General features: G+C 41.0%; 109 protein-coding genes, 1 tRNA gene and 1 pseudogene (1 of these 111 running past the window's edge). 39 read left to right on the top strand and 72 right to left on the bottom strand.

The features are described from left to right. A protein-coding gene (locus PR833_RS01870) for an NAD(P)/FAD-dependent oxidoreductase (protein ID WP_036940768.1) crosses the window boundary here: on the bottom strand, positions 1–542 show its beginning. It extends 763 nt beyond the left edge of the window; the window shows 542 of its 1,305 coding nt (coding positions 1–542); it begins with the start codon at positions 540–542; the stop codon falls past the left edge of the window. Between the two features lie 1,310 nt (positions 543–1,852). Between PR833_RS01870 and PR833_RS01865 the strand changes: the two genes are divergently transcribed. From PR833_RS01865 to PR833_RS01840, 6 genes are read left to right on the top strand one after another with little or no spacing between them, the layout of a single operon-like run. Further along, positions 1,853–2,893, top strand: coding sequence for a LuxE/PaaK family acyltransferase (locus PR833_RS01865; protein ID WP_040133242.1), 1,041 nt, complete (start codon positions 1,853–1,855; stop codon positions 2,891–2,893). Continuing rightward, on the top strand, positions 2,890–3,981 hold the full coding sequence (locus PR833_RS01860) for an acyl-CoA reductase (protein ID WP_014656165.1): 1,092 nt from the start codon (positions 2,890–2,892) through the stop codon (positions 3,979–3,981). Before PR833_RS01865 ends, PR833_RS01860 begins: the two co-directional genes overlap by 4 nt. Beyond that, entirely contained in the window at positions 3,968–4,999 is a 1,032-nt protein-coding gene (locus PR833_RS01855; protein WP_014656166.1) for an NAD-dependent epimerase/dehydratase family protein, read from the top strand. The genes PR833_RS01860 and PR833_RS01855 overlap by 14 nt, the downstream gene beginning before the upstream one ends. Further along, a complete protein-coding gene (locus PR833_RS01850; RefSeq protein ID WP_060561089.1) occupies positions 4,996–7,227 on the top strand; it encodes a penicillin acylase family protein in 2,232 nt (743 codons plus the stop codon). Before PR833_RS01855 ends, PR833_RS01850 begins: the two co-directional genes overlap by 4 nt. Positions 7,228–7,239: 12 nt before the next feature. Beyond that, a complete protein-coding gene (amrS, locus tag PR833_RS01845; RefSeq protein WP_014656168.1) occupies positions 7,240–8,658 on the top strand; it encodes an AmmeMemoRadiSam system radical SAM enzyme in 1,419 nt (472 codons plus the stop codon). Between the two features lies 1 nt (position 8,659). Then, positions 8,660–9,910: a lipase/acyltransferase domain-containing protein gene (locus tag PR833_RS01840; protein ID WP_040133245.1), complete on the top strand. Its 1,251-nt coding sequence runs from the start codon at positions 8,660–8,662 to the stop codon at positions 9,908–9,910. A 339-nt stretch (positions 9,911–10,249) separates the two neighbouring features. On the opposite strand, the gene nagZ is transcribed toward PR833_RS01840, so the two are convergent. The 18 genes from nagZ to yceD form a co-directional block, all read right to left on the bottom strand. Beyond that, positions 10,250–11,269 carry a beta-N-acetylhexosaminidase gene (gene nagZ, locus PR833_RS01835; RefSeq protein WP_004920819.1) on the bottom strand — a complete coding sequence of 340 codons (1,020 nt, stop codon included), beginning with the start codon at positions 11,267–11,269 and terminating at the stop codon, positions 10,250–10,252. A 63-nt stretch (positions 11,270–11,332) separates the two neighbouring features. Continuing rightward, the gene (locus tag PR833_RS01830) at positions 11,333–12,193 is read right to left on the bottom strand and encodes a phosphotransferase (protein WP_171830813.1); all 861 of its coding nucleotides are present in this window, start codon (positions 12,191–12,193) and stop codon (positions 11,333–11,335) included. Beyond that, positions 12,183–12,770, bottom strand: coding sequence for a penicillin-binding protein activator LpoB (lpoB, locus tag PR833_RS01825; RefSeq protein ID WP_272525842.1), 588 nt, complete (start codon positions 12,768–12,770; stop codon positions 12,183–12,185). Before lpoB ends, PR833_RS01830 begins: the two co-directional genes overlap by 11 nt. After that, positions 12,770–13,186 (bottom strand): YcfL family protein, encoded by a 417-nt coding sequence (locus PR833_RS01820; protein ID WP_014656171.1) that lies wholly within the window; start codon positions 13,184–13,186, stop codon positions 12,770–12,772. The genes lpoB and PR833_RS01820 overlap by 1 nt, the downstream gene beginning before the upstream one ends. 9 nt (positions 13,187–13,195) lie before the next feature. Beyond that, entirely contained in the window at positions 13,196–13,546 is a 351-nt protein-coding gene (gene hinT, locus PR833_RS01815) for a purine nucleoside phosphoramidase (protein WP_004920823.1), read from the bottom strand. Positions 13,547–13,574: 28 nt separating this feature from the next. Beyond that, positions 13,575–14,366: a metal-dependent hydrolase gene (locus PR833_RS01810; RefSeq protein ID WP_014656172.1), complete on the bottom strand. Its 792-nt coding sequence runs from the start codon at positions 14,364–14,366 to the stop codon at positions 13,575–13,577. Between the two features lie 13 nt (positions 14,367–14,379). Then, the gene (gene holB, locus PR833_RS01805) at positions 14,380–15,372 is read right to left on the bottom strand and encodes a DNA polymerase III subunit delta' (RefSeq protein WP_036940789.1); all 993 of its coding nucleotides are present in this window, start codon (positions 15,370–15,372) and stop codon (positions 14,380–14,382) included. A 9-nt stretch (positions 15,373–15,381) separates the two neighbouring features. Continuing rightward, positions 15,382–16,008 (bottom strand): dTMP kinase, encoded by a 627-nt coding sequence (tmk, locus tag PR833_RS01800; RefSeq protein WP_272525841.1) that lies wholly within the window; start codon positions 16,006–16,008, stop codon positions 15,382–15,384. A gap of 1 nt (position 16,009) precedes the next feature. Beyond that, on the bottom strand, positions 16,010–17,038 hold the full coding sequence (mltG, locus tag PR833_RS01795) for an endolytic transglycosylase MltG (RefSeq protein WP_004920827.1): 1,029 nt from the start codon (positions 17,036–17,038) through the stop codon (positions 16,010–16,012). Between the two features lie 18 nt (positions 17,039–17,056). Further along, entirely contained in the window at positions 17,057–17,887 is an 831-nt protein-coding gene (gene pabC / locus PR833_RS01790) for an aminodeoxychorismate lyase (protein WP_272525840.1), read from the bottom strand. Positions 17,888–18,047: 160 nt separating this feature from the next. Further along, a complete protein-coding gene (fabF, locus tag PR833_RS01785) occupies positions 18,048–19,298 on the bottom strand; it encodes a beta-ketoacyl-ACP synthase II (protein ID WP_036940792.1) in 1,251 nt (416 codons plus the stop codon). Between the two features lie 80 nt (positions 19,299–19,378). After that, a complete protein-coding gene (gene acpP, locus PR833_RS01780; RefSeq protein WP_004920830.1) occupies positions 19,379–19,615 on the bottom strand; it encodes an acyl carrier protein in 237 nt (78 codons plus the stop codon). 155 nt (positions 19,616–19,770) lie between these two features. Beyond that, on the bottom strand, positions 19,771–20,505 hold the full coding sequence (fabG, locus tag PR833_RS01775) for a 3-oxoacyl-ACP reductase FabG (RefSeq protein WP_004920831.1): 735 nt from the start codon (positions 20,503–20,505) through the stop codon (positions 19,771–19,773). 7 nt (positions 20,506–20,512) lie between these two features. Beyond that, entirely contained in the window at positions 20,513–21,445 is a 933-nt protein-coding gene (gene fabD, locus PR833_RS01770) for an ACP S-malonyltransferase (RefSeq protein WP_004920832.1), read from the bottom strand. An 18-nt stretch (positions 21,446–21,463) separates the two neighbouring features. After that, positions 21,464–22,414 carry a beta-ketoacyl-ACP synthase III gene (locus PR833_RS01765; RefSeq protein WP_004920833.1) on the bottom strand — a complete coding sequence of 317 codons (951 nt, stop codon included), beginning with the start codon at positions 22,412–22,414 and terminating at the stop codon, positions 21,464–21,466. A 3-nt stretch (positions 22,415–22,417) separates the two neighbouring features. Beyond that, positions 22,418–23,464, bottom strand: coding sequence for a phosphate acyltransferase PlsX (gene plsX, locus PR833_RS01760; protein WP_014656180.1), 1,047 nt, complete (start codon positions 23,462–23,464; stop codon positions 22,418–22,420). Positions 23,465–23,487: 23 nt separating this feature from the next. After that, positions 23,488–23,658, bottom strand: coding sequence for a 50S ribosomal protein L32 (rpmF, locus tag PR833_RS01755; protein WP_004920835.1), 171 nt, complete (start codon positions 23,656–23,658; stop codon positions 23,488–23,490). A gap of 12 nt (positions 23,659–23,670) precedes the next feature. After that, complete coding sequence (gene yceD / locus PR833_RS01750; RefSeq protein WP_004920836.1) at positions 23,671–24,195, bottom strand: 23S rRNA accumulation protein YceD; 525 nt, start codon at positions 24,193–24,195, stop codon at positions 23,671–23,673. A 143-nt stretch (positions 24,196–24,338) separates the two neighbouring features. Between yceD and PR833_RS01745 the strand changes: the two genes are divergently transcribed. Then, the gene (locus PR833_RS01745; protein ID WP_004920837.1) at positions 24,339–24,923 is read left to right on the top strand and encodes a Maf family protein; all 585 of its coding nucleotides are present in this window, start codon (positions 24,339–24,341) and stop codon (positions 24,921–24,923) included. A 48-nt stretch (positions 24,924–24,971) separates the two neighbouring features. Here the strand turns inward: PR833_RS01745 and rluC are convergent, their stop codons facing one another. Further along, complete coding sequence (gene rluC / locus PR833_RS01740) at positions 24,972–25,925, bottom strand: 23S rRNA pseudouridine(955/2504/2580) synthase RluC (RefSeq protein ID WP_004920838.1); 954 nt, start codon at positions 25,923–25,925, stop codon at positions 24,972–24,974. A 544-nt stretch (positions 25,926–26,469) separates the two neighbouring features. Between rluC and rne the strand changes: the two genes are divergently transcribed. Together rne and PR833_RS01730 are read left to right on the top strand one after the other, a co-directional pair. After that, a complete protein-coding gene (rne, locus tag PR833_RS01735; RefSeq protein WP_004920839.1) occupies positions 26,470–29,721 on the top strand; it encodes a ribonuclease E in 3,252 nt (1,083 codons plus the stop codon). A 179-nt stretch (positions 29,722–29,900) separates the two neighbouring features. After that, complete coding sequence (locus PR833_RS01730; RefSeq protein ID WP_014656183.1) at positions 29,901–30,527, top strand: SDR family oxidoreductase; 627 nt, start codon at positions 29,901–29,903, stop codon at positions 30,525–30,527. A gap of 43 nt (positions 30,528–30,570) precedes the next feature. Here the strand turns inward: PR833_RS01730 and tmaR are convergent, their stop codons facing one another. The 3 genes from tmaR to PR833_RS01715 all read right to left on the bottom strand — a co-directional run bounded on the left by tmaR (position 30,571) and on the right by PR833_RS01715 (position 32,804). Then, a complete protein-coding gene (gene tmaR, locus PR833_RS01725; RefSeq protein ID WP_004920843.1) occupies positions 30,571–30,903 on the bottom strand; it encodes a PTS system regulator TmaR in 333 nt (110 codons plus the stop codon). Between the two features lie 162 nt (positions 30,904–31,065). Beyond that, entirely contained in the window at positions 31,066–32,337 is a 1,272-nt protein-coding gene (locus PR833_RS01720; protein WP_004920844.1) for an MFS transporter, read from the bottom strand. A gap of 272 nt (positions 32,338–32,609) precedes the next feature. Continuing rightward, entirely contained in the window at positions 32,610–32,804 is a 195-nt protein-coding gene (locus PR833_RS01715) for a hypothetical protein (RefSeq protein ID WP_004920847.1), read from the bottom strand. Between the two features lie 374 nt (positions 32,805–33,178). Here PR833_RS01715 and sbcB point away from each other — a divergent pair, with 374 nt between their 5' ends. Then, the gene (sbcB, locus tag PR833_RS01710; protein WP_053109897.1) at positions 33,179–34,606 is read left to right on the top strand and encodes an exodeoxyribonuclease I; all 1,428 of its coding nucleotides are present in this window, start codon (positions 33,179–33,181) and stop codon (positions 34,604–34,606) included. A 46-nt stretch (positions 34,607–34,652) separates the two neighbouring features. Here sbcB and dld read toward each other — a convergent pair whose 3' ends face one another. The 8 genes and pseudogenes from dld to yieE form a co-directional block, all read right to left on the bottom strand. After that, positions 34,653–36,386, bottom strand: a complete 1,734-nt coding sequence (gene dld, locus PR833_RS01705) for a D-lactate dehydrogenase (RefSeq protein WP_061063922.1) — start codon at positions 36,384–36,386, stop codon at positions 34,653–34,655. Between the two features lie 224 nt (positions 36,387–36,610). Continuing rightward, a complete protein-coding gene (locus tag PR833_RS01700; protein WP_004920857.1) occupies positions 36,611–37,993 on the bottom strand; it encodes an APC family permease in 1,383 nt (460 codons plus the stop codon). A gap of 593 nt (positions 37,994–38,586) precedes the next feature. Beyond that, a pseudogene (locus tag PR833_RS01690) lies at positions 38,587–40,559 on the bottom strand (ligand-gated channel protein). Between the two features lie 264 nt (positions 40,560–40,823). After that, positions 40,824–41,612, bottom strand: a complete 789-nt coding sequence (locus PR833_RS01685) for an ABC transporter ATP-binding protein (protein WP_004920863.1) — start codon at positions 41,610–41,612, stop codon at positions 40,824–40,826. Further along, entirely contained in the window at positions 41,609–42,703 is a 1,095-nt protein-coding gene (locus PR833_RS01680; protein WP_014656188.1) for a FecCD family ABC transporter permease, read from the bottom strand. The genes PR833_RS01685 and PR833_RS01680 overlap by 4 nt, the downstream gene beginning before the upstream one ends. 18 nt (positions 42,704–42,721) lie before the next feature. After that, a complete protein-coding gene (locus PR833_RS01675) occupies positions 42,722–43,846 on the bottom strand; it encodes an ABC transporter substrate-binding protein (RefSeq protein ID WP_154598944.1) in 1,125 nt (374 codons plus the stop codon). 347 nt (positions 43,847–44,193) lie between these two features. Next, a complete protein-coding gene (locus PR833_RS01670) occupies positions 44,194–45,684 on the bottom strand; it encodes an amino acid permease (RefSeq protein WP_004920869.1) in 1,491 nt (496 codons plus the stop codon). Positions 45,685–45,899: 215 nt separating this feature from the next. Then, positions 45,900–46,763, bottom strand: a complete 864-nt coding sequence (yieE, locus tag PR833_RS01665) for a DNA-binding transcriptional regulator YeiE (RefSeq protein WP_040133253.1) — start codon at positions 46,761–46,763, stop codon at positions 45,900–45,902. 226 nt (positions 46,764–46,989) lie between these two features. Here yieE and PR833_RS01660 point away from each other — a divergent pair, with 226 nt between their 5' ends. Then, positions 46,990–48,069, top strand: coding sequence for a YeiH family protein (locus PR833_RS01660; RefSeq protein WP_272525839.1), 1,080 nt, complete (start codon positions 46,990–46,992; stop codon positions 48,067–48,069). A 106-nt stretch (positions 48,070–48,175) separates the two neighbouring features. Beyond that, the gene (gene nfo / locus PR833_RS01655; protein ID WP_004920874.1) at positions 48,176–49,018 is read left to right on the top strand and encodes a deoxyribonuclease IV; all 843 of its coding nucleotides are present in this window, start codon (positions 48,176–48,178) and stop codon (positions 49,016–49,018) included. A gap of 58 nt (positions 49,019–49,076) precedes the next feature. Here nfo and fruK read toward each other — a convergent pair whose 3' ends face one another. Beyond that, positions 49,077–50,012: a 1-phosphofructokinase gene (gene fruK / locus PR833_RS01650; protein ID WP_004920877.1), complete on the bottom strand. Its 936-nt coding sequence runs from the start codon at positions 50,010–50,012 to the stop codon at positions 49,077–49,079. A gap of 161 nt (positions 50,013–50,173) precedes the next feature. Between fruK and PR833_RS01645 the strand changes: the two genes are divergently transcribed. From PR833_RS01645 to yeiP, 3 genes are all read left to right on the top strand, one after another. Continuing rightward, the gene (locus tag PR833_RS01645) at positions 50,174–50,611 is read left to right on the top strand and encodes a nucleotide triphosphate diphosphatase NUDT15 (RefSeq protein ID WP_004920878.1); all 438 of its coding nucleotides are present in this window, start codon (positions 50,174–50,176) and stop codon (positions 50,609–50,611) included. A 165-nt stretch (positions 50,612–50,776) separates the two neighbouring features. Beyond that, positions 50,777–52,027, top strand: a complete 1,251-nt coding sequence (gene mtr / locus PR833_RS01640; protein ID WP_053109893.1) for a tryptophan permease — start codon at positions 50,777–50,779, stop codon at positions 52,025–52,027. Between the two features lie 130 nt (positions 52,028–52,157). Beyond that, entirely contained in the window at positions 52,158–52,730 is a 573-nt protein-coding gene (yeiP, locus tag PR833_RS01635) for an elongation factor P-like protein YeiP (protein WP_272525838.1), read from the top strand. A 98-nt stretch (positions 52,731–52,828) separates the two neighbouring features. On the opposite strand, the gene PR833_RS01630 is transcribed toward yeiP, so the two are convergent. Continuing rightward, positions 52,829–53,176, bottom strand: coding sequence for a hypothetical protein (locus PR833_RS01630; RefSeq protein WP_036940824.1), 348 nt, complete (start codon positions 53,174–53,176; stop codon positions 52,829–52,831). Positions 53,177–53,500: 324 nt separating this feature from the next. On the opposite strand from PR833_RS01630, the gene PR833_RS01625 reads away from it, so the two are divergent. Both PR833_RS01625 and mepS read left to right on the top strand, forming a co-directional pair. Next, positions 53,501–54,118 carry a YrbL family protein gene (locus tag PR833_RS01625; RefSeq protein WP_004920888.1) on the top strand — a complete coding sequence of 206 codons (618 nt, stop codon included), beginning with the start codon at positions 53,501–53,503 and terminating at the stop codon, positions 54,116–54,118. 589 nt (positions 54,119–54,707) lie between these two features. Further along, a complete protein-coding gene (mepS, locus tag PR833_RS01620; protein ID WP_004920890.1) occupies positions 54,708–55,289 on the top strand; it encodes a bifunctional murein DD-endopeptidase/murein LD-carboxypeptidase in 582 nt (193 codons plus the stop codon). 86 nt (positions 55,290–55,375) lie between these two features. On the opposite strand, the gene PR833_RS01615 is transcribed toward mepS, so the two are convergent. The 3 genes from PR833_RS01615 to rsuA all read right to left on the bottom strand — a co-directional run bounded on the left by PR833_RS01615 (position 55,376) and on the right by rsuA (position 58,386). After that, complete coding sequence (locus PR833_RS01615) at positions 55,376–55,717, bottom strand: hypothetical protein (protein ID WP_004920891.1); 342 nt, start codon at positions 55,715–55,717, stop codon at positions 55,376–55,378. Between the two features lie 678 nt (positions 55,718–56,395). Further along, positions 56,396–57,583 (bottom strand): Bcr/CflA family multidrug efflux MFS transporter, encoded by a 1,188-nt coding sequence (locus tag PR833_RS01610; protein ID WP_014656192.1) that lies wholly within the window; start codon positions 57,581–57,583, stop codon positions 56,396–56,398. Between the two features lie 98 nt (positions 57,584–57,681). Further along, entirely contained in the window at positions 57,682–58,386 is a 705-nt protein-coding gene (rsuA, locus tag PR833_RS01605; RefSeq protein WP_004920895.1) for a 16S rRNA pseudouridine(516) synthase RsuA, read from the bottom strand. A gap of 225 nt (positions 58,387–58,611) precedes the next feature. On the opposite strand from rsuA, the gene PR833_RS01600 reads away from it, so the two are divergent. Both PR833_RS01600 and rplY read left to right on the top strand, forming a co-directional pair. Then, positions 58,612–60,372 (top strand): DEAD/DEAH box helicase, encoded by a 1,761-nt coding sequence (locus PR833_RS01600; RefSeq protein ID WP_272525837.1) that lies wholly within the window; start codon positions 58,612–58,614, stop codon positions 60,370–60,372. A gap of 162 nt (positions 60,373–60,534) precedes the next feature. Then, positions 60,535–60,816, top strand: a complete 282-nt coding sequence (rplY, locus tag PR833_RS01595) for a 50S ribosomal protein L25 (RefSeq protein ID WP_004920900.1) — start codon at positions 60,535–60,537, stop codon at positions 60,814–60,816. A gap of 88 nt (positions 60,817–60,904) precedes the next feature. Here rplY and yejK read toward each other — a convergent pair whose 3' ends face one another. Next, positions 60,905–61,906, bottom strand: a complete 1,002-nt coding sequence (gene yejK, locus PR833_RS01590; protein WP_004920902.1) for a nucleoid-associated protein YejK — start codon at positions 61,904–61,906, stop codon at positions 60,905–60,907. A 242-nt stretch (positions 61,907–62,148) separates the two neighbouring features. Here yejK and PR833_RS01585 point away from each other — a divergent pair, with 242 nt between their 5' ends. From PR833_RS01585 to PR833_RS01575, 3 genes are all read left to right on the top strand, one after another. Next, entirely contained in the window at positions 62,149–62,376 is a 228-nt protein-coding gene (locus PR833_RS01585) for a YejL family protein (RefSeq protein ID WP_014656193.1), read from the top strand. A gap of 22 nt (positions 62,377–62,398) precedes the next feature. After that, the gene (yejM, locus tag PR833_RS01580) at positions 62,399–64,117 is read left to right on the top strand and encodes an LPS biosynthesis-modulating metalloenzyme YejM (RefSeq protein WP_004920906.1); all 1,719 of its coding nucleotides are present in this window, start codon (positions 62,399–62,401) and stop codon (positions 64,115–64,117) included. Positions 64,118–64,190: 73 nt separating this feature from the next. After that, positions 64,191–64,267: transfer RNA gene (locus tag PR833_RS01575), tRNA-Pro, on the top strand. 293 nt (positions 64,268–64,560) lie between these two features. On the opposite strand, the gene PR833_RS01570 is transcribed toward PR833_RS01575, so the two are convergent. The 4 genes from PR833_RS01570 to PR833_RS01555 form a co-directional block, all read right to left on the bottom strand. Continuing rightward, positions 64,561–65,019: an Hsp20 family protein gene (locus tag PR833_RS01570; RefSeq protein ID WP_004920908.1), complete on the bottom strand. Its 459-nt coding sequence runs from the start codon at positions 65,017–65,019 to the stop codon at positions 64,561–64,563. Positions 65,020–65,218: 199 nt separating this feature from the next. Continuing rightward, a complete protein-coding gene (locus PR833_RS01565) occupies positions 65,219–65,551 on the bottom strand; it encodes a DMT family transporter (protein WP_376738364.1) in 333 nt (110 codons plus the stop codon). Between the two features lie 78 nt (positions 65,552–65,629). Continuing rightward, the gene (locus tag PR833_RS01560; RefSeq protein ID WP_272525836.1) at positions 65,630–66,940 is read right to left on the bottom strand and encodes an HdeD family acid-resistance protein; all 1,311 of its coding nucleotides are present in this window, start codon (positions 66,938–66,940) and stop codon (positions 65,630–65,632) included. A 27-nt stretch (positions 66,941–66,967) separates the two neighbouring features. Further along, positions 66,968–68,239, bottom strand: coding sequence for an MASE1 domain-containing protein (locus PR833_RS01555; protein WP_014656195.1), 1,272 nt, complete (start codon positions 68,237–68,239; stop codon positions 66,968–66,970). A 300-nt stretch (positions 68,240–68,539) separates the two neighbouring features. On the opposite strand from PR833_RS01555, the gene PR833_RS01550 reads away from it, so the two are divergent. Next, the gene (locus PR833_RS01550) at positions 68,540–69,217 is read left to right on the top strand and encodes a DUF1345 domain-containing protein (RefSeq protein WP_014656196.1); all 678 of its coding nucleotides are present in this window, start codon (positions 68,540–68,542) and stop codon (positions 69,215–69,217) included. Positions 69,218–69,309: 92 nt separating this feature from the next. Then, positions 69,310–69,720, top strand: coding sequence for a GNAT family N-acetyltransferase (locus PR833_RS01545; RefSeq protein ID WP_004920918.1), 411 nt, complete (start codon positions 69,310–69,312; stop codon positions 69,718–69,720). A gap of 43 nt (positions 69,721–69,763) precedes the next feature. On the opposite strand, the gene PR833_RS01540 is transcribed toward PR833_RS01545, so the two are convergent. Further along, positions 69,764–70,339, bottom strand: coding sequence for a GNAT family N-acetyltransferase (locus tag PR833_RS01540; protein ID WP_004920920.1), 576 nt, complete (start codon positions 70,337–70,339; stop codon positions 69,764–69,766). Between the two features lie 214 nt (positions 70,340–70,553). On the opposite strand from PR833_RS01540, the gene PR833_RS01535 reads away from it, so the two are divergent. Further along, positions 70,554–70,814 (top strand): DinI-like family protein, encoded by a 261-nt coding sequence (locus tag PR833_RS01535; RefSeq protein WP_004920922.1) that lies wholly within the window; start codon positions 70,554–70,556, stop codon positions 70,812–70,814. A gap of 74 nt (positions 70,815–70,888) precedes the next feature. Here PR833_RS01535 and PR833_RS01530 read toward each other — a convergent pair whose 3' ends face one another. Then, a complete protein-coding gene (locus tag PR833_RS01530; protein WP_004920924.1) occupies positions 70,889–71,689 on the bottom strand; it encodes a MipA/OmpV family protein in 801 nt (266 codons plus the stop codon). 22 nt (positions 71,690–71,711) lie between these two features. Then, entirely contained in the window at positions 71,712–71,954 is a 243-nt protein-coding gene (locus tag PR833_RS01525; RefSeq protein WP_004920926.1) for a hypothetical protein, read from the bottom strand. 175 nt (positions 71,955–72,129) lie between these two features. Between PR833_RS01525 and PR833_RS01520 the strand changes: the two genes are divergently transcribed. The 3 genes from PR833_RS01520 to PR833_RS01510 all read left to right on the top strand — a co-directional run bounded on the left by PR833_RS01520 (position 72,130) and on the right by PR833_RS01510 (position 74,847). After that, positions 72,130–72,807 carry a response regulator gene (locus PR833_RS01520; RefSeq protein WP_014656200.1) on the top strand — a complete coding sequence of 226 codons (678 nt, stop codon included), beginning with the start codon at positions 72,130–72,132 and terminating at the stop codon, positions 72,805–72,807. Continuing rightward, on the top strand, positions 72,797–74,158 hold the full coding sequence (locus tag PR833_RS01515) for a sensor histidine kinase (protein WP_036940839.1): 1,362 nt from the start codon (positions 72,797–72,799) through the stop codon (positions 74,156–74,158). Before PR833_RS01520 ends, PR833_RS01515 begins: the two co-directional genes overlap by 11 nt. Before the next feature lie 98 nt (positions 74,159–74,256). Next, a complete protein-coding gene (locus PR833_RS01510) occupies positions 74,257–74,847 on the top strand; it encodes a cysteine hydrolase family protein (protein ID WP_004920932.1) in 591 nt (196 codons plus the stop codon). 9 nt (positions 74,848–74,856) lie between these two features. Here PR833_RS01510 and PR833_RS01505 read toward each other — a convergent pair whose 3' ends face one another. Further along, complete coding sequence (locus tag PR833_RS01505; protein WP_036940842.1) at positions 74,857–75,705, bottom strand: D-amino-acid transaminase; 849 nt, start codon at positions 75,703–75,705, stop codon at positions 74,857–74,859. Positions 75,706–76,026: 321 nt separating this feature from the next. Here PR833_RS01505 and PR833_RS01500 point away from each other — a divergent pair, with 321 nt between their 5' ends. From PR833_RS01500 to PR833_RS01480, 5 genes are all read left to right on the top strand, one after another. Continuing rightward, positions 76,027–76,602, top strand: a complete 576-nt coding sequence (locus PR833_RS01500) for a DUF308 domain-containing protein (RefSeq protein ID WP_004920937.1) — start codon at positions 76,027–76,029, stop codon at positions 76,600–76,602. Between the two features lie 671 nt (positions 76,603–77,273). Continuing rightward, on the top strand, positions 77,274–78,539 hold the full coding sequence (locus tag PR833_RS01495) for a mechanosensitive ion channel family protein (protein ID WP_014656205.1): 1,266 nt from the start codon (positions 77,274–77,276) through the stop codon (positions 78,537–78,539). Positions 78,540–78,836: 297 nt separating this feature from the next. Then, the gene (locus tag PR833_RS01490; RefSeq protein WP_004920940.1) at positions 78,837–81,266 is read left to right on the top strand and encodes a DMSO/selenate family reductase complex A subunit; all 2,430 of its coding nucleotides are present in this window, start codon (positions 78,837–78,839) and stop codon (positions 81,264–81,266) included. 11 nt (positions 81,267–81,277) lie between these two features. Continuing rightward, positions 81,278–81,895, top strand: a complete 618-nt coding sequence (locus tag PR833_RS01485; protein ID WP_014656207.1) for a DMSO/selenate family reductase complex B subunit — start codon at positions 81,278–81,280, stop codon at positions 81,893–81,895. A gap of 1 nt (position 81,896) precedes the next feature. Further along, positions 81,897–82,673, top strand: a complete 777-nt coding sequence (locus PR833_RS01480) for a dimethyl sulfoxide reductase anchor subunit family protein (RefSeq protein ID WP_004920946.1) — start codon at positions 81,897–81,899, stop codon at positions 82,671–82,673. A 774-nt stretch (positions 82,674–83,447) separates the two neighbouring features. Here PR833_RS01480 and PR833_RS01475 read toward each other — a convergent pair. After that, entirely contained in the window at positions 83,448–83,990 is a 543-nt protein-coding gene (locus PR833_RS01475; RefSeq protein WP_004920950.1) for a DUF924 family protein, read from the bottom strand. 693 nt (positions 83,991–84,683) lie between these two features. On the opposite strand from PR833_RS01475, the gene fumC reads away from it, so the two are divergent. Both fumC and PR833_RS01465 read left to right on the top strand, forming a co-directional pair. Beyond that, positions 84,684–86,135 (top strand): class II fumarate hydratase, encoded by a 1,452-nt coding sequence (gene fumC / locus PR833_RS01470; protein WP_004920952.1) that lies wholly within the window; start codon positions 84,684–84,686, stop codon positions 86,133–86,135. A gap of 665 nt (positions 86,136–86,800) precedes the next feature. Continuing rightward, the gene (locus PR833_RS01465; RefSeq protein WP_014656212.1) at positions 86,801–87,070 is read left to right on the top strand and encodes a hypothetical protein; all 270 of its coding nucleotides are present in this window, start codon (positions 86,801–86,803) and stop codon (positions 87,068–87,070) included. Positions 87,071–87,114: 44 nt separating this feature from the next. Here the strand turns inward: PR833_RS01465 and PR833_RS01460 are convergent, their stop codons facing one another. From PR833_RS01460 to PR833_RS01440, 5 genes are read right to left on the bottom strand one after another with little or no spacing between them, the layout of a single operon-like run. Further along, the gene (locus PR833_RS01460) at positions 87,115–88,854 is read right to left on the bottom strand and encodes an acetyl/propionyl/methylcrotonyl-CoA carboxylase subunit alpha (protein ID WP_004920957.1); all 1,740 of its coding nucleotides are present in this window, start codon (positions 88,852–88,854) and stop codon (positions 87,115–87,117) included. Further along, complete coding sequence (locus PR833_RS01455) at positions 88,847–90,454, bottom strand: 5-oxoprolinase/urea amidolyase family protein (protein ID WP_088499213.1); 1,608 nt, start codon at positions 90,452–90,454, stop codon at positions 88,847–88,849. Before PR833_RS01455 ends, PR833_RS01460 begins: the two co-directional genes overlap by 8 nt. 9 nt (positions 90,455–90,463) lie before the next feature. After that, positions 90,464–91,270, bottom strand: coding sequence for a putative hydro-lyase (locus PR833_RS01450; RefSeq protein WP_272525835.1), 807 nt, complete (start codon positions 91,268–91,270; stop codon positions 90,464–90,466). After that, the gene (locus tag PR833_RS01445) at positions 91,267–92,040 is read right to left on the bottom strand and encodes a LamB/YcsF family protein (protein ID WP_272525834.1); all 774 of its coding nucleotides are present in this window, start codon (positions 92,038–92,040) and stop codon (positions 91,267–91,269) included. Before PR833_RS01445 ends, PR833_RS01450 begins: the two co-directional genes overlap by 4 nt. A 15-nt stretch (positions 92,041–92,055) precedes the next feature. Further along, positions 92,056–93,294, bottom strand: a complete 1,239-nt coding sequence (locus PR833_RS01440) for an NRAMP family divalent metal transporter (RefSeq protein ID WP_014656216.1) — start codon at positions 93,292–93,294, stop codon at positions 92,056–92,058. A gap of 386 nt (positions 93,295–93,680) precedes the next feature. Here PR833_RS01440 and PR833_RS01435 point away from each other — a divergent pair, with 386 nt between their 5' ends. Continuing rightward, positions 93,681–94,343: a GntR family transcriptional regulator gene (locus PR833_RS01435; RefSeq protein ID WP_004920968.1), complete on the top strand. Its 663-nt coding sequence runs from the start codon at positions 93,681–93,683 to the stop codon at positions 94,341–94,343. 429 nt (positions 94,344–94,772) lie between these two features. Here the strand turns inward: PR833_RS01435 and PR833_RS01430 are convergent, their stop codons facing one another. Then, positions 94,773–95,270, bottom strand: a complete 498-nt coding sequence (locus PR833_RS01430; RefSeq protein WP_232074351.1) for a hypothetical protein — start codon at positions 95,268–95,270, stop codon at positions 94,773–94,775. Positions 95,271–95,476: 206 nt separating this feature from the next. Next, a complete protein-coding gene (locus PR833_RS01425; RefSeq protein ID WP_227698391.1) occupies positions 95,477–96,043 on the bottom strand; it encodes a DUF3828 domain-containing protein in 567 nt (188 codons plus the stop codon). Between the two features lie 645 nt (positions 96,044–96,688). On the opposite strand from PR833_RS01425, the gene gltP reads away from it, so the two are divergent. Next, positions 96,689–97,996 (top strand): glutamate/aspartate:proton symporter GltP, encoded by a 1,308-nt coding sequence (gene gltP, locus PR833_RS01420; RefSeq protein ID WP_004920976.1) that lies wholly within the window; start codon positions 96,689–96,691, stop codon positions 97,994–97,996. A gap of 441 nt (positions 97,997–98,437) precedes the next feature. Further along, positions 98,438–99,391 (top strand): glycoside hydrolase family 6 protein, encoded by a 954-nt coding sequence (locus tag PR833_RS01415; protein ID WP_036940870.1) that lies wholly within the window; start codon positions 98,438–98,440, stop codon positions 99,389–99,391. A gap of 562 nt (positions 99,392–99,953) precedes the next feature. Here the strand turns inward: PR833_RS01415 and PR833_RS01410 are convergent. Continuing rightward, entirely contained in the window at positions 99,954–100,619 is a 666-nt protein-coding gene (locus PR833_RS01410) for a DUF7822 domain-containing protein (protein WP_014656221.1), read from the bottom strand. 669 nt (positions 100,620–101,288) lie between these two features. Here PR833_RS01410 and PR833_RS01405 point away from each other — a divergent pair. Continuing rightward, on the top strand, positions 101,289–101,543 hold the full coding sequence (locus tag PR833_RS01405; protein WP_072502377.1) for a hypothetical protein: 255 nt from the start codon (positions 101,289–101,291) through the stop codon (positions 101,541–101,543). Between the two features lie 345 nt (positions 101,544–101,888). Here the strand turns inward: PR833_RS01405 and PR833_RS01400 are convergent, their stop codons facing one another. The 18 genes from PR833_RS01400 to PR833_RS01320 form a co-directional block, all read right to left on the bottom strand. Beyond that, positions 101,889–102,506 (bottom strand): tail fiber assembly protein, encoded by a 618-nt coding sequence (locus tag PR833_RS01400; protein WP_272525833.1) that lies wholly within the window; start codon positions 102,504–102,506, stop codon positions 101,889–101,891. Beyond that, on the bottom strand, positions 102,506–104,116 hold the full coding sequence (locus PR833_RS01395) for a tail fiber protein (protein ID WP_272525832.1): 1,611 nt from the start codon (positions 104,114–104,116) through the stop codon (positions 102,506–102,508). The genes PR833_RS01400 and PR833_RS01395 overlap by 1 nt, the downstream gene beginning before the upstream one ends. Beyond that, positions 104,103–104,759, bottom strand: coding sequence for a DUF2612 domain-containing protein (locus PR833_RS01390; protein WP_036940879.1), 657 nt, complete (start codon positions 104,757–104,759; stop codon positions 104,103–104,105). Before PR833_RS01390 ends, PR833_RS01395 begins: the two co-directional genes overlap by 14 nt. Next, positions 104,752–105,876 (bottom strand): baseplate J/gp47 family protein, encoded by a 1,125-nt coding sequence (locus PR833_RS01385; protein ID WP_036940881.1) that lies wholly within the window; start codon positions 105,874–105,876, stop codon positions 104,752–104,754. The genes PR833_RS01390 and PR833_RS01385 overlap by 8 nt, the downstream gene beginning before the upstream one ends. Beyond that, complete coding sequence (locus tag PR833_RS01380; protein ID WP_004920995.1) at positions 105,860–106,222, bottom strand: hypothetical protein; 363 nt, start codon at positions 106,220–106,222, stop codon at positions 105,860–105,862. The genes PR833_RS01385 and PR833_RS01380 overlap by 17 nt, the downstream gene beginning before the upstream one ends. Further along, positions 106,222–106,878, bottom strand: a complete 657-nt coding sequence (locus PR833_RS01375; RefSeq protein WP_014656228.1) for a Gp138 family membrane-puncturing spike protein — start codon at positions 106,876–106,878, stop codon at positions 106,222–106,224. Before PR833_RS01375 ends, PR833_RS01380 begins: the two co-directional genes overlap by 1 nt. After that, on the bottom strand, positions 106,875–107,699 hold the full coding sequence (locus tag PR833_RS01370; RefSeq protein ID WP_004921005.1) for a phage protein: 825 nt from the start codon (positions 107,697–107,699) through the stop codon (positions 106,875–106,877). Before PR833_RS01370 ends, PR833_RS01375 begins: the two co-directional genes overlap by 4 nt. Beyond that, positions 107,674–108,012, bottom strand: coding sequence for a phage baseplate plug family protein (locus PR833_RS01365; RefSeq protein ID WP_014656229.1), 339 nt, complete (start codon positions 108,010–108,012; stop codon positions 107,674–107,676). Before PR833_RS01365 ends, PR833_RS01370 begins: the two co-directional genes overlap by 26 nt. Further along, positions 108,009–108,740: a phage baseplate protein gene (locus PR833_RS01360; RefSeq protein WP_060561111.1), complete on the bottom strand. Its 732-nt coding sequence runs from the start codon at positions 108,738–108,740 to the stop codon at positions 108,009–108,011. Before PR833_RS01360 ends, PR833_RS01365 begins: the two co-directional genes overlap by 4 nt. 82 nt (positions 108,741–108,822) lie before the next feature. Next, entirely contained in the window at positions 108,823–110,607 is a 1,785-nt protein-coding gene (locus PR833_RS01355) for a hypothetical protein (RefSeq protein ID WP_272525831.1), read from the bottom strand. 144 nt (positions 110,608–110,751) lie between these two features. Then, entirely contained in the window at positions 110,752–111,144 is a 393-nt protein-coding gene (locus PR833_RS01350) for a phage tail assembly chaperone (RefSeq protein WP_196715883.1), read from the bottom strand. Further along, positions 111,144–111,578, bottom strand: a complete 435-nt coding sequence (locus PR833_RS01345) for a phage protein (RefSeq protein ID WP_004921015.1) — start codon at positions 111,576–111,578, stop codon at positions 111,144–111,146. Before PR833_RS01345 ends, PR833_RS01350 begins: the two co-directional genes overlap by 1 nt. 9 nt (positions 111,579–111,587) lie before the next feature. Further along, positions 111,588–113,099 (bottom strand): DUF3383 domain-containing protein, encoded by a 1,512-nt coding sequence (locus PR833_RS01340; protein ID WP_272525830.1) that lies wholly within the window; start codon positions 113,097–113,099, stop codon positions 111,588–111,590. Continuing rightward, positions 113,096–113,596, bottom strand: coding sequence for a phage neck terminator protein (locus tag PR833_RS01335; protein ID WP_014656235.1), 501 nt, complete (start codon positions 113,594–113,596; stop codon positions 113,096–113,098). The genes PR833_RS01340 and PR833_RS01335 overlap by 4 nt, the downstream gene beginning before the upstream one ends. 98 nt (positions 113,597–113,694) lie before the next feature. Further along, complete coding sequence (lysC, locus tag PR833_RS20370) at positions 113,695–113,874, bottom strand: Rz1-like lysis system protein LysC (RefSeq protein ID WP_004921021.1); 180 nt, start codon at positions 113,872–113,874, stop codon at positions 113,695–113,697. Further along, positions 113,846–114,157: a hypothetical protein gene (locus PR833_RS01330; RefSeq protein WP_114143460.1), complete on the bottom strand. Its 312-nt coding sequence runs from the start codon at positions 114,155–114,157 to the stop codon at positions 113,846–113,848. Before PR833_RS01330 ends, lysC begins: the two co-directional genes overlap by 29 nt. Before the next feature lie 62 nt (positions 114,158–114,219). Next, positions 114,220–114,615, bottom strand: coding sequence for a M15 family metallopeptidase (locus PR833_RS01325; RefSeq protein ID WP_088499203.1), 396 nt, complete (start codon positions 114,613–114,615; stop codon positions 114,220–114,222). Further along, positions 114,615–114,956 (bottom strand): phage holin family protein, encoded by a 342-nt coding sequence (locus PR833_RS01320; protein ID WP_014656238.1) that lies wholly within the window; start codon positions 114,954–114,956, stop codon positions 114,615–114,617. The genes PR833_RS01325 and PR833_RS01320 overlap by 1 nt, the downstream gene beginning before the upstream one ends. Between the last annotated feature and the right edge of the window lie 387 nt (positions 114,957–115,343).

Below are 115,343 nucleotides of genomic sequence, written 5' to 3'. Positions count from 1 at the left end.
GTAGCTCCAGCTCCAACAATCGCAATATTCACTTTCTCTTCTGCATTGTCGCGAACAGAATAACGTAAAAATAGATTAAGCATTTCATCGTGGAATCGATGGGCTTGTTGCGGATTATCTAAGAAAATACAATGCTCTTTAACACCCGGCGTACCAAAATCATTTGAAGTACTACCTAGTGCCATGACTAAAATGTCATAATCAATTTCACGCTCAGGAACCAATAACTCCGCGTTTTTATCCCGTAATTCACCCAAAATGATCTTTTTATTGTCACGATCGATTTGTGTCAAAGAGCCTAATTGGAAGTTAAATGCGTTGTGACGAGCATGGGCAAGATAGCTCAAGGCATCCACACCATCATCTAAAGAGCCTGTTGCTACTTCATGTAACAGAGGTTTCCATAAATGACTTGGATTACGATCCACTAAAGTGATTTCTGCACGTTTTTTACGCCCTAATTTACGACCTAGTCGTGTTGCTAGCTCTAAGCCACCAGCACCACCACCGACAATCACAATTTTTGGTTGAGAAAAGGCCATATTTCCCTCATTGCAAAATAAATTAATGTTATTTAAGCCTTATTCGAAATAAAAAAACTTAAATAACATTAATCGCCACTTATAAGACCAAAAGTTTGTTGAGGATAACACGCTTGGTCATTTGGTCATACCAAATATTGATGTATATCAAATTAATTGATTAATATGACAGCGATCACAAAAAAGTGTGATTCATTAGCAAAATGAAACGAGTCAGCTTGCATAGATTGATATTAATCAATATTTGAGCCAATTTCCAATCTATTTGATAATGAGAATCAGTTATTATTGGTAGTCAATATATGTGGACTTAAGGGGGCCATGACAGCTTATTGTTCACTAAGGGCTTACAAAAAAAGCGGGATAGTGTAAATTTTGTAGAGAAAACAACCCATATTAGAGATCATCATTTGGCTATTTTTGGCTAGTTTCTCTGATAAATCTCTCGGTTTTTATCATTTCGGCGGTAAACGGCATCGTTCTTGTTGAAAGGCATAATTAATGAAATTTATTTTATATCAAATCATTACTAGCATTGTATCGAGCATTATTTGTATCTATCATCTTGTTACACTCTATCTTGTCTTTTCCTCTTTGCCTTTTGAGCTGTCCAGTGGTTATTTTTTAATAACTAAAATAACGATAATATTTCTTTCATTATACGTGATCGTTATTAATGAAGTGGCGAGACGGAACAAACGCTGGGAGTTTTGTGTTAATTTATTTAAATATAAAAAACAAAATAATATTCAACGAATTGATTTATTTATTCTTTTTTCATTTTCACTTGTCATCACCTACATCGTTACTCTACTGTTTAGTTTGCTACTCATCTTACTCATTCGCCTAAATCCAACCTTCTTGGAAAACCTCAATATTTGGATGTTACATATGACGATCACCGTCATTAAATATGCAACTTTATTGCTATGTTTAATCCCTTTATATAAAGCATTTATCGCCTATAAAAAGCAAAAAAACGATAAGTGAGACATTGTAGCGAAGAGATATCACTTTACCTCTTCGCACTTAAAAGCACGCTATGTCATCCCCATTAACTTTTTATACTGCTTGATCACTTAAATAAATCAATAACACAACTAAATTAAGTGACACTTTCTATTTACCAACGATTAATATTTCCCCAATCCGCTATAAATACCACTAACAAAACGGCTTTCATGATAACTTTTCAAACTTAAAATTCTCCTAAAGTGATAACTGCAACGCTTGATTCAGAATATTTACCTTTAGTTAGGTCATATAATAAAACTTAATAATAACTAAGCATTCTGATATAAGTGAAAAAAATGTCTGAGAACACAAGCAATCCTATTGATTTACTTATCAATAACCCGCAACCCTATGCGCCAGAAAGTATTGATGATGCGTTATTTTCAGCCGCAATGAAACAAGCTGATACCTGGCATTTAAACCGTAATGTTAATTATGCAAAGTTATGGGAAACAGAAGCCAACCCTCTGATCCCTATTAATTTGTTTAAAACCATGGATTTGGCGACAAATACCCAGCTTGATGGTATATGGTTAAATAGTTCAGGTACTGGGCAACATGGGAAAACACGCGTTTTCTTTGACAATCTCAGTTTAAAACGTATTGAAACGGCTATGGTGCAAATTTTTTTGCATAATCATTTGATTTCAACCACACCTTCTCGCTTTTTAATGTTATCTCCTGATCCCGCCACAGGTGAGCATGCAGGTTATGCCACTGCCTTTTTAAAGTTCACCCAATGTGCCCCAATACAAGAGCTTGTTTTTACTGTGTCAGAGCAAGGTCAATTTGATAGTGAGTTAGCGTGGTCTACACTCAAACGCTGGGCTAATGATCCTGCCCCTATCTATATTTTAGGCTTAACACTGTTTTTTGAATTTTTATGCCTAAAACGCCCTGAACCATTTACCTTGAAATCACCGATAAAAGGCTTAACCGGCGGTGGTTGGAAAGGGATGACAAAACAACTTGAACGCCCTGAGATTATTCAAGGTTTGCAACAAGTTTTACAAGCGCCTAGCGTCGATATTCGCGATATTTATGGTATGACTGAACATCCTCTTCACTACATTAGTTGTCCTGAAGGTCATTTTCATCTCCCTGCTTATTCACGTTTTTCAATCATGGCTGAAGATGGGAGCCATGCACCAGAAAATAAAAATGGACTCATTGTACTTGAAAGCCCTCTGTTTGCCTCAATACCTTCACATCGCTTATTAACGCAAGATCTGGGTTGTTGGGGCAATAATTGTGCCTGTGGTCAACCGCTACCCTTCCTGCGCTATCTAGGACGAGCATCTACCCCAGAGGGCACCTGTGCGGCACAAGTAAAATGAAAAACTCACTACAAACGCGTGTAAATAAAATCAAACTGTGCCTAACAACTTTGCGTGAAGCTAATTGGTCGTTTTCGGAAGATGAAAATACGCAACAATTTTGTTTATCGCGTTTGGAGCGTCTGACTGAAAATCAGTTATTGGAACAAAAGATCCATCGTGAATTAGGTGGAAAATATTGGCATGCACCGAAGCGTTTGCTGATTATTGTTTCTGAAAAAGATCCATTAGGTACACTAGAAGCGCTATGTGCCGCTTACCTTATTGGCAGTAAAATTCGCCTGAAAGCCCGCATATCAATCAATTATTTGCAACAGGTTAAACGCATTCTGTCACTTGATGATGAGGAGTGTGAAATCATTGATTGGCAAAGTCATTTACAAAATGATCAGCAGATACTCTCTGGCGTCGATACGGTCTTACTCGCAGGGGGCGAGGCATTAATCCAACACTATCGCCAAATCACACCGCCACATATCAAATTGGTCGAACTAGGGCCAAAAATCAGTGGCATGGCAATCATTGGCAAGCAACTTCCTGCAATTGAATTGATTTTGTACGATATCGCCCTTTTTCACCAACAAGTCTGTAGCTCACCTCGATTCATTTTGTTGGATAACCCCTTAGCGGCAGAAGCGCTTTATCATCAACTGATAACCACACTTGATCACCTTCCCATTTTGTCTGACAACCTACGTTTACAAGGCATATCGCAATTTCGCGAGCATCGGTTCACTTATTCGCTATCCGCTCCCGATAAGCCGAGTGTTTACAGTGAAAAAACAGGCTGGGGAGTCACTTATCAAACAGAGTTTGCCCCTCAAGCATGGTTAACTCAGGGCTTTCAACTCGTCGTTGCTCCTATCGAAGATAGCCTAAAACAAGCGCAAACACTTTGGCCTGGGCGCCTACAGACCCTTGGTTATTTTGGCGATTTAGATTCTTTGTCATTACAACAATACAGTTTTACCCGTTATTGCCCAATTGGTCGCATGCACCAGCGCCCTATTCATGCGCCGCATGATGGCTTTTTCATGCTATCTGCCCTCGTTAACTTTATCAGTAAGGAAGAAAATGGCGATAAATAACCGCAACCTATTAATTACTGGTGGAACTGGGTTTATTGGCTCTCATTTGCTGCATAAGCTTGCTGAACAAGGTCATAATTTAACTGTATTATCTCGAAATCCACAAAATCGTGTGATTCCCTATCGCCCCAAATTACCTGAAAAGGTGAACGTGGTGATTGGTGATATTTTGCAACCTCAAAGCTTAAAACAAGCATTGGCAGGGCAAGATGCCGTGATCCACCTTGCTGCGGATTACCGTGTCGGTTTAGCGCCAACCCGCCAAGCACGGCAGCATATGTATCAAACTAATGTCATCGGCACCTCAAACCTGTTAGCAGCAGCTCAAGATGCTGATATTTCAAAAATCGTTTATATGAGCTCAACCGCTGCTTTAGGCGAAACCCAAGGCGCATTACTTGATGAATCTCACCGGCACAATGGCATCTTTCGTAGTTATTACGAAGAAACAAAACATATTGCACACGAATTGGTTGTAAAACAGCAATGCCAAGGCGCTCCTATCAATATTGCCATCAGCGGTGGGGTATTTGGTTTAGGTGATAACAGCGTATTAGCCCAGACCGTAAACGCCTTTTTACTTGGAAAAATCCCTTTTCATATCGCAACGACAAGCACATTTCAACTTTGTCATGTGTCACATGTTTGTGATGGACTCATCACACTACTATCACCGGAAATTGTTCGCCAAAACTATATCTTGGCTGGCGAGACTTTCTCTATGCCCGAACTTTTTCAGATGCTAAGCCATTTTTGTGGCAGACCTTCTTTACCTGCCAAAAAGGCTTCTTCACTGAAAATACCTGCTTGGTTAATGGATAAACTCGCCAGCCTTGGGCTGACAATGCCGTTATCTTGCGAAGCGCTTCATATAATGGATGGCAGCTCCTACACTTATTCTTCCTATAAGGCCCAACAACAATTAGGTTGGAGTGCAGGCTATCCAAAAGAAGAGTTTATCGAATACGTATCACACCTCGCGACTCAATTGTCATCTGCTAAAAAGGATGTAGCATGAAAACCAAACATCTCTCATGCCAATGGGGGCACGTCACTCTATCCCTCGAATCAGCACAATTACTTTCCGTTAAAGGGAATAGCGATAATGCAGTTTTTTTTGGTCAAGGTTATGGCACCGCTAAACTACGTTTATGGCAACTCGATTTATCCCGCCGTGTCGCCAGTGGTCGCTTATCTGAAATTATGGGAAATGGGGCCTTACGTACCGATGTTTTTCAGCGACGATTAGGATTAGTGGAGCTGGCTGAGCGTGCGACAAACATTGATTGTGCCGCACCAACTCACTCTTGGCAGGCTATGCAATATCAACATATTCAAGCTTATACTGCCGGTATCAACCAAGCACTTAGTGAAATGAAAGTCTTACCCATCGAGTGCTTATTACTGCACTATCGTCCTGAAATTTTTTCAATCTCAGACAGTTATTTATTAGGACAACTGAAATATTTTATTAATTCCGCGTGGCAATATGAACTATTCCACACGCGCATAGCAAATCGATTGACGCCAAAACAGCATCAACAGTTATTGGCAACCTTTAGCCATGAAGGCCATCAAATTCCCCCACTACCACTAAATGAAAATGGGGATTGGCACCAAGAAGTGGTTAAGGCACTCAAAGATGGATTAAAAGGATTGCAGTATTTAGGGCTAGCTTCACCCGATACGGGCTCGAATGTCATTGCCATCAGTGGGTCATTAACCCAATCAGGAAAACCGCTATTGGCTACCGACCCTCATATGGGGCATGTGAATCCTAATTTTAATCTACTTTGCCGCCTTGAAAGTGATGAAGGACTCAATGTCGTCGGCTCTCATTTTCCAGGCTCTCCTGGCATTATCGTCGGTCGTAATAACCATGCTGCATGGGGAATGGTTGGTATCATGGCGGATAACCAAGACTTATTTTGGGGTAAGCTCGACCTTGAAAATGAGCAGGTTGAAACGGCATCAGGGAATCTGCCTTTAACTAAAAATATCCATGAAATCAAACTGAAAAATGGTAAATCACACAGTTTCACAACTTATAGCTTTGCTCAAGGGCGGTTAGTGTCAGAAAAAAATGGCTACGGTATGTTTTTACGTTGGCCTGCACTAGATGACCCAAGTGGTGACATTACCTTTTATCAGCTCGCCAAATGCCAAGATTGGCCTTCATTTAGAGATGCCCTTAAGCATGTAAAAAACTCACCAATGATGGTTGGCTATGCTGATATTCATGGGGATATTGGTCTGCAAACCATGGGATATATTCCAAAGCGTCATCAACAAATCGGTAGCTTGGTACTAAACCTAACAGAGCCACAGCACCAGTGGTTGGGTTATGTGCCTTTTGATGAATTACCTTGCGAACATAATCCTGAACGAGGCTATACTCTTTATGCCAATCAATATAGTGAGTCACTGTTTACGGGAAAAGTGGCTTTATCTAATCGCTGGCATCCCCCTAGCCGTTCACGGCGTATCGAGGCGTTGATCCAACACACCGACCAACACACCACCGAAACATTGACCGCTATTCAGGATGATAAAACAGATTATTTTGCCCAGCAGGCAAAACATTTTTTATTACCTTTCGTCCCTGAAGACAAGATGTTATCGCAGTGGGATGGTAACACAGAGAATATCCAAGCTTCGCGCTTACTTGATGTATGGTTCCAACATTTAACCGATAAATTACTTGGCAAAGTACTCAAACGAGGTTCCAGAACGCTATATACCGATTTTTGGCCAAGTTGCCGCTGGAGCATTCTCAATATCCTGCAACACCATATTGAGGATTGGCAGCATGAAGCCGATGCTTTGCCTGATCTTATCCGTGAATGTTATGCCACTGCGTTAGTCGCTAGCCAAAAAATGGCCCACCCCCAAGTTGAGTTTCAACACAGCATCAAAAAACCAATATGGCTCAATAAGCTGTTAACAGGTCGTTTTCCTTATCAAGGCGGTAATCGCGAAACAGTCCATGCCACACGACAAAATGCCGATTTTCTGACGCAATCCCAAGCGGGTAAAAATAAGTCTATTAAGACTAAACCCTATACCTTTGGTCCTGGATTCAAACTAATCTCAAATTTAGCAAATCGAGGGGAATGTGTGTATTTAATCAATACACCGGCAAAAGGCTCCCCATTTTTTTGGCAACTAAGGAAAACACTTAACGATTGGCAAGCAGGTAAAAGAAAAACGACAAGACTGGCAAATAAGCAAAATAATAATGAGTGAGGATTTAGATCAATGGCAATCTTGAAGCAATGGCAGCAAACTAGTCATCCTGCTCGCCTTTGGCACCCGATTTCTAATTCACGTATTCAATGTGAATTATGCCCTCGAGCCTGTAAAATTAACCTAGGTCGAGTCGGGACTTGTAAAGTCCGTCGCAATGAAAATGGTCGCCTAGTGACGCTTAACTACGGCAAATCCGTTCCTATGACACAAGAGTCCATTGAAACCGAAGCCGTTTATCATTACGCTCCCGGTGAACGCATTCTTTCTTTAGGCAATATTGGTTGTATGCTGCGTTGTGACTTTTGCCAAAACTGGACAACGAGTCAAGCCCGCTATGTTCAAGACAGCCATGTGGCATATTATCGCCCTGAAGATGTGGTGAATTATGCCTTAAAACACAATATTCGTGTTCTTTCTTGGACTTATAACGATCCGGTTGTTTGGCACGAGTTTGTCATGGATACCGCGAAACTGGCACGTGAAAAAGGCTTAAAAAATCTCTATAAAAGCGCATTTTATATCAGTGAAAAAGGGATTGATGAATTACTCACCGTCATGGATATTTTTAGTATTTCATTAAAATCAATGCAGGATAGCTTTTATCGCAAACACACCGGTGGTCGCCTTCAACCTATCCTTGATGGGATCAAACAAGTTTATGATGCTCGAAAATCAGGTAATTACCCACATTTAGAAATCTCCAATCTGTGTGTGACAGGCCGCAATGACACATTAGAAGAGGCTAAAAAAGTCTCTGATTGGATGCTAACCCATCTTGATGCTGAAATCCCGCTACACTATGTACGTTTTCATCCCGACTACCAATATACCCATGTCGAGCGCACCGCTATCCCACTCCTTGAACAAGCACGTTTGCAAGCGCTCAATGATGGAATGCGTTATGTTTATGTCGGTAATGTATTCGATACGCAAAGCGCCAATACCTACTGCCCTGAATGCCAAACACTGTTAGTAAAACGTAGTGGACTCATTGCAGAACCTTATATGGATAAAGGCTATTGCCCTCGTTGTCATTTCCATCCTCCAATTATTTTACCATGGGAAGATGCGAACACCGATAAAACAGTCTTGAGCATACCAGATGGGTTACATTGTATTACCCACATGTTCCGCGGCCCAGTTCAAGCCTGCCATATTGAGCAACAGCATGAATCGGATATTTATTACCAATTTGTCTCAAAAGACGGCACTCCTGTTAGCGATATCAATATGAATAACTGCGGTCGTTTTATGCTTTCTAAAAGTAACCCTAACGCGGAAGGTATTCGCCTCTATCATCATTTAAATGAACCTTGCCAACTATTTGAAGTTTATGACCGTGCCCATTTTCCTGTCACGGAAGCAGAGAAAACCCACCTTGGTAGTGAAAATGTGCCGGTAACTTTTATACCATTAAAGGGGCGCTAATATGCCGTTAAATCGTGGATGGTCATATCTACGCGCACAATCCATCGCCACGCAGCTACGTCGTGCCAAACTCAATGATAAAAGCCCTAATTTACCCATTATTTATCTACCGGGTATTTTAGGCAGTAAACTGTTTGATAGATCCAAACAAGCATTTATCTGGGGGGATTATCGTGGCGTTTTCACGAAAAGCGATTATGAGTATCAGGCTCCTTCTCCCGATACCCCTTGTAATATCTTAGCCACAGAGCAACTGCATGAATTCACGATTGTTCCTAAGCTCATCACAACATTGGTCACACAGGAGCTGAAAGATGTTTTGCACGTTGGTTTAGGTTATCGAGAAGGCCAAGACCTCTTCTTTTTAGCCCATGATTGGCGAGCGGATCACCGAGAGCTTGTTACAATATTAGATGCCGAGATTAAGCGCATAAAGACCCTTTTTGGTGACAAACAAAAATGTATTATCATTGCGCAATCGGCATCTAATTTGGCTGTACGCTACTGGTTGCGTCAAACCAGTGAAGAGAATCGGCAGCTTATTGCCAAATGGTATGCTTTCGGCCCGCCATGGGAAGGAACGTTTCATGCGTGGTCAATGATGGAAACTGGCTATTACGCCGGTAGTCGCTATTTTTATGGCTTTTCTCCCGATGATATTGCCGGATACCCGAGTGCTTACCAGTTACTTCCTGCTAATCCAACCGTTATCGATCATCATGGCAAAGCCATTGAACCGTTTGATATCTATGATGCCGACTGCTGGCAGCGGTTACGTATCGGCCCATACAAAACCTCCATCGTTTCAGAGCAATGCCAACGTGTACGCGATAATCTAGCAAGTTACTTACACAGTGCGAAAACATTTAACCATGCAGTTTCTGGTGTATGCCCTCATGAGCAGTCTGTTCCACAGGTTTGGTATCTGAGTGATAACAATACCGCTTTAACCGCTGCAATCTGGGCGCGTGATCGCTGGTATCTGAAAGCCAAAGAGATAAAACGAGATTTTGCCCATTTAGCTGATAAGACGTTAGCTAAAGGCGATGACCATTTACCACTTGCAGGCTTACTTAAACATCGTTGTGGGCCTATTGTCCGTGATAATTATCAACAGCCTTGGGGGGAAAGTTTTGTCTTTATCAGCCAAGCATCTACTCACCGTGCATTGATTAATCATACGCCGAATTTACGCAGTCTTGCTTTTGATATTGCCACCACAAGGCGATTACATAGAGATAAAGCGGCATAGCCTTGCCCCTGTGGCTCCTCCCCCAATTGAACGTTCCCATAAAATTGACCGTGAATTAAGCGGTCTTCAAGCACTGAGTTCTGTATTCAACAGGGCTTAGTCCTTTTCATTTAACCTTGCATCTTTCATAGTGATAATCATGGATACCTTCATTCACGACTCCCCTGTTTAACAATCGAGTTAAACTTTTTGCCGCAAAAACGTTCAAGCTTAAGTAATTTAAAACTGACGTTTTAAGGACTGTTTTACCATAGAAAAAGCCCCTTCAAGTGAGACTAAAAGCATCCAACTTTTGGGGGCTGTTCAGTTTACGGCTTTTTTACTAACGGCCGGTAATAATTAACGCTGTTCTTGCCATTTACGATGCAGTTCTACCAGTTTATTGTGGCTCTCTTGCCAGCGTTGTGCGCCTTGTAAGTCTTTCAAGCTATATTGTCGACCACTATGGAACAGTGATGAAGCTAGGCTCCCTTGCTGCTTTGGTAGGTTATCTAATACACTCACCGCACCATCACGGTTGTTGCAAACCAACACCATATCACAACCGGCTGACAACGAAGCGGCTGCACGCTCTGGATAGCTTCCCATGATAGCCGCCCCTTCCATCGACAAATCATCAGAGAAGATCACACCATTGAAGCCCAACTGCTCACGTAAAATCGATTTGAGCCAGAATGGTGAGCCACTTGCAGGGCGGTCGTCTGCTTGTGTATAAATGACATGTGCAGGCATCACGGCATCAAGCAAATCGCGCTGAATAAAGTCTCTGAAGATTGACATATCTTTTTTACGAATAGTTTCAAGGTCGCGGTCATCACGAGGGGTTTCTTTATGAGAATCCGCTTTCACTGCCCCATGCCCAGGAAAATGCTTCCCTGTCGTTTTCATCCCCGCACTACGCATACCTTTAATAAACCGTTCCGCCATGATCATGGCAATTTCAGGATCTTCATGGAAGGAGCGCTCGCCAATCGCAATACTTTGATGCCCAAGATCTAGCACCGGCGCGAAACTAATATCGATATCCATAGCAATCATTTCAGATGCCATTAACCAACCAGCTTCCTCCGCTAATTTTGCCCCTTCAGATTGGCTATTAAGTGCTGCAAATGCTTGAGCGGAAGGTAATGCCGTAAAGCCATCACGAAAACGTTGCACTCGCCCGCCTTCCTGATCAACCGCTATCAATAAGCGATGACGGGATGCATCACGAATTTGGCGAACTAACTCCCTTAATTGTGCTGCATCATGAAAATTACGGGTAAATAAAATTAACCCGCCCACCAGCGGATGTGCCAGTATTTCACGCTCTTCACTGTCCAGCTCATAGCCCTGAACGTCTAGCATTATCGGACCCATACATGCCTCACTATTTAAAACGGTTTTACGATTTTTGCTCGCACTTGCGTTATACGAATTTAATTAACTAGGCAAACTAAAGTATTGCCTTAATGACCTTGAGTGTAACAAAAAATCATTATTTTGACTTTGGTTCCATTGCACTTCATACCACATTAACATCATATATTTGACCCATGGCGTCCATAGCCGGCATTGGTGAGCCAAGCATTCAACATCGCCATAAGCATGGTATTTATTGCAATACTCTGATAAGAAAAAATCACGTTGTGTGGTATTCAATTGGTTCGCTTGAAAATAGGTTTCCAATGACAATCCAATATCGGTATTTGCCGCATACTCCCAATCCAATAAAGCCAGCTGACCACTCTCAGTACAGACAATATTGCCTTTATGAATATCCATATGGGCGGGGGCTAACTTTAGAACCCTTGGCATAGGTGCGGATAAAAAATGTTGGTGCCATCGATGCCACCGAGGCCCTTGGCGTTTTGGATCAACTAAATACCCGTAATGGGCAATTTCTTGCCTAAGCTGTAGACGATAAGTGAGTAAGGGTTGAGTATGTAATTTAGCAATTGTTGCCGCTAATAAAGATTGAAATGTTGGTGTTAAAAATTGAGTATCACTGGGTTGCTGACCATCACACCATGATAGTAATAACCAATCTGAATTTCTTGCTAACACTTTGGGCGCTTGACCAAAGTGTTGTAATTGATGTAGTACCCGCGCCTCTTTACGTCTATTCACGAATAGAGCCGTTTGCGCCTGACTTTGAGCACGCGCAATCAGATTAAAAGTATGTGACCGTAAGTGATAGGTTCCCCCTGAAAGCCCTGCTAATGGGGTTACTTCCCACGTTTTAACGTTAATATTTGGGAAGCAACCTGCCAGCAGTGCCAATAATGCACTGTCATTGCTCAATATCGTTTTTTCCTGACCAAAGGATCTCACCGCTTTGCACTGCCATCAGCTGCATTTCGATATCGCGTTGGTCGTTAGAGCCTGAAATCACACTATACAATACATAATCAGCTTGTACGTAACGCCCTAAGCCAATCGCTTTACTGCGTGTAACAAGGCTATCGTCTTGCGATAAACCTAACGTTCTACGCGCGGCATTGACCACATCTTGTGGTACGACTTTAAAGCGATGACTGTCATCAACCGCTTTTACGATGGCTGAGGTCACATTTTGTACAGAAAATGAACCTGTCGTATTGTTTTTAACTGAATCCACCAGCAGAACTTTGCCGCTGCTCTCAACACCATTTGCCCCTGTCATCTGTCCGACTAAAGGCGAGACAGCAGCAGACCAATCTGTGGTTTTTTGCTTAGGTGGTGTAGGCACCTTATCGATTGGTGGTGGAGTTGTAGGCTCAGTGGGTTCAGTTGGCTCTACAGGGACAACTGGCGGAGGCGTTTTAGGCCTATCCTGCTGAAAAGAAGGACATCCTGCCAGCATCATCGCTGCCGCTGCAACGAACAAGATCCGTTTCATTATTTGTCTCCAAGCATTTGCGGTAAAAATACATAAACACGTACATTACGCGCGAGTGATGATGTACTTTCAGCATTAACACTAATCACTGAATTTGCAGGTATCATCTGCTGCAAATCATGGGTTGTTGCGATTTTCAATCCTTTATCGTCGTACCAATAGAGACGGTACATGACAGTCATCGGATTTGGCTGGCTATTGCTCATATTGATCTTAGCCACCGTCGCATAGTTCTCAACGCTGACTACAGGTTGCTCTACAATGATACCTTGCGCAAGAACCGCAGGCTCCATAATCACTCGTTGTTGATCATTGAATACTAACCCATCACGCTTACCCCATGAGCAAGCGCTCAGCGCAAACACCACAGCACTGAGTGTTAATATACGTATCAATGTTCCCCAAATCTTTTTCACATCATTACCTTATTTTGCCAGCAATGGTCCAAGAGGACGACCGCCAACAAGGTGCATATGAATATGAAACACTTCCTGCCCGGAGTGTTCATTACAGTTCATGATCAAACGGTAACCGCTTTCAGCAATCCCTTCTTGTTTGGCAATTTTTGCTGCAACGGTAAATAAGCGCCCCAATGCCAGTTCATCTTCCGCAGTCACATCATTCACTGTTGGGATGAGTTTATTGGGAATAATCAGGATATGTGAGGGAGTTTGTGGCGAAATATCACGAAATGCGGTAACCAGTTCATCCTGATAAACGATATCTGCCGGGATTTCACGTCGAATGATCTTACTGAAAATAGTTTCTTCTGCCATTGCGAATTCCTTTAATATTGACTAATTATTACGCTTTATTCTCGCCGACATTCAAATGAAATAGGCGGTTAAAGTTTTCAGTGGTAATACGTGCCATTTCTTCAGGGCTAACCCCTTTTAATACTGCCATATACTCTGCCACATCCCGCACATAAGCAGGTTGGTTCTCCTTCCCACGATGCGGCACGGGGGCTAAATAAGGTGAATCCGTTTCTACTAAGATCCTATCTAGTGGAACAACCCTTGCAGCTTCACGAATTTGCTCTGCATTGCGGAAGGTAACTATCCCTGAAAAAGAGATATACATACCAAGATCTAACAATTCCATGGCTGTCTGTTTATCTTCCGTAAAGCAGTGCAAAACACCGCCACAATCCATCACTTGTTCTTCACGTAAAATAGTCAGTGTATCTTCTCGCGCATCGCGCGTGTGAACTATCACAGGTTTATTAACCTGACGACCAATACGAATATGTTGACGGAAAGACGCTTGCTGAAGTGCTGCATTTTCTTTCTGATAATAATAGTCTAGCCCTGTTTCCCCTAACGCGACCACTTCTTCACCAGCAGCTAATTGCGCTAAGCGTTCAAAATCATACCCTTCATCCAAATTAAGTGGATGAATACCGCAAGAAAATGCCACATTAGCACGCTTGCCAATCATGGTTTTCATGTTATCAAAACCATGTAACGTTGTGGCAACCGCTAACATAAATCCGACATCGCGTTGCGACGCCTTTGCGATCACATCATCGACGCTTGTATGTAATTTTTCATAATCAAGGCAATCGAGATGGCAGTGTGAATCAACTACAAACATATTTCACTCTTTTTTATGGTGTTGGGGTAACAATTAATGCTTCCCATTGTAATAATTGATTTGTCAAAAGTAACTCTTGATTCAGTGCGGGCACTGTCATCAATTGGTGGCGGCAATTTTGCCAAGCCTCATAAACTTCAAACAATTGTGTATTTGTCATTCGTGATGCAAGTACGCTCACAAGTGGCAATTGGTCTTGATTTAAACAAAATTGGGCTGCATGTTGTTGCAGTTTCATGCTATCGGCTAATAGTCCGAGCAGCCACCCCATCGACTCAATCGCCTTATCATGATGAATCGCAGGTAATAACGACAACATATCATTATGTTGTATCCCATGAGCGAGTTTCTGGCATAGCACACTACGCTGTTGCCAATGCTCAGGTTGCAACAATGACATCGCCGCGACTGGAGCCCCTTGGCACAACTTTAACGCGGTCAATGCGTCGTTATAGTTGACGCCAACGATTTGCTTTTGTAACCAATACCACGCAATTTGCGATTCAGGTGGTGATAAAAAGGTATATAAGCAACGGCTTCGTAGCGTCGCTAATAGATTTTCACGTTTCTCGCAACCTAATAAAAAATAGGTCTGCTTTGTTGGCTCTTCCAAGGTTTTTAAGAGCGCGTTGGCCGCTGCATCGGTCAATGCTTCTGTTCGAGGAATATAGGCGACTTTAGCCCCATTTTGCTGTGCATGACTACTTAAGGTCTCTGTCAGTTTCCTTACCGCTTCCACGCTAACCGTTGTTTTGCCCTTCTCTGGCGCTAAAACATGGTAATCAGGGTGCGTCCCTGCCAACATCAATTGGCAGCTATGGCATTGCCCACAGCTTTTTAGCCCGTCTGTATTTTGGCAAATTAACCAGCGACTAATACCATAGCATAATGCTTCCACTCCGTTACCCGGTAGTGAATGCAATAACAATGCGTGGTGCCCACGACCTTGCTGGTAGGAGGTAATTAGTTGACGATACGTTTCATTCAACCAAGGGTACCAATTCATTGTATCACCTTATTTTGCCAACCATTGCTGCAAAGCTTGGCGAATATCATGTTGAACTTGTTCAATATTCTGGCTTGCATCAATCGTTAAAATAGTCTCATCGGAGGCCGCTAACTCACGATAACGTGCAAGAGTGCGTTCAAAAAATGCCAGAGACTCTTGCTCAATTCGGTCTAGCTCACCACGAGCGCGTGCACGCTGTAACCCTAATGCTGGAGGTAGGTCCAAATACAGTGTTAACGCTGGTTTAAATTCCCCCAAAACCAGATCACGCAATGACTGCATAAGTTGGCGATCAATACCACGTCCGCCCCCTTGATAGGCCTGTGAAGATAAATCATGCCTATCACCAACAACCCATTTACCCGCCGCTAAGGCTGGCTTAATGACGTTTTCAACCAGTTGGACACGTGCGGCATACAGCATCAAAAGCTCGGCTTTATCAGTGACTTTTTCCCCGCTGATCCCCTGTTTAATGAGTTCACGTAGCTTTTCTGCTAATGGAGTTCCCCCTGGCTCTCGGGTAAACGCAATGTCTTGGATCCCTGCCTGATTTAATGTTTCAACAACGGTTTTAATCGCAGTGGTTTTACCTGCTCCTTCTAACCCTTCAATAACGATATAGGCGTTTTTCATCTTACTTATCATTCTGTTTTTCAATTTTTCGATACACTTTGACGGCTCGATTATGGTCATTAAGGCTACTACTGAATGTGTGCCCACCTGTACCATCTGCAACAAAGTATAAATAGTTCGTTTTCGCAGGGTGTGCCGCGGCTTTAATTGATGCAAGACTTGGCATTGCTATCGGCGTTGGCGGTAACCCATCAATGCGATAGGTGTTATATGGTGTATAGTTGTCTAAGTCGCTACGATAAATTTTCCCGCGATACTTATCGCCTAAACCATAGATAACTGTAGGATCTGTTTGTAACCGCATATTTTTCTGCAAACGATTCACAAATACCGACGCCACTTGGTTTCTTTCACTGTCAATACCCGTCTCTTTTTCGATGATTGAAGCCATGATTAGCATCTCATACGCGTTTTTGTAAGGTAGATCTTTATCTCTCCCTTGCCAAACTTCATCGACATTTTTTTTCATTTGTTGGTGAGCGCGTTTTAATATATCAATATCACGCGTTCCCGCCGTATACAGATAGGTATCCGGATATAGCCAGCCTTCAAGGGTGGTCGTTCCATCAAAACCAATTAGCGCGTATAACTCTTCTTGTGTTTTCCCTTCCGCCTCATGTTTTAAGTAAGGCGCATCACGTAAGATATTTGTCCAATCAGAGAGTCGGTTACCTTCGACAAAACGAATGGAAAACTGCGCCTCTTTGCCACTGGAAATTAATGCTAACATCTGCGCGATATCCATATTTGGCTGGAGGCGGTAAGTCCCAGCCTTCATTTTAGCTAACTCTGGGCGCAATTTTAGTAACCATTGAAATTTGTTACTTTGATTAATCACTTTTTCGTCTACCAGCAATGCTTCAAGCGCAACGCGGCCTGTTCCAGCAGGAACCGTAAAAACTTTCTCTTGTGTTAGATTTAGCGGCTCTTTTGCATAGTTCAAAACCTGTTGATACATCACATAGGCACTTACGCCTATTACCAACAGAATAACGACAATTGCGATAGAGATTTTTTTAGCGAGTTTCATTCATTAACCATTCAGTGACTAAAGTTGGCAACGTAAAAACAAATATTCAAACAGTTCCCTTGATAAATATTGCCATTGAGGTTTATTGTTACCCAAGGTGATCGTAGCAACCGGCAGTATTGGCATCAACGTATTACAAATAAACACTTCATCACAGTTCCCCAATACATCGGGAAAACGTTCAACCTCCCGAAGATGGTACTGACTAGCAGCTAAAAGCGCTATGATCTTTTGTCTCATTAATCCATTTACGCCAGAAAATGCTAAATTTGGCGTAAATACAGTATCGCCTTTGCGCCAAAAAATATTGGCACTGCAACATTCAATTAAAATACCATCAGAATCAACAACTAAAGCCTCATCAACCTGAGCTTCATCAATTTCTTGGCGTATTAACACCTGCTCAAGGCGATTAAGGTGTTTGATCCCTGCTAAATAGGGATTTTTACTCGTTGGAATACGGCTTAATATCAGTTGGATACCTGATTTCTGCAACGCTTGGTAATGTTGTGGAAAAGGCGCGATAGACATTATTACCGTTGGCTGATTAAACCCTAAAGTGCTATAGCCTCTGCCCCCCGAGCCTCGGCTAATAATCACTTTAACAACGAATTCATCATCATTATGCTGTTGGCAAATCGCGTGGATCTGCTTCTCTAACATTTGCCAATCTGGTTGGGGTAATTTAAGGCGAGAGCTATCCTGCATGAGACGCCTAATATGCATATCAAGCATTTTTGGTTGATGATTAAACACATGGATCGTGGTGAAGCAGCCATCACCAAATTGCACAGCCCGATCAGTCACGTCAATATGACGGCACTCAACTCCATTAACCCAGTATAGCATTGATAATTCTTATAATAATGGCTGATAAATCAGTCAGTAACAGGATATTAACTATCATAAACTAAACTGACATAGACTGCAAAACGACACTAAAAATAAAGCCCCAGTATTGTGAACACTGAGGCTTTTACCCTTTACCACGTAAAGTAATACGTCTGGGTTACTTTTCGTGATAGCGACGGAAAATTAATGAACCGTTTGTACCACCAAAACCAAATGAGTTGCACAGAGCATATTCCATATTTTCTACTTTTCTTGCTTTGCCTGGAACAAAATCCAGTTTGCAAGCTTCATCTGGGTTTTCCAGATTGATCGTAGGCGGAACGATTTGCTCTGTCAGTGAAAGGATCGTAAAGATAGACTCAATGGCACCAGCGGCACCTAATAGATGACCTGTCATCGATTTTGTTGAGCTAACTAATACGTCGGTTCCTTCACCAAAGACCGAAATAACCGCTTGCGCTTCCGCTAAGTCACCTGCTGGTGTTGAAGTACCGTGAGCATTGATATAGCCCACTGCATTAGCTTCAATACCTGCATCATGCAGAGCATTTGCCATCGCCAGAGCAGCACCTTCACCATTTTCAGGCGGTGATGTCATATGATAAGCATCACTGCTCATGCCGAAACCAGCAACTTCAGCGTAAATTTTTGCGCCGCGAGCTTTAGCATGTTCATATTCTTCAAGTACGATAATACCCGCACCGTCACCCAGTACAAAGCCATCACGGTCTTTATCCCATGGGCGGCTAGCCGCTTGCGGATCATCATTACGCGTAGAAAGAGCCCGCGCTGCGCCAAAACCTGCAACACCCAATGGCGTTGTCGCTTTTTCAGCGCCACCAGCAATCATTACATCAGCATCACCATAAGCAATCATACGTGCGGCATGACCGATATTGTGAACACCTGAAGTACAGGCTGTGGCAATCGAAATACTTGGGCCACGGAAACCGTAAATAATGCTTAAATGACCTGCGACCATATTAATGATCGTAGAAGGAACGAAGAATGGGCTAACTTTACGAGGACCGCCATTTTGTAATGCTTCACAGTTCTCTTGAATTAGGCCTAGACCACCAATACCAGAACCAATCGCTAACCCTATACGAGTAGCATTGGCTTCTGTTACTTCCAGCCCGGAATCTTTGATAGCTTGATTACCAGCAGCAATTCCATACTGAATGAAAGGGTCCATCTTCCGTGCATCTTTGCGGGAGATACCATAATCTTCGTAATTGAAATCTTTAACTACGCCAGCAAATTTAGTTGCGTGGTTGGTAGTATCAAAATGTTCGATAAGGCTGATACCACTCTGTCCGTCACAAACAGCTTTCCATGATGATTCAACTGTGTTGCCGACAGGAGATAACATGCCCAGTCCGGTTACGACTACACGACGCTTAGACACGTAAATCCTCCAAGGAGGGAAAAAAAGTTATCAAAGAAACATAGGCGGTCGAGTGACCGCCTAGACAAGTTTTAAAACAATTAGTTAGATGCGTTCTCGACGTAATCAATCGCAGCCTGCACTGTTGTGATCTTTTCAGCTTCTTCGTCAGGGATTTCGATATCGAACTCTTCTTCCAGAGCCATAACCAGCTCAACTGTGTCAAGAGAATCAGCGCCCAAGTCATCAACAAACGAAGCTGTTGTTACAACTTCTTCCTCTTTAACACCTAGTTGCTCAACGATGATTTTCTTAACGCGTTCTTCGATAGTGCTCATACTATTAAAATTCCTATCAAAACTCGCTTTCGCGATGGTTTTCGTAGTTTATAAAATACAGGAAAAGATACAACCCAATCCCGGCTGTTGAAACCTAAATTTTGCATTATTTTGCGCTAATTAACACTAATAATGCAAATGGTTCCATCATTTCTTTAGATCATGTACATGCCGCCATTGACATGTAATGTTTCACCTGTGATGTAACCAGCTTCATCAGAAGCTAAAAACGCTACAGCACTGGCAATTTCTTGTGCATCACCAAGCCTGTCGGCAGGAACTTGAGATAAAATGCCTGCACGCTGCTCATCTGTCAATGCCTTGGTCATATCAGTTTCAATAAAACCAGGTGCAACGACATTAACGGTAATGCCACGGGAAGCGACTTCGCGTGCTAATGATTTGCTAAAACCAATTAGCCCAGCTTTCGCTGCTGCATAGTTCGCTTGACCCGCATTTCCCATCACACCTACAACAGATGCGATTGAAATAATACGTCCACAACGTTTTTTCATCATGGCGCGTAATACGGCTTTTGATAAACGGTAAACGGATGAGAGGTTAGTGTCAATAATATCTTGCCACTCATCATCTTTCATACGCATCAAAAGGTTATCACGTGTGATACCTGCATTGTTGACCAGTATATCAATTTCGCCAAATTGTTGACGAATATTATTCAAGGTTTCGTCAATTGATGCAGGGTCTGTCACATTAAGAGCAAAACCTTTGCCTTTTCCATCTAAATAAGCAGAAATCGCTTCTGCTCCTTTTTCGCTGGTTGCTGTACCAATAACCGTCGCACCACGCGCAGCAAGCGTTAAAGCGATCGCTTTCCCGATACCGCGGCTAGCGCCTGTTACAAGTGCAATTTTTCCTTCAAAGCTCATATCGTCCTCAGAGGTTTTCTAATGCAGTGCCTAATGATACAGGATCATTGACTGCAACGGCAGTTAAATTAGAGACAATACGCTTGGTAAGACCAGTTAATACTTTACCCGGACCCACTTCAACAAGATGCTCAATACCTTGATTTGCCATGAATTCTACCGTCTCAGTCCAACGAACTGGATTATACAATTGACGAACCAAAGCATCACGAATATTTTCCGCTGATTGCTCAATTTTCACATCAACGTTGTTAATAACTGGGAAATTTGGTTGATTAAACGTTATTTCTTGTAACGCAACTGCTAATTTTTCAGCCGCTGGTTTCATTAACGCACAGTGTGACGGTACACTAACCGATAATGGTAATGCACGTTTTGCGCCCGCCTCTTTACATGCTGCACCAGCGCGCTCAACCGCCGCTTTTTCACCTGCAATCACCACTTGACCTGGTGAGTTAAAATTCACAGGAGAGACGACTTGGCCTTGAGCGGCATCTTGACAAGCTTTCTCGATTGATTCGTTATCTAAACCGATGATCGCATACATCGCGCCTGTTCCTTCTGGAACGGCTTCTTGCATCAATTTACCACGCAACTCAACCAGTTTAATTGCCGCTTTAAAATCAAGAACACCCGCGCACACTAAAGCTGAATATTCACCTAGGCTATGCCCTGCCATCATCGTAGGCATCGCGCCTTTTTTTTCTTGCCAAACACGGAAGATAGCGACAGATGCAGCTAACAGCGCTGGCTGGGTTTGCCATGTTTTGTTCAATTCTTCTTCTGGCCCGTTCTGAACAAGAGCCCAAAGGTCATAACCTAATGCTTCAGACGCCTCAGCGAATGTTTGTTCTACTAACGGACTTTCCGCCGCTAATGCAGACAACATACCAAGAGACTGAGATCCCTGACCGGGAAAAACCATAGCAAATTGTGTCATGTCTATTTTCTCAGTAAATTAAAAACGAACAAGTGCAGAGCCCCAAGTAAAGCCGCCGCCAAATGCTTCTAAGAGCACTAACTGACCACGTTGGATTCGACCATCACGTACCGCTTCATCAAAGGCGGTCGGCACGGATGCAGCCGAGGTGTTACCATGTTTATCTAACGTAACCACCACCTTATCCATGGCCATATCAAGTTTTTTCGCTGTTGCGGAGATGATACGCAAATTTGCCTGATGAGGAACTAACCAATCGAGTTCTTCTTTTGCGATACCGCTTTCAGCCAATGTTTCATCAACAATGTGCGCTAATTCACGCACAGCCACTTTAAAGACTTCATTGCCTGTCATGGTTAAGTAGGCTTGATCTTCTGAGCCTCGCTCACGATTCGGCAGCGCTAACAACTCGCCATAACGCCCATCGGCATGCAGATGTGTTGATATAATACCCGGCTCTTGCGATGCGCCGAGCACCATCGCGCCTGCCGCATCACCAAACAGAATAATAGTACCGCGATCATTTGGGTCTAACGTTTTTGACAGTGCATCTGCACCAATCACTAATGCTTTTTTTGCCATTCCCGTTTTAATAAACTGGTCCACGATGCTTATCGCATACGTAAAACCTGCACACGCTGCGGCAACATCAAATGCAGCGCAATCATTAATGCCTAACATTTGTTGAATTTGGCACGCTGCGCTTGGAAACGCGTGTGTTGAAGAGGTCGTTGCGACAACAATTAGCCCAATCTCACTGCTATCGACTTGCGCCATTTCAAGGGCCTTTTGTGCGGCATGAAACCCCATTGTGGCAACACTTTCATCTTCACCAGCAATTCTTCTTTCATGAATACCTGTGCGAGTTACAATCCACTCATCAGAAGTATCAACCATTTTTTCCAGGTCAGCATTTGTTCTAATTTGTGTGGGTAAATAGCTGCCTGTGCCTAATATTTTACTATACATAGGTTATTGATCACTCCTGGGTAATACGATATTCAACCGAGCTGCTATTCTGTCCGGAACTTGTCTATCTACCGATTGAACAGCCCGTTCAATCGCAGCTTTAAATGCACTTTCGTTTGCAGCGCCATGACTTTTTATGACAATTCCCTTTAATCCTAACAGAGTTGCACCATTATACTGGTCGGGGTTCAACTCCCCGAAACGCTTCATCAGCCGTTTTTTAAGCCACTTTTTGGCCAATTGAATCAACCAACTAGGTTTTTTATTCTTTTTGCTTTCATCTGTTGATTTCAACAAGGAAAGTATGACGCGGATCACCCCTTCCATTGTTTTTAGCGTGACGTTACCTGCGAAGCCGTCACACACTAATACATCCGTTTTGCCAGTCAGCAACTCATTGCCCTCGACATAACCGATGTAATTTATTGCCGCGGTTTCTTTGAGAATTGCGGCGGCTTCGCGGATATTATCAAGCCCTTTACTCTCTTCTTCACCAATATTTAGTAGTGCCACTTTTGGTGAAGCAATTTTGGCCACCTCTTCAGCGACGACAGATCCCATCACAGCAAATTGCACTAGCATATCACTACTACAATTGACGTTAGCGCCTAAGTCTAGCACCACGGTTTGACCTTTTTGCTGATTAGGCAAAATGGTCATCAAAGCAGGCCGTTCGATGCCATCAATTGATTTAAGCATCAACTTAGCTAGCCCCATCAAAGCACCCGTATTACCTGCACTCACGCACGCCTGTGCCTGCCCAGTCTTCACTAACTCAAGCGCCACTCGCATGGATGTTCCTTTGCTTTGACGTATTGCCGTTGATGGTTTGGCATCATTAGCGATAACATTTTCAGCAGGAATAATTTCGACACGCGAAGTCAGCTCAACACTTTGTTGTGCGAGCAGTGGTTGAATGGCGTCAGGTTGACCGACTAGCAGTAATTTGAGTGCTGGATTAGATGCCAGAGCCTGCAATGCAGCAGGCACTGTGACGCGGGGACCAACATCCCCGCCCATAGCATCTAACGCAATGGTTAGATTAGCCAAAGTATCAACTTGTAAATCTATAATTACTTGTTGATAACCTTACGGCCACGGTAGTAACCATCTGCAGTCACGTGGTGACGCAGGTGAGTTTCACCGGTAGTTTTGTCTACAGAAACTAGGGTAGCAGTCAGTGCATCATGTGAACGACGCATACCGCGTTTTGAACGAGTTGGTTTATTCTGTTGTACGGCCATTGACCTTACTCCTTAAGTACTTTTCTTTAAACTGGCTAATACGGCAAATGGGTTTGGTTTTTCCGCCTCAGGCGGTAGTTCACCAAAAACCATATCCGCTTCGGACACTTCACAGTGTTCAGAATCATGAACCGGAACCACTGGTAAGGAAAGAATTATTTCATCTTCTATCATTCCCAGCAAATCTATTTCACCAAATTCATCAATTTGAATTGGCTCATAGCCTTCCGGTAATGCTTCGGCCTTTTCGTCACTGACGACAGGACTAAAACAATACGATACGTAAACATGATGCTTGAAATCTTTTCTGCAACGCTGGCATTGTAGGGTGACATCCACATCAGAATGCCCCTCTATGACCGTCAGACGCTGATTATCAATTTTAAATGATAATTCGCTCTCAACATCGCTGTCTACACTGACTACTGATTCAGCAATACGTGTTACTTGCTCAGGTGTGTAACTCCCGACATAGTCGAGGTTTTTTTGAGCTGCACGCTGCGCATCGATAGTCAGGGGTAATTTTACCTTTTGCATAAGGCGCGCATATTAACTTTGTAATGAGCTATAGTCAAAGAAAAAGGCGGGCAAAACTCGCCTTTTCACCAAAAAATCGCCTGTTAAGCGTCAGATAGTTTAAAATGAGTTAACCCTTTTGGCTATGAGTTTCGAGAAAAAATATGAAATCGATTATTTTGGCATCAACCTCTCCCTATCGGCAGCAATTGTTAAAAAAGCTGGGATTACCCTTTTTAGCCGTAGCGCCGAATGTAGACGAAACCCCAGTGTTAAATGAATCCGCAGAGGCATTGGTCACTCGCTTAGCGCATGCTAAGGCACATGCCATCAGTGAACAGCATAAACAACATCTCATCATCGGCTCGGACCAAGTCTGTGTGATTGATGGTGAAATTGCAGGCAAACCATACAATTATGACAATGCCTTTAAACAACTGAAAAGAGCCTCAGGAAAACAAGTCACATTTTATACCGGTCTATGTTTATTAGATTCAACGACGGGAAACTACCATGTGCAGTGTGAACCCTTTAATGTCTATTTTCGTTCTTTAAGTGATAAAGAAATCGAGACTTACTTGCGCAAAGAAGAGCCTTACCAATGCGCCGGAAGTTTTAAGTCGGAAGGGTTAGGGATTGCCTTATTTGATAGGCTTGAAGGGCGTGATCCTAATACATTGATTGGGTTGCCTCTGATCCTGCTATTAGAGATGCTACGCCATCATGGCTACAATCCATTAGATAATTAACAACGCAATAAGTTACCGGCAAATTTGTCTGCCGGTAACTTAATATGCTTAGTTTTTACGTGAACGTAAAACCTTTAAGCATTGATTAAGCTCTTTATCAAGCGGCGCTTGTAACCGCATTTCCTCCCCCGTTTTAGGGTGAGTAAACTTTAATGCGCTGGCATGCAAGAACAATCTTTTTAGGCCTGTATCCGCTAATTGGCTATCAAATTGTTTATCGCCATAGCGGTTATCAAACGCAATCGGATGCCCTGCATGTAATGTATGTACACGAATTTGGTGAGTACGCCCCGTTACTGGGCTTGCTTTAACCAAAGTGGCATTATCAAAACGTTCCTCAACCTTAAAGCGCGTCTCTGACGGTTTACCTTCAGGGCTAACACGAACAACACGTTCACCACTTTGCAAGATATTTTTTAATAACGGAGCTTGGATCACTTTGGTATGTGATTGCCAATGCCCGCGCACTAATGCGAGGTAATCTTTTTGCATCTGTTTAAGGCGCAACTGTTCGTGTAACGCTCTTAATGCTGAACGTTTTTTAGCCACCAGCAAAATCCCAGATGTGTCGCGATCCAAACGGTGCACCAACTCTAAAAAGCGTGCTTCTGGGCGAAGCGCTCTTAACCCTTCAATCACCCCAAAACTTAAGCCACTGCCGCCATGAACTGCGGTGCCTGATGGTTTATTAATGACCAGTATTGCGTCGTCTTCATAGAGAATGCAATCAGCTAACGCAGAAACTTTATCCAGTTTTGCCGAAACAGGGGCTTCTTCACGCTCAGCGACTCTTACCGGTGGTACACGGACTTGATCACCTGCAATAAGTTTATACTCAGGTTTAATACGCCCCTTATTAACCCTCACCTCACCCTTGCGAATGATGCGATAGATCATACTCTTAGGAACACCTTTTAATTTTGCGAGCAGGAAATTATCAATACGTTGTCCGGCTTCGTCATCGCTAATATCGATAAACTGAACTTGATTTTGTGTTTTCATTCAAAAATGTGTTAACTCTGATTGATTAAATTACGACCTTATATGCGGGATATATCATACCGACTCCACAAATTTTTTTATCATTTTTTTTTATTTGGTCAAAGAATAGCTCGTTAGTCATATTTCTAAATAAAATTTTCATATAACGCATGTATCGACTTGCTATAATGTCATTGGCAGTGGGATAATATGTAACTGCCATAATGTTTGATAAAACGATAATTGGCATGAAATACAGATTTGCTATTTGATTGAGTAAAAGCGCGGCAATGGCGTAAGACGCTTCGCAAAATCAAATAATTAGCGAGCAACGAATATTAGCTTTTTGGGTTAGGAACTTCCGTTAACAAAATTATGACGGCTTCCTGATTAAGAACGCTGAATTTTTAATCTAAAAATCAGGTTCACCGAATACTGCGCGTCTCTATACGGACGACTGCCGGGAGGCAGGCGGCTTTGTAAAAATCACGAGGCCATCGGTTTACAATAGCTCCCTTTTTCGCTGCTCTTTATTGAAAGTAAAAAATAATGAGTAAGTAACAATATGAAAAGAATGCTAATAAACGCGACTCAACAGGAAGAGTTGCGTGTTGCCCTTGTTGACGGGCAACGACTCTATGATCTGGATATCGAAAGTCCAGGTCATGAACAAAAAAAAGCGAATATTTACAAAGGAAAAATAACTCGCATCGAACCAAGTCTTGAAGCTGCTTTTGTTGATTATGGTGCTGAAAGACACGGTTTCCTCCCTATCAAAGAGATCGCTCGCGAATACTTCCCAAGCAATTACCACTCTCAAGGCCGCCCCAATATCAAAGATGTCCTTAAGGAAGGCCAAGAAGTTATCGTTCAGGTTGATAAAGAAGAGCGTGGCAATAAAGGTGCTGCACTCACCACGTTTATCAGCTTAGCGGGAAGTTATTTAGTACTGATGCCAAATAACCCGCGTGCGGGTGGTATTTCTCGCCGTATTGAAGGTGAAGATCGTACAGAATTAAAAGAAGCGCTCTCCTCCCTTGAGATCCCGGATGGGATGGGGTTGATTGTTCGCACCGCGGGCGTGGGTAAATCCGCAGAATCTTTACAACAAGATTTGCTCTACCGCTTACGCCACTGGGAAGCTATCAAAAAAGCGGCTGAAAACCGCCCTGCTCCGTTCTTAATACACCAAGAAAGTAACGTCATTGTTCGTGCGTTCCGTGACTATTTACGCCCAGATATCGGCGAAATCCTTATCGATAACCCGAAAGTGGTCGAAATGGCACGTAACCATATTGAAGCGATTGGCCGTGGTGATTTTGCCAGCAAAATCAAATATTATAGCGGTGATGTTCCGCTATTTAGCCATTATCAAATCGAATCACAAATTGAATCTGCCTTCCAACGTGAAGTACGCCTTCCATCTGGTGGTGCATTAGTGATTGATACCACCGAGGCGTTAACGGCTATCGATATCAACTCTTCACGCTCAACACGCGGCGGAGACATTGAAGAGACCGCATTTAATACAAACCTTGAAGCGGCCGATGAGATCGCACGTCAATTACGTCTGCGTGACCTTGGCGGCTTAATTGTTATCGACTTTATCGATATGACGCCAGTCAGGCATCAACGTGAAGTTGAAAACCGCCTACGTGAGGCCGTGCGTCAAGACCGTGCACGTATTCAAATCGCCCGTATCTCGCGTTTCGGTTTATTAGAGATGTCGCGCCAGCGTTTAAGCCCATCATTAGGTGAATCTAGCCACCATGTGTGCCCTCGTTGCTCGGGTACAGGAACCATCCGTGATAATGAATCATTGTCTCTTTCTGTTTTGCGTCTTATTGAAGAAGAAGCATTAAAAGAGAATACACATGAAGTTCATGCTATCGTTCCGGTACAAATTGCTTCCTATCTACTTAACGAAAAGCGTAAAGCAGTCAGCGAAATCGAAACGCGTCAACGCAATGTTCGCGTGGTCATTGTGCCAAACGACCAAATGCAAACGCCTCATTTTCACGTGATCCGTATTCGTAAAGGTGAAGAAGTAAATACGCTGAGCTATAACTTAGCTCACTACCATGAAACGGAAACCTTAAACAGTACGGAGGATCCAGCCGCTGAACGTAAAGCCCCTGAGCAACCAGCTATCTCTGCTTTCGCGTTACAAGAGCCCGTAGAACAGCCTGTTACTGTTAAGTCTAAAGAGAACAAAGCACGCACTGAAACACCAAAACAAGGGGTTAAAGTGGATGCCCAGCCGAGCTTTTTTAGCAAGGTAGCTGAATTCTTCAAAAAACTCTTCGCTGGTGAAGAAGAAAAAGTTGCTGAAAAACCTGCTGAGAAAAATCGCCAAAATAGCGGTAACGACAAGCGCCGTAACAATGAACGCCGCAATAATCGTCGTAATAATCGCCGTGATCGTGATGAAAACAGTGACAACCGCGAAAATCGCGATAATCGTTCTAACCGTAATGCGCAATCTGACGAAGCTAACAATCGTAAAGGCCGCAATAATAAGAACGCTAATCAGCAAGATGAGCAAAACGTTGATAGCAATAGCCGTGAAGCGCAGCAACAGCAGCGCCGCGAACAACGTGCTGAACGCCGTCGTCGTCAAGATGAAAAACGTCAACAACAAGCAGCTAAGGCACAACAAGAGGCAGTTCAAGGTGCTGATAATACACCTGTAGAGAAAGAAGAGCCTCAAACGCGCCCTGTTACGCCTCGTCGTCAACGTCGTCAATTGACACAAAAAATTCGTATCACTGATAATGTTGAAGCCGTAGCGCAAGAAGATGAAGTGGTTAAAGTTGCAACTGCCGTTGAAAATGATGCTATGCCTATCGCAGCACTCCCTGCTCCGACTCATGTTGATGAGCAAGTGGCTGAGGTAAATAGCTCAGAACAACAAGATGTTCAAGTTGCTAACCAAGAAGATAAGCAAGATACCATCATTCCACGTCGCTCACGTCGTTCACCACGTCACCTACGTGTCAGTGGTCAGCGTCGTCGTCGTTACCGTGATGAGCGTCATCTGACAAAATCACCAATGCCTCTGTTCGCTGCCGTAGCCTCACCTGAGTTAGCGTCAGGTAAGGTGTTTATCAGCTATCCTGTTGTTCAACCACAACAAGAAACCATCGCTATCATGACCAATGAAGAGATGCTTGAGCAACAAGGTATTGTTAGTGTAGAGGCCGTTGAAACCACCGATATCACACCTTCTCAGGTCATCGAGCAGGCTAATGAAACGGTTGAAACTGTCGCTATCGAACCAGTAGAAACCGTCACTGAAACCAACGTTAATCTTGTGGCTGAATCCGCAGATGAGCATGCAGTTTCTCTTGAACCTGCCATTGCCCCACAAGCTGAACCTGCTGTCGTTCATACAGAGCAAGCTCTAGAAGACACTCAACCAGAGCCTGTTGTTGAAACGGCACCAACCGTTGAACCTAAAGCACCGGTCGCGGTCGTTGAAGACGTTGTGATTGAGCAACCTAAAGTGGAGCCTACAGCTGAGACAGCCGAACAAGATGATCAGCCGCAAACCAGCACAGATGCAGTTGAAGAGCCTAAGGCTGAAGCTGTTGAAGTGCCTTATGTAGCGAAATCAACGGTTATTGTTGCAAGTAAGGCAGCACGTCATGCTTACTCACCAATGACCAAAGCACCAGCGCCTGAAGTGGTCGAATCAACATTCGAAATCAAGGTTTACCAGCGTGAAGCCTCAACCTTTGTCAGTAAAGGTGCCGGTGGGCATGTAGCAACCAATTATGCGACATCACAAATGGCAAAACCGGCTCATTTTGAATAGTATTCTTTAAATACGTCAAACAGCCCTGCAACTCGCAGGGCTTTTTTATATCTATCTCTCTGCACTGAATAGCTCTCCCACTTATTTGACAGAGCAATAAATCAAAACCTATTATTGATAATAAAAATTAAAACCATCATTATTTCTATTTACTGATTGTTAATTGAAAGGAAAATATGATGGCTCATTGGGTAATTTTTGGTGCAACAAAAGGAATAGGCCTCGCATTAGCCAACATTGGCATTCAACAAGGCCACCAAGTCACAGCCTTAGTGCGTCAACAAACGGATGCTGAGCGGCTAACGGCTGAAGGCATACAAACCTTTATTGGCGATGCCACCGACCCGTCTTCTTTAGAGGCAATTTTTGCATACATGACACCTGATACCGTCATATTCACCACTATTGGCGGCGGGCAAGCCGATTTTGTTGGTAATTACCATATTATCCGCCAAGCAGAGCAGCATCAGATACATCGTTTATTATTTGTCACTTCAATTGGTTGTGGCGACAGTTGGTCAACCTTATCACCAAGAGCAAAAGCCCTTTTTGGGCAATCTGTACGCCAAAAATCAATGGCAGAGTCCTATTTACAGACTAGCGAAATAAATTACACCATTTTAAGACCTGGGGGCTTAATGAATAGCGCGGCAACGGGTAACGCAACCTTATTAACAGGGGAAGCCCATGGTGTCGTTAGTCGAGAGGATGTCGCGAGAATATTAGCGAAGCTCGCTGAAGATAAAAGTAGCTATAGGCAGGTTTACGCTGTTATTGACCCAGATTTAAAACCACACTGGGGTTGATGCGATGACATTGAGCCGAGCTAACCTCGGCTCTAGTTTTCAATTATTTCACGTCTTTTTTATTGAGTTCGCCCATCTCTTTTAATTTATTCGAGATCTCACGGCGCTCTTTGGACAGTTCCGCATTTTTAATGATGTAATCATCAACACGGTCGTCATAATCGCTACGCATATTCGCGATAATTGCTTGAATTTCCTCGATGGTCATACCCGGTTTAATATAGTCGCTTAAGTTATCAAGCAATAAAACACGTTTTTGGTTATCACGAATTTTCTTTTCATTGTCGGTAATTTCACGACGAATTTTATTTTTACGACGATACATACGCACAAATTCCAAAACATTATGGAAAGATTGTTTGTTAGCGTTGTCCATGTTTAAAAACCCTCTGTTAGAAAAACAAAACGCATTCACTCGTTACACAATACCTTCTAACAGCACCGTGTTACAACCCTATTTCATCTATTCATTGATATAAAAACAAATAAAAAGGCATTTTTGCTCAATCGACTTCACTCACGAGCTGAATTGTTTCAGTTACACCTTTTGTACCTCGTCCTTAACGCCTATTTCCTGAGCAACTCTGGAGGTTTGTTTGGCAAGCGCTATTTTATCGCTGCGTAAACAGAAAGCAGATAAAATTGTGGTGATCACGACAAAGCCCCCCATTACCAGATAAGTATCAGCAAAACCGATTTTATCGTAACCCCAACCTGCCAACGGCGATAAAATACTCCCCACAATCGAGGTAATACAACTAAAACCCACTAAGTACAGTGTCGATGATAAACGCTTATCAAAATGGCGACTGTTATATTTAAAAATTGCGATCAGCAATATTGGCAGCTCTACAGCATGAAGTAATTTCATAATAGAGATCATGACAGGTCCTTCGACTAAACCTGAGCCAATAATCCGCAATGCCATCACACTACTCGCAAACAATAACCCTTTTTTGGCTCCTATGCGGTTAACAATATACGGAGCTAAAAACATACCTCCTGCTTCTAAGAAAACCTGCAATGAATTCAGATAGCCATACATTTCATTACCTGTTTTCTCATCTTGGAATTGGTGTGCGAAATAGACCATAAATTGCTGATCATAAACACTGTATATGCATGTGCCCAACACAAATAAAATCAGCGCCCAAAAACGAGGAAGTGTGAACAATTGCAAGGCGTCATCAAGGGTTATGCCGGAAGGTTTTCCATGCTCTAGGCTATTAAATGCGTTTGGTTTTGCCGTTTTTAGTTTTAATAAAATAACGAGAAAAATCGCACCGGAGAGGGTCGCCATGATAAAATTGTAATTAGGGTCAACGTTAATATTGCGACCAGCAAAAAATGTCGCAATCGCCCAACCTAATGAGCCCCACATCCTCGCTTTGCCATATTCAAAATCACGCAAGCGACTGACGCGTTCCGTATACGACTCAAGTACCCCAATTCCGGCATGGAAAGTCATACCGATAAAAAGACCACCGATTAAGCTTCCTACCACCACATTCCATTGCAATAAATAGCCAAACACCATAAAAAATGGGCCAGATGATATCAAGAGTATCGCAATAAACAGTAATAAGTTCTTTCGTAGACCTAGCTTATCCTGTAAAAAGCCATAAAGAGGTTGCGCGCAAAGCGCCACTATGGAAATACATGAAAAAATGATCCCCGTTTCAGTGCCTTCTAAACCAACATATTTTCTAAGCCAAATAGCAACAATTGAAAATGTTGACGACCAAGTAAAAAAGAAAAAAAACAGCAACGCACTCAATGACACGTAATACTTTCTCGATTCATTATTCATTGTTATTCGCCTGCATATTCCCCTAAATGCCAAAAATGTTAAGGTTAACATTTTTTCTAAACCAGTAAATCGCTCTCAAATTGTGATGTTAAGCACACTTGTTAACGTTAACATCACTGATTTATGAAGCAAATCACTCTTCAGTGTCGGTATGGAGCCGTTGTTTTAGCAATATCAACTTGCGGGTTGATCTTCTGATCAACGAAAGAAAGGTCACGTAATGAAATGATAAATGTTGCTGTCACTAGCCCTCAAACGAGGGCTCGTATTATCTAAACTTGGCTATTTAGAAAGGTCACTGCATCATCAAGAATGCTTTTTCGCGCTGGGTTGTTTTCTTCTTTTGCGTCCTTTTTCAACTTATCAATAATACTTTGTTTAGACACGTCGCTATTACCCAATAGCTCTAGTGTCACATGACCTATTTCAGATAAAATTAAACGTGTTCTTTCATCATATGTATTCATATTCACATCCTCTTTTTTGTTAGTCGCATTTAAAAGAGTAGATCAAAACATCCTTTATTAGGCAAATTTTTACGCTGATTTACCTGTTTTTTCAAGAAAAAAGGGCATCTTATATCAAATGATTGATGTAAATATCAATTAGATAGCAGTTTGTTCCTATTACATATTTAAATTGTAACACCAACCATTTAAGGGCCTCTGTTCAGGTTTTCACATCTATCAGGTATGATAGTCGCTACTATTTGTGAGAAGTTACCGCCTATTCTCTGGAGCAATTTTTGTGTTTATTAGCCTAAATTATTTGCCCCTTATCAGTAACCATCACAAAACCTCATCATCACAAAAATAGCAGCAAAGGCTTATGGAGAATAACGTTGCAAGAGACTAAAAAGCAGCCTACCTTTTTTGTTCATGACTATGAAACTTTTGGTAAACACCCCGCACTTGATCGCCCCGCACAATTTGCAGGTGTTAGAACCGATCTCGATTTTAATATTATTGATGAGCCAGAAGTCTTTTATTGCGCACCAACAGACGACTATTTGCCCCAACCAGAAGCGGTGATGATCACCGGTATTACACCACAGCTCGCCTTAGCCCAAGGGGTCAATGAGGCTGAATTCGCTAAACGGATCCACCAGCAATTTAGCCAACCGAATACCTGTATTATGGGTTACAACAATATTCGTTTTGATGATGAAGTGACTCGAAATATTTTTTATCGTAATTTTTATGACCCCTACGCTTATAGCTGGCAGCAAGGTAATTCGCGTTGGGATTTATTAGATACTGTGAGAGCGTGTTTTGCGCTACGCCCTGAAGGGATTATTTGGCCTGAAAATGATGAAGGCTTACCTAGTATGCGCCTTGAACATCTAACAAAAGCGAATGGTATCGCCCATGAAAATGCTCATGATGCGATGTCCGATGTACTCGCCACCATAAATATGGCGAAGCTGCTCAAAGCCGCTCAACCTAGAATGTTCAACTACTTCTACCAGCTAAGAAATAAAAATAAAGTTAGCCAATTAATCGACATTGTCGATATGACACCGTTGGTGCATGTTTCTGGCATGTTTGGCGCTCTACGCTCCTATATTAGCCTTGTTTCACCATTAGCATGGCACCCAGACAACCGTAATGCGGTTATTATGTGTGATTTAGCGGCGGATATTTCACCCCTGGTTGATTTGCCCGTTGAGACTTTGCGTGAGCGCTTATATACCCCTAAAACGGAATTAGATGGCGAATTACCGGTTCCGATTAAATTAGTACACATTAATAAATGCCCTATTCTTGCGCCTGAGAAAACATTGCGTACAGAAGATGCTGAACGCACGGGGGTTGACCGCGATCTCTGCCTACGCAATTTGGAAATCTTACGTAAGCACCCCGATATACGTCATAAAGTGATTGAAATTTTTGCCCAAGCGCAACCATTTGAAGAGCCGGATGATGTTGATGCTCAAATTTACAGTGGCTTTTTCAGTAGCTCTGACCGCTCGACGATGGATATTATTAGAGAAACACCGGAAAAAAACCTGCCTGCGTTAGACCTCACTTTTGAAGACCCACGTATGAAAGAGCTATTTTTCCGTTATAAAGCACGTAATTACCCCTCAACCTTATCCTATGATGAGCAGCAACGCTGGTTGCAGCACCGCCGTGACTACTTTACTGAAAGCCGTTTAATGGAATATATGCAATCTATTGAGTCGTTAATGATTGAACATCAAAACGATGTTGAACGCTGTAAGCAGCTCAAAGCACTGGTCAATTACGCGGCTGAATTAGCCAGCTAATATAGGTGGGGCAGGGTTTCCTGCCCAAAAACAACGATTGCACTGATTAGTGATCGTGATGGCAACCACAATCCCCTTCCCAATTTTTACGTTTCGTTGTTTTGCCTAAACCGGGGTTCATGCTGTTAGTCGGATCGGCTTTTTTATAGAAAGATTTTAGCTGTGGCTGAGCTTTATATAGGTGGCCTACGTTATGCTCTGCGGGGTATTGTGCACCTCGTTCATCTAACAGCGCTAACATTTTCTCTTTCAATTCTTTTGGATCGACGCCTTTTTTCAATACATAATCTTGGTGCATCACATGACACATAAAATGCCCACAATACAGTTTATGAACTAACAATTTTTCAATTTCTGGCGGCAATTTTTCAAACCAATCACGATCATTTCGACGTAAAGCGATATCCAGCGGCAATACATCCTCAACATCTTTATTGTGTACCGCATGATAACGAACCGCCGATCCCGCTGCGGCAAAGCGGTGTAAAAATGCTTTCGCCCCTTCCTCTGGTGTACACTCAAAATACCCCCCATCCGCCGTTGCAAAGAAGGATTTCAGCCAAACTTTCGCCTCATCAATACCTTCACCCGCCATTTTTAACATCAGATGATGCTCATACTTATCACGAAATTGCTTCATACGTGGAGGTAAATGTGCAGGCCATAATTTACTGAGTAGCTGCATAGTGCGGTCAACAAGGTTTGACGGTAACAACGGTACTTTATTTAATACGGCATCAATTCGGCCTTTGATAGTAAAAAATAGTGGCATTTTGTCAGTGCCAAATTTATCTATCATTAAAAAGGTATCTTTTCCGTATACTTCAGCGATATCAAAACAACCGCGGTGCATATACTCACCTGCTACTGGTAAGTTTTTAAATTCACTAAGAATATGACGGCGAATGTCTTCCAGAACATCCGGATTGTTTGTGCCAATATAAAACACTTGTGTTGAGGTATCGGCAGGGAAAGTATCAAGGCGGACAGCAAATACAGCTAATTTACCCGCACAACCAGATGCTTCAAACAAGCGGCGCTCATCTGCGTTAAAGCGTGATGGTGTATCCGCATTCACATCACGAACTCGCTGAGCATATTCATGGTCTGACGCCAGCTTTTCACTGTGTTCAACATCTTCTGTTCGATAACGTCGATTTTGCAAGTTCGTTAAAATTTCTTCAGGTGTATCCCCTAAGTTAATCCCTAGGTGGTTTACTAACTCCACTTTTCCATCTTCATTTACTCGCCCATATAAGGCTAGCTCCGTATAAGCCGGGCCTCGGCGCACTAGGGAGCCACCTGAACTATTACAGATCCCGCCAACCACTGACGCCCCGATGCAAGAGGAGCCAATGAGGGAATGCGGTTCACGACCTAATGGTTTTAGTAATTTCTCGAGGTCATACAGCGTACTGCCTGGCATAGCAACAACTTGATTAAATTCAGGTAATACTTGAATTTGATTTAATTTTAATGTGCTAATAATAACGATATCACGATCATAATCATAACCGCTTGGCGTCGAACCTTCTGTCAGCCCTGTGTTCGCGGCTTGCATAATCACTATTTTATCCGCCTCGACACAGGCTTTAAAAACATACCATTGCTCTAACAACGTGGTAGGGAAGACGACCGCTATAGCATTACCGATACCTGAGCGAAACCCTTTGCGGTAACGTTCGGTTTTATGAGGCTTAGTCAGGATATTTTTTTTACCAACAATATTGGTGAGTGTCAGTAATAATCGTTGATTTTCAGGGCTGTTTACTGCATTCATTTCTGCGCCTTCCTGTCAGGGTAATTATCAATAAACTGTTCAATTAATTGTAATGTCATAATCATTTAACAACCATATCACATTATAAAGCGTTTTAGATTGAGATATCGGTGCAGTGTCACAATTAGCTGATTGGAAGGTTAAAACAAATAATAGACTAACAGCCTGAATAATAGGCAAAAAAAACAGCACTCTGAGGTGCTGTTTTTATTCAATCGACTAAATTAATAATCGCTCATTTGAGGCATTGGACGACGGAACATACGCGTCAATATCGCCATATAGACCAGACCGACAGCCGTCCAAATTAAGCCATATACCATTGAATCCTCTTCGATATTTAACCATAGTACACAAACGGTCAGCGTACCAATGACAGGCAAAATCAAATAGTTAAGGATATTCTTAATCCCATGTATACGGCGTTCACGAATGAAGAACTGGCTGATAACTGAAATGTTAACGAACGTAAACGCAATCAGTGCACCAAAGTTAATTAATGCTGTTGCAAAGTCCATCTCAAACCAAATAGCGCCAAGTGCTAACACACCGACCATTAATACGTTATAAGACGGAGTACGCCATCTTGGACTTACGTGGCCAAAGATTTTTTCTGGGAACACCCCATCACGCCCCATCACATACATCAAACGAGCACTACCTGCATGTGCAGCCATACCTGAAGCCAATACGGTAACACATGAGAAAACCAAAATAATGGACTGGAAGAATGCCCCAGCAACAAATCTCATAATGTCAGGTTGTGTTTCATTGATGTTTTTAAAGCGCGAAACATCTGGGAAAAATTGTTGTAAGAAGAATGACACGGTAATGAAAATAATCCCACCGATAAGTGCTGTCAGGAAAATAGCACGCGGGATCACTTTACCTGCATTTGGCGTCTCTTCTGACAGAGAGCTTAACCCATCAAAACCTAAGAATGAAAAGCAGAGTATTGTCGCTCCGGCTATCAGAGGGATCAATTCCGTGTGCTCATCAGCAAATGGTCGGAAGGTCCAAACTTCACCCGTTCCTTCGCCATTCGATACACCATGAATCACAATCAAGGTAAATACAACCATGACCCCTATTTGAATAATGGCAATCACGGTACTTAGATTAGCGATGACGTTGATACCGCGTAAGTTAGCGGCAGTCATCAGAATAACTAGCCCCACAACAAAAATAGCAGGCTCAACCGTTGGGAAGATATCTTGTAAATAAATCTTCGCTAATAATATGTTGATCATTGGCATAAAGATGTAAGACAGCAGCGAGGTCCATCCTACAAGGAAGCCAATATGTGGGCTCATTGATTTTTGAGCGTAGGTATACGCCGAGCCAGCAGATGGAAAACGTTTTACCAATTTGCCGTAGCTCAGAGCAGTAAATAGTATCGCAGCAAGTGCAATAATATAGGAAGTCGGGACGTGACCACCGGTTTTATCCGATACCATACCAAAAGTATCGAAAATCGTCATTGGCTGAATATAAGCAAGACCAATCATCACCACTTGTAACAGGGTGAGCGTTTTTGCCAGCTCTACGCGGTTGTTTGCACCAGTTTGGTTGCTACCGATGGATAATGGTACTGAATTATTTGGCATGATAAAGCCCTCCCATAACTTTCGATTGAGTACTATTTGACCTACTTAATCGACAGTTACTGGGAAGACTTTGCATCTGCCTATAGGCAGAGAAGAAAGATGAAAGGTTAAATGGTGAAGTTGCGAAGCAGCCGATTGCTCCGTAATCATCGATGCGGCAGCCACGGCCACCAGGCCCTGCTGCGAATGCGAAAAAGTAAGCCATGCAAGCATTCCTCAAATCGGTAGCATAAAATGTTTGCTACACGTAAAAATATAATTTATCTATCCGGCCTATTATCCGGCCCCATAAAATTAAACGAACTTAAAAAGCAAAAAAAAACCGATACCGGAAATTGAGGTATCAGTCATTTTTTTAGTTCGCGCATTTTGCACTTCAAGTTATCAAATAGCAATAGGTATTGTTAAAAAAACAGACAATATTTGATGAGAATTTTTGATAAATTTGCCGATTTTGCGCTGGTAGCTAATAACTTGTTTTCTTCTATAAATTTTTGCTATTAAAAGACATTTTTTACTCTTTTTCGCACGCCAAAAAACAAGGCCCTCTTAACTCAATAAGAGGGCCTTAATTCAGTTAGTTATCAAACTCATTAGAAGTTATAGTTAATACCTATATTGTATCGACGACCTTCTAATTCAGCACCATAGTTTGTTGAGTCAATGCGGCGATCTAGCACGTTATAGACACCACCGACAATATTTGCATTCTTGTTCAACTGGTAGCTTGCCCCTAAATCAAACAATGCATATGACGCCGTACCATTATTCATTGTCTCACCACGGCCTTGGTAATCAGACGTTTTACCGCGGAAATTCATGCGTGCCCATGTTTGCAACTCTTCAGTTGTATCCCATGTCAATGTCGTATTACCCATATGTTTTGGCTGCTTGTTTAGCGGCTTACCTTTATTGACACCACTTCTTTGTTCAGTGTCGGTGTAAGTATAGTTCGCCGAAAACGCTAAATTATCCAGAATGCCCCAGTTAAACGTTAACTCAACACCACGCATTCTTGCTTTATCAACGTTTTCACGGTCACTAACAAAACGGTATGGCTTACCATTATCACCAATACCATCATCTAATGTACAGTCTCTGATATTTGCATTGCTATTATCACAGCGTCTAACTTCTGTAATTTTATCTTTGAAATCGGTATTATAGATCGTGATCCCTGCGGTAATATTGTCTTGGTTATTCCAAATTACACCAATTTCTTCTGTAACACTTTTCTCCGGTTTCAAATTCGGGTTACCGTAAATCACTGCGTTACCTGCGCGCCCACCCGTTGATTGCCCCCAGTCTGCTGAAGATTGACGTAAGTCAGGTGCTTTATAACCTGTAGACACACCACCTTTGATGGTCCATTGGTCGTCAGCATGCCAAACACCATAAAGACGAGGTGTCCAGTGAGTACCATAGTTTTCGTCTTTATCCATACGGATACCGCCGGTTAAAGCGAAATCATTGGTCATTAACCATTCATCTTCCGCAAACAGCGCCCAGCTATAACGGTCAAGTTTGTTTAGTGCAAACTTATTATCACCTGCTTCTAATTTTTCCTTACGATATTGGCCACCTAAACTTAAACTGTGGTCACCAATTAAGAAGACACTTTGATTACGTATGATGAGATCATCAAATTTCATCTTACGAGTTGGGTTCTTAGTTTCATCGTATTGAATATAAGTATCAGTGTTAGCTAGGTCATAAACCCCTGTATGAGTTAATGCAGTATGCGTCATCTCATATTTACTAAAGCTGCTACTATCACCTTCTTTATACGTATAGCCTTCACGATAGTCCCTATGCTGGCTATCTTTTTTGAAATCCAAATCAAAGGTGTTCTTTTCATCTGGTGTTAATGACAGTGTTCCACCACCACTTGCAACGATTTGACGACCGAAACCATCAACGATTTTATCTTCACCACGGTGTGAATATTGACCGCTAAGCTTCACGCCTAACAAGCCATCAATCAGTGGACCAGAAGTATAGAAACTGCCTTGTCCAGTGTTTCCTGAATTTCTACGCTCAGTAATTGTTGTATCAGCACGTAAACTTGTCGTCCACTCTTGCTGCACACGGCGAGTAATAATGTTAATTACCCACCCATAGCATCAGAACCATAGAGGGAAGACATAGGCCCACGAACAACTTCAATACGTTCTATTGCGGGTAGTGGTGGCAGCCATCCCTGTTCGATACCTGAACCGTCACTATTTGGGCGCGTACTGCGCGTATCAACACGCTTACCATCAATCAAGATCATCGTGTATTTTGCATCCATACCACGAATACTGATATCTGAACTACTACCGCCGCCGGTGACTAGAACGCCCGGAACGTCTTTCAATGCATCGGTGACATCACGGTAAGCTTTATTTTCTAGTTGCTCACGCGTTACCACAGAAATAGACGCTGGCGCATCTTCAATTTTTTGTTGGAAGCCAGATGCGGTGGTAACCATAATCGTGTCTTTACTATCATCCGCAAATACAGGGGCTGCTGTGATTGCCGCAATAACGCTTATTGCAATTTTTCTTTTATTGAAAACTACCATTCCCAACTCTCCAAGAGATAATTTTGATTTGAATTTTGATATGACATAAGCTCAATATTCGGGTCTATAACCCTATCATTACTATTATTATTTTTTTGGTTATTAGATAATAAAAATTACCCATAGAAAATTTATGGTAAATACTATTTGTATATATTGAAATTTTCTATAACTAATTATCGCTAGAAAAATATAACCTTTATTCTTTTATTCAATTAATAGTGCCAATCTAAACTTCATTGACACTATTAATTTATATCAAAACTAGCTCGCTAACTTATCCACTAAGCCATCAATTAAAACTTGTGGTACCCCTTGAGAACAGCGCTCTATTCGCCCCCTAACACCGTACACATCAGCCAAGCTATCTGGCGTAATCACGGCCTCTGGTTCACCTTGAGCAATCAGTTTGCCTTTTTTTAGCATTAAAACATGTTCAGCATGTCTTAACGCAATATTGATATCATGAACCACAACCACCGTAATAATATTGCGACGCTTTGTTTCTTTCGCCACTAAATCCATAACGTGATATTGGTAATTTAAATCTAATGCACTTAATGGCTCATCTAATAACAATAAGTTTGGTTGACGAATTAATGATTGTGCCAAACCAACCAATTGCTTTTGACCACCTGATAATTGGTCTAAATAACTTAATGCTAAATGTTCAATACCTAATTGACGCAATAAATGCATCACTTCATCTTTACTATTTTCATTACTCAGACCACCCGATGCTCTTTGAGCAACGATCACTGATTCCAAGACATAAAGATGAACACCTGCTGGTAAGCTTTGAGGTAAATAGACAACATTTTGCGCACGCTGAGCAAAGTTTTGCTGTGTTAAATCCATTCCATCTAACAGCAATTGCCCTGTAGCTTTATTTAAACCAGCCAAAGAGCGCAGCAGAGTCGATTTGCCGCTTCCATTTGGCCCTAATAACACAGTGATCTGACCTCTTGGTAAAGCTTCTGTTGTCAGCCCTTCAATCACAGGGTTTTTAGGATAACCTGCATTAAAGCGATTAATAATCAGGCCATCTGTCATGACACACTACCTCTATGACGTAAAATAATACTTAAGAAGAACGGTACACCAACGAGTGAGGTCACAATACCAACAGGAATAATGACACCCGGTATAATATTTTTAGATGCAATAGATGCCATGGATAAGACTAAGGCACCAATTAATGCGCTTGCTGGCAAATAAAAGCGGTGATCTTCACCAAACATCAAGCGCGCGATATGAGGAGCAACCAGACCGATAAAGGCGATAGGCCCCACAAATGCGACTGCCAACGCTGATAAGATACTGATACGCAACAATGTGGTTAAACGTAACCGACGGACATCAATACCAAAACTAATCGCTCGGTCTTCGCCCAACCTCAGTGCAGTCAGTTTCCATGAACTCATCATCGCCAATGGGAAAATTAGAGCAAAGACGAGTGTCATCACACCGAGTTTTACCCATGTTGCTTTTGAAAGGCTCCCCATTGTCCAGAATACTAGACCTTGCAGAGTGTCCTCTGTGGCAATAAATTGCATCATTGAAACTAAAGCATTAAAGGTAAATACCAATGCGATACCAAACAATACGACACCCGATGTTGCAACGCGCGTCCAACGGGTCACCGCATCTAACATCAGTGCAGCCAATAGTGCAAAAATAAAGGCATTCGCTGAAATTACCCACTGATCAGGCACACCAGGAATAGCAATACCGGAAACAATCGCTAATGCCGCACCGAAAGCAGCGGCATTGGAAACACCGAGGGTAAATGGACTTGCCAACGGGTTATTCAAGATAGTTTGCATCTCGGCCCCAGCAAGGCCAAGTGACATGCCAATCACAACGGCCATAAGGGCATAAGGCAAACGAATATCCCAAACAATCACACGAGTTCCCGCTTCTACAGATTCAGGGGATACGATGGTTTGCCATAATTTTTCTAGCGATAAGCCGGATGGGCCTAATGTGAAATCAATAACCAATGATAATAAGATTGCAGCGATGATCACGGCAATCCATGCTACCCTACGACGTAACATTTTTTGATAATGCTGCTTCACACCATTATCATTTTCTCTCACTGACGGCTTAACAGTTGATATAGACTCGGTAGTAAGACTCATTATTATTACCTACAAAATTTACTTCTCACTTACCCAATAGATGCCGGTTGGCTCAACTGCAAGAAATTGGCTATGTAATTCATTCAAGGTTTTTTGCGGGTCCAGATCAGCAAACTGCTCCGGATAGAACCATTTAGCAAATACTTGAGTCGCTAATACGTTGTAGGGAGAATTGTAATAGTTATGCCAAATTGCATAGTCTTTGCCATCTTTCACCGCTGACAAAGAGCTAATTCCTTTGCGTTCAGTAATTTTTTTCAAGCTACTTTTTGCATCTTCAACAGTGCCTTGTGCCCCTAATTGCACTCCGACATCTTTACTGCCGGGAGCTTTAGCACCTGTTGCGATATAAATTTGTGGGTCAACAGCGATAACCTTTTCTAGGTTCATATTACCCAAGGCACCGGGTAGCACATCTTTGGCGATATTTTTCCCACCCGCTAGGTCGATAAAATTCCCCATGTTCCCGTTGCCTGCGGTTCCACAACAATCTTCAAATGCACCAGCACGTAAATCAATAAACACGGTAGGCTTTTTATCTTCAGGGATTTTACTGGTGATATCAGTCACTAATTTTTGATTTTTTTCGTAAAAATCAGCATATTTTTCTGCAGTCTGTTCGCGATTTAATGCTTTCCCAAGCATACGGATACTCGGTAGCGTGTTTTGCAGTGGATTGTCTCTAAAATCAACAAACACAACAGGCACACCCGCCTTTTCTAACTGCCCTACTAACTCACTATTTTTACCGGGACCATGACCAGAGAGGCCAAAAATCGCAATGTCTGGATTCAGTGTTAATACTTTTTCGGCACTGACACTATCAGCGCTGGTATTACCAATTAATGGAATATTATCAATTTGAGGGAACTTAGCTTTATAAGCCGCGTAAGTTTGTGGATCAAGTTTACGTAAGTCGCCTTGCCAGCCAACAATTCTATCAAGCGGTTTATCGCCTTCAAGTAAAGCAATTGCACTCAACAAACGGCCTTCACCAAGTAAGATACGATTAACATTATCAGGTACTTCAACCGTTCTACCAGCAACATCAGTGACTGTTGCAGCCAATGAGCTAATACTGATACTCATCACAGAGCCTGCAAATAATGCTAAACCTATCCCTTTTGCTAACGACTTTGCCATCAACTTCACATCAAACCTCTTATCCCCTTTATTTTGGTGCCCATAACAATAAAGCAAATAAGAATACTTATCAATACGATTGCTGATTTAATTCCATCTATGTATTGAATTGTGATCGTGGACGAAAATTTTTGTTAATCAATTGATAAATTGGCTATTTCGTCTTTAAAAAAGAAGATAACGCCAGACTCAGCATGTAAAGCATATCATGAGGAAACGACCCGATTATTCGGTTTTTCCCATTATAAAAAATGCCAATCAACGTTCGAACTGACCCCAGTTCATTGTTGATTGGCATTTTTATTTATAACTTACTGTTATTGAATATGTGTAAATAATTTAAGCAATTATTTATTCAGATTTTCACGGTAGCTTGGGAATTCCATGTCTTTATAACGAATAATTGACGTTTTTTTGGCTATTTTATAGCCAAACCAAATTGCTAAAAATAATGGAATACCAATATAAGTGGCTGTAACCCCTACCCAATCAATTTTATCTTCTAAAAACGCTTGATAGTTTTGCCCTAATGTAATCACTAAACAGAGAACAAAAGCAAAGATAGGACCAATTGGGAAGAAGCCCGAACGATAAGGTAAGTCATTAATATCCTTACCTTGCGCAATATAACCTTTACGGAAACGATAATGGCTAATTGCAATCCCCAACCAAGCAATAAACCCTGTCATACCTGAAGTATTCAGTAGCCATAAGTAGACAGTTTGGTTACCAAACATTGAACTTAGGAAGCACAGAGCAGCAATTACCGTAGTGGCAAATAGCGCATAACGCGGTACCCCACCTTTTGAGAGGCGAGCAAAAATGCGTGGTGCTTTACCTTCACGGGCTAAGGTATACAGCATACGTGTTGAGGCGTACATCCCTGAGTTACCTGCCGATAGTACCGCCGTTAAAATAACCGCATTCATTACTGCTGCTGCCGATAGCAACCCAGCATTTTCAAATACTAAGGTAAATGGGCTAACACTAATATCTTTAACATCATTGCGCAGTAGATTAGGATCTGTATATGGAATAATCAAACTAATGATCAAGATTGCAAAGATATAGAACAAAAGGATACGCCAAAATACTTTACGTACTGCTTTAGGGATATTCTTCGCAGGGTCTTGAGATTCACCCGCGGCGATACCAATCAGTTCGGTTCCTTGGAAAGAGAAGCCGACAATCATCGCCACACCAATCATGGCAGAGAAACCACCAGCAAATGGTGCATCCCCGATGGTCCAGTTATGCCATCCCGCATTTTCAGCACCACTCATGATACCAAAAATCATCAATACGCCGACAACGATGAAAATAACAACGGTTGTCACTTTAATGAGTGAGAACCAATATTCTGCCTCACCAAACCCTTTAACAGAAATATAGTTCAGTAAGAAAATGACGGCTAAAAATATTGCGCTCCAAATCCAACCCGGCGTATCAGGGAACCAGTAAGTCATGACCAGTTGCGCGGCAACCAAGTCGACAGCAATAGTTACAGCCCAGTTATACCAATAGTTCCAGCCTAATGCGAAACCAAAACCTTCATCAACATATTTAGCGCCATAGGTCGCGAAAGAACCTGACACTGGCATATAAGCCGCAAGTTCACCTAAGCTGGTCATCAAAAAATAGACCATTAAGCCGATAATTGCATAAGAAAGAAGCGCCCCGCCGGGACCTGCTTGTGCAACGGTTGCACCGGATGCAACAAAGAGGCCGGTGCCAATGGAGCCGCCAATGGCAATCATTGCAAGATGGCGAGCTTTCAACTCACGACGTAATTTGCTTTGTCCGCTACCTTGTACCGTAGTGGTTTGTTGTTCTGACATCTGTTCCCTGTTTTTCTTTATTTAATCAATATTGAAGGAATTCTAGCAAAACATCCTGTCAGAACTAAGTAACTCTTGGCAGTTATAAGATACCTTCATAATCCCAACGGAATTATTAGTAAAACACTTATATCCTATGCATCATAGTTCAAATAACAACCTTGTTGACCATTTGGGTTTATACGATCCATAAACTTTGTTAAATCACCGACACATTACTTGCAATAATCTAATAAGTTTTTAATTGCATTAGATAAATGTTTTTGGCGGTGATAAATCAAATACAGTGTTCGCTGTAACTGTAGCCCTTCAACCTCTAGCTCTACTAACGACCCGTTCGTCAATTGCTCCTCAATAACGCGTCTTGATAAGCAACTGATCCCCATACCAAAGCGAACTGCATGCTTAATGGCCTCCGAATTACCAAGCTCCATAAAAATATGAAAACCCGGTAAATGAGCAAATAACAGCTGATCGAGCACATCTCGTGTACCTGAGCCTCTTTCACGCAGCACCCAAGGCGCATCACGTAACTCTTTTAAGGTGAGTGTTCTTCCCGCCAATGGATTACTAGGAGCCGCAAATATCACCAATTCATCTTTTAGCCATGGTTCGGTAATTAACTCGGGGCTATGGCACACGCCTTCAATAAGACCCACATCAGCGCGAAATTCCATCACCGCTTTAATAACTTCCTCTGTATTACTGATATTTAACTCTAATGGGATCGTCGGGTGGTCACGACGATACTCCGCCAGCAGTGATGGCAGCATGTAATTACCAATTGTGGTACTGGCAGCGAGACGCACCGCCCCCATCTCTTTTTTGAATAATTGTTCTACTTCCAACGCTTGTTCAAGCAACGCCAATGCCTTTGGATAGAGCAGCCGACCATGCTCATTAGTCACAAGCCGTTTGCCTACTCGGTCAAACAGTTGTACTCCAAGTTGCCCTTCAAGGTCGGTCAACGACGCACTTACAGCAGATTGCGATAAAGCGAGTAATTGGGATGCTTGCGTCGTGGAGCCACTTTTTAGTACTTCCGTAAATACCTCGAGTTGCCTAAGTGTTATTCGCATACAGGTAGCCCCAACATTGTTCACTAGAGTTTGTAATAATATTGTTAATATTAACGATTTATTACCAACTTACCAGAAGAAACTTATAACCAGAAATTCAGATAGATTATATATAAACAATCAATTTAAATTATTATAGTTTTTGTTATATGCTTATTCCAAAATTATCTATACCCTGAATAAACTGCTTTTATGAAGGGTATTAGTCGTAACTAAAGGTAAGGTTATGGATAAAAGCAATACAAAAACGTTAGTACAGAGCGCACAGCACCCAGCTCTAAAACTAATTTCAGGTATTATTTTAGCGGGAGTTTTAACCGCAATTTCGATATATCTTGGAGAGCAGCAATGGTTTATTGATGTCGGTTTAGGCGCCCTGACATTGGCAATTTTATTAGGCATCATCGTCGGGAATACAATCTCCCCTGCTATTAGTCATCGTTGTGATGAGGGGATCAAATTTGCCAAACACTATTTTTTACGTGCGGGGATCATACTTTATGGCTTTCGCCTAACATTCCAACAAATTACTGATGTTGGTGCCACAGGGTTGCTCATTGATGCACTTACCCTCGCATCCACTTTCTTGTTGGCCTTTTGGTTAGGTAAAAAGGTGTTTGGACTCGATGATGAAACCACTTTTTTAATCGGTGCAGGTAGCAGTATTTGCGGAGCCGCAGCGGTTATGGCGACAGAGCCTGTTGTCAAAGCCTCTGCCAGTAAAGTTGCCGTCGCCGTTTCAACGGTGGTGATTTTTGGTACTATCGCCATTTTTGTGTATCCATGGCTTTATCAACTTAATGCACATTTTGGTTGGTTCACACAGACCCAAGACACCTTTGGTATTTATATTGGCTCAACAGTGCATGAAGTCGCTCAAGTCGTCGCTATCGGTCACACTATCGGCCCTGACGCAGAGAATGCTTCCGTGATCACCAAAATGATCCGAGTGATGATGCTTGCACCCTTCTTAATTATTTTATCTGCTTATTTGAGCCGCCGCTCTGCGGTCGCTAAAGGACAAACAGCCCAAAAAAGCAAAATCACGATCCCTTGGTTTGCCGTTATCTTTATTCTGGTCGCTGCGTTCAACTCGTTCAATTTGATACCGACAGAAATAGTAAAACACATTATCACGTTAGATACCGTATTGTTGGCGATGGCCATGGTTGCCCTCGGTTTAACAACTCATGTTAGTGCAATACGTCAGGCGGGGATCAAACCATTATTGATGGCGCTTATCTTATTTGTATGGCTAATCATTGGTGGTTTCGCCATCAATGCCATTATCCAGACTATCCTATAAACTCTTTGTTCATTTTTTAATTTGGTCGCATTTAATGCGACCTTTTTGTTGATTTCATTTATTCGCCTATTAATGGCATACTTCTTCATAAAAGAAGGAGTCAAGAATGAAATATGTTGGAGCACACGTCAGCGCTTCTGGAGGCGTTGATCAAGCTGTTATTCGCGCTCATGAAATTAACGCTACGGCATTCGCGCTGTTTACCAAAAATCAGCGCCAGTGGAAAGCCCCACCTCTTAGCGAGGAGGTGATTGAAAAATTTAAGGCTAACTGTGCAAAATACGGTTATGGTAAGCACCAAATTTTACCGCATGACAGTTACTTAATTAATTTAGGTCATCCAGAGCAAGAAGCGTTAGAAAAATCACGCATCGCATTTATTGACGAAATGCAACGCTGTGAGCAGCTTGGTATTGACCTACTCAATTTTCACCCTGGCAGCCACCTGAAAAAAATCGATATAGATGATTGCTTAGCTCGTATTGCCGAATCTATCAATATCGCCCTAAATGAAACTCAAGGCGTCATTGCCGTCATCGAAAATACGGCGGGGCAAGGTTCAAACTTAGGCTATCGTTTTGAACATTTAGCAAAAATCATTGAAGATGTGGATGATAAAAGCCGAGTAGGTGTTTGTATTGATACTTGCCACGCCTTTGCAGCAGGCTATGATTTGCGAACAGAGGAGGCTTGTGAAGAGACTTTCAAACAGTTTTCTGACATTGTTGGTTTTGAGTACCTCAAAGGTATGCACTTAAATGATGCCAAAAGTGAGTTTGCCAGCCGAGTCGACCGTCACCATAGCTTAGGGGAAGGTAATATAGGCTACACACCTTTTAGTTACATAATGAAAGACCCTCGTTTCGATGGCATCCCTCTGATCCTTGAAACCATTAATCCAGATATTTGGCCTCAAGAAATTGCTTGGCTAAAATCACAGCAAAAATAACCAGTCACTATCTATAAAGCATAAAGGCGGCAAGTTAACCTCCGCCGCCTTTATCGTTTTACAGTGATTCCATCTCAATTTTTGCCATCATATCGGCAAGCTTATTACGATTTTTTAAGCCAACATCAGGCTGTGATACGGATAACGCTGAAATAGCCGTGGCCATACGCAATGTGTGTGCGCTAGATTCACCATTCAGTAAGCCATAAGCGAGGCCTGCAACCATTGAATCACCAGCCCCCACCGTGCTGATCACTTCACAACGAGGCGGTTTAGCTAACCAAGAGCCTGAAGCATTCACCCATAATGCCCCTTCTTCACCAAGCGAGATAACCACATGAGAAATGCCTTTATCGCGTAATTCATGTGCTGCCGCAATGACATCTTTCAATTCAGGTAACTTGCGACCCACCCACATTTCTAATTCATGGCGATTGGGTTTCACTAACCAAGGCGAGGCTTTTAACCCTGCTTTTAATGCTTCACGGCTACTGTCGAAAATGATACATGGACATAATTGACGCAAGCGGCTCATCCAACGAGTGAATTCTTCGGGATCAATCCCATTTGGTAGGCTACCACTCACCACCACCATATCAAAATGGCCTAACCAATTGAGTGACTCCGTTGAGAAACGGTTCCAATCTTCTTTACTGACTTCAAAGCCAGAAAAGTTGAAATCTGTCGATTCACCATTATCTTCTGTCAGCTTTACGTTGATCCTTGTGCGTCCTGACACCATGTAAAAGCGGTTTGCCATACCATTATCACTAAAGAAGTGTTGGAATTCTTCTTGGTTATCTTTCCCCATGAAGCCGCTAACTGTGATATCAATACCAAGATCTCGTAGAACTTTCGCGACATTAACGCCTTTGCCTCCTGCATTGAGGCTAGCCGTCTTCACTAAGTTGACTTCACCGACTTCGATTGATGGACATAGCCCAACAAGATCATAGGCAGGATTTAATGTAATTGTAGCAACCCGGCGAGTCATAACCTCGAATCTCCCTTATCATTATCGTCATGTGTATGCAGCCATAGTTATACCATTAAAACACAATGGCTTCAGTGATATTTGTAGTTTTTCCTGATTGTTTTTCTGCTATAAACTGGCAGAATCGCACCGAATAGAATAAAAAAAGAAAGGAGAAGTTGATGTCTACTGTTGATGGCGTTGTCGTTGGTGTTGGCGTAATTATCACGAATTCACAAGGCCAAATTTTAATGGGCAAACGCAGCAGCAAGCACGCACCATACTGGTCAATATTTGGGGGGCATGTCGATGCTGGGGAATCATTCGAAACCTGTGCTATTCGTGAAATAAAAGAAGAAATTGGTATTGATATTACCGCCCCAACGGTTTTTGGTATTAGTAACAATATAAACACCTATCACCAAGAAGGTAAACATACTGTCTCTATCTGTATGCATGTTGAATATAATGGCGATATCGAGCCGCAAATCATGGAAAAAGATAAGTGCGAAAGCTTGATGTGGGTATCCCCGAATGAACTCCCAGAACCCCATTTTGAGGCTAGCCGTAATGCCATTGACCTCTGGCTAAACCAACAATTTTATCATCACCCCGCTTAATCGCTTTACTCAGGTACAAATAGCTCAAGGCTATTTGTACAATAATCACCCAACCTATTATTACTACTCTTAATTTTACCTATTTGTGCTTTAATTATTGTTTACATCAACATGCCTCAACTGTATCATTAAGCTAGTACAAAGAAACATTAATCGGGAGTTTCCATGTCTGTTGATGCAGTAAAAACAAATAAGCAGCCCTCCATCTTAGGTGGGGCGATGATCATCGCGGGTACAGCCGTTGGCGCTGGTATGTTTTCAATCCCCATGGTGACCTCCGGTGTCTGGTTTACAGGCTCTATCCTACTTTTGCTGTATACCTTTTTTTGTATGCTGCTTTCAGGATTAATGATTTTAGAAGCCAATATGAATTACCCTGCTGGCGCAAGTTTTCATACCATGGTTAAAGATTTACTTGGGCCTGTATGGAACTCAATTAATGGGCTATCCATTACTTTTGTCCTTTATATTTTAACGTATGCTTATATTTCCGCGGGTAGCTCGATTATCTCGGAAAATTTATCTTCCTATATAAAAATGGACGTTCCACAAGCCGTTTCTGGATTGTTCTTCGCACTTCTGGTTGCCTTTGTTGTTTGGTTATCTACGCGTGCCGTCGACCGTTTAAGTACCATTTTAATTGGTGGTATGGTTATCACCTTTATTATGTCAGTTGGCGGTATGGTCACCACAGCCTCACCTTCGATTCTGTTTAACCAAGTCGATCAAGGCAATACACATTATTTACCTTATGCCCTCGCTGCACTGCCCTATTTGCTGACATCGTTCGGCTATCACGGTAACGTTCCTGGGCTTGTAAAATACTATAATAAAGATAGCCGTTCTGTGGTTCGTAGCCTTGTCTATGGTGCGATTATCACCGTTGCCATTTATATCTTGTGGCAGTATGCGGTCCAAGGGAATATTCCACGCTCTGCCTTTATCCAAATCCGTGAGGACGGCAATAATATTGGTGCACTGCTTAAGCAAATGAATTTGTCTACCAACAGCGATTTTATTTCGAAGTTTTTGAATTTGTTCTCGTATATGGCACTGGCAAGTTCATTCTTAGGTGTATCTTTGGGGCTGTTTGACTTTATTGCTGACTTCTTTAAATTCAACGATAGCAAACAAGGCCGTTTAAAATCTGCCTTAATCACTTTCCTGCCACCGGCTGTATTTGCCCTAGCTTTTCCTAATGGCTTTATTTATGCCATTGGCTTTGCAGGCCTCGCTGCCACTATTTGGGCAGTGATTGTGCCCGCGCTGATGGCAAGGGCAAGTCGTAAGCGTTTCCCGAATAACAGTTATAGGGCGCCTGGCGGCATTGGTATCATCCTATTTGTTATCTTGTTTGGTGTCATTAATGCCGTAGCACACATACTCTCCTTATCTGGTTTACTGCCTGTTTACTGATGATACCCTCCCCAACATCACCGTTGGGGAGATTTTTTTTATTGAAAAGTACGTTTCCTATCTTGCCTAATCGCCTATCTGCGAGTAATTTTGTCGCACTCTTTTCTGACGATAATAAAGAAGGTTATTTATGGCAAAAGCCAATGAGATCAAACGCGGGTTTGCGGTGAGTTACAACGGCAAGCTGCTCTTGGTTAAAGATATCGATATTCAGGCACCAAGCGCTCGTGGCGCCAGTACTTTATATAAAATGCGCTTTACTGATATTAAGACTGGCCAAAAAGTCGAAGAACGCTTTAAAGGTGATGATATTTTAGAAACCATCTCTTTAACTCGTCGCGCTGTTAGCTTCTCTTATATCGACGGTGATGAATATGTTTTCATGGATAATGAAGACTATACGCCTTATCTCTTTAAACGTGCAGACATTGAAGAGGAGCTGTTATTTATCCCTGAAGAGGGATTGCCTGGCATGCAGGTGCTCACGATGGATGGGCAAGTATTGGCGCTCGAACTTCCACAAACCGTTGATATGGTTATTGTAGAAACAACACCTGCAATTAAAGGTGCTTCAGCCAGTGCGCGAACAAAACCTGCAACAATGGCAACAGACCTAACGGTTCAAGTCCCTGAATACCTCACGAGTGGTGAAAAAATTCGTATTCATATTCCTGAACGCCGCTATATGGGCCGCTGCGATTAATTAGATATATCACCTATGGGCATTAGCCCATAGGGCTTTCTTTTTCTTAAACAAATTAAACTAACTTCCTACCTAATAAACCGCTTAAGTTTTTTTATTCAGTTATATGTCAGTGTATACACACCCAACGTCTGTTCTTTATTTATCCATTTAAAGCTTTGAGTGCCTTGACTATTAGGCAATTCATGGATGCCTACTCTCAATTTTTTTAAAGACGTTTTTGTTATTTCTGGTTTACCTTTATTGCTAGACCAACATGTGGTTTCAATATGCCCATCAATTGCACCAATTTGACATGGAGGCATAACAATTGCACCGATAAAGGTAATCGTTCCACCGCCAACATAGTTTTTTTCTTTTGCTTGAACACTACCAAAAGGAAAAAAGCTAAAAATGGTTATTGCTAATAGCGCTGTCAAAGAAATTTTATTTGCTGTAAGTTTCATAAAAGTCATCCGCTTAAAATTAGGTTATCGTCATCTGCGATGAATTATTTATATCTGTAATAATTTTTTACTTTTTATTACTGAATAACCGAATCTTAATTTGAATGAATGAAACAATATTTAACTTACAGTCGTAGTTTTTTATTTTTCTCAAACTCTAAGAAATAACACATAATTAGTTAAGTTGATCACAAATTTGAGACGATCACACATATTGCAACTCCCATTAGGTTTAATCTATTAAAATTAGTACGGATATTTTTAGAAATAGAAGCCTTAACAATAATCGTTATGATCACTAATAGACTTATAACCTAATTCACTATGAAAACATTACTTTCAAAAACCATCGAATTGACGCCATCCCTCTTGATTGCAAGTGGTCGGCAACGTGCATGCTATCAGCATCCCGAGCGTGATGATTTATGTGTCAAAGTTCATCATTCAAATAGAGATGATCGAGAAACAATACGTGAAATTAAGTATTACAAACGAATTTACCGAAATAAATCATCATCAGATGCGATTGCCCATTATTATGGCATTCAAAAAACCACGTTAGGTACAGGCTACGTATTTCAGTTAATAAAAGATAAAGCGGGAAATGTATCCAATACGCTGGATTATTATTTAAAAAATAAAAATGCTTTTTTAAAACATCAAAAAAATATGAGAATTGCCTATGATATTTTTAAAAAGACTGTTTTTAAAGATGCAATAGTGACAATGGCATTAAAGCCTTACAATATTGTTTATCAATTAGGCTATAAACCCCACGGCCAATTTTTTATCATTGATAATCTAGGTTGTGCGACCTTAATTCCCGTCGACTACTTTTCATCTACAATCGCTCGAGCCACACTCACTCGTCGATTTACCGATTTTGAACAGCGAATGCTAAGAGAATATCACGTCAAACTGGCTAATATGCAAATAAACTAGTGGCAAAACGATATTGCGTTGCTTTGATCTTGCGGCGCAATATCGTATGCTTCACCATCGTATTAGATTATTCAATTTAGAAAAATTTAAACTTCTTTACAATTCAAAAAAGCCTGTAGACGCTGTTATACTATTAAGCAAATGTTGTTTCACTCAAAGCGTGATCTAGATCGTTATTTTTACTCGATTATTTGAGTACCTAACGATAACACACACACTTTTTTAACTCTAAATGTACAAAAGATGATACACATCCATGCTTAATATAATGTTTTGTAAATTATTACCTTATTAACTCGCCATTTTGCTTTCGTTTATGTATGCTCTCTATGTTTGGCGAAATAAGTATGCAACTGCCAAACTCTAACGGTGAGTGTTTAACAGTTTGTTGTTATGTTGACATAACAAATGTGTCGCCAACGCAGCAAATCGTCGTTTTGCTCATATACAAGTTTTAGTTGTTCTGTATTAAACGCTTTCTGTGAAAAGCCAGTGTCGCATTTTGTAAAATGCGCTTTTCACAGGGATAAGTTTACGTTTGTTGTGTGGAAAAAAACACAATAAGAAATGGCAAGGGATATTAACAATAATGGCAACATCTGAAAAATTTAAGCGCAACATTTTGCGCATCATACCAGCAATAGCAATTGCCGCGACACTGTCAGCTTGTACTGCCCCTGATTCTTCAAGAAATGCTCAACGTACCACTCATTCTGAACCACGTATGTTAAATGGTTCTTCCGATTCGTTAGCAATGGCTTCTCAAGATGAGTTCGAACAACTCGTTCAAAGCGTCGATACCAAATCGAAGATCATGAATCAATATGCAAATTGGAAAGGTGTGAGATATCGTCTTGGCGGTACAACAAAAAGTGGTATTGATTGTTCAAGCTTTGTGCAACGTACCTTTATTGAACAATTTGGTGTTGCCTTACCACGTACGACCTCAGAGCAAGAGTCTTCCGGTAAGAGTGTTAACCGTAACAATTTAAAAGCAGGTGACTTGGTTCTCTTTAAAACCGGTCGCCGCATGAAGCATGTTGGTATCTATATTGGTGACAATAAGTTTGTTCACGCCTCTACCAGCAGTGGTGTTATCGTATCAGAAATGACCAATGAGTATTGGAGCAAACGGTACTACGCTGGTCGCCGCATCATTAATGGTTCATAACCGATAATACCTTTTTAAATTCCTTGCCAATAAAAAAGCTTCCAAGTTAAAAACTGGAAGCTTTTTTATTGCGTTCAATAGCGATGTTAGGATGAATAAAAACCTGACTCAAGCTCCGCGATAGCAACACCAGCCGCCTTTAAGCGGCACATGGCGGCAAGTTCATCACTAGCATGAATAAAGAGGCAAATTTCTTTTTGCCATTCTAAAATCGCACTTTCAATTTGCAATTCAGACAATGATTCTGACAACTGCTTCATTGCAATGCAATCTGTAGCACAGTCATGGCTGAGTAATTTCAGCCCCACAAGTTTATCGCTATCGAAGTCATCTGTAGGTACGACTTCAACGTCCGTGCCTATTTTCCCAGATAACCAGCGGTAACTTTGCGGCAGCCTGTGCACAACCGAAAGACCTGATTTTTCCACAACAAATTCCTATTGCTACCTAAACCATCATAGTGTTCGTTGAACGAAGGCTATTTACTTAATCAACGCTTCGCTGAGGCTGCCTTTATGGCGAGATACCTACGAGCCTTAAGCTTTGACTCTCCCTCCTCTAAATAAATGTTTAGAGGTCAGTAAACGATATCAAACTTCGTTCAAACCGAATTCGCGACAAAGCCCAAAAGTAACGGGTTTGTTAAATATACATACCTAAATATAACATTAAATATTACTCGTGTCGTTAAATTTTTGTGACATAAATCCTTGCATGCACATTTTTTTACTATGAATGTTAAATTTTAAATTTTTTTTGATCTTAAAACTCAACACAGAGACTAACTATTAGTCATTTTTTTTACATTATTAAACGGGCATTAATAATAAGCTGAGTAATTTTGAAGAAAACTCACTAACTCCACCAACTTATGACTTAACTGCAATTACCTGAGTTTAATACACAAATTTAACAAATCGCTATCAAATGATTATTGATTTAGATCATTTTTATTCATACTTTCCAATTTTACTGGCAAAAAATTCGGTTTTACCGAGTAATTAATTTTTGCTTAACACTATATAAAAAGAGATGGTCACGAAATGAAATAAGTACGAAGGAAACCACTGTTTCATCCATGAAACAGCCAGTCTTATTGGATTAATTTATTTTTTGGCGCGTTTCGCCAATAAAACAAATAGCATTGAGCAAGCCACGCACGCAACCATAGAGCCAACCATCGGCCATGCTGACTTAGCGGGGATCATTGATAGTAAAGTTCCTATCAAAGCCCCAATGGAAAAACGGATTGTTCCCGCTAATGAGGAAACCGTACCTGCAATATGTGGATAATTATCTAAAATTACCGCCATTGCATTTGAGGTTATCATTGCAATCCCACTGACATAAATCGCCACACCAAGCACCAGAGCCCAGAAGCCAACATCCATTGCCGTGGTCGCCAGTAACCAAATTCCCATGGTGAATTGGACAATGATCCCTAGGTAGAGCATGCGCTCTGCCCCAAAGCGCCTAACATAACGACCATTAAATGTGGTCATAATGAATAAGAAAATAATATTAATACCAAAAAAGTAACCAAAATTTTCTGGCGCCACGCCATTCAGTTCAATATAAACAAACGGGCTCGCATTCAAAAATGAAAACATTCCCGCAAATGAAAATGAACTCGCTAAAATATAAAACAGCACTTGTTTGGCACGAAAAAGGGTTGCAAACTGCCTTAATGTATTACCTAAATGAAAGGGTTGCCGTTTCTCAACAGGTAACGTTTCACGTATAAATAAACTCACTAAAATAACCGCAATCACGGCCGCTATCGAAATACTCCAAAAAATGGCATGCCATGAGAACCATAACATCACCTTGCCACCTAAAATCGGTGCCAATAGTGGGGCTATTGTCATCACTAAAACAACAAATGACATGCTGCGTGAAAACTCATCACGCGTAAACATATCCCTCATTAATGCGTTGATCACAACACTAGCTGCCGCAGCAGCAAAACCATGTAGGAAGCGAAACAAGATGAGTGATTCGATTGACTCAGAAAGCGCACATGCTGCTGAGGCGATGGCAAATACGATGACGCCGCCTAAAATCACAGGCTTACGACCCAGACTATCGGCCATTGGACCATAAAATAGCTGCCCAATTGCAAAGCCAAAAATATAGCTATTAAGCGTCATCTGGATACGCCCTTCATCGACATTGAAGTACTCACCCATCACTAAAAAGCTAGGTAAATACATATCAATGGCTAAAGGCATAAGCATTGATAATAAGCCTAATATTAATATCAACCCTATGTAGGATGATTTTTGCTGTTGCACTCTTTAAACTCCTATCTCGCTCTCGCCTGATACGACACACCTTAAAGATATGTCGCACACCAGAAACGATTTTATTTATTTTTATTAATAATTTATCGTTAGCGCGGAACGATAACGCTGTTGATTTCGTCTTCGGTTAACTCACGATACTCGCCGGGAGCAAGATCATCATCGAGCCAAATATCACCAATACGCTCGCGGTGTAGCCCACAAACATGATTTCCTACTGCTGCAAACATTCTTTTTACTTGGTGATAGCGCCCTTCGCTGATGGTCAATAGCACTTCTTTTGGAGAGATGACCTCCAACTGAGCTGGCTTGGTTGGATATTTTTCGCCATTTAGCATGACGCCTTCGGCAAAGCGTTTTGCAACATCGTCAGCAATGTCGTTTTCTAACTCAACTCGATACGTTTTTTCACAGTGGTGCTTGGGAGAGGTTATGCGATGTGACCACTGACCATCATCGGTTAGCAATACTAACCCTGTGGTATCAATATCAAGGCGCCCTGCTGAGTGCAATTTGTCTGCCAGCGGCTCATCAATAAAATAGAGAATGGTGGGATGAGCAGGATCGTCTGTTGAGCAAACATAGCCTTGAGGCTTATGCAACATAAAATAACGCGGGCCTGTAACATGAACTAAAACACTGCCTTCATAAGCGACAACTTGTTCAGGGCTGACTTGTACCGCACCTGATTTGACAATTTCATCATCTACAGTGACTTTTCCGGCACGCAGCTCTCGCGCCACTAGGCTCCGGCTAATCCCTAATTGCTGGGACAAAAACTTATCCAGTCGCATAAACACTCTTAATTTGATGGAATAGTAACTTAGTGCCTAAAGACAACTAAGTTGTTAGAAATAAAATTGAAAGGTTATTGTGATTGTGCTCACATCTTTTATTATATCAATAACTAACTACAAGTGATAGCGTCTCAAAATTAACGCGTGTTTTTAGCTCAACCCATTGTGTTAACCTAAATTTTACATTAAGCGACTTACTATTTTTAATTAATACTGAATAATATGCCTTTTGTCCTTCGTCCCTATCAACAAGAAGCTGTCGATGCGACCGTTCGTTATTTTCGCCAACACACGCAACCTGCCGTGATTGTGCTACCAACGGGAGCAGGAAAAAGCTTGGTCATTGCCGAACTTGCTCGCTTAGCTCGAGGAAGAGTATTGGTTCTTGCTCACGTCAAAGAATTAGTAGAACAAAACCATGCAAAATATATCGCTTATGGCCTTGAGGCTGATATTTTCGCTGCTGGCTTAAATCGCAAACAATCCCAAAGCAAAGTCGTCTTTGGCAGCGTACAATCCGTTGCGCGAAACTTAGACAGTTTTAATGATAATTTCTCCTTAATTATCATTGATGAATGTCATCGTATTAGCGCGAATGAGAAAAGCCAATATCAACAAATTATCAATAACCTTAGTCAGTACAACCCTGCATTGAAGATCCTAGGTTTAACCGCCACTCCCTATCGACTCGGTTCAGGATGGATCTATCAATATCATTATCACGGCATGATAAGAGGCGATGAGAACTGCTTTTTTCATGAATGTATTTATGAGTTACCTTTGCATTACATGATTAAAAATCATTTCTTAGTCACCCCCGAACGCCTTGATATGCCAGTATTACAGTATGACTTTAGCCAAGTTTCTCTCAGTTCCGCCGGCATTTTTAATGAACAAGAATTAAACCTTTCTATTAAGAAACAAAAACGTATTACCCCTAAAATTGTCGCTCAAATTGTTGAATACGCCTTACCGCGGCAAGGTTGTATGATCTTTGCCGCTACCGTTGAACACGCAAAAGAAATTTTCGGCTATTTACCTGAACAGACCGCCGCCTTAGTTACCGCCGAGACGCCCGCGATAGAGCGAGAGGCTATTATTCAACAGTTTAAGCAGAAAAAGCTGCATTTTTTAGTCAACGTTTCTGTTCTGACAACAGGGTTTGATGCCCCGCATGTCGATGTTATTGCCATTCTACGCCCAACAGAATCTGTCAGCTTATACCAACAAATTGTAGGCCGAGGCTTGCGCCTTTCACCGGGAAAAACCGAGTGCCTGATCTTAGACTATGCAGGGAATCCTCACGACCTCTTTCGCCCTGAGGTAGGTTCAACTAAGCCTAACACCAACAGTGTTCCCGTTCAGGTATTCTGCCCTCTTTGTCAGTTTGCTAATACTTTTTGGGGAAAATGCACCGAAGATGGGCAAATTATCGAGCATTATGGTCGCCGCTGCCAAGGCTGGGAAGAGAATGAATTAGGTCAAAAGCAGCAATGTGAGTACCGTTTTCGTTTTAAACAATGTCCTCATTGTGGTGCAGAAAACGATATTGCCGCTCGCCGCTGCCAAAAATGCGATGGGGTATTATCTGATCCTGACGATATGCTAAAAGCGGCTTTGAAATTAAAAGATGCGTTGCTCTTACGTTGCGGCGGCATGGCACTAACCAATGGTGCTGATAACAAAGGTGAATGGCTAAAAATCACGTACTATGATGAAGATGGCACCTCCGTTTCGGAACGCTTTCGTTTGCATACACAGGCGCAACGCCGTGCTTTTGAATACCATTTCTTGCGGGAACATTTCCGTGCGCCAGGCGTTCCTTTTCATTGGTCTTCGGCTAATGACATTATCTCTCAGCAGGCTTTATTACGTTATCCTCAATTTATAGTGGCTCGTAAGAAGGAAAGTTATTGGGAGATCCGCCAAAAAATATTTGATTATCAAGGGCGTTTTCGAGTTGCCGACCAACTCTACTCCTGATATTGATTAGATTATGATTGCTGTAAAGACGGTTTTCCGTTAAAATGCCGCCCGCTTGGATGTTTCGCGTCAGCGAATTACACATCAACAAGCCAAATCTCGAACCTGCTGCTGGGTCGCCTGTAGCAGGATTTTATTTTTTTCTTGTATAGAGAAATAGTAATGTTAACTATTAATGCAATTGCACGTAAAGAGCAGGGTAAGGGTGCGAGCCGCCGCCTGCGCAGAGCAAACCAGCTTCCAGCTATCGTTTACGGTGGCAACCAAGAAGCTATCTCTGTTACTCTTAACCATGATGAAGTGATTAACCAAGAAGGCAAAGCAGAATTTTATGAAGTTCTGAGCCTGGTTATCGATGGTAAAGAAACTAAAGTCAAAGTTCAGGCAATTCAACGTCACCCATTCAAGCCAAAAGTGACGCACATTGACTTCCTGCGCGTTTAATTAAAGCCACAAGCCGAGCTTTAGAATTTATCGGGACGCCGAGTAAATAACGCCGCAATTGCGGCGTTATTTATTTTTAGTGGTTACCTTATTTGCCACTACGACGTTGCAGTTGATCCCGCAAATTTGGCGGAGTGCCTCGAATCGTTAATGTATCTGTGACTGGATCCCAAAAAATACGCTCTCCCATCAGTAATGCATCAAAACTGATCGTTATTCCACCACCACTACCAGAAAACTTGGTCAGTTGCTTTAACGTACCTCTATCTGCGGGAAAGCTATCTTCTAATTGATAATCATTTTGGCGAGCAAAATCACTGAAGCTTTGTTCCTCAACTACCGGCAACTCATTCGATAGCGCTTGTAATTCAATTTCTTCCCCTGATTGCAACTGCTCAGTACAATAATTATGGACTTGCTGACGATACGCTTGACGCGTATTTTTATCCATCTGAGCATTATCACAAAAATCATCTAGCGCTTGTACTAAGCCTTTATTTTGAGCTTTTGCATTTAGACCTTCTGACGCCGCTAAAAAGTCCATAAAAAAGTCAGAGACTTTGCGCCCTACTCTCCCTTTTAAAAAGGTCAAGTAACGGGTTGACTCTGGGTTCGTTTCCCACTCAGTTAAATCAATACGCGCTACAATATCTGCATGAGGGATATCCAGATAATGTGTCGTCGATAAATCGAGGTTATCTGTCACAAACATACTGTCACAGCTGCTTAATACCGCGATTAATAAATATTCAACCGCGAGGTAGCGATATTGACAAAAGAGCACCACGCCCCCTTCAGCAAAGGGATATTTTGCCAATTCATCTTTTAAGCGCACGGTCATTGCACGGCTAAAACCGAGAAACTCCTCTTCACCTTTGCGCAATAATTTCAATGCGTCCGCCAGCTCACTCTCTTCGTTAAACTCGCCAAACGCTTTGCTCTTCGCACTGTATACTCGGTGTAATTCTGCCATCATGTCTTGCACAACGTTATCGGTTGACAACAGAGAATCACGTAACATCACTTCGAGTGTTTGTTCATCGCGTTTGATCAACTGATGTAAAGCTATCTGGGTAATTTCCAGACTCATTGTAGGCTCCTTGTTCAAGCAGAAATATTGTCGCGCGTATTCAAACACCGATGCTATTTATCTGCAACTGAAACCGTCATCTCTACCTATTTTTACTTAGCAAAATTGAACTAATACTCATTCAAATTATCTTAATAAGCATTATTCTCACTTGAATATAAATTTCTTGCGAAGAATGAAGAAAAACATCCCGCTATACGCTATCATAGGTGAGCTTTAACTAATTTAGGATGTCGAAATTTATGCCACAGTCATCTCGCTATAGTGATGAAAAAGTTGAAACTTTGCTTGCTGAACTTGTCAGCGTGTTAGAAAAAAACCATACTCCTGTAGATCTTTCACTTATGGTGTTAGGCAATATGGTGACCAATCTGCTTAATACGTCTGTTGCGCCAACTCAACGTAAAATGATTGCAGACTCTTTCGCCAACGCTTTGTTGTCTTCTGTTAAAGAAGATCAATCTCACTAAATAGACTAATGAAATAAACAGTATGGTGACCCAGCAGCGCTACCGTGACAAAGTCTCCCAAATGATAAGTTGGGGGCACTGGTTTGCACTTTTCAATATACTGCTTAGCCTCGGGCTAAGCAGTAGCTATCTGTTTATTTTCGATTGGCCTGATACGCTAGCTGGGCGTATTTTTGCCTTCGTCAGTTGGATTGGCCATTTTAGCTTTGTCGTTTTTGCTTGCTACTTGCTCATTGTCTTTCCTCTGACCTTTATTGTGATGTCTCAGCGGCTGCTGAGGCTGATTTGTGTTGCCCTTGCCACCGTTGGCACCACATTATTACTCTTTGATATTCGGGTATTTAGCCAATTTGGCCTACACCTAACGCCACAAGTTTGGGATCTTGTCATCAACCCTGACAAAGGTGAAATGGCTCGCGAGTGGCAACTCATGTTTATCACCATCCCAATCATCTTTCTCGTTCAAATGCTATTTGCAACGTGGAGTTGGCAAAAGTTACGCAGTTTGAACAGGCAAACTTTTGGTAAGCCACTTGCGGGGATATTTATTGCGACCTTTATTATGTCGCACCTAATGTATGCATGGTCTGATGCTAATTTCTATCGCCCCATTACCATGCAGCGCTATAATTACCCGCTGTCACAACCTATGACGGCAAGGAAACTGCTTGATAAATACGGTCTGCTGGACTTATCAGAACATCAAAATCGTGTTTTCCAACAAGGTAGCCCTACTGCACTAAAAATCCAGTATCCATTAAAACCGCTCAGCTACTATGACCAAGGTATGGGTTATAACCTGCTGTTAGTTGTTGTTGATGATTTAGGCAATAAAACACAGCAAAATAGCATGTCATCGCTGAAATCATTTAAAGAGATGAGTACCGAATTCACCAACCACTATACGACGGGTTTACGTAACGATACTGCTCTCTTTGGCCTATTTTATGGTATCTCATCCAGCTATTTTGATAATATTCTTAATGAGCGGTATGCCTCTGTACTTATCCAAGCATTGCAGAAACAAGGGTATCAATTCGGCCTATTCTCTACCGATGGCTTTAATTCCCCGCTTTTCCGTCAAGCTATCTTGGCCGATTATTCATTACCTGCAAAAGCGGCTGATAGTGATGCACAAACAATTTCTCAGTGGGATTCCTGGTTAAAAGGTTTAAAAAATGAATCGCCTTGGTTCTCCTTCTTAAATATTAAAGGTAAACCGGGAAGTAACCAGACGGATCAACAAATCAATCAAGTAATAGAGTCACTGATACGTGATGGTCGCTTGAAAAATACGATTGTTATTATTACAGCGAATTATAATAATGCTGAACAATCTGACACGACAAACTGGTTTAGTAATAAACGTTTTGAGCGGGAAAAAATGCAGGTTCCACTGCTTATCTATTGGCCTAATACACCGAGTCAACAAATTGATAAGCTGACAAGCCACCAAGACGTATTGACGACGATTATGCAACGGTTACTGCATGTGTCTAACTCGCCTGAGGATTATAGCCAAGGGGAAGATTTATTTAGCCCAGAACGTAAATACCCGTGGGTTATTACCGGCGATGACAATGATGTAGTGATCACGACCAATAGTGCGACCCTGTATATGGATCATAACGGTCAATTTAGTATCTATGACCTGCAAGGTCGAGAAGTTAAAGACCAAAAACCTGATCTTGCACAGTTATTGAAGATTTTCACAGAGCTTAAGCGTTTTAATGAAAATTAACGTTTAAAAATCAATCAGTCGTGCAATCAATGTCTTGCTTTCATGGGGAAAATGAGTAGTATTAATCGCAGTTCGGCATGTAGCGCAGCTTGGTAGCGCACCGTCATGGGGTGTCGGGGGTCGTAGGTTCAAATCCTATCATGCCGACCAGAATTCCCTAAGAAAACCAACCTGTTATGGTTGGTTTTTTTGTATCTAAAATTTAAGCGGGGTAAAAGTTTGCTTTTAAAGTCTTCAAAGTCTGGCTGTATCTTTTCCCGCCAATAGAAATAGAGACGTAACTAAAAATATTCTTTTCATCATCAATACTTTTTAATTATCAATGAGTGAATATGAGTAAATAGTTGCAACAATAAAATGCAAAAAACCCTACCAGCTGGTAGGGTTGCAGATTGAGGCTACACCTTATGTGTAGCCTAATAACCTAACTCTATATCAATTACTTAATTTTTATCTTTATTTTCTATTGCTATCAGTTGCGGTTTCTCTTCTTCCGGCAATTCATACTCAATGGCCACCGTTAAAAGCCCTCTTGATAGATCCGCTTTTTCTATCCTTACATTTTTACCTAGGTCAAACTGCAACGTAAACTGACCGTAGGATATTCCACGGTGAAGCCACTTTTCGTTATCTTCCTGAGATTTTTCTTCTCGTTTCCCTTCTACCAATAATCGACCACCTTTTAATGAAACAGTTAAATCGCTTTCTTGGTATCCAGGAACACTAACCGTAAGCTCATAATGGCTATCATCAATCTGTTTCAGATCATAGGTCTGAACCGGTGATGCAATAGGCCTGCTTCCGGTGAGTTGGCTGAATAAACGGTCTATCTGATCAAACCGATTAGATAGTAAGCTATCAGAAATTGTTGGAAATAATGAAAAAGGTTTAATGTTAGCCATAATTCCTCCTTCAGTATTAATGAGATTAAGTGGATGTACCTATCACCCATAAATATACATAGGGACGACTCATCACTTTTCAACCCTGCCAGCTCAAATTTTATAGAAAAATTTATTTTTTATTATTATCAGTCGCTTAATCGTAGTCTCTTAACGTGAAGATACAGTGCCTCCGCATACTGCTCTTGACCAGACTGGCTTAATGAATAACCGATTTTGAAAACAGTTGGATAATAATAATGCCCAATGCAATGAACCCTAGTCCAATTAATGCTGGAAGATCGAGTTTCTGTTTGTAAACAAAGAACGATAATACCGAAACAAGGAATATCCCAACTCCTGCCCATATCGCATATGCGATGCCAATATTCATACTTTTTACGACCTGCGATAAGCCATAAAAAGAGACGGCATAACCTACGATAACAATAATACTCGGCACCAAGCGGGTAAATCCATCAGACGCTTTCATCATGGTTGTCGCTGCTGTTTCAGCTAATATAGACACCATTAAGATTGCGTATACTTTCAGCATAAAGACCTCTTTGACTCATTTTGGAAGCTCATCGCTCCCTTGTTAAACAAAATAGATTATTGATTCATCATAATGCTATGACGTGCGCCGCCATGGTATGCGCTTGTACCACGGTATAGGCGCTGGATGGACGATAGCGCGTAATGCTCGTGCATAATCCATCATCAATCCTGGAGTCCAGGCCATCATCCGTGCGCGACGCCGTATCTGAGCGGCTATCCATAATTCAGGCATACAAAGTACACTTAATACTCCCAAAAAACTGCTTCTTTTCTGGATAGATAAAACCCCATCCAATGCAGCCTCTAACGCATACGCAACGCTGCTAGAGCAATTTTGATATGTCAGATTATAAACTGGGTGCTGCCGATATTTTTCCCAAAAAGTTATCAATGATGCTGGGTTATAAACCTCGAAAGTGATCCTCCTATCTGAATCACACCATTCTGAAGCTTCTGTTTGATAATCAGGTAAAAAACGCCCCGGCACATTATTAGCAGCCGTTGCCTTCAATATTCTAAAAAACTCTGAAGGAGAACGGTCAATATCTTCCGCTGGATATAAACTAATATAGATATAGGGATAAAGTTCTAATGCGGCATGCCCTGTTGAAATAACGCCATCGGCATCAACTGCGGCAATATAGCGATTAATAATTGGGCGTGGCACAGGACGCTGATTAGCAGAGCCTTCCGGTGTCCATATATGGACCGTTAAAACTGAGTTAGGATCTATTTTTTGCTTCGAAGTATCTGCCGTTGAAGCCGTCGTATTCGTTGCGGTAGCGCCTGTCTTTTTAAATGACATAGGCCTCGGACGCATAAGCTCAAATATTGCTGTTCCCCGCCGAATATAACGTGCGCGCAATGCAATTCGCAAACAACCTAAACCACTTCCTATCATTAAAAATCCGAGAAAAAAGGAGATAGTGGCTTGATGATGCGTAAACAGAAAGAATGCAAAAAATATTTCAATTCCTCCCCATATCATGACCAATTGCCATCCGGGGAAACGAACAACCCATGCAGACACGACCACAAATAAACCAGTAAAAAAGTAAGCAAAGCCAAACATTGCTGATAGCAGTACATTACTAAATTTTTGATTGATTAATATAACCAGTGCGCAAAACAGAAATAGACAACCTTTAAAAAAGAGTATTGCTTTTTGGGTACCAACCCCACTCGAAGCGACACTTAATGTCACCAAACTTTCTAGTAATAATAACAAACCAAAGAGATGTATCGGGAAGAAAGCATTCCCATCAAGGCCATCAATAAAAATAAAAATACCCATCAAACACCAAAGGCTCCCTATACCCCAAAGGTAATGAGCTTTTCCTCTGATGAACTCCGCACCAAAGAGTAATAATGCAATTTGTAGCATCACCTATCCCTTGTTATGACCTCAATTTCAAGAAACTTCACTTGAAATAAACCAATTACCAACAACCATCATGGGATCGCTGCTACCAAAAAATACACTGCCACGATCTTCTATCGTCCACCAGTGGCCATCGCTATCCGCAAAACGAAATAGTATTGTGGGAAGAACAGCATGATGCTGCTGTGAATACCAATGCTGATTAAGTTTTTCCTGATCCTCAGGATGAATGGCCTCGATAAGCTGCTTAATATTGGAACATGCAGTAATATCTGTATCAGGAATACCGTTATTTGAGTTTCCCCATTCAATCGTTCCATCGCTTAAATTCAATTGATAAACAAGATGCTGTCGAGTATAGATGCCTTGATTTTCATCGATCCGTTGAGTGCTACGCGTCACAACGCGCAAAAATACCATTAATAGCGATATTACTGTCAAATAACCTTGAATAAGCCAAAGAGACTCATGACGAAACAAGCCGTGAAGATAAAAAGGCCCTTGTCGATTACTGGTATAATAGATAGTGATAGTGGCAAGCACTAATAATGCTAATGACCCCCCACGGTTCCCCCAGAGCAAGGATAAAATAACGGCAAATAAAACAGGGATACACAGCAAAGATAGCCGAATAAGATTACGTTGATGGTGGAAATAGGCGTTATACAGTTGTATTGCACTATCATTAAATATCAAGATAGTACTCATAATCAGTAAGCCAAGAACGACGACGCCCCAAATTAAATGCATCCGCAAATTAGTTATCGTTTTAAATCGGGTATTTATTAACCCCATCATCACTGTTGTAGCAAATATATTCCCCGTAATATCAGCAATAAATCCATCCCAAAAGATATTTTTAATCGAAGTATGATCCAACCAATACATGCTGACCGAAAACAATACCGCATCTAACAAACTGACAATGATGATGGTAAATAGCCATAGTAAGATAATATGCAAATCATCATCTTGATGGGCATATTTGCGTACAATCCAAGCAATAACAATGCAGGAAAGTACCCCTAAAATAGAGTAAAGAACTGAAATTAGAATAGCTTCACTATCAAAGCCATCTAAAAAAAGATTTAACACAATGAAGCCAAATAACAATATTGGCCATTGGCGTTTATGCATACATAGAAATGCCGTCGTTGCTACTCCGGCAGGAAACCAGACAACGGAAATTTCAGCGTTAGGTGGCGTGAGAATTTCTGAAATCTCACCTGTCACATAATAAAGCAACAGCCAGCCTATTATGGCAACGAATGGCATTTTCTGTGATAACAGAGATGTTTTCATATATTATCTCAGGCTCAGTAAAAGTTATCTCTGGTGTTTCTCAATAAAAAAAGAACAAATCCCCTTTTCGCTGGCAAAAAATAGCAAAATTAGAGCCTCAGGTATAGTAATTACACTGATTTATTATGTTCGATAGTATCTTAATCATACCTCACTTAATAACGAAATATCGCAAAAACTGCGCCGCGACAACGCACCTATCGTGCAAAGGTTTCCATCATAGTGCAATTTACTTAGAACAAATATACAACTATTTGATATAGTGAATATTATTTTTCTATTCTGTTGAAGGTTTAGTCGATGTTACGTTACCCTGCTCATATTACACATATTCTCCGTCATGCATTTCGTTCACGGCCTCGCTTTATTATCTCTTTGCTTGTTGCATTGACTACCTTTTTCGCTCTGTTGCCATATCAAGGCACTATGATGTGTTTGATCCTAAGTTGGAACGCCTTTGCTTGGATCTATTTACTTTTTCTCTTTGCTCGAATTATTAATCATAAAGTCAAAGATATACGCAAAATAACCAGAGTTGAGGATGAAAGTGCGCGTATGGTTATATTTTTTCTCGTCGCGGGCTGTTGTGTCAGTTTATTGGTGTTATTTTTTGCGTTAGGGGGCCATGGCGATTTTTCACAAGATGATAAATTTGTTTCTTATGCACTAACGGCTTCAACACTGATTTCTTCGTGGTTACTGCTTCCTACCGGCTTTACCATGCACTATGCACATTTGTATTACAGTAATTCAGATAAACAACAGCCATGGTTGCGGTTTCCTGATAAATTGCTTGAGCCGAGTTATTCCGATTTTATGTATTTCTCTTTTACTATTGCCGTCGCGTCACAAACAGCGGATGTTGAAGTTGCCTCAACTCCTATGCGTCGTGCGGTATTGCTACAGTCCGTTATTTCTTTTATTTTTAACATGGCAATCTTAGGGTTATGTATCAATATCTCGGCAAGTTTTTTCTAACGTTAATGAGGCTTATTTTCACGCCGTCTGAATCAGTTACACGCTAATAGCACAAAGACAGCGGCATGATAATTATTAAAAAGGAACAATGATTGGATTATTTTCGACTCGCCACACCACAAGATATCGAAGCACTGAAACACATTGATAGCGTAGCGACTGCTGAACGAGCCCAAAATATTCAGCAATGGGTTAATGAGAAGAATTGCTATCTCATCGAACGCCAGAGTCAAATTATTGCCTATGGCGTTTTACATTACCGCTTTTTTGGATGTGGATTTATTGAAATGTTGATGGTTGATAGCGAATTTCGGCGACAAGGCATAGGCTCACAGTTAATAGAACAGCTTAAATTAACTTGTGTGACTCCAAAACTATTCACCTCAACCAATCAATCAAATGTTTCCATGCAAAGATTACTCGCGAATGCTCAGTTTATTTCGAGTGGAATAATAGAGAACCTTGACGAAGGCGATCCTGAATTGATCTATTTTTACCGATGAACACCTTCTACCACTGAGCAAACATAATGTTTAATTTAAAACCTTATAACAAAGAAGCGTGCATCACTACATTTGTCAATTTTTCATTAAATTGCTGATAGGTTTGCGGATTTATCTTCGTTGGATAACTTAAAATTTCCAATTGATGTGGTGCATATTCAGGATGATAGCTTGGATGGGCATGTTGATATTCATTTTGCTTAAAGCCGCAATGGTGGTAAAAACGCAGCCTTTTCTCACTAATTTCATCGATAACAGGGTCGATTTCCAGAATAACCCGACTCACTTGTTCACAGAAGCTGCTTAGCACTTTTTGACCGTATCCCTTTCCCCGTAAATTAGGCGATATAGCAAGGTGTTCAATATAAAAATAATCACCAATTTTCCAACTTCCTACAAAACCAATAAAAACACCTTCATCAGAAAAAGAGTACAAATAATAATCTTTATGTTTAAGTATACTTTGTCGTCCTTGATAACTTCTTTTTTCATAAGCTGGGAATGACAAATCGTAGAGGCCATTGACCTTTTCTATTTCTATCGAATCTTTCTCTGTTAATCTCGTGACGGTCAGCATTAAACTAAAATCCATTATTTTACAAACAAACCCTGTTAGCATACCTATTATCTATTACTCGGCAACTGATTTTCACTTTCTCTTGGGGTAAGAAGCTAATATAATCATTTGTTTTTCATAGATAAAAACAGATAATTACCTCTTCAGGATAACAATCCTTTGGTCTTTTAAAAAATATTATCATTCTGATATTGACTTTATCCCTCTCTCAATCTAAAAATACTGTATATGAATACAGTGTTAGGTAGAGGCGATTATGTTACGCATTGAGATTTTATTTGATAAAAATGCACCACAAAAACCTAGTGATATTATCTTGCAAGCACTTGAAACTGAAATTACTCGTAAACTTAGCCCACAATATCCAGACATGATAACGCGGGTTGCTTTTAGCTCTAGCCAGCGAATTAATATTTCAGGCACCAAACTTGCGCAAGATAAGGCTCGTATTGAAGAGATATTAGAGGAAATTTGGCTGGACGATGGCTGGATCCCTGAACAAAATTCAATGGATTAGGCATGTGGTCAATTAAAGGAATGTCTGGCTAAATTAGCTCAGCATTCCTTTGCCACTATCTAAAATAATACGTTTTAAAAAGTGTATTTTATTCCAGCTAAACCAACCCATCCTAAACGCTGCTCAGTAAGCGTGCTTTTCGCAGCATCTCCAACTAGGTAATAAGCACCAACGCCAGTATAAAGCGCGGTGTCTTCATTTAGGTTATAATTTAATATGGCACCACCGTGAATATCTTTAAAGCCACTTCCCGCGTCATATTCATTAAAGCGTGAGCGACTTGCCTGCTGTTTTGATACGCCAAAATAAGCTTGATTATAAGCTTTATTTCCCCAGACCGTCGCTAACGTATATTCAATATCCCACTTGCTATTTATTTGGTAATTACCAATACCACCGATTTCAACGTTCACTGTTCTACCAATATTTCGCCCCCCATAGTGGCGATCTTTGGTTGCCATGTCTGCTGAAACATAAAGCTGGTAGTTATTGATTGAGTAGTTGACTGTGGCTCCTACGGTCATTGAACCATCTAAATCGCCCATCCCTTTGAGATCTTCATTTTTATTGCCCAAAATCCCTATTTTTTCATCTCGTCCGGCATCATAGCCAATTCGGCTAGAAAACGTGAAGTTATCTGTTAAACCAATTGCCCATTCCGCCCCTTCTAATCCAATACTAAATACACCATAATCATCGGATATATAGCCATAGTTAATATCAACTGTCGGTGAAAATAGGTATTTATTGGATCCCTCATAAGCGGGCATTACTGAGCCACCAGCTCCTAATATCAGCATAGTTTCCCCTGCCATGACAGCACTATAGGGTAATAATGCCGCAACCAAGGTTACCGCTGAACACAATTGTTTCATTAGAAGTTTCCTATCTTATTTATTAATAAATTTTCTGCCTAATAAACGTTTTGATTTCCTTCATCGGATTAGTACCATTCTTTACTTCTTTAGTGATTTTCTCATTTGCAATGCAACTTTTTATTTTTGTACAAGCATGAATTTCGTTTATTGAAACCGCTGGAAATAACCTTTCCTTCGGCAAATTAAAATTTTTCCCTATTAAAATCATTGAGATAAAAATAACCGTAACGAAAGCTGTGCTCTCAATAAGTTGTAATTTCATTTTAGTTATTCCTATAACTGCAAAGACGTTAAAATAATAATCTTATTACTCATTCATACCTTAAAAATGGGTTAAACAAACCTTAAGGCTTTATTAAATCTCACGTTGAATTGACCTTGATTATATTGTCGGAAAAATGTTGCCTGCTTATACTGCTCGCCAGAGAGGTGATAAAATGAATATTCTATTAGTCGAAGATGATCTCCAATTAGGCAAAGCACTCTGCCGTGGCTTAGAACTTGCAGGTTTTAATCCACTTTGGGTACGGTTACTTTCGGATGCTAAACAACAACTCAATTCCCGTAATTTTGATCTCATGCTCCTAGACTTAGGATTGCCTGATGGTGATGGTAATGAGGAATTAATCGCATGGCGCCGCTCAGGCCAATCAATACCGATTATTATTTTGACCGCACGTAATCAGATGGATAATTTAGTAACCAGTCTAGATTCTGGTGCCGATGACTTTTTAACCAAGCCATTTGCCATGCCAGAGTTAATTTCTCGTGTAAAAGCGGTCAGCCGCCGTATGGCAGGTTTTTCATCGGAAATTTGGCAATTGGATAATCTGCAATTAAATCCAATCAATCACCAAGTGCTCTTAAATGATCAGCTTTTGCTACTATCAGGCAAAGAGTATCAACTTTTATATGAATTAGTGAAAAATGCCGATAATGTAGTTCGCAAGGCCGATCTCGAACAGCGCCTATTTGGTTTCGATGATAAAATAGAAAGTAATTCGCTTGAGGTACATATTCACAACTTACGACGCAAGATAGGTAAAGATCGCATTATCACTATCCGCGGCATTGGTTATTTACTTAAAAAAGAAGCTCAGCCAAGTGAAAGTTAAATCCTTTTTTATTTACACCTTTTTCTTACAGATAAGCTCAGTGGTTTTACTGTGGGGGCTGCTCGTTGGCTGGCTACAATTTTTTTATTTACCTAGCATTGATGATGATTTTAACCGGCAACAACAAATTGTTACCAAAGGCTTTGCTGATACTTTAGGCGCCGTTACCAATAATCCTGAATATTTTGATCGTATCGCCACCTCATTACAAAAAATGTATACCGATGCGATGGAAAATGGCTTGGAAGTCTCCTATAAGCCTTTTGTTGTGATCCGTAATCAACATGGTGAAGTGCTATACCGTAATAGCGATAAAATTAATATAACTGACAATATTACGTTCAATGAATTACAAGCACAGCAACCAAATTGGCACTTTACTGTGTCATGGAATGACGCGCACACCATTGAGGTGATCCTTGGTGAATCCTATTTTGACCGTAAATCAATAATTGGCAGCCCCGCAGAAGGCACCGCAATACCTTTATTATTTATATTAGGTATCATGCTAATCGCTATTATTGTCACCGCTTATTTCAGTTTGCGACCACTCAGACAAGCTGCAACTATAATCTCCAGCCGTAAGCCGGGGAATTTGACGCCAATTGAAGTCAAAGAGCAATATAAAGAAATCCGCCCTATTATTACTGCTATCAATAATCTCATGTTGCGGGTCGATGCCGCCAACCAGCGCGAAAAACGTTTTATGGCAGATGCCGCCCATGAACTCCGAACCCCTATCGCTGCTGTGATTGCACAATTGCATTTATTGATGCAAATAGACAATGTCAAAGAGAGGGAAGAGATTGTCAAAGATATGCAAGCCGCTTTAAATCGGGCCGCTTCACTGTCTCACCAACTTATTGATTTAGCACGCTTAGAAGCTGAAGACTTTTCTGTCAATAAAGAGCAAATTAATATACCTACTTTAATTTCCCATATCACTTCATTACATGTTCCCCATGCGATCAGCCAAGATATCGATATTGAATTACAAAGTCCTGATAATGTTTTTATTACCACCGATAAACTTGCATTGACCACTATTTTTACCAACTTGCTGGAAAACGCGATTAAATATAGTGACAAAAAAGGCAAAATTAAGATCACCATTAGAGATTTAAGTCCGTTCGGTGCCACTATAACCGTGCAAGATAATGGTCGAGGGATCCCTGAAGAAAGTCGCCAACTTATCTTTTCACGTTTTTATCGTGTACCCGGAACAATGGAAACAGGAAGTGGCCTTGGGCTTTCCATTGTCCATAATCTTGCGACAAAAATTGATGCGACTATCCGAGTGACAGATGGGTTAGATAAGAAAGGTGTTGGATTTATTATTGATTTACCTTAATGATAATTTTGCCATTAAGATCATAGAGCTTAGACCGTTTTTTGGGCTATAATTTAATTCTATAAGTCTTTTTACTTATTTTGTTAAAGGGAAGGCTCATGTCTCAAGCATTAATTATTATCGACCTCATTGAAGATATTATAGGTAAGAATGGATTATCAAATACCAGTTACCTACAAGCGCAAGAACGTCATGTTGTTGAGAACGCTAATCAAGCGGCTGCTTTTGCACGTAGCCACAACATCCCTGTTATTTGGGTCAAGGTTGGGTTTGCTGATGATTATCAAGATATCCCAGCAGGCTCTCCGATGTTTCACCGTGCAAAACAGCTTAACGCATTAAAATTAAGTAGTTCTGGTTGTCATTGGGTTAAAGATCTTGATGTACAGCTCCGAGACCTCATTATGATTAAAAAAGGCGTTAGTGCATTTACTGGAAATCAACTTGCACATTGGTTACAAGAAAATCATATTAAACAGGTTATTTTTGGCGGAGTGAGTTCACTACTCGCAATTCAAAGCAGCGCTCGCCAAGCCCATGATCTTGGTTATCAAGTTACCGTCATTGATGAACTTTGTGCAGCAGCAAGCTTAGAGTTGCATCAACAAAGTATGCAAGCATTACAAGGAATGGCCACCGTTTCTTCACTCTCAGAATTTTTGCAAGGAAACGTCAAACCATCCTACTGATTATTGTTTTTATATTGCTAACATTTTCTGAATATAAATATCGCGAAGCCGGAGTGCTAACTGCCCTGGCTTGCCCCCAGCAATTTTCTGCCCATCAATTTCAATCACCGGCCAAACAAGTGTTGTTGATGAAGTAATAAACGCTTCCTTAGCAGTTATTGCCTCTTCAATGGTAAATGCACTTTCTTCAACCGCTAAGTTTTGTTCTTGCGCAAGGGTTAAAATGGCTTGCCTTGTAATGCCGGGCAATATTTCATGGCTTAAGCTACGTGTTTTAATTTTATTTTCAGCGGTGATAATAAAAAAATTGCTGGAACTACCCTCTGTTATAAAACCATCTTTGACAAAAAGGGCATCTTCAACTCCCTGAGAGCGGGCATATTCTTTTGCTAAACATGCTGCAAGTAATGCAACTGTTTTAATATCACAACGCTGCCAACGAATATCCTCAAATGTCACAACTCTAATCCCTGTTTTTACACGAGGGTTCTCAATAATAGATGCCTGCTGAGCAAAAAGAACCAATGTTGGGGGGATCGTTTTATCAGGAAATAAGAAATTACGCTGCCCCGCATTTCCACGTGTTAATTGTAAATAGATGAGGCCTTCAGTGAGGTTATTTTTTTCAATAAGTTGCCGATGAATATCAAATAATACATCCTCTGTATAAGGTAGTGCTAATTCCAATTCATGACATGACCGTTTTAACCTTGCTATATGGTTTTTAAAATCAATTAACTTCCCGTTAATGACAGCTGTTACCTCATATACAGCATCGGCAAATAAAAACCCACGGTCAAAAATTGATATCGAGGCCTGCTCCTCTGGGATAAACCGCCCATTGATATAAGTCATCATAGCGTTACTTTTCCTTTTCAAATTGCACACACCAAGTTATGTGATGAAATAGAGATCGACAGCCATGCCACACAATAAAAACGTCATTGTTGCAATAAAATCTATTTTAGACGCTCATTAATTGAGTGTTTTTTATTGATGAATATTAATGTGAGATCAAAATTCATCACTTTTAGATTGATTCTCTAGTATTAACAATAGTCATTTTTGTTATTTTTGTGAAATAGCTATTGAACTAAATGCTAATGCCCTATATTTTTAAAATTAATACAAATCAACCCCGTCAACTACTCTTTATTTGACATAAGGGAGAGCCTTATCATGCTTAATATCAATCCAGATCAACTTAAAAACCTTGCAGAGTCACAATTAAAAGGTCATAGAACGATTATTTATCTCGTTGCCTTATTATTGCTCATTGGGGGGATTGTCTGTATTACTAATCCGCTTGTATCTGGGATCGTATTCAGTTCTTTCATTGGCGTGGTGTTATTAGTCAGTGGCGTAGCCGTTATTTTGAATATTTTCTTCAACCGACTCTACGCAAATATGTCTATTTTATTCAGTTTAATCGTCGGTATCGCCTACCTTATTTTAGGTTATGCGTTCCTCTCAGACCCACTACAAAGCTTGTTATTTCTCGCCATTTTTGTCGCTATTTTATTTATTTTCGGCGGGGTCATTCGGATCTACGCAGGTACTAAGTTGTTTAGTTCAGCAGCCGGAATGATGAATATTTTGATTGGTATTTTAGATTTTATCATCGCCTATATGCTACTAAGCGGAAATGCTCAAACTTCCATCACCCTATTAACCCTGTTTATTGGTATTGAATTGCTCTTTAGCTCTTTCACCCTGTTCCTACTGGCTGGGGCCTTAAAAAGCACCAATAAATAGCCCATGATTGATGGCGAGTTCCCCCCTGTTACCTACCTAACAAACTCGCCATCAAATATTTTTTAAAAATTAAAATAATATTTAATCCAAGCTTGACTTTCCTTTTCCAATAGTTAAAATGCCATCAAGTGATCTAGATCACACTTTAACATTTGGAGTTCCCATGCATACCCTTAAAGAATTTATTAGTGATGTTCAAGAAGTTATTGAATTACTTGCTAAACGTTTTATGTAAGACAGCGCATATTTTATTACCTCATCTTTAGCGTTCTGTGCATATTTTTTTGCAATACAGCCTTAACTCATTAAGGCTGTTTTTTTATCCAACTATAGCGTTAATCACAGTTGCCCCCATATCACCAATTCCTCTCCCTCTACTTAATCATCATAAATAACTAAATGAGATATGCCGCCTATTGACGAGCCATATCTTGTCAATACAGTCAGCCGTTTTTATTACCTGCTAATTAAGCCTCTATAGGTTTATTTAAGGCTCACATTTCGCTTTAAACGCATATTTTCGGCTTATATTTTTGGCTATCTTAGATTGTTTCGCTATTATGGGTGAGTTTTGGTTAAATTTATGTTACTATCTATAAGTTGTCTATAAAGTGGAAAATTGAACTAAAGCATCTTTCAGCACAATGGATGCCAATAAAGAAGGAGAACACATGCAGCAGCAACTGCTAGACTGGGTACGCCAGTTCAACCAAGATTATGCCGAAATTGCTTCACTGTTAATCGTATTAGGCTTAATTCTTGTTGTCGCCTTAATTTTGCATTTTATTCTGCACAAAATTATCCTTCCTCGGATAGAGAAAAGTGGTCAGAAAAAAGGCAGTGGCTGGCAACGTCAATTAACCCAGTTTAATCTATTTAATCGCATTGCGTTTGTTATCCAAGGTGTTGTCGTCAACATCCAAGCCGTTCTATGGCTTCATTCAGGCTCTACCGCACAACAGATATTAAGTGTTGCTTCACAGGCTTGGTGCTTACTGTTTGGGTTACTTACGTTTTTCTCTATTCTCGATATTTTGCTTAGCGTATTACAGCGCGCCGCAAAAACAGCTCACCTGCCGTTACGTGGGATCTTCCAAAGCGTAAAACTTATCGCATCCGTACTCATTGCAATTATGATCATTGCACTGCTAATCGGAAAATCCCCTCTGATCCTACTCAGTGGATTAGGTGCAATGACGGCGGTCATGATGTTGGTCTTTAAAGACCCAATCATGGGGTTAGTCGCAGGGATCCAACTCTCTGCAAACAATATGGTTAACATTGGCGATTGGCTTGAAATGCCTAAATATGGCGCCGATGGTGCTGTCACCGACATTGGTTTAACAACCGTTAAAGTGCGTAACTGGGATAACACTGTTACAACTATTCCAACTTATGCCTTGATTTCAGACTCATTCAAAAACTGGAAAGGGATGACTGAATCAGGGGGGCGTCGTATTAAACGTAGTATTCGCCTAGATACCACGAGTATCCATTTTCTTGACCAAGAGCAGATTGACTCTTTAGTTAAGGCGAATCTTTTAGAGCCCTACATTGGTGATAAAATTTCTGAAATTAAAGTCTTTAACTCGTCTATTCCCGAAGATAGAGTGACACCACTTAACCAGCGTAGGCTAACCAATATTGGTACTTTCCGTGCCTATGTTGAAGCTTATTTGAAGGCACATCCTAAAATCCATAAAAATATGACAATTATGGTAAGGCAGCTTGAATCTGACTCAAATGGGTTACCTATTGAAATTTATGCCTTTACCAATACCACTGTTTGGGTTGAGTATGAAGGGATCCAATCTGATATCTTTGACCATATTTTCTCCATTCTGCCACAGTTTGAACTGCGCGTTCACCAGTCACCAACAGGCACAGATATGCGAGCTATCGGTCAAACAGTCACTGGATCTAATACCCAACAGTGATTAATTAAGTTAATTTATGGTATTACAACTTAGGTAGTAGTTTTTAAGAGGGGGAACCCCCTCTTTTCCTCTATTTCTCTCACCTCTCTATATAAGTAGTCACATAACGATAGATAATTTAAATGCGACTATCCCCTCTAGATAATAGAAAAAATCCTTTAAAAATTAATGTGATAATAATTAATTTCCTCTAATTTATCAGGGATATTGTTGATGTAGGTCATGTTGCTGATGAGTGACTTTTTTTAACATATAAAACAAGAAAGTGATGTCGAACTTTACATATAGGCAATGTCAATGCATAAAACAAATAAAAATACTCATTTTGGAGAGCTGAGTCGGAGGGAGTTTATTCAAACCTCTGCAACGGTTGCTACCGCTGCTGCTGTTGCAGGCTCAATCACTCTTCCTTTTACCGCTCAAGCAAAAACACCAGAGATCATGCCTGATGAAGTCAACGAGAAAATCAGTTACAGCGCTTGCTTAGTTAACTGTGGTAGCCGTTGTCCACTCAAAGTCCATGTTAAAGATGGTGTTATCAGCCGTATTTCTAACGAAACCATGTACGACGACTCAACTTTGGGCGAACACCAAATTCGTCCATGTTTACGTGGTCGCTCTGTACGTTGGAAAACCTATAACCCAGATCGTTTGAAATACCCAATGGTACGTGTTGGTAAACGTGGCGAAGGTAAGTTCAAGAAAATCAGTTGGGATGAAGCGACTACTATCATTGCAGAAAAACTAAAATACACTATTGATAAATATGGTAGTGATGCCATTTATTATCAGTATGGTACGGGTTCGACAGGGGCGAATTTACATGGTCGTGCGGCCTGTAAACGTTTATTAAGCCTAACCGGTGGTTTTCTCGGTGACTACGGCACCTATTCCTATGCTCAATTAATGGAAATCACACCGTATGTATACGGTAGCGTTGAAGAATCGCTCCTATCTGAGATCCAAAACTCTGACTTAGTCGTGATGTTTGGTCATAACCTTGCCGAAACGCGTATGTCTGGTGGCGGTCAATTTTATGAAACATTGAACGCACTTGAGAAAAGTAAAGCTAAAGTCATCATTATTGACCCTCGTCGCACTGACAGCGTGACGACGCTAGGCGCAGAATGGATCCCAATCTATCCTGGTACGGATGCCGCGCTGGTTGCTGCATTGGGTTATGTGATGATCCAAGAAGGCCTAACTGATGAAGCGTTTTTGAAAAACTATTGTGTCGGTTGGGATGAGAGCACACTCCCTGCTTCAGCGCCACGTAATGGCTCCTACAAAGATTATATTTTAGGAAATGGCCCTGATGGCATTGCGAAAACACCTGAATGGGCAAGTAAGCTAACAGGTATTTCTGTTTCGCGGATCATTCAACTGGCTCGTGAAATTGGTAACGCAAATCATGCTTGGATTTCACAAGGTTGGGGTCTACAGCGTACTGAGAATGGCGAACAGGCTTGCCGCTCCATTATGATGCTACCTATTATGTCAGGCAACATCGGTCGTCCAGGTACTAACACTGGCCTATGGGGTAATAGCATTGCTTATCCTGTTGCCGGATTTAGTTTACCAAACCCTGTCAAAGCAACGCTGCCATCCTTTATGTGGACAGAAGCGATCGTGCGCGGCAAAGAGTTAACCGCAGAAAATGGCGGTATCAAAGGTGCAGATAAGCTAAACAACGATATTAAGTTCATGTGGTGTTACTCCAGTAATGTTATTGGTAACCAGCACGCTGACTTGAATAAAACACATGAAATTCTATCTGACGAGTCAAAATGTGAATTTATCTTAGTTTGGGATAATCATAATACTCCATCGGCTAAATACGCTGATTTACTGTTGCCAGATGTTACTCCTGTTGAAACCAACGATCTGATCAACAACTCTTACGCAAGTGGCGCATATCATTATCTGGTGCGTTTACAAAATGCTATCGAGCCATTGTGGGAAAATCGCCCTAACTATGATGTATTGGCCGAAATTGCAGAAAAAATGGGTGTAAAAGAGCAGTTTACTGAAGGTCGCACTTATGAAGAGTGGATTGAGTATTGCTACAATAAAACCCGTGAAACTATGCCTCATCTACCTGAATTTAGTGAAACAGATGGTGCAGGCATTATTGACCGTCGATTTGCTGATACGTCAAAACACATTGCCCTAAAAGATTTCCGTGATGACCCGATTGCGAATCCACTGAAAACGCCATCAGGTAAGATTGAAATCTATTCTGAGCAGTTAGCAGAGCGCGTTAAAAACTGGGAGCTCCCTGAGGGTCAACGTATTCCTGCCATCCCTGAGTACTGTGCAAACAAAGAAGGTGTTGAGCAGCAACGTAATCAACAGACTTACCCTCTGTTAATGACCGGTTTCCACGACAAAGGTCACGTCCATTCAAGCTATTTTAATGTTGAAATGTTACGTGAAGCGATCCCTCATCAATTCTGGCTTAACCCAATCGACGCGCAAGAGCGTGGTTTAAGCAATGGTGATATTGCAGAAATTTTCAACGACCGTGGTCGCATTCAGATTAGAGTTAAAGTGACTGAGCGCGTATTACCGGGGGTTATTGCCGTTCCACAAGGCGCATGGCGCACTTTGGATCAAGCAGGATTAGATACAGGAGGCTGTATCAATACCCTCACCTCACAAGTTCCTTCACCACTAGCGAAAGGAACACCACAACATACTAATCTTGTTGAAGTGAAACGCGCTTAAGGAGTTAATTGATGAAACAGTATGGCTTTTATTTTGACTCCACAAAATGTACTGGCTGTAAAACGTGTCAAGTCAGTTGTAAGGACGAAAAAGATCTCGATTTAGGCCCTAAATTCCGCCGTGTATACGAATTTGGTGGTGGTAGTTGGCAAAAACAAGATGGTATTTGGCAGCAAAATGTCTATAGCTACTATTTATCTATCTCTTGTAACCATTGCTCTAATCCAACCTGTGTGGAAGGTTGCCCAACAGGGGCGATGCACAAACGTGCCGAAGATGGTCTTGTCGTTGTTGACCAAACCGTTTGTGTCGGTTGTCGTTACTGCGAATTACGCTGCCCATACGGTGCGCCGCAATATGACGAGAAGAAAAAACTGATGAGCAAATGTGATGGCTGCTACGAGCGCGTTGCTAAAGGTATGAAACCCGTTTGCGTTGAGTCATGCCCACAACGTGCATTGGACTTTGATGATATCAATGTCCTACGTGAGCTTCACGGTACAGAGTGTGGTATTGCGCCTATGCCAGACCCTAGCCTTACCAATCCAAACATCGTTATTAAACCACATAAAGATGCCAAACCTTCTGGCGATAAAAGTGGTGAACTAAAAAACCCTGCGGAGGTGTAAAATGCATGAATTACCACTAGTCTTTTTCACCGTGTTGGGGCAGTCTGCTGCTGGGCTATTTTTATTAGCTTATTTAAGTAAAAAAATAGGTTCAATTGATGAAAAGCAACTGAAAAATGCCAATATCCTCGCCTTTGTTGTGATGATTATTGGATTAGGTATTGGTGGCCTACATGTGGGCCAACCACTGCGCTTTTTCAATATGTTGCTAGGTGTTGGTCGCTCACCGATGAGTAACGAAGCCTTTTTAAGTGGTGTCTTCGTCACTTTTGCCGCTGCAACCTTGTTTTTTACACTCTTTTATAAACAAGCATTGCTACGTGAATTAGCGAATATTGCCGCGGTTATTTCAGGTGTGGCGTTTGTTTGGTCAATTCCACAGGTTTATAACATTGCTTCAATCGCAAACTGGAATACGGGCTATACTACGCTGCAAATGTGGATGACCATGTTAGTTGGCGGTGGTGCTTTAGCAATAGCTATTGGCGCTCGTGGATTAGGGATCGCCTCTTTCCTTATCGGTGCGTTGGTTATTTTCGCTAGCCGTGCGGGGTATCAAGCGTTCTTATCCGAAACCGGTCCAGCATTGAGCGCTGAGCAAACTGGCTTTTGGGGTTTCCAAGTCGTTGTCTTAGTTATTGCTTTGGCAGGATTTATCGGTATGGCATTAAAACAACGTGCACCAAAAGCGACATTAGCGACATGTGCGGGTGCTGTTTTACTGGCTGAACTTGCAGGACGTATTGCCTTTTATAACTTATGGCAAATCACCATGTAGTTCCACGAGTATCAATTTAATAATCACGTTAAGAGCCTGCGAATGTAGGCTCTTTTTTTAATTAGCGTATAAACACAAAAGTAATAATTAAAGCCACCAGCATCACTGCGACCTTCTCAATACAGTATTCCATTTTAAGGCAATTTTCTGCATTAAAAAATCACACATTACCGCAACTAGCGCGATAATAAATGTCCCCCCTATAATATAAGCGAAGAGGATATCCGCTACTATAATTTCAATTATTAGCCCCTCTATTTGATGGCTGCGTGGTAGAAGTTCTATGAACCAAAGGAGTATAGAAAAAAGGCCTGGGATCAAAAAGTACAATAAGTAGCGGTGAAAATGATTCAAACTTTTTTTGAGATAAAAGTAAAATACAGGTATTAGAAAGAGCCAATAACCGAGTAAATATAAACTCATTGATTTGTAGTACGCTAGCAATAGCAGATAAGCATTTGCCCCTTCTCTATAAAAAGGAAAAAATAGCTGCTGTACAGCTTGAAGATAATAACAAATTATACCAAAACAAAGTGATAGACATGATATCAACGCATTATGGTTATTAGAAGGCATTAGAGAGGTCCTTTTCACCTGTTTAAAATAACCTTAGTAATAAATCTTTTAATAAAGCGAAAGAATGCAGCAATACATTCGCCTTTTTTCTCACAATAATCAATAAGTGATACCACTAAATCTTCTTCATTTTATCAACAGGGGTTTGCAGTGTTTCCATTCACGGCAAACCTAGCCACCCCAGCGTTTAGAAACTACCTAAAAAGCGGAATTTGGTTGCTGTAAAAAGGCAATTTCCTCTTTAGTAGAAGGACGCCCCAATATCTGGTTTCGATGTGGATAACGACCAAAACGATCAATAATCGCCTTATGTTGCATTTCATAATTTAGCGTATTGTCATCCCCTAAGCCACGAAATAGCTCAACCGCTTGCTGATGAATAAAGCTTGATTCAGAGTGCATAAACGGCATTAAAATAAATTTGCGTTGAGATAGTGGCAGCAAATTATAATCTGCTTGTTTTATCGCTTCTTGAGCCAATACCAGTGCCATTTGGTCTTGGGCAAAAGCTTTCGGTGTATCACGCCACACATTGCGAGAGAACTGATCTAAAACGATAATCTCAGCTAAGCGCCCACGAATAGAAATACGCCAATAAGCTAACTCTCCTTTTGCTGCACGCTCTAGTGTTCCGCCGAAACGCTGCATAATAAGAGCATCAAACTTTTCATTTTTTTCAAACCACTGTTTTGAGGTTGACTCCTCAAACCAAAATGTTAAAACGTTTTCCATGGTATTCATAATCGTTATAAGCCTAAATTTGTTAGTGATAAGTTATTTTTTATCGTAAATAAAACCTTATAGTATTGTTATGAGCTACTTCTTAAAACTGCAATCTTCAGATAAATATTTTGTATTTTTGCGAAGCGCTTCCAAAATCAGCGAGTAATAGTGCATATAAATTAATCATCAAGGATAGATAGTCCATTAAAAATCTGATAAAAAATAATCAGATCCCATGTGTTAACTTATTCTGATAGGTATTATTAATAATCCAATAATCTTGAGACTAAAGGAATGTTACTAGACACCGTTTATCCCCCTTATGAATAACGTATTCATCGCGGCATTGTTACACGCTCAATGATTTTTTACTTCACTGATACGCTTCTCACTATTAATACAACCAATATGGGTTATCTAGACAATGTTTTGAGGAGAACATAAGTAAGTCTACTTTTGCCACTTAAACTATTTGACTTAATATTAAATAAATTTATTTCTCCTTTTCCCTCTATTTATTTTTCTTTTTAATATTTATTTTTGTTGCATAGAATTTTTTCACAGTTAATTTCTGTTAATTTACAAGTGAAATCGAAATCAAATCATCATTAATTGATTTTTTATTTATTTTTTATAAATGATTTGAACAAAAAATATATATCCTAAATAATATTCCCTAGATATACATCCTCTCATCATTAGGAATTTATAATGGAAAATAAATACAGTCTAAATAAGACATTACCAATCGGTATTAATGAGACAGGTTTTCGTGAAGAATTCGATAGTATGGGGAAAATAAATGTTCCTGCCGACCGTTATTGGGGAGCACAAACTCAGCGTTCATTACAGCATTTTAATATTGGCAACGATTTAATGCCAAAAGAAGTGTATCACGCTTATGGTTATATCAAAAAAGCTTGTGCGTTAGTTAACTGTGCTGCTAACCGACTTCCTGAGTGGAAAAAAGAGGCGATTGTTATCGCTGCGGATGAAACTATTAATGGTCAATTGGATGAGCATTATCCTCTTTATGTTTGGCAGACTGGCTCTGGCACACAATCGAATATGAATGTGAACGAAGTTATTTCCAATCGTGCAATTCAGTTGCTTGGTGGAACGTTGGGAAGTCAATCGCCCATAGGGCCAAATGATGATGTCAATATGGGGCAGTCATCTAATGATACCTTCCCAACCGCGATGCATATTGCTGCCATTTTTGCACTTGATGAGCAATTAATCCCAAGTATTGAAAGTTTAATTGATGTTATTGAGAAAAAAGCCAGCACTTGGATGAATGTAGTGAAAATTGGCCGTACTCATCTGGAAGATGCCGTGCCTTTAACTGTTGGTCAAGAGTGGTATGGTTGGGCAGGTCAACTCAGAGATGCTCTCGAAGATATTAAACGTAGTAAATTAGATCTTTATAAGCTCGCGGTTGGCGGCACCGCTGTTGGTACAGGTCTCAATGCACCAGCCGGTTTTTCAAAAGATGTTGCCGATAAAATAGCTGAGTTGACTCAAAAACCCTTTATTACTGCACCCAATAAATTTACTGCGCAAGGCTCTCTGGATGCGTTAGTTCGCACACACGCATCTATTCGTGGATTAGCTGTTGCACTCATTAAGATCGCCAACGACATGCGCTGGTTAGCTTCGGGTCCTCGCTGTGGCTTTAGTGAGTTAATTTTACCTTCTAATGAACCAGGCTCTTCAATCATGCCAGGTAAGGTTAACCCAACTCAATGCGAAGCAATTGTGATGATAGGTATTCAAGTGATGGGCAATGATACTGCAATCGCCATGTCAGGCAGCCAAGGTAACTTTGAATTAAATGCGATGCGCCCTGTTATTATCAATAACTTGCTACATTCAATTCGTATTTTAGCTGATGGTTGCCATAAATTTAGAGAGTTTTCTGTTGAAGGTACGCAATTAAATACCGCTAAAATCACTGAGTATGTCGATAACAGTGTGATGTTAGTTACCGCTTTGTCACCTATTATTGGTTATCAAAATGCGGCGCATATTGCAGAAAATGCCATAGCCAAAAATATCACTTTAAAAGAATCCGCTATCGCTTCAGGAAAAATAAGTGAAGAAGACTTTAATAAATATGTGAATCCAATCGATATGACTGGCAATGGTTTATCGGGTGCTTAACCCATCTTTTTATGATGATTAAAATAGCAATACCACAGTAAGCAAAACAAGATACCCCCTTGAAATAACATTATTATATATTTCAGGGGGAATAGCATAAGTGATATATTACCACCTAGTGACATTAAAATTTAGCTTAACCGGATTTTGGCTTAGACCTATTATTTTCGCTGAGTTCACCCACAAAAAATACAACTGTGTGGCGTAATTTTGGAATAATCCACCCTTTACACTATTCGCCCTTCGCTGACGTCTAGTCAATGTACACCACTGTTCTATAATAGAAGCAATATGTATTATGATAGTTTGATCAAGCATTATATTCACTATGCTGTCGCGGCCGATACACCTATACACGTTAGCTAATTCGCTGTAGAACCAAATTGTTAAAAATAAAATACGTTCGATTTAACCCTTTTTACGGTTGCCATTCCAATAATTTTATTGATTTGCTATTTAATGCCAATTTAAAATGATTTTTCACGCAATTACATACATTTGATAAATGCAATGGTAAGATCCGCGTAAACCCAATTAATGCTCGTTTATATCAACATTTATCGGGTTAACAATTGTCATTGCATTATTTAGATCATCAACAGTCAATTCAGCCACCACACTGTGGCATGGTATTAACCCAATACTCGTTGGAGGAGCGGCTCGAAATGGCAGGACATATGGTACTCATTGGCTGGGCATTATGGGTAAGTCCTTGTGGCACAGATGCCTGTGATGCATTGCCTGTGACTGAGACCATTTTTACACAAGATCAGTGTATCACCCGTAAATCTTATCTCGAATCAAAGCGCCCTAACCTCTATTTTATGTGTGGTGAAGTCTATCGCGATAGCGAAGAAATCAAAAAAGACGATAAGCACAGTGTGCCCGCCCCTAACCCACCATTGCGTGCACTCCCTGAACGTATTTCGCGATAATGGTTATTTAAACGGGAGCAAGTAAACACTTGCTCCAGAGTGAACTAGTCATTTATTTCTGCAATTACGCTATCTGCATCAATATAATCACCCTTATTGACAATATATTTCAGCGTACCGGCACGGTGAGCGATCACCTGTACTTCCATTTTCATCGCTTCCATGACACCAATAACCTCTCCTTGAGCAACCGTGTCGCCTTCTTCAACTAACCAACTAAACAGTACGCCTGAAATAGGGGCATTCACTTGCTGATCTTGTGCGACCGCTTGATGATTCGTTATTGAAGCCTGCTCTGTCGATGGCATCGCTAACCCAGCTAACCATTGTGTCGGTAAACCAAGCTCACAGCGCTTCCCATCGATTTCAATAAAGGTACGCGTTATTTGTGGGTTATTTTGTGGTAATTGCCGTTTTGCTGGTGCAATCTCAACAGAAAATTCAGTTTCAATCCAGCGAGTATGCACATTAAACCTTTCACAAAAGTCAGCATGCTCCATCACCGCGCGATGGAAAGGCAGTACGGATGCCACGCCTTCAATCGAAAATTCGCCTAAAGCACGGCGAGCGCGCTGGATAGCTTGTTCGCGTGTATTGCCAATGACAATCAGTTTTGCCATTAAAGAATCAAACGTACTTGGGATAGTCGCCCCTGCCACAACACCACTGTCTAAACGGATACCCGGGCCGGATGGGGGATCAAATTTAAGGATAACCCCCGGTGTGGGTAAAAAACCATTTCCTGCATCTTCTGCGTTAATACGAAACTCAAAAGCATGCCCTCGTGGTTTAGGGGTTTCGCGGATACTTAATGGTAAACCTTGTGCTATCCGTAATTGCTCAATGACTAAGTCAATCCCCGCAGTCTCTTCGGTAATAGGGTGCTCAACTTGTAAACGCGTATTCACCTCAAGAAATGACAATTTGCCATCTTGGCTTAACAAAAATTCGACGGTTCCCGCCCCCACATAATTGGCGTGACTACAAATATCGACAGACGCTTTAATCACTTGTTGTTGTAATTGTTCTGATAAAAATGGCGCTGGTGACTCCTCCACTAATTTTTGATTTCGTCGTTGTAAAGAACAATCACGCGTTCCCACGACAACCACGTTGCCAAATTTATCCGCAATAACTTGCGCTTCAATATGCCGAGGATTATGTAAAAACTGCTCTAGGAAACACTCGCCTCGCCCAAAAGCCGCTGTCGCCTCTCGTACCGCAGAGTGATATAGCTCCTCTACCTCTTCCATGTGCCATGCTACCTTTAAGCCTCGACCGCCACCGCCATAGGCCGCTTTAATCGCAATCGGCAAACCATTGGTATGGGCAAATTCAACGACTTCTTTGGCCTCTTTGACGGGCTCTTTGGTTCCTGCCACTAAAGGTGCGCCGACCTGCATTGCAATTTGACGAGCTTTGACTTTATCACCCAATATGTCTATGGTTTCAGGTTCTGGGCCAACCCAAATCAAGCCCAACCCTTGTACCGCACGAGCAAACTCTGCACGTTCTGATAGAAAACCATAACCAGGGTGTACCATGGTTGCCCCTGATTTTTTCGCTACCTCAAGTAATTTATCCATATCCAGATAGCTTTCGGCGGGTGTACTTCCCGATAATCCATATGCTTCATCCGCCATCTGAACATGCAATGCGTTAATATCAGGATCCGCGTAAACCGCGACTGAATCGAAGCCAATATCCCGACACGCACGAATAATGCGAACTGCTATTTCGCCACGGTTTGCGATCAATACTTTATGTTTAGTTTGATTATTCATTGTAGGCATAAGTATCCCGACTCCCTTCATATTCTTTAAATACCCCGATTGGGTTAAATTGTATTTGGGCATTAACGGGTAGCTGCCCCGCTAAATCCAAGTGATATTCACATACCGCACCAATAACCGGATAACCTCCAGTTAACGGATGGTCATTCAAAAATAAGACCGGTTGTCCATTCGCAGGGATTTGAATTGCCCCAATACACGTCCCCTCACTGGGTAACTCTTGATGTATTGCACGCTCAATAGCCGCATCGCCCGCCAAGCGTAACCCGATACGATTGGATGCTGCCGTAACCTGCCATAATTGTGACGTTAACCGTTGTACCGCCTGTGGAGTAAACCAATCAGTTCGAGGCCCTAAAATGATATCTAGCACCACCACATCACTCGTACTTGGGTAGTTAAATGCAGGTTGTTCATCAAGTGAAATAGCCGTTGGTTGTTTAAGTGATTTAACCGCTAATGTCTGCCCTACCGTTAATGGTGCAGGCCCTACCTGTGCTAATGTGTCAAAAGAACAGCTACCAAGAACAGGCGTACTTTGGATGCCACCGCGTATCGCAAAATAGCTACGCACGCCTTTTGTTGCCGTTCCTAAGCGAATAATATCCCCCGAGGCTAAATGAATCGCTTGATATTGCTGTGCGCAATAGGTAACACCTTCGGCTGTCGTAATTTCGATATCACAACATGCCCCTGTGACTGCTACCAATAACGGTTTATTTGCCTGTGCTTTAAAACCCCCTTGAGTAATTTCCAACACTGCTTCATGGATTGCATTTCCTACCAACCGATTTGCGCTTCGTAGCGCGCCTTTATCCATAGCTCCGGATTCAGAAATTCCCAATGCAGCCTGCCCTATTCGCCCAATATCCTGTAATAACGTTTGTAATCCTGTGGCAAGGACAGTGATATCACTACGTTGGCTATCCTTATGATGCTCAACTGTTGGCTGAGGTAGGCTATAGGTGATCCCCGTTTTCGCAGCATCAACAAAATTGACACGATACCCCGGTTTTAACAGTGCAGGCTCTGTGCGATGTAAATCCCATACAGCCGTTGGTGTAACGCCAATTAATTGCCATCCCCCTGGACTTGCTTGAGGATAGACGCTACTGAACTCGCCAGCTAAAGCAACAGAGCCAGCCGGAATTCGGATCCGTGGTGATGGCCGACGTGGTACATTTAATTGGGCATTTTTTGCAACCATATAAGCAAACCCTGGAGCAAAGCCACAAAAAGCCACTTGGTATTCATTGTTAGTGTGTCTTCTTATTACTTCATCAATTGACACCCCTAGGTGTTCAGCAACATCAGCAAGATCTTCACCGTTATAGTGAACAGGGATAGTCACCAACTGGCCTAATTTAAGATCCGCCTTCGAAATATCTAACCTTTCAATTTCATCAATGATGATATTGGCATTCGTAATAACAGGATTAAAGCGAACTAAAACGGTTCTTGCTGCTGGTGTAATTTCTTCAATCGCAAGCTGACGTGACATGTTACGCAGCACATCCGTCAGAGCCATTGTCTCTTCAAGACTTTGTAGCTCAATCATAAAAGTGCTTAAATTGACAGGTAAAAATCGCATTAAACCCCCTTATACATGATAGGCTGCATCAGGAATATCCGTTATAAACATATGCCCCGGCGCATGGCTTAAGGCAAATGGGACGCCTGATTTCATCACGGCTGCTTGTGGCGTTACACCGCAAGCCCAAAACACAGGTATTTCTCCCTCTTCAATGCGAACTGGATCGCCAAAATCAGGTTGCATAATATCGACAATCCCTAATTGTTCAGGGGCGCCAATATGAACAGGGGTTCCATGAACCGATGGAAAACGCCCTGTAATACTGACCGCATCCGCTACACGCTCCGCAGCGATAGGCCGCATTGAAACCACGAGCTCTCCATGTAATCGCCCCGCTGGACGGCATAACCGATTGGTTTTATACATTGGCACATTGGTTTTATCCGTGATATGCCGTACATCAATACCCGCTTCTATCAATGATGTTTCAAAAGTAAAGCTGCAACCGATTAAAAAAGTCACTAAGTCAGTATGTTGATGATAAATCTTGCTGGCATCCGTGATCTCATCCACCAGCTTCCCCTGTTGCCAAACGCGATAACGAGGGATATCCGTTCGCAAATCGGCCCCTTCAGCCAAAATGGTTTGCCAACTCCCCGCTTCGCATACATCCAGTACAGGGCAGCTTTTCGGATTGCGTTGTGCATACAATAAAAAATCAAAGGCCCAATCACGAGGCAACGCAATCATATTGGCTTGAGTCAATCCAGCAGCCAAGCCCGCCGTCGGTTTATCAAAACCTTGTCGAATAGCTTCTCTTGCGGCTCTTGCTGCCATAATCGCTTTTTCTGACGCCTTAAATAAACTTGTCATAGGGCCCCTCCCGAAAAAGCTCTGATTTCAACACCATGCTGTTGTAATAACTCACGCACATTTTGCGCCATCGCTAATGCCCCAGGGCTATCACCATGAACACAAATAGAGCCCGCTTCGATCGGCGTAAAATCCCCTTCAATTGATATTACTCCCCCTTCATTCACTAATTGCAGCATGCGCTGTGCAACTTGCTCAGGATCATGTAATACCGAACCGGCTTCCCGACGGGAAACCAAAGCACCATTAGAGTGATAAGCCCTATCCGCAAATGCCTCTGCAATAACGGTTAGCCCTCGCTCTTTGGCCCATCCAATCAGTGTAGAGCCTGCAAGTGCAACCAAAACTAACTGTGAATCGATAGCGCATATCGCATCAATAACAGCCATTGCTTGACGCTTATCATGGGCGATGGTGTTATACAGTGCCCCATGAGGCTTAACATAGCTGACTTGGCAACCAACCGCAGTTGCAAGCCCTTTAAGTGCACCTATTTGATAAATAACATCAGCGCTCAGTTCATCCGAGGCGATATCCATATTGCGCCGCCCAAAGCCCACTAAGTCTGGATAGCCTACATGTGCCCCTACCGTAACATGGTTCAATTTCGCCGCTTTTAATGTTCGCAAAATACCTTCTGGCGAGCCTGCATGAAAACCACAGGCGATATTTGCACTACTGACAATTTTCAGCATGGCTGTATCATTGCCCATTTTCCATTGACCAAAGCTTTCCCCGAGATCACTGTTTAAATCGATGATTTTTTTCATTGTTCTATTTGACCTCTATTTCAAGTAGTTAAAAATTGCTTCAACCGACATAGCCCCCATATACCATGTTAATGCACAGACAATGATACCGGACCATAACAACCAACGTGGATAGTGATAGCCGGACATCAAATCGGCACGTTTCCACCCGATATAAACAAAGATGGTTAAACCAATCGGTAAGATCAGACCATTAAACCCACCAGCAAAAACTAATAATGCGGCAGGTGCGGTTCCCATCATTAAGTAGACCGCCAGCGATATTGCGATAAATAAGATGGTGGCAATATTACGTTGCCTTTCTGTGATGGATTTTTTAAACGCGGTAATGAAACTCATGGAGGTATAAGCAGCACCGATAACACTCGTTAATGCAGCCGCCCATAAAATCAACCCGAAAATGCGTAAGCCAAAATTCCCAGCTGCCGCTTGGAAAGCTTGAGAGGCAGGGTTAGCAGCTTGGCCTGATATATCAATTGTCACGCCACTTGCCACCACACCAAGAATGGCAAGAAATAAAATATAGCGCATTAATCCGACAACTAAGATCCCTTTAGTTGCAGCGCTTGAAACAACATGGATGTTTTCAACTCCAACAGCCCCTTTATCTAGTAAACGATGGGCACCAGCATAGCAGATATAGCCCCCTACCGTACCGCCAACAATGGTAGTAATCATCGCAAAATCAACGGTATCTGGTAGCACGCTTTGGCGTAATGCTTCACCAACGGGTGGATTGGAAGCAAAGGCCACAAACAGCGTTAAACCGATCATGACTAGGCCTAACAAAATGATCACGCGGTCAATGAAGGTACTCGCTTTACGGGAAGAGAAGATATATATCGCTAACAGGGCACTGAGCAGCCCGCCCCATTTGGGATCTAACCCAACAAGGGCATTTAACCCTAATCCAGCCCCTGCGATATTACCGATATTAAAAATCAAACCACCAAAAATCACCAATACTGCAAGTAGATAGCCACTTCCGGGGATGGTGGCATTAGCGATATCCGATGAATGCATTTTGGTTAGAGTAACCACTCGCCAAATATTCTGTTGCACCACAAAGTCAATAATAATGGATGCCAAGATCCCAAAAGCAAACGCGGCTCCTAAGGTAACAGTAAAAGTTGCTGTTTGAGTAATAAAACCTGGCCCTATTGCAGATGTCGCCATTAAAAATATTGCCCCAATCAATGAGGTACGCCTATTTTTTATGAACTCTGCTGTGCTGGTACTTTCTTGAGCTGCCATGTGCATACTCCTTTCGGATTGTTTTTGTCGTTATCGATGTTGTGTTAGTTATAAAGGCAATAATCATGCCATTGTTCTACCAATACACATTATTGTTAATCTATCTTTAATATATTGTTGAACAATTAATAGTGAATGGCGAATTAACAAGCAATCAAAATCGTGGTTTGCGATTTAAAAATCAAAGACCGATCACTTTTTTAACAAAACATATAAATAATTAACATTTTTTGAATGCTAATTACGGCGAAATGCACCATATGAGTGCAAGAAACGATGGATTTGTGCTGAGCATGCACCAAAAGGAGCCTTGAAGCCGACTAGGGAATATGTGAAGATAAACTCTTACACTGTTCCTCATTGGCTCATACCTAAAACCTATTGATATGACTAAACAACCTGTTGTTCAGACCTTAGCTGTTACTATCGCCGAAACGATCCGCTACAAAATCACGGTTGGGGAACTTACGCCAGGCCAACGTTTGTCGGAAGCCGCTCTTAGTGAAGAGTTAGATATTTCTCGTAATACTCTGCGCGAAGTATTTCGTGTTTTGACACAAGAAGGGTTACTTACTTATGCACCAAATAAGGGCGTATTTGTTTCAGTACCCGATATGGCTGCTATCATCGACATTTACCAAGTACGCCGATTAATTGAATGTGATGCATTGAAGCAAGCCTATGCCATGCATCCTGCCGTACAGAAAATGAAGCAAGCCGTCAACGAAGCTCGCGAACAAGAAAAGATGGAAAATTGGATTGGTGTGGGAACAGCCAATATGAAATTTCACACTGCCATTGTTGAGTTGTCTGATAGCGAAAGGCTAATTAAGCTTTACCGTAATATCGCCGCTGAGTTACGGCTAGCTTTTGGTCATCTTAATGATCCTAAGATTCTATATGCCCCTTATATCGATAAAAACCAATCGATATTAGAGTTATTAGACGCCGGGCGTAACCTTGAAGCGGCTGATACATTGAGCCGTTATTTAGATTTATCAGAGCGAACCTTGCTCGCCGCCTTTAAACGAAAACAAGCCGGCTATTAATTCTCTTTATTAATAAAGTGTGAAAGCCATCAATCTAGTACTGGTCAATCCTGAGGAATTCAGAGCCTGTTTACGCAAATAGGATCCCCTGCTTTTCTGTCATCAACTATATTGGTAAATAGGAGCAAGATTTCAATAACTCAGTGCTAATTCTTTCTGGTAAGAGGCATTAATCTATTTTTTGCGATTTAAAGAAAAACTTATCTAAATTAGAGGGCTCACCATCTCATGCACCTAAAATAACAAGTTAAATTGACTTTTAATCTGTATTTCCTCTTTTACATAATTTTAGCTACATCAGGCAGCATAAAAGAAGATAAATTAATTTTTATCTATAACGCTAATGAGATATCGCTTGCTGCTTTTACTTTTTGCTCGTATAGATACCTTACTAGGGCGAAGTAAAATTTGGATATTCAGCGTCTTATTTTATTGTTCTGAATATAAGTATTCAGGACAGTTACTTTCAACGCCATAACCGAGAGAGTAATATAGTTTAAGATCTTTAAAGTTTATTTTATCATAAAAATAAAGCCCTTCAGTACTTAAACAAGTCGCAAGATTTAAAGTGTGATGACTGTAACTTACAGTGAAATTTGATGCATCTTGGGCTGTAAAATGAATATTCATCTTATTGTTTTCGTCATAAATAAAAGCAAAAAACAGACCATTATTGTTATCATGCAATTCTTTTTTGTAACTATATTTAAGTAATAAATCGCTATTTATCGAGTTATATCCATCATTACCTTTTTCAGTCTTTTGAAAGTCACGCCCATTCATATGGTAACACTTGACTTTATTATTGCGTTCATTATTTATACAAACCGTGACCGTTTTGTTGTTTAAATTACTTTCAGTTGAATACAGTATGATTTCATTAGGAAAATAGGATAAGAAGCCAGCACTTAAGATATTGTTATCCATTGCAAATGTCATGCTGCTGAATAAAAATAAAATTGACAATTTATAATTTATAATTCATTTTATTAATAGCCAGCCTCATATACCGATAAGAGTACCATACTACCCTCACTTGGCTTTAATGTATATATTATTTCTTCCATATCATGATTTATTTTTATTTCTAGATTGCTTTTGTTTTTCCATGTATAACTTCTCCTTTCTTTTCTTTAAACTTTCGTAACTCGATTTATTTTCCAGTTATTTCCTTGTTTAACTAAGATAATCTGTAAATTTAATTTTGGCTCAGTGCCGTCACCTAAAATTAAACTTATTTTTGAGTAAGCATCAGTTTGCTTAATTTTCAATATCTTTATACTTTTTTCCCAAGAGGGATAATTATCCTGAGATTTTATAAAATAATTAACATCTGTCTCAATCCAAGTTCCATCCCAGTTACAAACAATATTCCCTCTATTTTTTCTGCACTCTTGTTCTTTTTTACAAATTTTTTCCAACTCTTTTTCATCTACATCCGAATCATAGTGACATATTGACGAATAGTATAATTTTAATGCTAATTCAGGGGTTACATAGTTCTCCACTAGACTTTCTTCATTTATATTTTTGAGATAGCCTTCATAAAAATTCACAACAACTTCTTCGGGAGATAACCCTGAACTTGCAGTTGATGAAACATTATTTGTCCTAGAATTGTCGTTAACATGCCCATTAGCTATGCCTATTAGTGGAAGTAATACTATCGAGAAGATAAAAATGTTAATTCGATTAAACATACCAAGTACCATCACCAATTAATCTTAAAATTTCTCAATGAATAAAATACACATAATCTCAGTGGTGCTAAATGCCCAATGAAGTTCTAAACAGCACCCGAAAAGTTGTCAACCCATATCAGGGCTAATCAAAGCTCAATCAATAATCTATTATGTTTCTTTCTCATACAATAGGTACTCCATCCTCCCCTGTTGATCAAGTGCCTCTATCACACAATTCCTTGACTTAGATTTTACATCATTTTAAAAAATTAGTTTTTTATAATTGCCTTTTTCTGCCTATAACTTATTTTCCTTATCCATTAAATAGATAAATAGAAACAATCTATTCATTCGTTTTATTTAGAATGATCCTCACTCAGTATTTAACATTTTAGTTACACCACGAAAACAATTAATTAATATTGATGGTTAAGCATTTAACTACCAAGCCCATTCTTACTCCACCGTGGCAAATCAATTATGAAAAGAATTATTACAATTTAATACAAATCAACGATAAATAATGATTGCCATGCTCAATTAATCGACTAAACAACTCAATATTTACGATCTAACAGTTGTAGTTTTAACGAATATTCGCTATAAAAATTGCGATAGAAAAAGTACAAACATAAAAATTATTAATATATTTGAGATTTCATTATGACTTCAAACCACATTTCGACAAAAAAACCATTTAAATTTGGCCTAGGATGGCAAATTTTAGTCGCACTGATTTTAGGTGTTATCGTAGGCGCTTTTTTGCATGAAAGCGTAGAATATAAAGATTGGTTAATCGTTAATGTTCTATCACCCGCGGGTAAAATATTTATACAATTAATTAAAATGATCGTTGTTCCGATTGTTATTTCAACATTAATTGTCGGTATCGCGGGGGTAGGAAATACGAAACAACTTGGGTCGCTCGGGTTTAAAACCATCCTCTATTTTGAAATTATCACCACTATTGCAATCGTTGTCGGGATAAGCTTCGCCAATATCTTCCAACCTGGTGTTGGTATTGACATGTCACAGTTGACACAAGTTGATATCTCCCAATATGAAAAAACCACCCAAGAAGTTGAAAGCCACCCTTCGGGTATTATCAATACCATTTTAACCATGGTGCCGAGCAATATTTTTGCCTCTATGGCCAGTGGGGAAATGCTACCCGTCATTTTCTTTGCCGTCCTGTTTGGTTTGGGCCTCTCCTCATTACCTAAAGAGAAGAAGCAACCATTATTAGACGTTTTGCAAACCTTTTCTGAAACCATGTTCCGCGTCACTAATATGATCATGTTGTATGCCCCTATCGGGGTTTTTGCACTGATCTCAGTGACTGTCGCCAACTTTGGTTTTACCTCTTTAGTACCACTACTAAAATTAGTGATTCTGGTTCACTGTGCAATTTTGTTCTTTGCCATTGTGGTACTTGGCATTGTCGCTCGTTATTGCAAAATTAATATTTTTACCTTAATGAAAATTTTAAAAGACGAGCTACTTTTAGCCTACTCCACCGCAAGCTCTGAAACCGTGCTTCCACGTATCATGGATAAAATGGAAAAATACGGTGCACCTAAATCAGTAACCAGTTTCGTTATACCAATTGGCTACTCATTTAACCTTGATGGCTCAACACTCTACCAAAGTATTGCCGCCATCTTTATTGCTCAGCTCTATGGAATTGAACTGTCTATTGGCCAGGAGCTTATCCTTGTATTTACCTTAATGATCACCTCTAAAGGTATTGCAGGCGTACCTGGTGTCTCCTTCGTCGTTCTCTTAGCCACTTTAGGCAGTGTCGGTATTCCACTGGAGGGCTTAGCCTTTATTGCTGGGGTTGACCGTATTCTCGATATGGCTCGAACTGCACTAAACGTTGTCGGTAATGCCCTCGCAGCCTTGGTAATTGCCAAGTGGGAACATAATTATGATGAAGAAAAAGCACGTGAGTATGAGCAAACCTTTTAACGGTTGATAATCCACAATCCCTTTCCACACACCGAGCAACGACTCGGTGTGTTTTTATCTATTTCCTAAAAATTATAATCTAACATCGATTGAGATCTTATTAATATATTGATTAAATTTCATCTTAGATTATTAATGTAAAACCGTGATAAACAACACAATTTTTAATAACAGCGAGTAAGTATATTTACTTTACTAACTAGGCATGTTAAAAAATCAGCTTGTTCAAATTATAATATAAATATATTCTATTATTTGTTTTCTAACTTACTGTTTTATTAACATATCGCTGTTAATTTGAATTATTCAATCCGGTTTAGTATGGCACGTTAAATAACGATCTATTTATATCGTTTTAACTGTGGCAGAAATTAATTTAAGCTATTTACCAATATTAATAATTAATAGCCATTTTTTCTTATTAAATCCGGAGTCGATTTTATGTATAAAATACTTTTCTTAAGCTTAATTACAGCTTGCTATACCGGAAACCTAATGGCAACTGAGTATTTCGTTGATCCCACCTCGTCTGCCGCATTGTGGGTAGAAAAAAACAAGAGCGATCCCAGAGCACTGGCTATTCGGGCTAAAATAGCGTCTGTGCCTACGGCTATTTGGCTTTCTAAAATCCATGAAAATGAGACTGAATTAGCCCAGCAAATAACAAGTTATATTTCACAAGCTGATAAGCAAAAAACTCAGCTTATGTTTGTGTTATACGCTCTACCTAACCGCGATTGCTCAGGCCAAGCCTCCGCCAGCAACACTACTAATAGCCAAAAATATCGAACATGGATTAATCAATTAACAAAAACAATTTCAAACACTGAGCTTACCATTATTTTAGAGCCTGACGCCTTAGCGGATATGAGTTGCCTAACGCCATTGCAGCGCAAAGATAGAACAGATTTACTCAAATATGCTGTGACTCAATTTAAAATAAAAAGCCCTAATGCGCATGTATACCTTGATGCTGGCAATATGAAGTGGCAACCCGCAAAAACAATGGCAGAACAACTCATTGCAGCGGGAATAAAAGATGCATCAGGTTTTTCACTCAATATTTCTAATTACTATGCGACCGAGCCCACTATAAAATATGGTGAAGACATTAATCGATTTTTAATGGCGCTGATAGGGATAAAATCCAATATGATTATTGATACCTCACGCAATGGTCATGGTGCACCAGCATTGCCAAATCAATGGTGCAATCCACTTGGCCGTAAGATAGGTGAAGGCCCAAAAGATATTTCAGCAACCGTTAAAACCGCTTGGATAAAGCCACCGGGGGAATCAGATGGCGACTTTTCTCCAACAGCTAATTGCCATGGCGGCCCTAAAGCAGGGGTTTTTAGCCCTGATTTAGCGATACGCCTGATTAAAGGGGAATAATAGATACAAGACCAAGGCGAGAAAGTCAGCGCAGGAGAAGTGCCGATAATAGGTTATGGGTATTGGCATTTTTCCGATAAATTATTTTGTGTCAATTTATCACTACGATAATTTAACTTAATGCTGTACCATGAGTGCCAATAAAAACAGTGGAGAATAGGGATAAAATATGGATGCTCTTTTCGAGGCCGTCGCTAGGTTTTTTGCTTTTTGTATTGAACTCTTGTTAAATCTTTTTCAACTTTTCGGTATTAGAATTACAATATTACTCATTGCTTTTATTGGCCTATATTTTCATGGGTTTCAACTCAAATGGGTATTAGGCTATATCATTCTAGCTATCGTTTTATATAGCCCATTCATCTATCGGAAATTGAAACAAAGGCAATAACGCTATTTGACTTAGCCTATTTGTTCTCTTTATCGTAAAGTTAACTCACTATCAATTATCTTTCGTTAAGCATAAAAAACGCTGTGCTACGCGGCGTTAATCGCAGATAATAGGGGGATTGTATCGAAAATATCTATATTAATCCCCCAATAGCATGATATTTCAATAGTATTATGACTCTTCTTCGAACTCTTTTTTATTCAAGATCCTATAATATAGGCTAGATTCCCAATAAGATAAGCCCATCGGATAACCTGCATCAACATAGTCACATTCGCTATTAAAATTGATAGCAGAAAATAAATTTTCTGGGTCAGATGCTGCCCATTTAATTACCTCAATTGCCGTTTCTTTATCATCTGGTATTGCATCAATGCCCCGCCCCACCAGTAAACATCTTTGTATTTCATCTTCAACTGCTTGACGTAAATTATCCGCTCCTTCCGTCAGCATCATATCTAATTCAATCGTTTCTAATAGCAAAAATGGCTGTTTATGCTGCTCTAAAAATTCAAGGGCTTCTTTGATTTCTTTACTCGCATCATAACCATTTTCTAAAAATAACGGTTCAATTGAGGTAAAAAATTTCTTTAATCTTGCAAACCCGATATCAAAATCACTTGTCAACGCATAAAAAGGTGTTTTTTCCCCTTCTTCTTCATGATCGTACCCATGATATAGCAGTGACTCACATAATTTTGGGTTTCCAGACATCAATATACGATAGGTCATTGGTATTGCATATGACCATTCAGAAAGTCCATTCGCAATATCTGGTCGGTCATAATAAGAGCTTGGTTGATTAGATATACTGTAAAGGTAAGAGCGGTTTGCCATAAAATATCCTTTTATATAAAAATGCTTAAGCGAAATGACTCTAGCAATCTCAAAGTGATATAGCAATAACTAGGCCTAACTTTATTAGCCGATAATTATTTTTGAATATCATTAGAAATATTTTCAGGAATTATCTGATGATTTACTTATTTCCTACCGCAATACACTATTTTTCAGTGGAGAATAAATACGGTGATACGTATCGCTGATCACTTCTTAACTTTATAATCAATATACGTATTTTTTTAAAGGATCCTTTAAGGGCATCGATACAACTTACAGGCGCTCAGCTCATAAAAATAACAGAAAGTATAGGCGCTGTTTTCCCCGATAAAGCATCTTTTGACCCTAAACAAGCTTTTCAAATAGAAGAAAATGTAACGATACAAACAGCTCAAAGCGAATATTACGGTACAGTTTTATACGCTTTTATTGTGAGCTCAACCCTAGAGATATCTGCAACATTATTTGAGTTCGATGAGGCTCCTTATATCCAAGCAGCGCAACACAATGCCCAAATAACAATAAAGACCTTATCAGGATGATTTTGAGCAATTAACCAATAAATATAGCCATTACACTAGTTTTCAAATTAATGTGACTTGCGGATTTCGACGTAACGGTTCTGAATACTATTATCATATCGATACAATGAAGGTTTACGACTCAATGGGGGAGCTATTTGATCTTATTAACGATACTCAAAAAGCGATGAGTGTGATGGGCGGTTGTTCAATGACCGTCACGAAACTTTATAAAAGCAATATTTGGGAGGTACGTTCAACGGAAGGGGATATTGTCACCATAAGGTGCTTAATAGGGTCATCACAGAATGCTTTTTACTTTATACTGACCATCTATATGATGACTGGCCTAATGATGCAGAAAGGCTATATTTATAAAATAGGCCAGCTTATCAATTAATATATCAGCCATTTTATGAATTGAATAACTAGCAATACTCTGTTAATTGGTAATCATTGGAAAATGATACGCGTAATACTAGTATGGTGGACATATAAAAATATTTAGTGTGTATTTGATAAAAAGTCCAGTTTATTCTTGTTTAAAGGGGTTATCAGTGGCTTTCACTACCATGTCATTACACTCCGCATAAATAAAAAATAATTTATCGGAATGCCTATATTAGGAATAAAGCTGCTTCTCTCAATGTGACTAAACGGACATAACAAGGCTTTTTATGAAATAGAATAGCCGATGCATTTTAAAATAGCCGCTTTTCATAAAGCGGCTATGGATAAGTAAAAATTACGGTTTTTCCGGCCACTCAATATTAGGTGCTAAAGAAGTATCAATACGATTTAGTAAAACGCGGTATTTTTTCCACGCTTGCAGCGCTGCGGCTTCTTCATCGGTTGCCAGTCCTGTATCGATGGAGTCTTGCACATAAGTCAGCATATTATTTGCTTCATCCAGTCGTTGTGATTTCTCCTGTTCAGCCTGCGCGATTAATGCGGCTTTTTGGGCTTCAGTGTCAGTGACCCATTTTTTACCGTTCCATGCATCGAATTCCGTTTTTGGCTCTAAAAGTGTGAGTGTTTCAGGTAAATCGCCGATAAAATCGACTTCAATCGGTTGGCGGGTTTCTGTGCTGTAAGCCGTTTTCCCTCGGTTATCTGTCACAATTTCCCATTTTGAACCATCTTCACTACGCACAACAGCAAAACCTGTTTTGGTTGGTAGTTCAGGTGCATCGGTATAAGCTCCCGCGGACACGCTAACATCAAAGTAAATATATTCCATATTTGCATTGAGATATTCACGAGTGGTCGGGTCTGCAATATACGTTTTAATCCAACCGGCTTTTGTTGCTAAACCATTTTGACCGATTTCTGCTTGTTCAATTTCTAAATTGTAATTTTTCATTATGCTGCTCTCACGATATATAAAAATGCAATGTTACGGGGACGATTTTCGTTTGCTGTTGGTACAACACGCGATGCGTCAAAGTCTGCCGATGTTTTTATTTCATTAACCCCACCACCTGAGCGTAATGTATTCGTAGTCCTTTTAAATACGCCGCTCGCACTCAATGCATCTAGAAATCCGTAATTGAGGCTTCCTGTGATATTTCTAATTGCATCCCCTTGTGCCGCTAGCACTGTTCTGTTCGCATCAATCCCACGCCCAGCGTCAAGGCCGCGAATAAACTCACCGCGTAAATCAGGTAATACGCCAGATGGATAAGCTTTAGCAAGCAAGGGGTAAGTCGTTTTATTAAATATCTGACCATTGCAGATTAAATATCCGCTAGGAGCCGTGGCTTGAGGCCAAGGGATAGGTGCTCCCACGGGGTAATCACTTAATTCAGATGATGAACCTGAAACTTTTAAATTTCCGTTGTGGTCTTTTGCTGTGTTTCCGGTTGAGTAAATTTCGAACCAACTACTCCACGAGCCCTCGTTTCTTTGTCTGTACGCAAGCAACTTTGATGTGTTACCTTGAATTTGTAATGTCATTCCAGCGCCACTTGAGCCGCCAGATCTGCATGCATGGATTAGCGGGGAGTAGCTGTGAAAATTATTACCCGCCGTTGTATTTCCTCCTCCACCTGCATAAAACCCACTCTCAAGTGGAATGTCGTTTGCGTCTGAGTATATCTTTCCTGTTGTACCAATACCATAATCACCAACCACCATCGCTGTTCCAGATTTTTTTGGTATGATAAATGTATTTTCTCTTTCGTTATTTACATTTCGATATGAAATATCCAACATTACAGATTCATTACTTGATGATTCCGCACGTATTGATTTTCCATTTTTTCTATAAATAGAAATACCAGGCCAGTTATCTGTAGCAACAATTTTAATTGTTGAGTTATTAACGGTTAGTCGATTACCTATTGATACTTGACCCGCTATGTCGCCCCCAGTTTTATCAAACTTTCCATTTAACCCATTTTTTAGCGCCGTATTTGTTGCATAATCTCCCGCTGGGGCATAATTCCCCTTTGGTTGATACTTAGTATCAGACTCTGATTTTGAATAACTGTAGCCTGACGGGAGGTAATTACCTTTAGGTTGGAATCGAGTATCCGATTCAACTTTAGTGTAGCTTTCCCCTTTTAGTGCATAATTACCTTTAAGTTGAAATTTAGTGTCCGTATCTTTTTTAGTATAATAGTTACCCAACCCCAAAAACACACCCAGCGTAGACCATGCAGCTTGCGATTTATCCGGTTGTTCCCCTTTCGTTTCTTTGTTGGAAACATAGATAACCCCATTCCACTGAACGATGGCCGTTTTTGGGTAAGATAGCGCCGCATCCCATTCCGCAACACCGCGCTGCGTAAGGTACATCAGCCACTCGTCAACGCGCTTACCTATGGCGTTAAACCATTCCAATGGCGGCTTGCCAGCAGTTCTGTCTAAAGTAATCCCCCACCCACGCAATACATCTGGGAATGTTTCAATTTCCCCTGTTTTTGCATCTTGAGCAAAGATTTTTAAATCGGGTTTTTTAATGACTGACATTCATTAACCTCGTGAATTTTCCATCGTTAAAACCAAATGCCGATTGATCCCCCACCCAACCAAATGGGTGTGCATCGGTAATAACGAGATATTGATAATTAACCCCTATAGGCCTCGATAAAATATCGAGATCTTTGATGGCATGGATCCGAAACGGTGTTAAATAATTGGCAGGGATAACCACATTCATCGACATATCATAATTGTCGATAATAAAGGCTTGCTCCCCCAATAAGTGACGTAAGGAATAGGTAATATTGGCGATATCGGGTTTTTGGTAATTTTTAATGATCTTGGCTTTGATAAAAAAGCGGTAATCATCATCACCCAATACCGATGATCCTTTGAGTGAATCACCATAACGATAAAAGGCCCCAATATTGAAGCCTAGCGCGCCTTCAATCCCCCGAAAGCCAAAATAGTCTTTCGGCACCAATGATTTCATGACCCGATGAATACCGACATGTTTGCCGATTAAATCGAGTCCATACCCCGTAGCAGTGTCGATATTTAAAATGGTCGATAACGTAATGACCGATTCAAAGAGTTGCTTTGTTTCAGAAAGCAAAAGCCCGACGGTTTGTCGGGCTTTAGGTTTTCCTCGGTACTGCCAAATCAAAAAGTCTTCGCGTGGTTTACTCAATCAGCACCTCCACATCTTCTGGCCTGATTTGTGCGCATTGGCGAACCCCTATTGAAACAGCATCGCGCCCATTTACGGTAATTGATTTAATGTAAAAGCCTTGTACTGCATTTACTTGGCAAGTTAAACGCATCGCATAAACCGATTCACCAATATCAAATTCAGTGGCAGCTAACGCGGCTTTAATGGCATCGGTATCGATATCATGGAAGCCTCCCACTCGTTCAAGTAGTAATTTGACTTTAACATTCACCAAAGCGGCGCGATCAAAATAGACGGTTCGCGGTGCGCCAGCATACGTTTGTGTATTACTGATACGCCCAAATACCCCACACCCGCCCACTTTCTTACTTAAAATCGTTCGCCCAATATCATTATCATGGCCACCAATAACAACGGCATTTAATGTGTGCGGTGGAATGCCTTTTTCATCCGTTTGATTGGTGTAGTTTTCGTAGACCTTAGCTTGTTTTACATCCGGTAAATCAAGCAGAGCGCCTTCTAGCCCTTGATAATCATCATGATTATTGATGGCATGCGAACGCATAAAACGTAATAACAAATTGCCATCCGTTTCCTCAAAAGCGCCCTCTTTTGCCGCTTTTGTGGTTGTGATGCTATCAACCCCAATGGTCACCGTGTCCATGGTTAAGGGGCGATTTGCTGGCAACGAAAAAGCGCCAAGCTCCTGACTTCGTAGATCCACTCTTGCGGAGCCGTTACTCCCTAACGTGACATCCACCAATGTGACCCACTTGGTGCGATTATCATCAGACAATAAGCTTCCTTTATGTACGGTAACGCCCTGTTTACCTGTGATCACCACCTCATTGAGATAACTGTAATCGGCCCCTCGGCGAACAATGCCGGCATACATTGCGCGTTGTTCTAGCCATGATCCAATGGCCTTATAGGGGTCAAGCATCTGCGCTATCAGGGCAATTGCTTGATTAATATTATCTATCTCTTGAGAAAATAGGCCGATCATTTGGCCGTCAGGGCTATCCGCATCCAGATTGATGTCATCCCCATAGATACGTTTAAACCCTTCCGTTAAGCGTTGGTGAACGTCAGTCAGCTTATCAATCACTATGCCTGTTTCAGTAATTTGGAGCATCTGTCATTACCTCTTTTTTATGACCGTAAATATCAATATAAGTGACTGATATCGCCATCAACCTTGTATCAGGATTGAGTTGAATATCAAATTCGGTAATTTGCTCAACCCCTTGCGTATTTAATACACTCGCTTTTATTTCAGCCTCCATCGCTATCAAATTAGGGTTTTTGCGTAAATAATCGAACCATTTAATGCCATGTTCGCGATTAAGAAACCAATCCTGTTTCAATGACAATAGGCGAGTTAGCACCGATTGTGCGATAGCTTCCGAGCGAATGTTGTAATCTGCTCTCCCTCGCCCAAAACACCAATCATGGTTATCATCAAGCCGACGTACTTTCATTAGTTAGGACCTCCTGTATTGCCTCCTCCCGTTTGCACTCCGCTGTGCGTGTGGGTATCGCCAATATTTTTGCCATTATGTTTAAGTGTGCCGCCGGATGATTCACTATTACCATTCACTGAATGGTTACCTTTAATCAACGCATTACCTGTTAACTGATAATTACCTTGGTGTTCAATATCGCCTTTAATCATGATCTTTCCCGACTGCATACGAATAAACGTTGAGCCATCATCCGTTTGTAGCGATAGTGAATCACTCGAATAATTAGGAATTTTATTGGGTTGACTACTGCCTTGAGGTAAAAAGAAGGCATCGGATAGGTCATGAAAACGGTGATCAAGCGGTTGCGACTGTTTACCGGAAACATACCAGCCGTCAATGCAACGCTCGGCAAAAATCACCAGCCCCTCATCCCCCTCACGTACAGGCACTGTGACACAGAAACCACCTCCCCGATAAAATCCAACCGGAACATCGACTAACGGCGGCAACGCAATCACTTTTCCCTCTTTAGTGACATGGCTGATCATTAATTCAACCGTCGCACTATGCCCATTGCAAGACAGTAATTTACCGGGCAACGCAGTATGAATATCGTAGCGCTGGTTCTGAGCGTGTTGATTCATCACATCAAGAAGTGTTGGCTGTTTCATTGTTTCACCTTATCAAACGTACCATCAACACAAACGAGCCTGCTATACCAATCCCTCTCCATAAAATCGCCCGTATGACTTAGCTGCGTAATTTTATAGTCACCATTAAATTCAGATGTAATGGATTGAAGCCGAATGAGGGCACCAATTTTTAATGTAGGATGACATAAACAGGTTATCGTCAAGCCATCTTCACTTTTTTCGGGTTTACCAATTAGCCCCGTTTCTTGCGATAAAACAAAACTTTCGTTATCCGTTATCACCTTTTGTTTTGGCAATAACATGAGTTGCCCATCCTGAATAGACCAATCTGACTGGTTATTTTTCGCGATTTTATGCAGTAATTCCCTTGCATCACCAAACATCACTTTTGCACGCGGAAGTTGACGATCATTTGGCAACTCTATAACACCAATATCAATATCCATCGCCTGCGCATTTTCTGTTAAAATATCACGATCGCGATTACCCGAAGATAATGTTTTATTAACTAACGTACAGGTATAAGCCTTAAATCCATCGCCACAAATTAATTCACAAATAATATCTTCCGCACTTTCAGTTACCTTAACCTCAATAATATCCCCTGCATAAATTAGTTGCAGCTCTTCATAACCAACCGAAAGTGCTGCCCGATTAAATACCTTGCTGGTTAATAAGTTTCGATGTGACGCATTAAGGTTGTAAATACGGATAACAGCAGGGTTAGGCTCTGGTGTTAATGTTTTTTTGATATCAAACGTGACGCGTAATTGTGTTATTTCGAAAGATTCATCATCATTACCAATAACAAGCTTAAGTTGTCTGCCTAATTGTTTCATACCAAAATCCTTTATCAACAATATAGAGCAAAAGCCTTTCACCTAATTCACTTTGTGATATTGAATTAATACCAAAACGTGATTTATCACTTAACGTCAAAATAAAGGGGAGATTTTTCTCTATTAATGAAGGAGCATTAACAGCTAATCCTTGCATTTGTGTAATAACTTTATTCTCATTGGTGTCGAATAAATCAAACTGCCAATTTTTTGAAATTTTGTTGTAGTACAAAGTTAACTTTAAGGCCTTACCAAATAAGGTAAATAATTGCTCTTGGATCGGCTCGTTAGATACGGGTATTTCATAAATCATGAACGTCCCCCTAATGCTTCACGGAAAGTATGGGCAGATTTGGCCTCAGGCTGAGTTCTTCCCATATTACTTTTTTGAGGTTGTTGTTTTAAATCAGGGTGTAATCCTTTTGCCGTCTGACTCTCGACAATAAACACTTCCTCTAAATTTAAACTAAATTCAACCGCCCCAGGCTTATCCTGTGTCGCGCCAATACTGGTTAACATCATATTCTTGTACAAACGAAGCCCTGTTTGTACATCAATCGGCTCCCCCATTTTTTGTATTGCCAATAATGATTCATAAGCACGACCAGCACGATCTAATGTCTGCGAACTATCAGCAAAAGGTTTCAATACATCCGGATACCAAGGTGCAATCACCTTCTGCACTTTATTGGCTAACACCCGTCCTATCGTTATATATTGCCCCAGCATCGCTTCCGCTTGCCGTATTGATGACGATATTTCTAACGGCAGAGGATATTCCCCCATAGCCTCGGTATCGAACCCTAAAAAATCATTAAAATATTTCGCAGGTTCATAGCCCACTACCGTTCCCGTAATACTCAGTGATTTCGGCTCAAGAAATGCGTGATCAGCAATATCAGCCCCCGATTCAACGGGGTTTTTTGTGATCCTTAATGCAGAGGTATGAGTCTCGCGGATCGTACAATCAAGTTCAAACTGACCAATCGTTCTTGTAATAACAGACGCTCGACCAGTAAATATTCCGCTTGTAATATCCATAATCTATTGCCTAAATAAAAAAGGCCACATTAAGTGACCTTATCAGTTGAATTGAACCCAACTCATTCTTTAAAACGGCGGGTTAATCAGCATTCGCACTCTTTAAGGAATGGTATGCAATCTCATTAACATATTGATTGATCCCCTCTACCGCCAATACACCCGCTTGTCGGCTATCCATGGTATGAATATCTTGTTTCACATTAACATCCCCTTGGTTAACAACAATGCTCTTATGATTGCTAGTTGTGACATTAGATAAATTGGGATCAGCTAGGTTTTGCTTAATTAAGCCGCCAGCAAGATTTGAGATTTGTACTAATTTTTTTTCACTTTGATATTTATCGTCAATAATACCCAGTGCTTTTAATATTGAAATAATACCCGATGTCAACTCATCAAGCTTTTGGTTTACCCAATTAAATGCCAACTCGAAAGGCTTTTTAATTAATTCAGTCACCCCATTAAACGTATTCGCAAGATCATTAATAAACTTGCCAATATCGGTATCACTGAGATCAAAAAGATTTCTAATAAATTCCCATCCCGCTTTAAATGGTGCGGTTAAGAATTCCTGAATTGCGGCAAATGCTAAATTAAGTTTTTCCGTCCATGACGTTGAATCGTCGGTGAATATTTCATATAACGATTGTATCAAATCAAACGCTGACTGAAATGGCGCCAATAGGTAATCGATAATCGCAAAAAATACTGAACTCAAACCATCAATAAAGGTTTTTGCAACACTCAATACCCATTCAAAAGCCATTTTCGCTGCATTTTTAATGACATCCCAAGCCTGAATAACCCCTTGGATAAGCACTTGCCATAATGCTAAAAATGCCGTGGCAAAACCATGAAAGTAGTGTTCAAATCCTGCCCAAATCTCCTTCAATCCCTCGGTCATGCCCTCCCATGCTTCCCCCATCATCGCCGTATTACCACTGAATAAGCCAAAAAGTAGCTTTAAGGCATTACCTATATATTTAAAGAAGCCACGGAAAATCATCACAGCACTATCGATAGTGAGCGCCCATGCTTGAGCAATGCCATCGAAAATCAGTTTATTTTCAGCATAAAAAGTATTCCACCAAGCTAATACTGACTGTATCCATGCAATGGCTGGCGCCCAAAACTCACTAAATTGTGACTCACCACCGTCTAGATAAGCTATGAGATCCCCGAGCAGCACCATCAGTCCAGCCACCGCAGCCGCAACCCACATGACAGGGTTCGCGGCAAAGGCTATTAAAGCGGCTTTTTTAAAGGCCGCTAACACTGCTATAACGCCAATGATTGCCGCTTTCCAACCTATGGTTTTTTCGACTAAGAGATTAATGGCACGACCCGCATTCCCTATCGCTTGTATGCCTTTACTCCCCCACACGACCAGCTGAGTTAATCCCTCTGATATCAGTGCCTTATTCGCATCTAGCCATTCATTAAAGCGATTAATCACCTCCGTTAAGTTAGGGAGTAGCCCTAGTACGAGTTTCGTTTTTATTGACTCTATTGATAAGCTAGTTTTCTTCGTGACTGATTGATATTCATCAGCTTGCTGTAATTCTTTCTCAGAAATGGTAAATAACACACTTTTTTCCTGAGAGAGCTCTCTCGCCCCTGCTACCGCGCCACCAATAAAGCTAAAGAATTTATTCGACATAAAATCAATAGCCGTCACGAGACCAGAAACCACTGCTTTCAAATTATCAATCGTTAAACCCGCATTACTTAATTTCTCACCTAATTGGCCAATAACTGTTGCCGTTGAAGTCGCCGCCGCGCCGAGGGCAGTGACGACACCTTTTAATTTAACCACTTGCTCTTCATTAAGACCGATAATGGTTAGAAGTTGTTCGATTCCCATCTTCTGCCCTCCGCTGAGACAACAAACGCTCGACATAGGCCTCATGAAAATCAAGCACATCGCCGAGCGTTGCTGTCGTTCTAAGATCATGACCGGTATATTTGCCTTCCATAATGGGCAGCATTTTTAACCAATCTACATCTGTTATGCCGTCAGATTGACCAAACTGGGCATATTTACCTTGGATGCGACTCCATCGGGCAAAAAATCAGCAAAATGAAAGACTAGGCCATTAACAATAAGTGGATAATAATGGGAACGATAAGTATTAAAATGGGTATTAAACACATCCACTTTATCAAGCTGAATAACATTGCCATCGGCATCTTTTGCTATCACCCATTTTAAGATGAATTTTTCGACACCTTGCATTTCTGTGGAGCCAATATTGGCAAGTACGCCCCCCACATCGATATCAACCTGTTCACCATTCATTGCAATGCAACCTTTTAGCATCCCCAATAGCTTCATGGCATGGATTTTCGCTTCGATAAAGTTGCTATGACGATGCTCATAAGTGATGTTATCTTTTTCCATCAGTTAAAGGCTCCTTTACCCAATTTAGTGATCACACGTTCAAATTGGATCACCCATGACTGTGCATTATGGCCAGCCCCACGAGTTTGCGTCGGCGGTGTTGTGAAAAAGCCAACATGCCCCACAATCTCATCACCGTTCCACGTATCCTTGATATACAATTCAAGCGGTGCGGGAGCAGATTGGCTGCTGAGCATTTGATTACGTAGATTCGATAAAAAATGATTATCTGCAGAGTGTTGCAGTAACTTCAGTGTTAATATTCCCGACTGGTTACCACTAAAAACATAAACCCCACGCCCATTAGCGCCGAACGTCCAAGCGCCATCATCGCCTACAGGAGCAATTGATAGCGCATCTGCAGATTCATCAAAGGCTGTGATTTCATAACCATTGATACTAACCATAAGACTTTTGTGATTATAAACAGACATAGTGACCTCTTAGCGGTTGAATTGAATTAATAAATCTGCTGAATGACCCGCTCCCGCGAGCTTGATTGCACACATAATCGGCATCATTTTGCGTGCTTCTCGATCCGCTTGTGACTGAACATCAAAGCTATCCGAGTAAAAATAGAAACCTTCACCTAAGCGGTCACCAAAAGTCACCTCGCCAATATCACTGCCACGCCAGATCCCCCCTGCTAAGAAGCCATTGCGTTTAAATTCGTTGCCAATGACAATCAAGGAGCCAATTAGCATCGCTTGGCCTTTATCGGTTTGAGGAGTTTTTGTAGGGCTTGCTTGTAAAGTCGTGAAGGCTTGTTTTTGGCACGCATCGATAAACGCATCCAGCCCCATCACTTCATCAATAAATGTGCCGCCGAGCATCGTGCCTTCAGCTAACATATTGATACCGTCATAATCGGTATAAAAATTGATCCCCAAACGACGGCATTTTTGTGCCGCATCTTGAGTCACGCGATCGTCAGAGCGTACCGACGTTTGTTGCTTAAATTTGACAGTTTTTGCGGTGTTCTGTCCTTGCCAAACCGTTGAAACGGCAATCGCCAACAACTCAGCACCGGCATGGTTATCTCCCGTTTTGTTGAATTGCACCATCAACCGACCACTGTTTTTATCAAATAGCTTTTTCAGTATGTTACTGTTGTTCCACTCAATCTGCTCATCACGCGTCGCGGTATAGGCCATAACTTTTAAGTCAGCCGCGGTCACCCATGCATGAGCATCATCAAGCTGTTCATCGGTGAGAGAGTCTGCGAAATAGACGCCATACCAGTTTTGATAGACATTTTGTAGTTTATGCAAGGCTTCGGAAGGTAGCTCAGCATTAACAGTTTGTGCGGCGGCTCCCACCGTTAGCGTAGCTTGGCCTTCTTCCAATTTGAGTAAATTACCCACATAAGTACCGCTAGTGGATGGCTTCACATAACCGAAACGCGTTTTTGCATCTACTCCTGCCGTTTTCGATTGAATGATCATGCGCTTACCGATGGCATCCCACACCGCTTGTACATTGGTATCACTAGGTAGCTTTTGATTAATAACTTTTGCAATGTCTGAAAAATCAATAGCTTTACTAAAGTCGAGGGCAGACAGTAAAATATCAGAGCCCGCAAGGTTCAAAGTCATTGCACCATCAGTAATCGCCTTTAATACATTCAGTCCAACAGAAATCGTTGAACCTTTTAGCGCATTCGCGGTTGCGGCAATTGTCTGTTTCTCTTTCGCAAAACGCGCGATCATCGCACGCTTCAATTTAGGGCGCGCAGAAAACAGTGCTTGTGCTGCTTTATAGGTTGCCGATTTTGTACCAAATAAATTAGCGACATCTTGTTCATTAGAAACAAATACATAACGCGAAGATGCATCAACAAACGCATTGCCCATTTCAGACGTAAAAATCGCAATCATACTTAGATCACGACGTTGCACGGCTGCCGCTTGGGGTAAAATTTGTGCATTAATGATCTCTTTAATAGATAAACTCATAATGGTTCCTTTAGCGTGGTTATAACGACCGATTCACCATAAGTCAGTGATGATTCGATACGATGAATATGTGATAGTGTTAAATTGAGCTGTGCTCTTTGTTGCTTTCCTTCAGGCTCCTCCTCGGGAAAATATTGAATTTCTGATCCGTGAACTAATCCCGCCCCCATGGCTTTAAGTTGTTGCAAAGCAAGGTATGTGTGCATTTGCGCGGCTAAATCTTCAATCAATAAGAATGCCTGCTTACCTTGTGCGGTAATCGAAACCGTGGTTTCCCGTGTCGTCGTCACCACTTCTCTACTGTTTTCTGCTTCGAATTTAACTTCCGTACCGATAGAATGAGATACCAATGGCGTGACAGTGATAAAGTCATCCCATTTCGATACATCGGTATAAACACTGCCATCAAGAACGCGTTCTTCCGGTAGTCGTGTGAGCAGCACGATAATTTGGCGCAATTTATCTAGGTTGAGCCGTGAAAGCGTTGTTGTTTCCATGTGAATTCCCAATAATTAGGCATAGACAATCTTCCGCGCTATCGGTGATAGTCGGTTGTTTTATCTGCTATTCAATTAGTTAAAGATGTAATAAACACTTACTTGAAAAAGAGGGCGTGGCGTTGTTGTTCAATCACTCTGATGGCTTGCTTATCTAAATTACATTGTTCGATAATAGTTAATAATGTCTCATTCAGTAGAAGCGAATCACCCCAAGTTAATTCGAGAGGAATAATCGGGGGTAAACAATCATCGAGTAAATAATCTGGGATCGCCATTTGCGGCTGTGGAACGTATTCTTTCTGAATGTTTGTGCAACTGGACAGTAGCATCACTAGGCACACGATGAGTGGCACAAATAGTGTCAGAAAGCCTCTTTTTAATAACTTCTTTGGTTTGTTCAGAACTAAGATCCACCTCATTTCGTTGGTTAAGATGATTTTTGGTAATTTTATTGAGTTGTGCTGAAAATTTTAAATACCCATTAAATAAAGCCTGTTGCGCTGCCATTTGATGATTCAGTGACATATATTGGCGATTTAACTTGTCATAATCACGCATTACCCACCACAACCAAAAAGCTAGGACCAGGCTGGTTGCCGTAAATACCTTGGTTAGCGATGTCATAGAGGGTAAGCGCGGTATGACAATTGAAAATGTGGTCCGTCTTTAAAATTAACCCAGTCACCTCCCCATTCAATTTCCACGTTTAATTCCGCCGCGGCCTTTTTCATTGCTCGAGCAACCAGCTCGAACTTAGACCAATCATTCCATGGAATTTGACGGTGAATTAATGGAGCGCAGTCGACGGCATGCCCTGTTAGGTGCCGACTATTCATCGTTTGACTTTGTCCATTAGCCACTAATTGCCGTTGGCGAGCTTCATTGCGTTTTCCTTCAATAACCATGAAATCAACACAGCTCAATTTGATCGCTCGGCGCACCACTTTGACTAAATCAGGATGCACACCCCGTAAGTTTTGTTCACTACGCTGGCTAAGAAAAAATTGATTCATCATTAAACTCCAAATCGATTTTTAATAAATTGGATGATCATCTCAAAGATGCCATAGAGTTTTTTTGTTCCTAAAAAACCGATCACAACACCACAAAATTCGGCTAATAAGCTCCAAGACTCGGTATTGCCATTTTGTGCTAACCACCATTCAATAAACCGGATTGTGCCCACACTCAGCAAACCACACATCAACGCTTCCAATAAAGATTGTTTCCAAAGCATCCCTTCGCGTCGTTCACGAATATAGGCAATCGTTGTTGCAATAGAAAATCCGCCAATAAGCGGAAGATAATATTGTAGCCAACGCAAAATTGGCTCCCACCATTCATATTTGTCAGGCATAAATCTATTCACTTTATATAAGTGTTCTAATAAAAGCTTCTTTTACCATGATAACTTTATTGAACCATACTGAATAATTAATAAGCATTATTTTAAATAAAAGGCATATAACAAAGAGATAAAGTTTTCATTCAGTAAAATACTCTTTTCATAAACATAGTTTCATTAATCAGTAAAAAATATCAGTCCTATTCATTAAGGATTCATTCATAATTGACCTGATTGAAAACGCTCAGTATTAACAGATTAATTCCTTTTTTGCGCGCGCACAAAATTTATTACTAAGGCTTTCTAGCTATTCTATTTTCTAACCTTTTACGTTGATGAACAGCTTATGTGAAATAAAAAAAGCCTCTAAAGCGAGACTGTTTGTTATTAGAAATTTTT

This window comes from Providencia sp. PROV189 (genome assembly GCF_028480065.1).
GTDB lineage: Bacteria > Pseudomonadota > Gammaproteobacteria > Enterobacterales > Enterobacteriaceae > Providencia > Providencia stuartii.
This window is presented reverse-complemented; position numbering and strand designations above follow the sequence as displayed.

Coding starts and splice junctions, on each gene's coding strand:
- PR833_RS01865 (WP_040133242.1), top strand. CDS start 1,853: ATGTCTGAGAACACAAGCAATCCTATTGATTTACTTATCAATAACCCG.
- PR833_RS01860 (WP_014656165.1), top strand. CDS start 2,890: ATGAAAAACTCACTACAAACGCGTGTAAATAAAATCAAACTGTGCCTA.
- PR833_RS01855 (WP_014656166.1), top strand. CDS start 3,968: ATGGCGATAAATAACCGCAACCTATTAATTACTGGTGGAACTGGGTTT.
- PR833_RS01850 (WP_060561089.1), top strand. CDS start 4,996: ATGAAAACCAAACATCTCTCATGCCAATGGGGGCACGTCACTCTATCC.
- amrS (WP_014656168.1), top strand. CDS start 7,240: ATGGCAATCTTGAAGCAATGGCAGCAAACTAGTCATCCTGCTCGCCTT.
- PR833_RS01840 (WP_040133245.1), top strand. CDS start 8,660: ATGCCGTTAAATCGTGGATGGTCATATCTACGCGCACAATCCATCGCC.
- nagZ (WP_004920819.1), bottom strand. CDS start 11,269: ATGGGTCCGATAATGCTAGACGTTCAGGGCTATGAGCTGGACAGTGAA.
- lpoB (WP_272525842.1), bottom strand. CDS start 12,770: ATGAAACGGATCTTGTTCGTTGCAGCGGCAGCGATGATGCTGGCAGGA.
- hinT (WP_004920823.1), bottom strand. CDS start 13,546: ATGGCAGAAGAAACTATTTTCAGTAAGATCATTCGACGTGAAATCCCG.
- PR833_RS01810 (WP_014656172.1), bottom strand. CDS start 14,366: ATGTTTGTAGTTGATTCACACTGCCATCTCGATTGCCTTGATTATGAA.
- holB (WP_036940789.1), bottom strand. CDS start 15,372: ATGAATTGGTACCCTTGGTTGAATGAAACGTATCGTCAACTAATTACC.
- tmk (WP_272525841.1), bottom strand. CDS start 16,008: ATGAAAAACGCCTATATCGTTATTGAAGGGTTAGAAGGAGCAGGTAAA.
- mltG (WP_004920827.1), bottom strand. CDS start 17,038: ATGAAACTCGCTAAAAAAATCTCTATCGCAATTGTCGTTATTCTGTTG.
- pabC (WP_272525840.1), bottom strand. CDS start 17,887: ATGCTATACTGGGTTAATGGAGTTGAGTGCCGTCATATTGACGTGACT.
- acpP (WP_004920830.1), bottom strand. CDS start 19,615: ATGAGCACTATCGAAGAACGCGTTAAGAAAATCATCGTTGAGCAACTA.
- fabG (WP_004920831.1), bottom strand. CDS start 20,505: ATGAGCTTTGAAGGAAAAATTGCACTTGTAACAGGCGCTAGCCGCGGT.
- fabD (WP_004920832.1), bottom strand. CDS start 21,445: ATGACACAATTTGCTATGGTTTTTCCCGGTCAGGGATCTCAGTCTCTT.
- PR833_RS01765 (WP_004920833.1), bottom strand. CDS start 22,414: ATGTATAGTAAAATATTAGGCACAGGCAGCTATTTACCCACACAAATT.
- rpmF (WP_004920835.1), bottom strand. CDS start 23,658: ATGGCCGTACAACAGAATAAACCAACTCGTTCAAAACGCGGTATGCGT.
- yceD (WP_004920836.1), bottom strand. CDS start 24,195: ATGCAAAAGGTAAAATTACCCCTGACTATCGATGCGCAGCGTGCAGCT.
- PR833_RS01745 (WP_004920837.1), top strand. CDS start 24,339: ATGAAATCGATTATTTTGGCATCAACCTCTCCCTATCGGCAGCAATTG.
- rluC (WP_004920838.1), bottom strand. CDS start 25,925: ATGAAAACACAAAATCAAGTTCAGTTTATCGATATTAGCGATGACGAA.
- rne (WP_004920839.1), top strand. CDS start 26,470: ATGAAAAGAATGCTAATAAACGCGACTCAACAGGAAGAGTTGCGTGTT.
- PR833_RS01730 (WP_014656183.1), top strand. CDS start 29,901: ATGGCTCATTGGGTAATTTTTGGTGCAACAAAAGGAATAGGCCTCGCA.
- tmaR (WP_004920843.1), bottom strand. CDS start 30,903: ATGGACAACGCTAACAAACAATCTTTCCATAATGTTTTGGAATTTGTG.
- PR833_RS01720 (WP_004920844.1), bottom strand. CDS start 32,337: ATGAATAATGAATCGAGAAAGTATTACGTGTCATTGAGTGCGTTGCTG.
- PR833_RS01715 (WP_004920847.1), bottom strand. CDS start 32,804: ATGAATACATATGATGAAAGAACACGTTTAATTTTATCTGAAATAGGT.
- dld (WP_061063922.1), bottom strand. CDS start 36,386: ATGAATGCAGTAAACAGCCCTGAAAATCAACGATTATTACTGACACTC.
- PR833_RS01700 (WP_004920857.1), bottom strand. CDS start 37,993: ATGCCAAATAATTCAGTACCATTATCCATCGGTAGCAACCAAACTGGT.
- PR833_RS01685 (WP_004920863.1), bottom strand. CDS start 41,612: ATGACAGATGGCCTGATTATTAATCGCTTTAATGCAGGTTATCCTAAA.
- PR833_RS01680 (WP_014656188.1), bottom strand. CDS start 42,703: ATGAGTCTTACTACCGAGTCTATATCAACTGTTAAGCCGTCAGTGAGA.
- PR833_RS01675 (WP_154598944.1), bottom strand. CDS start 43,846: ATGGCAAAGTCGTTAGCAAAAGGGATAGGTTTAGCATTATTTGCAGGC.
- PR833_RS01670 (WP_004920869.1), bottom strand. CDS start 45,684: ATGTCAGAACAACAAACCACTACGGTACAAGGTAGCGGACAAAGCAAA.
- yieE (WP_040133253.1), bottom strand. CDS start 46,763: ATGCGAATAACACTTAGGCAACTCGAGGTATTTACGGAAGTACTAAAA.
- PR833_RS01660 (WP_272525839.1), top strand. CDS start 46,990: ATGGATAAAAGCAATACAAAAACGTTAGTACAGAGCGCACAGCACCCA.
- nfo (WP_004920874.1), top strand. CDS start 48,176: ATGAAATATGTTGGAGCACACGTCAGCGCTTCTGGAGGCGTTGATCAA.
- fruK (WP_004920877.1), bottom strand. CDS start 50,012: ATGACTCGCCGGGTTGCTACAATTACATTAAATCCTGCCTATGATCTT.
- PR833_RS01645 (WP_004920878.1), top strand. CDS start 50,174: ATGTCTACTGTTGATGGCGTTGTCGTTGGTGTTGGCGTAATTATCACG.
- mtr (WP_053109893.1), top strand. CDS start 50,777: ATGTCTGTTGATGCAGTAAAAACAAATAAGCAGCCCTCCATCTTAGGT.
- yeiP (WP_272525838.1), top strand. CDS start 52,158: ATGGCAAAAGCCAATGAGATCAAACGCGGGTTTGCGGTGAGTTACAAC.
- PR833_RS01630 (WP_036940824.1), bottom strand. CDS start 53,176: ATGAAACTTACAGCAAATAAAATTTCTTTGACAGCGCTATTAGCAATA.
- PR833_RS01625 (WP_004920888.1), top strand. CDS start 53,501: ATGAAAACATTACTTTCAAAAACCATCGAATTGACGCCATCCCTCTTG.
- mepS (WP_004920890.1), top strand. CDS start 54,708: ATGGCAACATCTGAAAAATTTAAGCGCAACATTTTGCGCATCATACCA.
- rsuA (WP_004920895.1), bottom strand. CDS start 58,386: ATGCGACTGGATAAGTTTTTGTCCCAGCAATTAGGGATTAGCCGGAGC.
- PR833_RS01600 (WP_272525837.1), top strand. CDS start 58,612: ATGCCTTTTGTCCTTCGTCCCTATCAACAAGAAGCTGTCGATGCGACC.
- rplY (WP_004920900.1), top strand. CDS start 60,535: ATGTTAACTATTAATGCAATTGCACGTAAAGAGCAGGGTAAGGGTGCG.
- yejK (WP_004920902.1), bottom strand. CDS start 61,906: ATGAGTCTGGAAATTACCCAGATAGCTTTACATCAGTTGATCAAACGC.
- PR833_RS01585 (WP_014656193.1), top strand. CDS start 62,149: ATGCCACAGTCATCTCGCTATAGTGATGAAAAAGTTGAAACTTTGCTT.
- yejM (WP_004920906.1), top strand. CDS start 62,399: ATGGTGACCCAGCAGCGCTACCGTGACAAAGTCTCCCAAATGATAAGT.
- PR833_RS01570 (WP_004920908.1), bottom strand. CDS start 65,019: ATGGCTAACATTAAACCTTTTTCATTATTTCCAACAATTTCTGATAGC.
- PR833_RS01560 (WP_272525836.1), bottom strand. CDS start 66,940: ATGCTACAAATTGCATTATTACTCTTTGGTGCGGAGTTCATCAGAGGA.
- PR833_RS01555 (WP_014656195.1), bottom strand. CDS start 68,239: ATGAAAACATCTCTGTTATCACAGAAAATGCCATTCGTTGCCATAATA.
- PR833_RS01550 (WP_014656196.1), top strand. CDS start 68,540: ATGTTACGTTACCCTGCTCATATTACACATATTCTCCGTCATGCATTT.
- PR833_RS01540 (WP_004920920.1), bottom strand. CDS start 70,339: ATGCTAACAGGGTTTGTTTGTAAAATAATGGATTTTAGTTTAATGCTG.
- PR833_RS01535 (WP_004920922.1), top strand. CDS start 70,554: ATGTTACGCATTGAGATTTTATTTGATAAAAATGCACCACAAAAACCT.
- PR833_RS01530 (WP_004920924.1), bottom strand. CDS start 71,689: ATGAAACAATTGTGTTCAGCGGTAACCTTGGTTGCGGCATTATTACCC.
- PR833_RS01525 (WP_004920926.1), bottom strand. CDS start 71,954: ATGAAATTACAACTTATTGAGAGCACAGCTTTCGTTACGGTTATTTTT.
- PR833_RS01520 (WP_014656200.1), top strand. CDS start 72,130: ATGAATATTCTATTAGTCGAAGATGATCTCCAATTAGGCAAAGCACTC.
- PR833_RS01510 (WP_004920932.1), top strand. CDS start 74,257: ATGTCTCAAGCATTAATTATTATCGACCTCATTGAAGATATTATAGGT.
- PR833_RS01505 (WP_036940842.1), bottom strand. CDS start 75,705: ATGATGACTTATATCAATGGGCGGTTTATCCCAGAGGAGCAGGCCTCG.
- PR833_RS01500 (WP_004920937.1), top strand. CDS start 76,027: ATGCTTAATATCAATCCAGATCAACTTAAAAACCTTGCAGAGTCACAA.
- PR833_RS01495 (WP_014656205.1), top strand. CDS start 77,274: ATGCAGCAGCAACTGCTAGACTGGGTACGCCAGTTCAACCAAGATTAT.
- PR833_RS01490 (WP_004920940.1), top strand. CDS start 78,837: ATGCATAAAACAAATAAAAATACTCATTTTGGAGAGCTGAGTCGGAGG.
- PR833_RS01485 (WP_014656207.1), top strand. CDS start 81,278: ATGAAACAGTATGGCTTTTATTTTGACTCCACAAAATGTACTGGCTGT.
- PR833_RS01480 (WP_004920946.1), top strand. CDS start 81,897: ATGCATGAATTACCACTAGTCTTTTTCACCGTGTTGGGGCAGTCTGCT.
- PR833_RS01475 (WP_004920950.1), bottom strand. CDS start 83,990: ATGAATACCATGGAAAACGTTTTAACATTTTGGTTTGAGGAGTCAACC.
- fumC (WP_004920952.1), top strand. CDS start 84,684: ATGGAAAATAAATACAGTCTAAATAAGACATTACCAATCGGTATTAAT.
- PR833_RS01465 (WP_014656212.1), top strand. CDS start 86,801: ATGGCAGGACATATGGTACTCATTGGCTGGGCATTATGGGTAAGTCCT.
- PR833_RS01460 (WP_004920957.1), bottom strand. CDS start 88,854: ATGAATAATCAAACTAAACATAAAGTATTGATCGCAAACCGTGGCGAA.
- PR833_RS01455 (WP_088499213.1), bottom strand. CDS start 90,454: ATGCGATTTTTACCTGTCAATTTAAGCACTTTTATGATTGAGCTACAA.
- PR833_RS01450 (WP_272525835.1), bottom strand. CDS start 91,270: ATGACAAGTTTATTTAAGGCGTCAGAAAAAGCGATTATGGCAGCAAGA.
- PR833_RS01445 (WP_272525834.1), bottom strand. CDS start 92,040: ATGAAAAAAATCATCGATTTAAACAGTGATCTCGGGGAAAGCTTTGGT.
- PR833_RS01440 (WP_014656216.1), bottom strand. CDS start 93,294: ATGGCAGCTCAAGAAAGTACCAGCACAGCAGAGTTCATAAAAAATAGG.
- PR833_RS01435 (WP_004920968.1), top strand. CDS start 93,681: ATGACTAAACAACCTGTTGTTCAGACCTTAGCTGTTACTATCGCCGAA.
- PR833_RS01430 (WP_232074351.1), bottom strand. CDS start 95,270: ATGGATAACAATATCTTAAGTGCTGGCTTCTTATCCTATTTTCCTAAT.
- PR833_RS01425 (WP_227698391.1), bottom strand. CDS start 96,043: ATGTTTAATCGAATTAACATTTTTATCTTCTCGATAGTATTACTTCCA.
- gltP (WP_004920976.1), top strand. CDS start 96,689: ATGACTTCAAACCACATTTCGACAAAAAAACCATTTAAATTTGGCCTA.
- PR833_RS01415 (WP_036940870.1), top strand. CDS start 98,438: ATGTATAAAATACTTTTCTTAAGCTTAATTACAGCTTGCTATACCGGA.
- PR833_RS01410 (WP_014656221.1), bottom strand. CDS start 100,619: ATGGCAAACCGCTCTTACCTTTACAGTATATCTAATCAACCAAGCTCT.
- PR833_RS01405 (WP_072502377.1), top strand. CDS start 101,289: ATGGGGGAGCTATTTGATCTTATTAACGATACTCAAAAAGCGATGAGT.
- PR833_RS01400 (WP_272525833.1), bottom strand. CDS start 102,506: ATGAAAAATTACAATTTAGAAATTGAACAAGCAGAAATCGGTCAAAAT.
- PR833_RS01395 (WP_272525832.1), bottom strand. CDS start 104,116: ATGTCAGTCATTAAAAAACCCGATTTAAAAATCTTTGCTCAAGATGCA.
- PR833_RS01385 (WP_036940881.1), bottom strand. CDS start 105,876: ATGCTCCAAATTACTGAAACAGGCATAGTGATTGATAAGCTGACTGAC.
- PR833_RS01380 (WP_004920995.1), bottom strand. CDS start 106,222: ATGAAAGTACGTCGGCTTGATGATAACCATGATTGGTGTTTTGGGCGA.
- PR833_RS01375 (WP_014656228.1), bottom strand. CDS start 106,878: ATGAAACAGCCAACACTTCTTGATGTGATGAATCAACACGCTCAGAAC.
- PR833_RS01370 (WP_004921005.1), bottom strand. CDS start 107,699: ATGAAACAATTAGGCAGACAACTTAAGCTTGTTATTGGTAATGATGAT.
- PR833_RS01365 (WP_014656229.1), bottom strand. CDS start 108,012: ATGATTTATGAAATACCCGTATCTAACGAGCCGATCCAAGAGCAATTA.
- PR833_RS01360 (WP_060561111.1), bottom strand. CDS start 108,740: ATGGATATTACAAGCGGAATATTTACTGGTCGAGCGTCTGTTATTACA.
- PR833_RS01355 (WP_272525831.1), bottom strand. CDS start 110,607: ATGGGAATCGAACAACTTCTAACCATTATCGGTCTTAATGAAGAGCAA.
- PR833_RS01350 (WP_196715883.1), bottom strand. CDS start 111,144: ATGGAAAAAGATAACATCACTTATGAGCATCGTCATAGCAACTTTATC.
- PR833_RS01345 (WP_004921015.1), bottom strand. CDS start 111,578: ATGTCTGTTTATAATCACAAAAGTCTTATGGTTAGTATCAATGGTTAT.
- PR833_RS01340 (WP_272525830.1), bottom strand. CDS start 113,099: ATGAGTTTATCTATTAAAGAGATCATTAATGCACAAATTTTACCCCAA.
- PR833_RS01335 (WP_014656235.1), bottom strand. CDS start 113,596: ATGGAAACAACAACGCTTTCACGGCTCAACCTAGATAAATTGCGCCAA.
- lysC (WP_004921021.1), bottom strand. CDS start 113,874: ATGGCGATCCCAGATTATTTACTCGATGATTGTTTACCCCCGATTATT.
- PR833_RS01330 (WP_114143460.1), bottom strand. CDS start 114,157: ATGCGTGATTATGACAAGTTAAATCGCCAATATATGTCACTGAATCAT.
- PR833_RS01325 (WP_088499203.1), bottom strand. CDS start 114,615: ATGATGAATCAATTTTTTCTTAGCCAGCGTAGTGAACAAAACTTACGG.
- PR833_RS01320 (WP_014656238.1), bottom strand. CDS start 114,956: ATGCCTGACAAATATGAATGGTGGGAGCCAATTTTGCGTTGGCTACAA.